This is a genomic window from Acidovorax sp. FG60 (assembly GCF_057808995.1).
Map to the genome: position 1 here is coordinate 54,971 of NZ_JBMDJC010000005.1, position 109,610 is coordinate 164,580.

Annotated in this window: 116 protein-coding genes, 1 tRNA gene and 1 riboswitch (2 of these 118 running past the window's edge); of the genes, 73 read left to right on the forward strand and 44 right to left on the reverse strand. The window is 65.1% G+C overall.

Annotated features, from left to right (window positions below):
• On the reverse strand, positions 1-67 hold the 5' end (the start) of the coding sequence (locus tag ACODS0_RS09210) for a LysR family transcriptional regulator (RefSeq protein WP_488834452.1). The gene continues 842 nt to the left of window position 1, outside the view; 67 of the gene's 909 nt are visible here — the first part of the coding sequence; it begins with the start codon at positions 65-67; its stop codon lies off the left edge, out of view.
• Between the two features lie 157 nt (positions 68-224).
• Here ACODS0_RS09210 and ACODS0_RS09215 point away from each other — a divergent pair, with 157 nt between their 5' ends.
• Positions 225-455, forward strand: a complete 231-nt coding sequence (locus ACODS0_RS09215; protein ID WP_055395575.1) for a hypothetical protein — start codon at positions 225-227, stop codon at positions 453-455.
• On the forward strand, positions 437-835 hold the full coding sequence (locus ACODS0_RS09220) for a tautomerase family protein (RefSeq protein ID WP_121508331.1): 399 nt from the start codon (positions 437-439) through the stop codon (positions 833-835). The genes ACODS0_RS09215 and ACODS0_RS09220 overlap by 19 nt, the downstream gene beginning before the upstream one ends.
• Before the next feature lie 21 nt (positions 836-856).
• Here ACODS0_RS09220 and ACODS0_RS09225 read toward each other — a convergent pair whose 3' ends face one another.
• From ACODS0_RS09225 to apaG, 4 genes are all read right to left on the reverse strand, one after another.
• The gene (locus ACODS0_RS09225; RefSeq protein WP_055395579.1) at positions 857-1,981 is read right to left on the reverse strand and encodes a YbdK family carboxylate-amine ligase; all 1,125 of its coding nucleotides are present in this window, start codon (positions 1,979-1,981) and stop codon (positions 857-859) included.
• Complete coding sequence (locus ACODS0_RS09230) at positions 1,971-3,230, reverse strand: cation:proton antiporter (RefSeq protein ID WP_121508332.1); 1,260 nt, start codon at positions 3,228-3,230, stop codon at positions 1,971-1,973. Before ACODS0_RS09230 ends, ACODS0_RS09225 begins: the two co-directional genes overlap by 11 nt.
• Positions 3,231-3,391: 161 nt before the next feature.
• Positions 3,392-5,407 carry a site-specific recombinase gene (locus tag ACODS0_RS09235; RefSeq protein ID WP_488834456.1) on the reverse strand — a complete coding sequence of 672 codons (2,016 nt, stop codon included), beginning with the start codon at positions 5,405-5,407 and terminating at the stop codon, positions 3,392-3,394.
• A 166-nt stretch (positions 5,408-5,573) separates the two neighbouring features.
• Complete coding sequence (gene apaG, locus ACODS0_RS09240; protein ID WP_121421421.1) at positions 5,574-5,981, reverse strand: Co2+/Mg2+ efflux protein ApaG; 408 nt, start codon at positions 5,979-5,981, stop codon at positions 5,574-5,576.
• Between the two features lie 88 nt (positions 5,982-6,069).
• Between apaG and rpe the strand changes: the two genes are divergently transcribed.
• A complete protein-coding gene (rpe, locus tag ACODS0_RS09245; RefSeq protein ID WP_488834459.1) occupies positions 6,070-6,750 on the forward strand; it encodes a ribulose-phosphate 3-epimerase in 681 nt (226 codons plus the stop codon).
• A gap of 68 nt (positions 6,751-6,818) precedes the next feature.
• Here rpe and ACODS0_RS09250 read toward each other — a convergent pair whose 3' ends face one another.
• The 3 genes from ACODS0_RS09250 to ACODS0_RS09260 all read right to left on the reverse strand — a co-directional run bounded on the left by ACODS0_RS09250 (position 6,819) and on the right by ACODS0_RS09260 (position 10,164).
• A complete protein-coding gene (locus ACODS0_RS09250; RefSeq protein WP_218301452.1) occupies positions 6,819-7,211 on the reverse strand; it encodes a hypothetical protein in 393 nt (130 codons plus the stop codon).
• A 128-nt stretch (positions 7,212-7,339) separates the two neighbouring features.
• Positions 7,340-9,436: a sensor histidine kinase gene (locus ACODS0_RS09255; RefSeq protein ID WP_488834749.1), complete on the reverse strand. Its 2,097-nt coding sequence runs from the start codon at positions 9,434-9,436 to the stop codon at positions 7,340-7,342.
• Between the two features lie 29 nt (positions 9,437-9,465).
• A complete protein-coding gene (locus ACODS0_RS09260; protein WP_487261241.1) occupies positions 9,466-10,164 on the reverse strand; it encodes a response regulator transcription factor in 699 nt (232 codons plus the stop codon).
• Positions 10,165-10,512: 348 nt separating this feature from the next.
• Between ACODS0_RS09260 and ACODS0_RS09265 the strand changes: the two genes are divergently transcribed.
• The 3 genes from ACODS0_RS09265 to gph all read left to right on the forward strand — a co-directional run bounded on the left by ACODS0_RS09265 (position 10,513) and on the right by gph (position 14,068).
• Positions 10,513-11,751, forward strand: a complete 1,239-nt coding sequence (locus tag ACODS0_RS09265) for an SPFH domain-containing protein (RefSeq protein ID WP_370641505.1) — start codon at positions 10,513-10,515, stop codon at positions 11,749-11,751.
• A gap of 2 nt (positions 11,752-11,753) precedes the next feature.
• Positions 11,754-13,277 (forward strand): hypothetical protein, encoded by a 1,524-nt coding sequence (locus ACODS0_RS09270; RefSeq protein ID WP_488834465.1) that lies wholly within the window; start codon positions 11,754-11,756, stop codon positions 13,275-13,277.
• 101 nt (positions 13,278-13,378) lie between these two features.
• Positions 13,379-14,068, forward strand: coding sequence for a phosphoglycolate phosphatase (gene gph / locus ACODS0_RS09275; RefSeq protein ID WP_488834467.1), 690 nt, complete (start codon positions 13,379-13,381; stop codon positions 14,066-14,068).
• Between the two features lie 7 nt (positions 14,069-14,075).
• Here the strand turns inward: gph and ACODS0_RS09280 are convergent, their stop codons facing one another.
• Entirely contained in the window at positions 14,076-15,725 is a 1,650-nt protein-coding gene (locus ACODS0_RS09280; RefSeq protein WP_121421415.1) for a methyl-accepting chemotaxis protein, read from the reverse strand.
• 262 nt (positions 15,726-15,987) lie between these two features.
• Positions 15,988-16,575, reverse strand: coding sequence for a chalcone isomerase family protein (locus ACODS0_RS09285; protein ID WP_055395601.1), 588 nt, complete (start codon positions 16,573-16,575; stop codon positions 15,988-15,990).
• Between the two features lie 361 nt (positions 16,576-16,936).
• On the opposite strand from ACODS0_RS09285, the gene trpE reads away from it, so the two are divergent.
• The 9 genes from trpE (at position 16,937) to ACODS0_RS09330 (ending at position 23,350) form a co-directional block, all read left to right on the forward strand.
• Positions 16,937-18,436, forward strand: a complete 1,500-nt coding sequence (gene trpE, locus ACODS0_RS09290) for an anthranilate synthase component I (RefSeq protein ID WP_055395603.1) — start codon at positions 16,937-16,939, stop codon at positions 18,434-18,436.
• The gene (locus ACODS0_RS09295; protein WP_176887331.1) at positions 18,433-18,780 is read left to right on the forward strand and encodes a chorismate mutase; all 348 of its coding nucleotides are present in this window, start codon (positions 18,433-18,435) and stop codon (positions 18,778-18,780) included. The genes trpE and ACODS0_RS09295 overlap by 4 nt, the downstream gene beginning before the upstream one ends.
• Entirely contained in the window at positions 18,777-19,361 is a 585-nt protein-coding gene (locus ACODS0_RS09300; protein ID WP_488834470.1) for an aminodeoxychorismate/anthranilate synthase component II, read from the forward strand. Before ACODS0_RS09295 ends, ACODS0_RS09300 begins: the two co-directional genes overlap by 4 nt.
• Positions 19,358-19,864, forward strand: coding sequence for a DinB family protein (locus ACODS0_RS09305; protein WP_488834472.1), 507 nt, complete (start codon positions 19,358-19,360; stop codon positions 19,862-19,864). The genes ACODS0_RS09300 and ACODS0_RS09305 overlap by 4 nt, the downstream gene beginning before the upstream one ends.
• 8 nt (positions 19,865-19,872) lie before the next feature.
• Positions 19,873-20,538, forward strand: a complete 666-nt coding sequence (locus ACODS0_RS09310; protein WP_488834474.1) for a LysE family translocator — start codon at positions 19,873-19,875, stop codon at positions 20,536-20,538.
• Positions 20,539-20,561: 23 nt separating this feature from the next.
• On the forward strand, positions 20,562-21,599 hold the full coding sequence (trpD, locus tag ACODS0_RS09315; RefSeq protein WP_055395612.1) for an anthranilate phosphoribosyltransferase: 1,038 nt from the start codon (positions 20,562-20,564) through the stop codon (positions 21,597-21,599).
• Positions 21,600-21,606: 7 nt separating this feature from the next.
• Positions 21,607-21,771: a hypothetical protein gene (locus ACODS0_RS09320; protein WP_488834477.1), complete on the forward strand. Its 165-nt coding sequence runs from the start codon at positions 21,607-21,609 to the stop codon at positions 21,769-21,771.
• Positions 21,761-22,564, forward strand: coding sequence for an indole-3-glycerol phosphate synthase TrpC (gene trpC / locus ACODS0_RS09325; protein WP_488834479.1), 804 nt, complete (start codon positions 21,761-21,763; stop codon positions 22,562-22,564). Before ACODS0_RS09320 ends, trpC begins: the two co-directional genes overlap by 11 nt.
• 69 nt (positions 22,565-22,633) lie before the next feature.
• Positions 22,634-23,350 (forward strand): uracil-DNA glycosylase, encoded by a 717-nt coding sequence (locus ACODS0_RS09330; RefSeq protein ID WP_488834480.1) that lies wholly within the window; start codon positions 22,634-22,636, stop codon positions 23,348-23,350.
• A gap of 22 nt (positions 23,351-23,372) precedes the next feature.
• Here ACODS0_RS09330 and ACODS0_RS09335 read toward each other — a convergent pair whose 3' ends face one another.
• Entirely contained in the window at positions 23,373-24,284 is a 912-nt protein-coding gene (locus tag ACODS0_RS09335; protein ID WP_488834482.1) for a LysR family transcriptional regulator, read from the reverse strand.
• Between the two features lie 155 nt (positions 24,285-24,439).
• Between ACODS0_RS09335 and ACODS0_RS09340 the strand changes: the two genes are divergently transcribed.
• Together ACODS0_RS09340 and ACODS0_RS09345 are read left to right on the forward strand one after the other, a co-directional pair.
• The gene (locus tag ACODS0_RS09340) at positions 24,440-25,423 is read left to right on the forward strand and encodes a Bug family tripartite tricarboxylate transporter substrate binding protein (RefSeq protein ID WP_488834484.1); all 984 of its coding nucleotides are present in this window, start codon (positions 24,440-24,442) and stop codon (positions 25,421-25,423) included.
• Between the two features lie 164 nt (positions 25,424-25,587).
• Positions 25,588-27,189: a gamma-glutamyltransferase family protein gene (locus tag ACODS0_RS09345; protein ID WP_488834487.1), complete on the forward strand. Its 1,602-nt coding sequence runs from the start codon at positions 25,588-25,590 to the stop codon at positions 27,187-27,189.
• A gap of 29 nt (positions 27,190-27,218) precedes the next feature.
• Here ACODS0_RS09345 and ACODS0_RS09350 read toward each other — a convergent pair whose 3' ends face one another.
• Entirely contained in the window at positions 27,219-27,857 is a 639-nt protein-coding gene (locus tag ACODS0_RS09350; protein ID WP_488834489.1) for a hypothetical protein, read from the reverse strand.
• Positions 27,858-27,916: 59 nt separating this feature from the next.
• Between ACODS0_RS09350 and ACODS0_RS09355 the strand changes: the two genes are divergently transcribed.
• The 3 genes from ACODS0_RS09355 (at position 27,917) to ACODS0_RS09365 (ending at position 29,510) form a co-directional block, all read left to right on the forward strand.
• Complete coding sequence (locus tag ACODS0_RS09355) at positions 27,917-28,516, forward strand: DUF2975 domain-containing protein (RefSeq protein ID WP_488834492.1); 600 nt, start codon at positions 27,917-27,919, stop codon at positions 28,514-28,516.
• Between the two features lie 24 nt (positions 28,517-28,540).
• Complete coding sequence (locus tag ACODS0_RS09360; RefSeq protein ID WP_488834495.1) at positions 28,541-28,810, forward strand: helix-turn-helix domain-containing protein; 270 nt, start codon at positions 28,541-28,543, stop codon at positions 28,808-28,810.
• Positions 28,811-28,895: 85 nt separating this feature from the next.
• Positions 28,896-29,510 (forward strand): hypothetical protein, encoded by a 615-nt coding sequence (locus tag ACODS0_RS09365; RefSeq protein ID WP_488834498.1) that lies wholly within the window; start codon positions 28,896-28,898, stop codon positions 29,508-29,510.
• 27 nt (positions 29,511-29,537) lie between these two features.
• On the opposite strand, the gene ACODS0_RS09370 is transcribed toward ACODS0_RS09365, so the two are convergent.
• The 4 genes from ACODS0_RS09370 to ACODS0_RS09385 all read right to left on the reverse strand — a co-directional run bounded on the left by ACODS0_RS09370 (position 29,538) and on the right by ACODS0_RS09385 (position 33,917).
• Positions 29,538-30,443, reverse strand: coding sequence for a DMT family transporter (locus ACODS0_RS09370; protein ID WP_488834500.1), 906 nt, complete (start codon positions 30,441-30,443; stop codon positions 29,538-29,540).
• Positions 30,440-31,585: a tRNA preQ1(34) S-adenosylmethionine ribosyltransferase-isomerase QueA gene (gene queA, locus ACODS0_RS09375; RefSeq protein WP_488834502.1), complete on the reverse strand. Its 1,146-nt coding sequence runs from the start codon at positions 31,583-31,585 to the stop codon at positions 30,440-30,442. Before queA ends, ACODS0_RS09370 begins: the two co-directional genes overlap by 4 nt.
• 90 nt (positions 31,586-31,675) lie before the next feature.
• Positions 31,676-32,632, reverse strand: coding sequence for a 1-phosphofructokinase family hexose kinase (locus ACODS0_RS09380; RefSeq protein WP_488834504.1), 957 nt, complete (start codon positions 32,630-32,632; stop codon positions 31,676-31,678).
• A 4-nt stretch (positions 32,633-32,636) separates the two neighbouring features.
• The gene (locus ACODS0_RS09385; protein WP_055395633.1) at positions 32,637-33,917 is read right to left on the reverse strand and encodes a cyclic di-GMP phosphodiesterase; all 1,281 of its coding nucleotides are present in this window, start codon (positions 33,915-33,917) and stop codon (positions 32,637-32,639) included.
• A 103-nt stretch (positions 33,918-34,020) separates the two neighbouring features.
• Here ACODS0_RS09385 and recG point away from each other — a divergent pair, with 103 nt between their 5' ends.
• From recG to ACODS0_RS09405, 4 genes are all read left to right on the forward strand, one after another.
• Positions 34,021-36,177, forward strand: coding sequence for an ATP-dependent DNA helicase RecG (recG, locus tag ACODS0_RS09390; protein WP_488834506.1), 2,157 nt, complete (start codon positions 34,021-34,023; stop codon positions 36,175-36,177).
• A gap of 21 nt (positions 36,178-36,198) precedes the next feature.
• Positions 36,199-37,164: a LysR substrate-binding domain-containing protein gene (locus tag ACODS0_RS09395; protein WP_121421399.1), complete on the forward strand. Its 966-nt coding sequence runs from the start codon at positions 36,199-36,201 to the stop codon at positions 37,162-37,164.
• Positions 37,165-37,343: 179 nt separating this feature from the next.
• Positions 37,344-37,844: a Dps family protein gene (locus tag ACODS0_RS09400; protein WP_055395640.1), complete on the forward strand. Its 501-nt coding sequence runs from the start codon at positions 37,344-37,346 to the stop codon at positions 37,842-37,844.
• A gap of 170 nt (positions 37,845-38,014) precedes the next feature.
• Positions 38,015-38,383: a response regulator gene (locus ACODS0_RS09405; RefSeq protein ID WP_056065339.1), complete on the forward strand. Its 369-nt coding sequence runs from the start codon at positions 38,015-38,017 to the stop codon at positions 38,381-38,383.
• Between the two features lie 97 nt (positions 38,384-38,480).
• Here ACODS0_RS09405 and ACODS0_RS09410 read toward each other — a convergent pair whose 3' ends face one another.
• From ACODS0_RS09410 to ACODS0_RS09425, 4 genes are read right to left on the reverse strand one after another with little or no spacing between them, the layout of a single operon-like run.
• Positions 38,481-39,605, reverse strand: coding sequence for a hybrid sensor histidine kinase/response regulator (locus tag ACODS0_RS09410; protein WP_431151012.1), 1,125 nt, complete (start codon positions 39,603-39,605; stop codon positions 38,481-38,483).
• Between the two features lie 52 nt (positions 39,606-39,657).
• Positions 39,658-40,281: a chemotaxis protein CheB gene (locus tag ACODS0_RS09415; RefSeq protein WP_488834509.1), complete on the reverse strand. Its 624-nt coding sequence runs from the start codon at positions 40,279-40,281 to the stop codon at positions 39,658-39,660.
• Positions 40,278-41,114, reverse strand: coding sequence for a CheR family methyltransferase (locus ACODS0_RS09420; protein ID WP_121421397.1), 837 nt, complete (start codon positions 41,112-41,114; stop codon positions 40,278-40,280). Before ACODS0_RS09420 ends, ACODS0_RS09415 begins: the two co-directional genes overlap by 4 nt.
• A gap of 8 nt (positions 41,115-41,122) precedes the next feature.
• Positions 41,123-44,566, reverse strand: a complete 3,444-nt coding sequence (locus ACODS0_RS09425; protein ID WP_488834511.1) for a response regulator — start codon at positions 44,564-44,566, stop codon at positions 41,123-41,125.
• 195 nt (positions 44,567-44,761) lie between these two features.
• Here ACODS0_RS09425 and ubiA point away from each other — a divergent pair, with 195 nt between their 5' ends.
• On the forward strand, positions 44,762-45,655 hold the full coding sequence (gene ubiA / locus ACODS0_RS09430) for a 4-hydroxybenzoate octaprenyltransferase (protein WP_488834513.1): 894 nt from the start codon (positions 44,762-44,764) through the stop codon (positions 45,653-45,655).
• A gap of 58 nt (positions 45,656-45,713) precedes the next feature.
• Here the strand turns inward: ubiA and proC are convergent, their stop codons facing one another.
• The 3 genes from proC to ACODS0_RS09445 all read right to left on the reverse strand — a co-directional run bounded on the left by proC (position 45,714) and on the right by ACODS0_RS09445 (position 49,025).
• Positions 45,714-46,559: a pyrroline-5-carboxylate reductase gene (proC, locus tag ACODS0_RS09435; RefSeq protein WP_488834515.1), complete on the reverse strand. Its 846-nt coding sequence runs from the start codon at positions 46,557-46,559 to the stop codon at positions 45,714-45,716.
• Positions 46,560-46,750: 191 nt separating this feature from the next.
• The gene (gene glpK, locus ACODS0_RS09440) at positions 46,751-48,244 is read right to left on the reverse strand and encodes a glycerol kinase GlpK (protein WP_488834517.1); all 1,494 of its coding nucleotides are present in this window, start codon (positions 48,242-48,244) and stop codon (positions 46,751-46,753) included.
• 16 nt (positions 48,245-48,260) lie between these two features.
• Positions 48,261-49,025, reverse strand: a complete 765-nt coding sequence (locus ACODS0_RS09445) for a DeoR/GlpR family DNA-binding transcription regulator (RefSeq protein ID WP_055395745.1) — start codon at positions 49,023-49,025, stop codon at positions 48,261-48,263.
• Positions 49,026-49,216: 191 nt separating this feature from the next.
• Here ACODS0_RS09445 and ACODS0_RS09450 point away from each other — a divergent pair, with 191 nt between their 5' ends.
• The 25 genes from ACODS0_RS09450 to ACODS0_RS09570 all read left to right on the forward strand — a co-directional run bounded on the left by ACODS0_RS09450 (position 49,217) and on the right by ACODS0_RS09570 (position 66,153).
• Positions 49,217-50,308 carry an ABC transporter ATP-binding protein gene (locus tag ACODS0_RS09450; RefSeq protein ID WP_218301478.1) on the forward strand — a complete coding sequence of 364 codons (1,092 nt, stop codon included), beginning with the start codon at positions 49,217-49,219 and terminating at the stop codon, positions 50,306-50,308.
• 1 nt (position 50,309) lies between these two features.
• Positions 50,310-51,386 (forward strand): ABC transporter ATP-binding protein, encoded by a 1,077-nt coding sequence (locus tag ACODS0_RS09455; protein ID WP_488834520.1) that lies wholly within the window; start codon positions 50,310-50,312, stop codon positions 51,384-51,386.
• The gene (locus tag ACODS0_RS09460; protein WP_100408926.1) at positions 51,383-52,279 is read left to right on the forward strand and encodes a carbohydrate ABC transporter permease; all 897 of its coding nucleotides are present in this window, start codon (positions 51,383-51,385) and stop codon (positions 52,277-52,279) included. The genes ACODS0_RS09455 and ACODS0_RS09460 overlap by 4 nt, the downstream gene beginning before the upstream one ends.
• Complete coding sequence (locus ACODS0_RS09465) at positions 52,272-53,084, forward strand: carbohydrate ABC transporter permease (RefSeq protein ID WP_055395662.1); 813 nt, start codon at positions 52,272-52,274, stop codon at positions 53,082-53,084. Before ACODS0_RS09460 ends, ACODS0_RS09465 begins: the two co-directional genes overlap by 8 nt.
• 12 nt (positions 53,085-53,096) lie before the next feature.
• Positions 53,097-53,405 carry a DUF2160 domain-containing protein gene (locus tag ACODS0_RS09470; protein WP_055395664.1) on the forward strand — a complete coding sequence of 103 codons (309 nt, stop codon included), beginning with the start codon at positions 53,097-53,099 and terminating at the stop codon, positions 53,403-53,405.
• A 135-nt stretch (positions 53,406-53,540) separates the two neighbouring features.
• Positions 53,541-55,274: an ABC transporter substrate-binding protein gene (locus ACODS0_RS09475; protein ID WP_055395667.1), complete on the forward strand. Its 1,734-nt coding sequence runs from the start codon at positions 53,541-53,543 to the stop codon at positions 55,272-55,274.
• A gap of 191 nt (positions 55,275-55,465) precedes the next feature.
• Positions 55,466-57,058: a glycerol-3-phosphate dehydrogenase/oxidase gene (locus ACODS0_RS09480; RefSeq protein WP_431151001.1), complete on the forward strand. Its 1,593-nt coding sequence runs from the start codon at positions 55,466-55,468 to the stop codon at positions 57,056-57,058.
• Between the two features lie 195 nt (positions 57,059-57,253).
• Positions 57,254-57,622, forward strand: coding sequence for a 50S ribosomal protein L14 (rplN, locus tag ACODS0_RS09485; RefSeq protein ID WP_007861702.1), 369 nt, complete (start codon positions 57,254-57,256; stop codon positions 57,620-57,622).
• Between the two features lie 9 nt (positions 57,623-57,631).
• Complete coding sequence (rplX, locus tag ACODS0_RS09490) at positions 57,632-57,952, forward strand: 50S ribosomal protein L24 (protein WP_055395669.1); 321 nt, start codon at positions 57,632-57,634, stop codon at positions 57,950-57,952.
• 9 nt (positions 57,953-57,961) lie between these two features.
• Positions 57,962-58,501 (forward strand): 50S ribosomal protein L5, encoded by a 540-nt coding sequence (gene rplE, locus ACODS0_RS09495; protein ID WP_055395671.1) that lies wholly within the window; start codon positions 57,962-57,964, stop codon positions 58,499-58,501.
• Positions 58,502-58,509: 8 nt separating this feature from the next.
• On the forward strand, positions 58,510-58,815 hold the full coding sequence (rpsN, locus tag ACODS0_RS09500) for a 30S ribosomal protein S14 (RefSeq protein ID WP_007861712.1): 306 nt from the start codon (positions 58,510-58,512) through the stop codon (positions 58,813-58,815).
• Between the two features lie 20 nt (positions 58,816-58,835).
• Positions 58,836-59,231 carry a 30S ribosomal protein S8 gene (rpsH, locus tag ACODS0_RS09505; protein WP_008906523.1) on the forward strand — a complete coding sequence of 132 codons (396 nt, stop codon included), beginning with the start codon at positions 58,836-58,838 and terminating at the stop codon, positions 59,229-59,231.
• A 25-nt stretch (positions 59,232-59,256) separates the two neighbouring features.
• A complete protein-coding gene (gene rplF / locus ACODS0_RS09510; RefSeq protein WP_055395675.1) occupies positions 59,257-59,790 on the forward strand; it encodes a 50S ribosomal protein L6 in 534 nt (177 codons plus the stop codon).
• An 11-nt stretch (positions 59,791-59,801) separates the two neighbouring features.
• Complete coding sequence (gene rplR, locus ACODS0_RS09515) at positions 59,802-60,167, forward strand: 50S ribosomal protein L18 (RefSeq protein WP_005793639.1); 366 nt, start codon at positions 59,802-59,804, stop codon at positions 60,165-60,167.
• Between the two features lie 17 nt (positions 60,168-60,184).
• Complete coding sequence (rpsE, locus tag ACODS0_RS09520; protein WP_008906520.1) at positions 60,185-60,703, forward strand: 30S ribosomal protein S5; 519 nt, start codon at positions 60,185-60,187, stop codon at positions 60,701-60,703.
• A gap of 14 nt (positions 60,704-60,717) precedes the next feature.
• On the forward strand, positions 60,718-60,900 hold the full coding sequence (gene rpmD, locus ACODS0_RS09525; RefSeq protein WP_007861725.1) for a 50S ribosomal protein L30: 183 nt from the start codon (positions 60,718-60,720) through the stop codon (positions 60,898-60,900).
• A 10-nt stretch (positions 60,901-60,910) separates the two neighbouring features.
• Positions 60,911-61,342 carry a 50S ribosomal protein L15 gene (gene rplO / locus ACODS0_RS09530; RefSeq protein WP_055395677.1) on the forward strand — a complete coding sequence of 144 codons (432 nt, stop codon included), beginning with the start codon at positions 60,911-60,913 and terminating at the stop codon, positions 61,340-61,342.
• Between the two features lie 24 nt (positions 61,343-61,366).
• Complete coding sequence (gene secY / locus ACODS0_RS09535; RefSeq protein WP_055395679.1) at positions 61,367-62,686, forward strand: preprotein translocase subunit SecY; 1,320 nt, start codon at positions 61,367-61,369, stop codon at positions 62,684-62,686.
• Positions 62,687-62,831: 145 nt separating this feature from the next.
• Positions 62,832-62,945, forward strand: coding sequence for a 50S ribosomal protein L36 (rpmJ, locus tag ACODS0_RS09540; protein ID WP_005793651.1), 114 nt, complete (start codon positions 62,832-62,834; stop codon positions 62,943-62,945).
• Between the two features lie 23 nt (positions 62,946-62,968).
• Positions 62,969-63,334, forward strand: a complete 366-nt coding sequence (gene rpsM / locus ACODS0_RS09545; RefSeq protein WP_008906516.1) for a 30S ribosomal protein S13 — start codon at positions 62,969-62,971, stop codon at positions 63,332-63,334.
• Between the two features lie 16 nt (positions 63,335-63,350).
• A complete protein-coding gene (gene rpsK, locus ACODS0_RS09550; protein WP_005793662.1) occupies positions 63,351-63,755 on the forward strand; it encodes a 30S ribosomal protein S11 in 405 nt (134 codons plus the stop codon).
• A 90-nt stretch (positions 63,756-63,845) separates the two neighbouring features.
• Complete coding sequence (gene rpsD, locus ACODS0_RS09555; RefSeq protein ID WP_055395681.1) at positions 63,846-64,469, forward strand: 30S ribosomal protein S4; 624 nt, start codon at positions 63,846-63,848, stop codon at positions 64,467-64,469.
• A 112-nt stretch (positions 64,470-64,581) separates the two neighbouring features.
• The gene (locus ACODS0_RS09560; RefSeq protein WP_008906514.1) at positions 64,582-65,574 is read left to right on the forward strand and encodes a DNA-directed RNA polymerase subunit alpha; all 993 of its coding nucleotides are present in this window, start codon (positions 64,582-64,584) and stop codon (positions 65,572-65,574) included.
• Between the two features lie 87 nt (positions 65,575-65,661).
• Positions 65,662-66,054, forward strand: a complete 393-nt coding sequence (gene rplQ / locus ACODS0_RS09565; protein ID WP_008906513.1) for a 50S ribosomal protein L17 — start codon at positions 65,662-65,664, stop codon at positions 66,052-66,054.
• 22 nt (positions 66,055-66,076) lie between these two features.
• A tRNA-Met gene (locus tag ACODS0_RS09570) sits at positions 66,077-66,153 on the forward strand.
• Between the two features lie 365 nt (positions 66,154-66,518).
• On the opposite strand, the gene nhaR is transcribed toward ACODS0_RS09570, so the two are convergent.
• Positions 66,519-67,415: a transcriptional activator NhaR gene (nhaR, locus tag ACODS0_RS09575; protein ID WP_488834531.1), complete on the reverse strand. Its 897-nt coding sequence runs from the start codon at positions 67,413-67,415 to the stop codon at positions 66,519-66,521.
• A gap of 151 nt (positions 67,416-67,566) precedes the next feature.
• On the opposite strand from nhaR, the gene ACODS0_RS09580 reads away from it, so the two are divergent.
• The gene (locus ACODS0_RS09580; protein ID WP_055395341.1) at positions 67,567-68,112 is read left to right on the forward strand and encodes an Rrf2 family transcriptional regulator; all 546 of its coding nucleotides are present in this window, start codon (positions 67,567-67,569) and stop codon (positions 68,110-68,112) included.
• 97 nt (positions 68,113-68,209) lie between these two features.
• Here the strand turns inward: ACODS0_RS09580 and ACODS0_RS09585 are convergent, their stop codons facing one another.
• The 5 genes from ACODS0_RS09585 to ACODS0_RS09605 form a co-directional block, all read right to left on the reverse strand.
• Positions 68,210-68,803, reverse strand: coding sequence for a MarC family protein (locus tag ACODS0_RS09585; RefSeq protein WP_055395343.1), 594 nt, complete (start codon positions 68,801-68,803; stop codon positions 68,210-68,212).
• A complete protein-coding gene (locus tag ACODS0_RS09590) occupies positions 68,800-69,213 on the reverse strand; it encodes a VOC family protein (RefSeq protein WP_055395344.1) in 414 nt (137 codons plus the stop codon). Before ACODS0_RS09590 ends, ACODS0_RS09585 begins: the two co-directional genes overlap by 4 nt.
• Before the next feature lie 52 nt (positions 69,214-69,265).
• Entirely contained in the window at positions 69,266-69,640 is a 375-nt protein-coding gene (locus ACODS0_RS09595; RefSeq protein WP_121421387.1) for a hypothetical protein, read from the reverse strand.
• Between the two features lie 71 nt (positions 69,641-69,711).
• Entirely contained in the window at positions 69,712-70,083 is a 372-nt protein-coding gene (locus tag ACODS0_RS09600) for a TraR/DksA family transcriptional regulator (RefSeq protein WP_055395348.1), read from the reverse strand.
• Positions 70,084-70,201: 118 nt separating this feature from the next.
• A complete protein-coding gene (locus ACODS0_RS09605; RefSeq protein ID WP_055395350.1) occupies positions 70,202-70,849 on the reverse strand; it encodes a glutathione S-transferase in 648 nt (215 codons plus the stop codon).
• 122 nt (positions 70,850-70,971) lie between these two features.
• On the opposite strand from ACODS0_RS09605, the gene ACODS0_RS09610 reads away from it, so the two are divergent.
• The 6 genes from ACODS0_RS09610 (at position 70,972) to ACODS0_RS09635 (ending at position 77,308) form a co-directional block, all read left to right on the forward strand.
• Complete coding sequence (locus ACODS0_RS09610; RefSeq protein WP_488834537.1) at positions 70,972-71,337, forward strand: DUF2946 family protein; 366 nt, start codon at positions 70,972-70,974, stop codon at positions 71,335-71,337.
• An 80-nt stretch (positions 71,338-71,417) separates the two neighbouring features.
• Positions 71,418-73,733, forward strand: a complete 2,316-nt coding sequence (locus ACODS0_RS09615) for a TonB-dependent receptor (RefSeq protein ID WP_488834539.1) — start codon at positions 71,418-71,420, stop codon at positions 73,731-73,733.
• A gap of 14 nt (positions 73,734-73,747) precedes the next feature.
• A complete protein-coding gene (locus ACODS0_RS09620; protein WP_488834541.1) occupies positions 73,748-74,308 on the forward strand; it encodes a YcnI family copper-binding membrane protein in 561 nt (186 codons plus the stop codon).
• 129 nt (positions 74,309-74,437) lie between these two features.
• A complete protein-coding gene (locus ACODS0_RS09625) occupies positions 74,438-74,935 on the forward strand; it encodes a copper chaperone PCu(A)C (RefSeq protein WP_055395359.1) in 498 nt (165 codons plus the stop codon).
• An 87-nt stretch (positions 74,936-75,022) separates the two neighbouring features.
• Positions 75,023-75,895 carry a PhaM family polyhydroxyalkanoate granule multifunctional regulatory protein gene (locus tag ACODS0_RS09630; RefSeq protein WP_055395361.1) on the forward strand — a complete coding sequence of 291 codons (873 nt, stop codon included), beginning with the start codon at positions 75,023-75,025 and terminating at the stop codon, positions 75,893-75,895.
• A 78-nt stretch (positions 75,896-75,973) separates the two neighbouring features.
• A complete protein-coding gene (locus ACODS0_RS09635) occupies positions 75,974-77,308 on the forward strand; it encodes an FIST signal transduction protein (RefSeq protein ID WP_121422905.1) in 1,335 nt (444 codons plus the stop codon).
• A 75-nt stretch (positions 77,309-77,383) separates the two neighbouring features.
• On the opposite strand, the gene ACODS0_RS09640 is transcribed toward ACODS0_RS09635, so the two are convergent.
• Together ACODS0_RS09640 and ACODS0_RS09645 are read right to left on the reverse strand one after the other, a co-directional pair.
• Positions 77,384-78,709: a hemolysin family protein gene (locus tag ACODS0_RS09640; protein ID WP_055395363.1), complete on the reverse strand. Its 1,326-nt coding sequence runs from the start codon at positions 78,707-78,709 to the stop codon at positions 77,384-77,386.
• 80 nt (positions 78,710-78,789) lie between these two features.
• A complete protein-coding gene (locus ACODS0_RS09645; protein ID WP_488834547.1) occupies positions 78,790-79,965 on the reverse strand; it encodes a rhodanese-like domain-containing protein in 1,176 nt (391 codons plus the stop codon).
• 224 nt (positions 79,966-80,189) lie between these two features.
• Between ACODS0_RS09645 and sorT the strand changes: the two genes are divergently transcribed.
• Both sorT and sorU read left to right on the forward strand, forming a co-directional pair.
• On the forward strand, positions 80,190-81,401 hold the full coding sequence (gene sorT / locus ACODS0_RS09650) for a SorT family sulfite dehydrogenase catalytic subunit (protein ID WP_488834550.1): 1,212 nt from the start codon (positions 80,190-80,192) through the stop codon (positions 81,399-81,401).
• 137 nt (positions 81,402-81,538) lie between these two features.
• Complete coding sequence (gene sorU, locus ACODS0_RS09655) at positions 81,539-81,847, forward strand: SorU family sulfite dehydrogenase c-type cytochrome subunit (RefSeq protein ID WP_099731962.1); 309 nt, start codon at positions 81,539-81,541, stop codon at positions 81,845-81,847.
• Positions 81,848-81,903: 56 nt separating this feature from the next.
• On the opposite strand, the gene ACODS0_RS09660 is transcribed toward sorU, so the two are convergent.
• Positions 81,904-83,223, reverse strand: coding sequence for a D-amino acid dehydrogenase (locus ACODS0_RS09660; RefSeq protein WP_488834552.1), 1,320 nt, complete (start codon positions 83,221-83,223; stop codon positions 81,904-81,906).
• A gap of 90 nt (positions 83,224-83,313) precedes the next feature.
• Positions 83,314-83,435, reverse strand: a riboswitch (glycine riboswitch).
• A 223-nt stretch (positions 83,436-83,658) separates the two neighbouring features.
• Here ACODS0_RS09660 and ACODS0_RS09665 point away from each other — a divergent pair.
• On the forward strand, positions 83,659-84,441 hold the full coding sequence (locus ACODS0_RS09665) for a 2-keto-4-pentenoate hydratase (protein WP_488834554.1): 783 nt from the start codon (positions 83,659-83,661) through the stop codon (positions 84,439-84,441).
• A 30-nt stretch (positions 84,442-84,471) separates the two neighbouring features.
• On the opposite strand, the gene ACODS0_RS09670 is transcribed toward ACODS0_RS09665, so the two are convergent.
• The 8 genes from ACODS0_RS09670 to ACODS0_RS09705 all read right to left on the reverse strand — a co-directional run bounded on the left by ACODS0_RS09670 (position 84,472) and on the right by ACODS0_RS09705 (position 90,405).
• On the reverse strand, positions 84,472-84,966 hold the full coding sequence (locus tag ACODS0_RS09670; protein ID WP_488834555.1) for a YXWGXW repeat-containing protein: 495 nt from the start codon (positions 84,964-84,966) through the stop codon (positions 84,472-84,474).
• A 158-nt stretch (positions 84,967-85,124) separates the two neighbouring features.
• Positions 85,125-85,667 (reverse strand): YXWGXW repeat-containing protein, encoded by a 543-nt coding sequence (locus ACODS0_RS09675; RefSeq protein ID WP_121508377.1) that lies wholly within the window; start codon positions 85,665-85,667, stop codon positions 85,125-85,127.
• Positions 85,668-85,855: 188 nt separating this feature from the next.
• Complete coding sequence (locus ACODS0_RS09680; protein WP_121508378.1) at positions 85,856-86,236, reverse strand: hypothetical protein; 381 nt, start codon at positions 86,234-86,236, stop codon at positions 85,856-85,858.
• Between the two features lie 52 nt (positions 86,237-86,288).
• Positions 86,289-86,714, reverse strand: coding sequence for a DUF6463 family protein (locus tag ACODS0_RS09685; protein WP_488834558.1), 426 nt, complete (start codon positions 86,712-86,714; stop codon positions 86,289-86,291).
• 12 nt (positions 86,715-86,726) lie between these two features.
• Entirely contained in the window at positions 86,727-88,046 is a 1,320-nt protein-coding gene (locus tag ACODS0_RS09690) for an ABC1 kinase family protein (protein ID WP_488834560.1), read from the reverse strand.
• Positions 88,033-88,596, reverse strand: a complete 564-nt coding sequence (locus tag ACODS0_RS09695) for a DUF2867 domain-containing protein (RefSeq protein ID WP_488834562.1) — start codon at positions 88,594-88,596, stop codon at positions 88,033-88,035. The genes ACODS0_RS09690 and ACODS0_RS09695 overlap by 14 nt, the downstream gene beginning before the upstream one ends.
• Positions 88,593-89,495, reverse strand: coding sequence for a TetR/AcrR family transcriptional regulator (locus ACODS0_RS09700; protein WP_488834564.1), 903 nt, complete (start codon positions 89,493-89,495; stop codon positions 88,593-88,595). Before ACODS0_RS09700 ends, ACODS0_RS09695 begins: the two co-directional genes overlap by 4 nt.
• 178 nt (positions 89,496-89,673) lie before the next feature.
• Positions 89,674-90,405, reverse strand: a complete 732-nt coding sequence (locus tag ACODS0_RS09705) for a helix-turn-helix domain-containing protein (protein ID WP_488834567.1) — start codon at positions 90,403-90,405, stop codon at positions 89,674-89,676.
• A gap of 136 nt (positions 90,406-90,541) precedes the next feature.
• On the opposite strand from ACODS0_RS09705, the gene ACODS0_RS09710 reads away from it, so the two are divergent.
• The 3 genes from ACODS0_RS09710 to ACODS0_RS09720 all read left to right on the forward strand — a co-directional run bounded on the left by ACODS0_RS09710 (position 90,542) and on the right by ACODS0_RS09720 (position 94,234).
• Entirely contained in the window at positions 90,542-91,342 is an 801-nt protein-coding gene (locus ACODS0_RS09710) for a hypothetical protein (RefSeq protein WP_488834569.1), read from the forward strand.
• 403 nt (positions 91,343-91,745) lie between these two features.
• Entirely contained in the window at positions 91,746-93,686 is a 1,941-nt protein-coding gene (locus ACODS0_RS09715; RefSeq protein ID WP_488834571.1) for an MFS transporter, read from the forward strand.
• Positions 93,683-94,234 (forward strand): hypothetical protein, encoded by a 552-nt coding sequence (locus tag ACODS0_RS09720; RefSeq protein WP_488834574.1) that lies wholly within the window; start codon positions 93,683-93,685, stop codon positions 94,232-94,234. The genes ACODS0_RS09715 and ACODS0_RS09720 overlap by 4 nt, the downstream gene beginning before the upstream one ends.
• A gap of 40 nt (positions 94,235-94,274) precedes the next feature.
• Here the strand turns inward: ACODS0_RS09720 and ACODS0_RS09725 are convergent, their stop codons facing one another.
• Both ACODS0_RS09725 and ACODS0_RS09730 read right to left on the reverse strand, forming a co-directional pair.
• On the reverse strand, positions 94,275-95,273 hold the full coding sequence (locus ACODS0_RS09725; RefSeq protein ID WP_082437638.1) for a Bug family tripartite tricarboxylate transporter substrate binding protein: 999 nt from the start codon (positions 95,271-95,273) through the stop codon (positions 94,275-94,277).
• Between the two features lie 110 nt (positions 95,274-95,383).
• A complete protein-coding gene (locus ACODS0_RS09730; protein ID WP_055401993.1) occupies positions 95,384-96,400 on the reverse strand; it encodes a 1-aminocyclopropane-1-carboxylate deaminase in 1,017 nt (338 codons plus the stop codon).
• Between the two features lie 160 nt (positions 96,401-96,560).
• Here ACODS0_RS09730 and ACODS0_RS09735 point away from each other — a divergent pair, with 160 nt between their 5' ends.
• Positions 96,561-97,076, forward strand: a complete 516-nt coding sequence (locus ACODS0_RS09735; protein ID WP_055401991.1) for an Lrp/AsnC family transcriptional regulator — start codon at positions 96,561-96,563, stop codon at positions 97,074-97,076.
• 16 nt (positions 97,077-97,092) lie between these two features.
• Here ACODS0_RS09735 and ACODS0_RS09740 read toward each other — a convergent pair whose 3' ends face one another.
• Together ACODS0_RS09740 and ACODS0_RS09745 are read right to left on the reverse strand one after the other, a co-directional pair.
• Complete coding sequence (locus ACODS0_RS09740; protein ID WP_488834752.1) at positions 97,093-97,995, reverse strand: EamA family transporter; 903 nt, start codon at positions 97,993-97,995, stop codon at positions 97,093-97,095.
• 187 nt (positions 97,996-98,182) lie between these two features.
• Entirely contained in the window at positions 98,183-99,094 is a 912-nt protein-coding gene (locus ACODS0_RS09745) for a LysR family transcriptional regulator (protein WP_055401989.1), read from the reverse strand.
• Between the two features lie 154 nt (positions 99,095-99,248).
• Between ACODS0_RS09745 and ACODS0_RS09750 the strand changes: the two genes are divergently transcribed.
• The 9 genes in view from ACODS0_RS09750 to ACODS0_RS09790 are tightly spaced (at most 46 nt apart) and all read left to right on the forward strand, a layout consistent with a single transcriptional unit that may run on beyond the window.
• Positions 99,249-100,913, forward strand: a complete 1,665-nt coding sequence (locus ACODS0_RS09750) for a DUF1302 domain-containing protein (RefSeq protein ID WP_488834577.1) — start codon at positions 99,249-99,251, stop codon at positions 100,911-100,913.
• A 14-nt stretch (positions 100,914-100,927) separates the two neighbouring features.
• Positions 100,928-102,280 (forward strand): DUF1329 domain-containing protein, encoded by a 1,353-nt coding sequence (locus ACODS0_RS09755; protein ID WP_488834579.1) that lies wholly within the window; start codon positions 100,928-100,930, stop codon positions 102,278-102,280.
• 13 nt (positions 102,281-102,293) lie between these two features.
• Positions 102,294-103,328 (forward strand): WD40/YVTN/BNR-like repeat-containing protein, encoded by a 1,035-nt coding sequence (locus tag ACODS0_RS09760; RefSeq protein ID WP_488834580.1) that lies wholly within the window; start codon positions 102,294-102,296, stop codon positions 103,326-103,328.
• On the forward strand, positions 103,325-105,724 hold the full coding sequence (locus ACODS0_RS09765; RefSeq protein ID WP_488834582.1) for an efflux RND transporter permease subunit: 2,400 nt from the start codon (positions 103,325-103,327) through the stop codon (positions 105,722-105,724). Before ACODS0_RS09760 ends, ACODS0_RS09765 begins: the two co-directional genes overlap by 4 nt.
• A gap of 19 nt (positions 105,725-105,743) precedes the next feature.
• Complete coding sequence (locus ACODS0_RS09770; RefSeq protein WP_488834583.1) at positions 105,744-106,241, forward strand: nuclear transport factor 2 family protein; 498 nt, start codon at positions 105,744-105,746, stop codon at positions 106,239-106,241.
• A gap of 4 nt (positions 106,242-106,245) precedes the next feature.
• Complete coding sequence (locus ACODS0_RS09775; RefSeq protein WP_488834585.1) at positions 106,246-107,409, forward strand: alpha/beta hydrolase family protein; 1,164 nt, start codon at positions 106,246-106,248, stop codon at positions 107,407-107,409.
• 46 nt (positions 107,410-107,455) lie between these two features.
• Positions 107,456-108,397, forward strand: a complete 942-nt coding sequence (locus ACODS0_RS09780; RefSeq protein WP_218301506.1) for a VOC family protein — start codon at positions 107,456-107,458, stop codon at positions 108,395-108,397.
• Between the two features lie 9 nt (positions 108,398-108,406).
• A complete protein-coding gene (locus tag ACODS0_RS09785; RefSeq protein ID WP_488834588.1) occupies positions 108,407-108,757 on the forward strand; it encodes a Rieske (2Fe-2S) protein in 351 nt (116 codons plus the stop codon).
• Positions 108,691-109,610: the 5' portion of an FAD-dependent oxidoreductase gene (locus tag ACODS0_RS09790; protein WP_488834754.1), read on the forward strand. Its footprint extends 274 nt past the window's final position; only the first 920 of its 1,194 coding nucleotides appear in the window; the start codon lies at positions 108,691-108,693; the stop codon falls past the right edge of the window. Before ACODS0_RS09785 ends, ACODS0_RS09790 begins: the two co-directional genes overlap by 67 nt.

Genomic DNA, 109,610 nt, shown 5'->3' on the forward strand with positions numbered 1-109,610 from the left:
CCGAGAGCGAGCCCAGATCGGTCACGCGCACGAACAGGTGCATGTCTTCAAAGCGGATATCGCGCATCGGGCAATGGTAACGGCGGGGGGCCGGGGAGCCTCTGCACGAATCGTCGCGCTCGATGCGCGCACAGGCCCCTTGCAATCTGTGCAAAACGGCCTTGCAGCGCAGGCGGTTTCCGCCGTGCCCGGTGCTGCCTACAGTGGCTTCACCCTGAAAGAAAATGAGCATGTACCCACAGCACCTGCACCCCGATGACTACCAGCGACTGCGCGACGAGGCCAAGCGCCACGCGCTGCAGCTGCGGCAGGACGCGATTCGCGAAGCCCACACCTGGGTGGCGCGTGGGTTCCTGCGCATGGTCCGCCGGGCTTTCCACCTCGCGCGCACTGAAGCTGCGCCCATGAATCCTTCCACCCCGGAGCTGAAAACACCATGCCAACCCTTGTTCTGAAACTCGCCCCGCTACAAAACCCCGAGCGCTACCGGCAGCTGGCCAGCGCGCTGACCGACCTGACCGTGGACCTGCTGGGCAAGCGCCGCGAGGTGACGGCGGTGGTCATCGACGACCTGCCCGCCGCGCGTTGGCACATCGGCGGTGCGCCCATCGAGCAGCCCACGGCACTGCTGGAGATCAGCATCACAGAGGGTACGAACACACGGGAAGAGAAGGCCGCCTTCATCCAGGCCGCATTTGCTGAACTGCAGCGCCAGCTGGCCGGTGACGGCGCGCTGGCCACGGCCAGCTACGTGGTGGTGCGGGAGCTGCCCGCCAGCGACTGGGGCTATGGCGGGCGCACGCAGCAGGCGCGCAAGCTGGCGCTGGCGGCGTGAAGGTGCGGGTGCGAGGCGCGCTCAGGCTGGTGCGCCGCGAAAGCGCTGCGCTGCCTGGCGGCTGACCTCGGCCAGCAATTGCTCTTCGCGTTGGCGCTCGCGCAGCCAGCGCGCGTCGTTCTGGCCCGCCTCCGCCTCAGTGCGCAGCATGTGCATGGCGCTTGATGCGCCTTGCACGGCGGCGTGTCCGGCGATCTTGTCCATGGTCTTGAGGATGTGCTCGCGCAGCGGCATGTGGTCGCCCGTAGCCGGGTCTACATACACCGCATCCATGCCAAAACGGCAGGCCTGGAAGCGGTTGTAGGTGTACACAAGGTAGTCGTCTTCGGCGGGCATGAAGGGCTGGTCGGCCAGAAACCATGCGCCCAGCGACTGCACGTAGCCCGCGAGTGCGGCAGCGCGCTCAATGGTCAGTGGCGTGTCGAACACGCGGATCTCGATGGTGCCGAACTCGGGTTTGGGGCGAATGTCCCAGTAGAAGTCCTTCATGCTCTTGACCACGCCGGTGCGCGTCATCTTGTCGAAGTAAACCGTGAAGTCATCCCAGGTCAGGGCCATGGGGGCGCGGCCTGACAGCGGAAACGCAAACACCGAGTTCAGGCGTGCCGAGTCGAAGGCCGTATCCTGGCCCTGCACATAGGGGCTCGATGCCGACAGTGCGATGAAGTGAGGGATGTAGCGCGACATGCGGTGCAGCATGAGCAGCGCGGCGTTCGCGTCGGGGCAGCCGATGTGCACGTGCTGGCCGAAGATGGTGAACTGCTTGGACAGGTAGCCATACAGCTCGGACAGCTCACGAAAACGCGGCTTGTCGTAGATGCGCCGCTCGTGCCACTGCTGGAAGGGGTGCGTGCCGCCGCCCACCACGGCGATGTTGAGCTTGTCAGCGCTTTTGACCAGCGCATCGCGGATGGGCGTGAGCTGGCCCAGCACCTCGCTGGCCGAGTGGCAGATCCCGGTCGATATCTCGATCATGCTGTTCGTCATCTCGGGCACCACGCTGCCGGGCAGCGGGGTTTTCTTCATGAGGCGCAGCATGTCCTCGGCATAGGGGGCCAGGTCGTAGTCGTTGGTGTTGACGAGCTGCAGCTCCAGCTCAACACCCAGCGTCAGCGGTTCGGAATGGTTGAAGGCTTCAAGACTCACGGCTGTTTTCTCCGTTGTTGCTGCGGGTCAATGGCGCCCAGGGTTTGGAGCTTTCGCCCGCACGGTAAATGGCCACGGTGGCAATCACGGCGCCCAGCACCTCCATCAGCAAGATGGCCGGCAGCGCCACACCGGCAATCACATGGCCGGTGGAAGGCGAGGCCAGCACGAACTGCGAGGCGATCAAGAGTGCGATGGACGACATCGGTGTCATCGCGCAGCCCACCCACAGCGCCTGCTTCCAGCTCGCACCGCTGCCCACGTTGCCCAGTGCCACGCCGGTGGCCTTGGCCACCAGGCGCACGGCAATCAGGGCCAGCACCACGCCGGCCACCGGGGCGCTCCAGTCGGCCTGCGCCGCCACCGTAGAGACCAGCACAAACATCAGCATGGTGAGCAGTGACGACGCATTGCCCAGCTGGCGGGGCCAGGCCCAGGGGCGCGGGTTGAGTTGCTTCAGCAGCATGCCGCCGAGCAGCGCCGCCAGCGGCGCAGAGCCGCCCATATGTGCGGCCACGGCCGTGCCTGCGGCTACCAGGGCCAGGAAGAGCATGGAAGTGTTTTCGCTCGTGGGGCTCATCACCCGCAGCGCCATGCGCAGCACCAGCGCCAGCACAGCCGCCACGATGATCGAAACCCCCAGCACCACCACCACGGGCGAGATCGTTTCGAGCACGGTCACGCTCTGCCGGTTGAGCAGCTCCGCCTTGGCGCTGCCGAGGGTGAGCGCGTACAGCGTGGACAGCGTGGTGAGCACGATGGCGCGTTCCGTCACGGGCCCGGCGGCGCGGGTGTCGGCCACCACGCGCGTGAGCACGGCGGGTGAAGCCGCGAGCGCCACCAGGGCCAGCGGGCCGGCCACCTGGGTGGGCAGGTTCAGCCACACCAGCACCCAGTACACGGCGAAATAGGTCAGCACCGATTCGGCAATGCTCTGCACCAGCACCATGGGGTTGTGGCGGAACCAGCGCAGCGGAATGCGGCCACCACATTCAAAGAGCACCAGGGCAATGCCCAGCTCCAGCAGGAACAGGCCAATGCCTTGCAGCGGCCACACGGCACCGCTGAAGCCCGCCAGCCCGGCGGCGGTGCCTACCAGTGAATAGCCGAGCACCTTGGGCAGTCCGGTGTGGCGCTGCGTGAGATAGCCCGCCATGGCGGCCACGGCCAGCAGCAGCGACCATTGCACCGTGGGCAACCCGGCCGAGGGGCGCAGCCACTGCGCCCAGAAGGTCAGGATTTCGTTCATGTCATGGAACCTCTGCGTCAGACGGGCGATGCCCGTTGGTGTGAAAGGGCCCGCGCACAGGCCCTCCGCAGATGGGAGGGGGTGCGCTTGGGCGTTGGTGCCCCGAATTTACAGGCGGAAACATTCCGGCCATGTAGGACAGATGCGGCGGTTGCCCGCCGTCAGGCCTGCGACGATACACCAACGCTGGCTTGCCGCGCTGGCACAAAAAAGCTCAGGGGCGCGCTGCGAAGGCGGGCGCGAATTGCGGCGTAGATGCGCGAGCGGTCTACACCGCTCACGTTTTGCGCGCGCAGCGCGAGGCTGAAGGCCAGATAAAAACTGACCGACACATTCAGCGCACCCAGAAAGGGCAGCGAGGCCACGGCCCACCAGAACGCGGGCAAATGCAGCACCTGCAGGCCCAGTGCGGCGCTGGCGGCAGCCACCTGGCCGGTGGACAGCGTGACGTGGCGCACATCGAGCCCCAGCCCAAAAAAAGCGGCAAACGCGGGCACCAGGCCGAGCATGAAACCCAGCGAGACATTGGCCGCAAGGCCCGAGAGGTTTTCGCGCAGGAAGCGGGCCCAGCGCGCGGCGCGCTCGGCGCCCAGCAGCCCGGTGATGCGCGGGTTGTAGTGCAGGGCTGAGTCCATGCGGTGCAGCACAAACCAGTTCTCCGTCCAGCCCGCAATGATGCTGGATGCAAACAGCAGCACCCCGGTAAAGGCCGCAAAAAACAGCGAAGGCCCGAGCAGGTGCAAGGATGCGAGCACATGCTCTGCCTCCTTCACGCTGATGACGGGCCCGCCCGTGGCCAGGGCAATCAGCGTGGCCAGCGCCAGCACGGCGGGGAAGACCACCAGCACATTGCCCAGCACGGCAGCCACCTGGGAGCGCACCAGGTGCGTGATCTCGTCCACAAACGCCTCGATCGCGCCGCCCGAGCCCAGCTCCTTGAGCTTGGCTGCCATGGCCGGCGCCGTCATGGCCGGTTGTTTGGTGGCCACCGTGAAATGCAACAGCTGGATCAGCACAAAGCTCACGGCGTAGTTGACCCCCGCCATGAATCCGCCCCAGAACGCCGACAGTGCCAGCGCATGGAGGCCGAACTTGGTCAGCGTGGTGAACGCCATCAGGGCACCGCCGCCCGCCGCCTTGCGCAGCATGGCGCGGTATTCGGTGCCCGTGCGGGTGATGTAGTGCTCGCCCGTCTCGGCGCTGCGCTCTGCCACCTTGGCCGCCAGCAGCGAGGAGTTGGACGCCAGCAACGCGCGCAGGCTGCGCCGCTCCTGTCCCACCATCACCAGGTGCGCCATGAGCTGCGCCGCCGTGACGGCCGGTTGGGCTGACAGCAGGCAGTCGAGCAATTCGCGCACGCGCAGGATGCGCTCGCGCAGCTGCCGCAGGCGAAAGACCAGGCCCACTGAAATGCCGTTGTCTTCGAAATGCGTGTACACGGTGGCCGCCGCCGCGCGGCAGGCCTCCAGGCGCTCGCGCAGGCGCTGGGCCGACTCGTTGAGCCGGTCAGGCGTGCGCAGCGCATGCAGCACCTCCACGCGCAGGCTCTCCACATCGCGGATCAGTGCATGAAAAGGCTGCGCCTCGCGCGCGGATTCGCTCATGCGCAGCCGCAACTCGGGGGCAAATCCGGTCGAGAGAATCTGCCCCGCGCAGTAGGTGATGGCGTCGAGCAGGGCGCGGTGCCAGCGCGTGGCGCCACCGGGGCTGTTGTTGCCACCCGGGGAAGCCAGCAACTCCACCAGCCGGTTCAGCTGGGCTTCGTCGAGCGCCGCGAGCCACTGGGCGTCAAAAGCGCTGGGCAGCGCCAGCATGAAAAGCTCGGACGCGTCGATGGTCTCTGGGCTGCCCGGCAGCAGCTTGGTGCGAAGACGTTCCGCCATCTCGCTGACCAGCGCAGTGCGGGGCGCAAAGCCAAAATCGGCCAGCAAGGTGGTGATATCGACCTGGCCCACCAAGGTGGCCCACCAGGCTTGCAGCCGCTGCCGGAGATCGGGCCGTGCCGCGACCGCATCGATCAAAAGCTGCACCCGGCCCACAGCGGCAGGCACCGAATCGCGCTTGCCGCGCACCCAGTCCAGCAGGTGGATGAGCCAGAGATGGCGATGGGCCAGGTCAGCGGCCGGGTCGAGAGCCGCCAGAATGCTGGCCAGGTCGGAATGGGGGGTGTTTTTCATCGCCGGGCCGCCCCAAGATGAAAAGCGGCCCCCTTGGGGGGCAGCGACCGCCCGGAGTGGGGAGCGTGGGGGTAACGCTTCATCGCTGGGCCGCCCCAAGATGAAAAGCGGTCCCCTCGGGGTGCAGCGACCACACGAAGTGGGGAGCGTTGGGGGCAATAGCGCTTCAATGCAGCACCCGGCCGCTCAAAGGTTCGCCCGAAGGGCCGTGGCTGATCGCCTCCAGCACGAACAACGGCACCGGGCTGTTGAAGGGCTCGCCATCTTCGGCCACGCAGTGAAAGGTGCCGTGCATGGTCCCGCTGGAGGTGCGAAGCCGGCAACCGCTGGTGTACTGGAACGATTCGCCCGGCTTGAGCAGCGGCTGGTGGCCCACCACGCCCAGGCCCTTGACCTCTTCGGTGTGGCCCCGGGAGTCACTGATGATCCAGTGGCGCGAAATCAGCTGCGCAGGCGTTTCCCCGGAATTGGTGATGGTGATGGTGTAAGCGAAGCTGAACACCCCCGTGTCCGGCGCAGACTGCTCGGGCAGGTATTCGGGCAGCACTTCCACGTCAAACTGGTACTTTGGCATGGGGCGAATGGTAACCGTGGAGATTCGTAAAAAGTGCATGCCCGTGGGGTAAAACCCCAGGGCTTCTGCGCTTTGCGACAATCGGAGGATGAGCCGCACATTTCGAATCGCCCCCTCCATCCTCTCTGCCGACTTCGCCCGCCTGGGTGAAGAGGTGCGCAATGTCATTGCCGCTGGCGCAGACTGGATCCACTTCGACGTGATGGACAACCATTACGTGCCCAACCTCACCTTCGGCCCCATGGTGTGCCAGGCGCTCAAGCCCCATGCCAAGACCGCCGCCGGTGTGGCCGTACCGATCGATGTGCACCTGATGATCCAGCCGGTGGACGCCCTGGCCGCCGCGTTTGCCGACGCGGGGGCGGACTACATCAGCTTTCACCCCGACGCCTCGGGCCATGTGCACCGCAGCATCCAGGCCATCCGTTCCAAGGGCGTCAAGCCCGGCCTGGTGTTCAATCCGGCGGAGCCGCTGGACGTTCTCGACTGGGTAATCGACGACATCGACCTCATCCTCATCATGAGCGTGAACCCCGGCTTTGGCGGCCAGAGCTTCATCGACTCGGCCCTGCGCAAGATCGAAGCTGTGCGCAAGCGCATCGACGCCTCGGGCAAGGACATCCGCCTGGAAGTGGATGGCGGCATCAAGACCGACAACATCCGCCGCGTGGCCGATGCGGGTGCTGACACCTTTGTCGCGGGCAGCGCCATCTTTGGCAAGCCGGACTACCAAGGCGTTATCGACGCGATGCGCGCAGAACTGGAGTGATCTCCTGAGCCGCTGCGCAGACTTTGCGCGGTGGCCGTTTTCACAGACCACGCCTTCCTGGAGCTTGGTTATTGTTGCGCAGGGACGGTGATCGTCGTGGTGGTCGATTCACGCAACACGCCGCCGCCGGACACCGAGCCACTCGCCGGGCTGCTTTGCACACGGCGCATGCAATCAGCCTGGTCGGCAGCCGTCTGGAACGCAGCACAACGCTGTGTGGCGTTGTCGTTTGCGGCGGCTCCAGGGTTGCTCAGATCGCCCTTGCGCGAAGCATCCAGCGCGTTGTTGGCCTCGCGCAGGCAGGTGGCCAGACTGTCCTGGGTGTTGTTGGTCATGCACTTTTCCCGCTCCTGCTCATAGCGTGCCCGCGCATCCTGAGGCGGCGTTTGTGCGGATACACCCGCGCATGCCAGCAACAAGGCGGCGGTGAAGAGGGGGGTGGCAAAGGGAATGCGGTTCATGAAAGGGCTCCTGGGGCAATCGCAGACGGTGGTCTGAACGTATGCCTGCAGGGTAGGCCCCCCTGCTGCGCGCCCCTGTCGGACAGTGCCGCCCCCTGCCGTGCGCGGGGCGCGCGTTTCGGGCCTGGTCAGCCCAGGCGCTGAAAAGTCAGGACGAAGGCCACGCCGTCGGCCGTATTGCGCGCGTTGATCGTGCCACCCATCTTGGCCATGTAGGTCTTGGCCACGAACAGGCCCTGGCCCCGGTGCCCGCTCTCGCCGTCGGGCATGGGAAGGCTGGGGTCGGACACCCCCAGCTCAAAGATGCGCCCCAGCAGATCCTCGGCAATGGTGACACCCTGGTTGCGCAGCGTGGCGCTGGCAGTCGACTCGGAGGCCGCCAGCGTCAGCGTGATGGCCGTGCCCGGCGGGCGGTAGCGGTCAGCATTGCGCAGGATGTGGGTCACCACGTCTTCCAATGCAAATTCGTCCGCCCGAACGATGACCGGGCCCGCCCCTCCTTCATAGACCACGTTGTCGATGCCTGCAAAGTGCGCGTTGTTGGCCACGTGGCGCAGGAAGGCATCCAGGTCCAGCCGACCCTGCGGCACGTCGGCCGCCTGCAAGGCCTCTGCAGGGGAGGCCGTGCCATACAGCACATGCACGGCCTGTTGCATGCGCTGGATGTAGCGGTGGCCCGGGTCGTCGGCGCTGCCGTGCAGCACCATGAGCGATTGCAAGGGGGACATGATCTCGTGCCCCACGGCATGCCACATGTCGCGCTCCTGCTGGGCGCGCAACTGTTCGCGCTGGATATCGTCCTTCACACGCTGGAGCAGGTCGGCCAGGCCGCCAGCCAGAATGCCCAGCTCGTCCGATCCGCGCAGGTCCGACACGTCCAGGTCGCCCAGGCGGGGGCCGATGTGCCCGTCCTGCACGTTGTACGAAACCGCTGCCGCGCGGCGGGTGAGGGCGGTCACGCGGCGGATGAGGCCCACCTCCACCACCAGCCAGGCCAGCGCGATGGCCGCGAGCATGGCGCCCAGGTACCACGACATGCGGGTGGCCACGGCGGCAAGGCCCTGCTCCACGCCGCGCAGGTTGCCGGTAAAGGTGACGGCATAGTTGCCCGCCGGGGTGTCCAGAATGTCGAGGCCGGCCGGTACCGGCTGCGCCTGATGATCGCCAGCGGCTTGCCACTCCAGCGGCAGCCAGCTGATAAGGCGCAGCAGCCAGGGCGCCGACGGGTCTGCCTGCACTTCGGAACCCTTGAGCGTGATCGCTTCGCTGTCGCTCGTGCCCAGCTTGCGGATCTGCACCTGTTCGCCGGGCAGCAGGGTGCGCGCCACCTCCGCCAGCGAAGCCGCAGCCTGGGCACCGGGGGCATTGCTGTCGAACAGCGCCGCGCCCGTGCCAGGCGCCAGCATTTCCACCCGCACGCGCATGTTGCCAAGATCCTGTGGCGGCCAGACCAGGCGCTGCTTGTCAAACAGCGCTTCGCGGAACAGCTCCACCGGCAGGCGGATGGAGTAGAAGGTGCGGCGCAGGCAATCGGGCACGGCGCCCGCCAGATCCCGGCACTGGCCGTTCTGCCAGAGCCAGCCGCGAAAATCTCGCACTGGCCGCGCCCGGGCATCTAGGGACTCTTCTCCGCTGTCCACGAATCCTGTCAGGCGGCCCCGGGTGCTGATCGTGCCCTGGGGTGGCAGTGCTTCAAAAGGCGCCACCCAGCGGTAGGTAGCGCCGCGCATGTCCAGGGTGATGCGGGCGCGGTGCACGGCCTGCACATCCAGTGCGCCACGTTCTCGGGGCACCAGCTCGCCCGCGTAGAAGCTGCCCACCAGGTAAATGAAGCCCCCGGCATAGGGGTTGTTGCCGATGGCCGCGCAGACCGACGAACCGTCGGGGTACTGCACCGCGCAGCCTGCCATTTCCACGGCCTGCTGGGCCTTGTTTTGGTCGTCGAAATCTAGCGCCGCATAGGGCAGCAGCAGGGGCGCCAGCGGCGCGGGGGCGGCGCCACGGTTGCCAGCATTGAGCAAAGCCAACTGCCCAGAGGGGTGGCGCAGACGGGCCATGACCTCGGACTGGCTGCGCGCGAAGCCGTGCTGGTAGCTCTGCCAGCCACGCTCCTTTTCTTCCTTGAGCAGCACCACGCTCAGCGCGACGGTGGCCAGCGCCAGCAGCACAAACACGCTGCGCACCAGAATCCGCAACCGAAAGGCGGGCAGGCCCAGGCGGGGCATTTCCAGCGTGGGGTGGCGGAGCAGACGCTTCACTTGCCAGTCCAGCGAAAGCCGCGCATGGGCACGTTCTCAATGCCTTCAAAGCTGGGGTCCACCTCGCGCAGGGCCTCGCGGATGGTGCTGACGTGCTTGCGCACGTTGTCGCGGTTGCGCCCGCTTTTCACCACCTCAAAAAGTTCGTCGTACGACACCACCTCGCCACTGCGCTGGTGCAGCGTGGCCAGGATGCGCTGGGCCGTCAGCGGCAGGTTGATGCGCTCGCCGCGCCAGGTGGGGGAGCGCTGCCACAGCGGGTCCAGCACCAGCGCATCGTCCACCGGGGCGGGTGCTGTGCGGGTCGGAGTCTGTGCCTGCGTGGTGCGCAGGATGTCGAGAAAGGTCTCGATGAAGTCGGCCTCCTCGAACGTGGTCTTTTGCAGGTAGTCCCACGCGTCCAGCGCCTTCATGATGCTGCGGTAGATGGCCGCAGGCATGGCCGACACCACCAGCACCGGTGTGCCCTGGCGGCGCTTGTTGATGGCGTTGATGAGCGCCACGCCCGCATGGCGCTCACGGCCCAGTTCGATGTCAAGGACCACGGCGTCGTAGTGCTCGCGCGCCAGGGCGGCTTCGGCGTCGTCGCGCGTGAACCACTGGTCAATCACGATGCCGCTCTTCGCACTGGCAATCCAGCCCGCCAGCTGGTTGCTGGTGGGCAGGTCGTCTTCGATCACGGCAATGCGGGTCATGGGCGGGGCGCGGAGTAAGGGTGCGTCGATTATCCGGGGCGCCTTGCTTGCCCGGTGTGAAGGTTTCTTCCGGGTCCGGAGGGGTTGTGCGGTGGGTGTGAGGGCTTTGGGGTGCGCGCTGCGTTGTTGCTTCCGGGGTGAATCCGAAGAATCAGTCCCCAATGAGCAGCCCGATCGGACGGCTCAGACGCAGACAACAACTTCACCCTACCGAGAGAGAGAACCACCATGAAAACCGCCTGGAACCGCATCGTGCAAGCCCTGCGTGGGCGCAATGCCGCCCCCCGCCCGCTGGACGCCAGCGGCGAATGGCCGCAAGACGCGGCACCTTCGCAGACGGAAGCTGTCATGCCAGCATCCGCAGACGTGGACGCAGGGCGCATCCACTGGGCGTACCTGCTGCCCACGGCCAGCACGGTGCGCTGGATGGTGGCCGGTGCCGTGGTGGTCGGTGCAGGGGGCCTTGTGCTTCGCCACCCGCCGGTGCAGCAGCTGGGCCAGGGGGAGCTGGCGGTCCGCATGAACCAGTTCACCGGTTCGGTGAGCCAGTGGCGTGATGGCAGCATGTGGGTGGTTCCGGGCCTGCACAGCGTGCGCATCTTCTCTCTGCGGGACCAGAGCTACCGCCCTGAAGCCATGCGCCAGGCCAATGGCAGCGCACCCTTGCAATCGGTGGAAGGATTGTCGTTCGGGCTTGACCTGAGCGTGCGCTACGCACTCGATCCGTCCTCCGAAACCGTCAAGGCTGGCCGCCTGCCCGATGATGTGGACGCCGACATCGTGGCACCTGCCGTGCAGGGGTTGGTCTACAAGGTGTTTGCCCGCTACACCGTGCGTGAAATTTTCTCGTCCAAGCGTGCCGAGATCGCACAAATCATCGAGACCGAGCTGCGCACGCGCCTGGCCGCCGATGGCGTGCTGCTGCGCCACGTGCAGATCGGCAAGGTGGACCTGCCCGCCGAGTACCGCCGCGGCATGGACAGCCTGCTGGCCGAGGAACTGGCTTCCGAGAAGATGCGCTACACGCTGGAGCTGAAAGACAAGCGTGTGAAGGAGACCGAACTCGACGCCAATGCAGATAAGGTGCGCCGCGAGGTGGCTGCTGAAGCTGCGGCCCGCGAGCAGGTGATCGCCGCCCGCGCCCAGGAAGAGGCGATGAAACATGTGCTGCCCTTCAAGCAGCGCCAGATCGAGCAGCGCCAGCTGGAGGCCGAGGCCGAAAAGGTATCGCGCATCAAGGCCGCCGAGGGCAGCGCCCAGGCCCGCCGCATCGAAGCCAACGGCGAGGCGGATGCCCGCCAGAAGTTGGCTGAGGCCGAGGCCTACCGCATGGACCGCATTGGCAAGGTGAACGCCGAGCAGATGGCGCGCGAAGGAGCGCTGGTCACCAAGCATCCGCTGCTCATCCAGAAGACGCTGGCCGACAAGCTCTCCGACAAGATCCAGGTCATCATCGCGCCGCCTCCGACCAACGGTGATTTCATCGGCGCGGCGCTGCTGGGCGGCAACCGCAATGCGCAAGCCGGTGTCGTGCAGGCTGCGGGCGTGGCCGACGACACCTCCACCGTCCAGGCTGTGGAGCAGTGAACATGAATCTCACGACCTTGACCTTCATTGCAGCGGTCGCCAGCGCTGCAGTCACGGTGGCCTCTGCCGCCGTGCCTCCTGCTTCGGTCAATACCCTGGGCAGTGCCATCGTGGTGCAGGACCAGGCCAGCCTGCGTGCCGCGCCGCGCGATGGCGCCCAGCAGCAGGCCAGCCTGTGGCAGGGCGAGGTGCTGGAGGTGCGCGGCGAGCGCCTGGATTACCTGCAGGTGTGGGACCACAAGCGTGAGCGCGGCGGCTTCATCCGCGCCAGCGATGTGCGCCGCATGGCACTGACCGAGGCCGAAGGCCCCGCGTTGCTGGCTGTGCTGCGTTTCATGCAAGACACGCCGGGTGCTGAGGCGCTGGGGATTGGCCTCACCGCCGCCTACCTGCAGGCGGCTCCCGGCCAGCTGCTGGCGGGTGTCGAGGGCGCACAGGCTTTTGATGCGCTGGGCACGTTCGCCGACCGGCTTGCACGCCGCGCCTCGGTGGCCGTGCCGGGCAAGGCCTCGGGGGCCACGCTGTCCGCGCACCTGGATGTGGCCAATGCCTACGGCGTGCGTTTTTCCACCTATGAGGTGGAGGGCCGCATGCAGGTTTGCTATGACGGCGAAGCCTTTCGCCGCGTGCTGGCCATGCCGGTGGCCGATGCCGCCCAGCGCGCCCGCGCCGCCCTGGCGCTGACGCGGCCAGAGTGCATCAACCCCGACCTGCCAGCCCACGAACGCGCCAAGGTGCACGCCTGGCAGGTCGATGTGCTGGAGCGTGTGGACGTTGCCGGCTTGCCGCCCTACCTGCGCAACCGCGTACAGATGCGCCGCGCCAGCGTGTGGGGCGCCACGGCTTTCGAGCAGGCGCGCAAAAATGTTGCAGATCCAGCGGTGGCTGCCGCTGCTGCGCGCGCGCTGACCGAGTTCGCCGGCGTGAGCAAGGCCGACCTGCCCGATGAAGACCAGAGCGCCTACAACGACGCTGCCATGCGCGTGAGTGCGGTGCGCTGGGCACTGGTGCCCACCACCGCGCCAGCGGCCCCATCCAAAGCAGCCCGCCCGACCCTGGTGACCGAGCCCGGCGCTCCCGGTGAAACCTGTGTGCTGCTGGTGGATGCCCAGCACACGGCCCAGGCCCCGCTGCTGCGCCGTTGCACCTATGGCGTGGTCTGGTCTGCGTCGGCCAGCACCAACCGCGAAGGCACGGCGGTGGCCTTGGCCGTGCAACCCCTGGAAGGCTGGCGCGAGCTGTGGGTGCTGCGCAAGACCGAAGGCGGCTGGCTCGCCGATGTGCTGCCGCCAGCGGCCACCACGCCAGAAACCGGCGTGGCCGAGTGGGCCGGATGGGTGCCTGGCGGCCAGCAGATGCTGGTGGCACGCGAGGCGCGCGGCCAGGGGCGCTACCGCAAGAGCTTTGAGGTGGTGCGGTTGGACGGCCTGACCACTGAGCGGGTCACGGGCGATGTAGCAGCGCTGCCTTTGTTCCAGCGTTGGCAAGACCCTGCGTGGAAGCTGCAGACGCTGAGCTTGCGCTGAATGCAGGGTGGGCGGGAGGAAGAAGGCTTCATCGGTTCCTTAAACTTGGGCAACTTTTTCCTCTTCCGTCTTTCTGCCTTATGTCCCACGCCGCTGACCCCATGTTGTCTTCTCTGCTGTCCCGTGTAGATGCCGTCATCGTGGACCTGGACGGCACCATGGTGGACACCATGGGGGATTTCAACGAGGCGATCAATCGCATGCTCCGTGAGCTGGCTCTGCCGGCCATCGAGGCCCTGCACATCGAACACATGGTGGGCAAAGGCTCGGAGCATTTGCTGCGATCAGTGCTAAAACACGTTCTGGCGCTTGATGGTATTGCGCAAGATGCTATAAAAAGCGAAGCATACTATCCTGCAGCCTGGGCCAGCTACCAGCGCCACTACCTGGACATCAACGGCCAGTTTGCAGGGGTTTACCGGGGTGTAGAGGACGGTCTGAAGGCGCTGCATGCCCGGGGGCTGCGCCTGGCCTGCCTGACCAACAAACCCACGGACTTTGCGCTGCCGCTTCTGAAGTCCAAGGGCCTCGACGGGTATTTCGAGAAAGTGTTTGGCGGTGACGCCTTCGAGCGCAAGAAGCCCGATCCTCTGCCCCTCCTCAAGACCTGCGAAGCGCTGGGCACTGCCCCCGCGCGCACGCTGATGCTGGGCGATTCCAGCAACGACGCGCAGGCTGCCCGCGCGGCCGGGTGCCCCGTGGTGCTGGTCACCTACGGCTACAACCACGGCGCGCCCGTTCGGGCCGTGGATGCCGACGGTTTTGTGGATTCGCTGGCGCAGCTGACCTGAGCCGATCTCAGGCGGGTAACTGGCGTGGCGCCACGGCGCGGTAGTCCAGCCGCGATGCGCTGATGCTGCTGCCGCGCACGGGGGCGGGCGTTGCATCGCCGTGGCGGGTGGTGTTGGCTGAGAGGCGGAAAACCGCCACCGCATCCACCAGCTGCCCCGCCTGTGTCTTGAGGCTGTCGGCCGCTGCTGCGCTTTGCTCTACCAGGGCCGCGTTCTGCTGCGTGGCCTGGTCCATCTGCGTGATGGCTTCGCCCACCTGCGAGACACCCTGACTCTGTTCGCTGCTGGCTGCGCTGATCTCGCCCATGATCTCCGTCACGCGGCGGATCGATGCAACCACTTCGCTCATGGTGGCGCCGGCCTTGTCCACCAGGGCTGTGCCGCGCTCCACGCGCTCCACGCTGGTGCCGATCAGGCCCTTGATCTCCTTGGCGGCTTCAGCGCTGCGACCCGCGAGGCTGCGCACTTCCCCTGCCACCACGGCAAAGCCGCGCCCCTGTTCGCCCGCGCGCGCAGCCTCCACGGCAGCATTCAGGGCCAGGATGTTGGTCTGGAAGGCGATGCCGTCGATGACGCTGATGATGTCGGCGATCTTGCGGCTGCTGTCGTTGATGCCCTTCATGGTCTCGACCACTTCGGCCACCACATCGCCTCCCTGTTGGGCCACGGTGGATGCGCTCATGGCGAGCTGATTGGCCGTGCGCGCGTTGTCGGCGTTCTGGCGCACCGTGGAGCCAAGTTCTTCCATGGATGCGGCGGTCTGCTGCAAGGCTGAGGCTTGCTGTTCCGTGCGTGCCGAGAGGTCGTTGTTGCCGGATGCAATTTCGACGCTGGCTGTGGCCACGCCTTCTGCGTTGTGGCGCACATTGCCGACGATGGTGGCCAGGCGCGATTGCATGGTGGCCAGCGCCTGCAGCAGTTGGCCGGTTTCGTCATTGCCGCTGGCTTCGATGGGGTGGGTCAGGTCGCCATCGGCAATGCTCTCTGCCGCCTGCTTGCCCCGCTGCACAGGTTGCACGATGGAGCGTGTGACGGTGAAGGCCAATAGCGCCCCCAGTGCCACGGCTATCAGTGTGCCCACGCCCAGCAACACCTGGCTGGCCTTGGCCAGCGTGCTGGTGTCGCCCTGGCTGTCGGCCAGCTGCGCGGCCATGGCAGTGCGCAGGTCGTCGAGGGATTGGAGGTACTTGTCCGCCAGAGGGCGCAAGTCCTTGTCCACCAGCGTGGGCACATTGGGCTCGCCGCCACGGTGCAGTTCGCGGATCTCGGCGAGCTTGTCGTTGTAGGCCTTGCTGGCGGCGGCAATGGTGGCCAGTTGCGCACGGTTCTTGTCTCCCTGTACCAGGCCTTCGATGCGCTGGACCTTGCCCTCGATGCCTTTGGCTGTGGCCTGCGTGTCGGCCGTGAGCTTTTCCATGTAGTCGCGGTCAATGGCCTTGAGGAAGGCCTCGGTGCGCACCCAGTTCAGGCGGATGTCTGACGCCCAGTTCTCCACCAGGGTCTGCTGCTCGATCTCCTGGGTGGCCACGCGTTCGCTGGCGCCTTGCAGGCTCGCGATGCGCCACATGCCGGTGGCGGCAATCAACGCGGTGATGAGCAGGATGGCACCGAACGACGCGCCCAGGCGCAGGCCGACGGAAAGGTTGCTGAGTTTCATGGTGGGGTCTGGCGCAAAAAGGTATCTGGGGGCAGAAAATTGGGGGCGTTACAGACGGCTCGTTGCGGGGCGCGGGTAGCGCGAAAAACTCGGTTCAGGCCGTGGCATCAGTGACTGCGGGGTGCGCGCAGCAAGAGGCCGTTGTTTCGTCAGTGAGGGGCGGGTGTGCTCGTTGGTCCAAAGGCTACTCCCGAGTAGGGAGCGCGTCTGTCGGGCGCGGGACAGCCCCGGGCGGAAGTGCCTCGGGGTTTGTCCCAGGGGGTTACGCAGGCTTGCCCAGAAGGGCGTCCTTGAGCTTCCAGTCGGCGGGCACATTGCCCAGCCAGATGCCCAGCAGCGCGTTGAAGAACTCCGGCTCCTTGAAAGGCTCGCCCTGGGGCTTGCCCTTGACCGTGATCACCGTGCCGGTACCTGGTATCCAGTCGATCATGAACTGGTCGCCCGCCTGCAGCTTCTTGTGGTCCGAGAAGATCTGGCTCATGCGCAGCACGCCCGGGATGAGCTTGGAGAACGCTGCGCGGTCCATGTTGTCCTCCATGCCGCGCGAGAACAGCTTGCCCAGCTCGGTGGAGTCGATCTCGCGCAGCATGGTGATGCTCATGCGCTTGGGGCCCTTCAGGGCCATGATTTCAGCGGGAGTCGAGGCCTTCTTTTCAAGGTACAGGCCTGCGGTGTACACCTTGAACACGGCCTTGTAGCGAACCCCTGCGCCATTGAGCTGAAGGCTGCTGCCACTCAGGCTGCTCGTCTCTTCATACTTGACGTCGGCCACGGTGATGGGCTGGGCAATAGCACCGGCCGCCAACAGGCAGGCCACGGCTGCTGCGGCACATCGCTGGAGAAACTTCATGCGCAACTCCTAAAAAAGAACGGTCGTTCGTTTCAAATTGTTGCAGTGCTCCTGCCGGGCCGCAACAGGGTTTTCGAGTGGTTGTGCGATCTCGCCTTGAGAGTCGTCAACTCTGGCCCTGAAAAAAGCTTTGCTACACTTTGGCCCATGTTCATTCACCACGTGTTCATCACAGGTTGCAGCGACCGGGGAGCCTGGCCCTGGCGTCAGCCTGTCGCTTTGAACGCCTGATGGCACCTGGGCAGCAGCCCCAGCGTGCACCCGTGGCCTCCACCCCGATGCGGTGAGGCCGATTGAATGGACCGCAGCGCCCCTTTTTCATTGACAGGGACACGCGCTGCGACAGCTGGGAGCCCTCCCCGTGATCACAGAACTTGAATTCAAAAGCCTGGCCAGCGAAGGCTACAACCGCATTCCGCTCATGGTCGAGGCCTTTGCGGACCTGGAAACCCCGCTCTCGTTGTACCTGAAGCTGGCGCACACCAAGGACGGGGGCAAGCACAGCTTCCTGCTCGAATCCGTGGTGGGTGGCGAGCGCTTCGGGCGCTACAGTTTCATCGGCCTGCCCGCACGCACGCTGCTGCGGGCCAGCGGCTTTGGGGCGCAGGCCAAAACCGAGGTCGTGACGGACGGCCAGGTGGTCGAAACCGCCCAGGGCAATCCGCTCGACTTCATTGAGGCATACCAAAAGCGGTTCAAGGTGGCGCTGCGCCCCGGCCTGCCGCGCTTTTGTGGCGGCCTAGCGGGCTACTTTGGCTACGACGCGGTGCGCTACATCGAAAAGAAGCTGGAGACCACCTGCCCGCCCGACACCCTGGGGTGCCCCGACATCCTGTTGCTGCAGTGCGAAGAACTGGCGGTCATCGACAACCTCTCGGGCAAGCTCTACCTCATCGTCTACGCCGACCCGGCCCAGCCTGAGGCCTACACCCGCGCCAAGAAGCGCCTGCGCGAGCTGAAAGAGCAGCTCAAGTATTCGGTGAGTGCCCCCGTGGTCAAGGCCACCGAAAGCCACCCCGCCCAGCGCGACTTTGCCAAGGCCGACTACCTGGCCGCTGTGAACCGCGCCAAGGAGCTGATTGCTGCGGGTGACTTCATGCAGGTGCAGGTGGGCCAGCGCATCCACAAGCGCTACACCGAAAGCCCCCTGAGCCTGTACCGCGCGCTGCGTTCGCTGAACCCGTCGCCGTACATGTACTTCTACGACTTTGGCGACTTCCATGTGGTGGGCGCCAGCCCCGAGATCCTGGTGCGCCAGGAGAAGACCGACGAGGGCACCAAGGTCACCATCCGCCCCCTGGCCGGCACTCGCCCGCGTGGCGCCACGCCCGAGAAGGACAAGGCCACCGAGGTCGAACTCATCAACGATCCCAAGGAACGCGCCGAGCACGTGATGCTGATCGACCTGGCGCGCAACGACATCGGCCGCATCGCCAAAACCGGCACCGTCAAGGTGACCGAAGCCTTTGCGGTGGAGCGCTACAGCCACGTAATGCACATCGTGAGCAACGTGGAAGGCATCCTGCACGATGGCATGACCAGCATGGACGTGCTCAAGGCCACCTTCCCGGCAGGCACGCTCACCGGCGCGCCCAAGGTGCACGCCATGGAACTCATCGACCAGCTGGAACCCACCAAGCGCGGCCTTTACGGCGGCGCCTGCGGCTACCTGAGCTACGCGGGCGACATGGACGTGGCCATTGCGATCCGCACTGGCATCATCAAAAACGGCACGCTCTACGTGCAGGCGGCTGCCGGTGTGGTGGCCGATTCGGTGCCCGAGCTGGAATGGAAAGAGACCGAGCACAAGGCCCGCGCGCTGCTGCGCGCCGCCGAACTGGTTGAGGAGGGCCTGGAATGACGATCCGTGACCCCAAGGCCATCGCCAAAGTGAAGGCCTGCACCACCATGCAGGACGTGCGCCGCGAAGTGAACGCGCTGGACGACGTGCTGGTGCCCCTGTTGGTGGAGCGCGTGGGCTACATGACCCAGGCCGCCCGCATCAAGCAAGGCGTGGAACAGGTGCGCGACGAAGCGCGCATCCAGGCCATCGTGGACCGTGTGCGCGAACGTGCCCAGGCCGAAGGCGGCGATGCCGACGTGATCGAAGCCATCTACCGCAGCCTCATGGAAGTCTGCATTGCCTATGAACACCGCGAGTTCGCCCGCCTGCGCGAGCCCGCCACTGCCGGGAGCGCCGCATGAAACTCTTGATGGTCGATAACTACGACAGCTTTACCTACAACATCGTCCAGTACTTTGGTGAACTGGGCGCCGAGGTCGAGGTGTTCCGCAACGACGAGATCACCGTGGCCGAGGTCGAGGCGCGCCTGAACGCGGGCCAGCTTGACCGCCTGGTCATCTCGCCCGGGCCGTGCTCACCTGCAGAGGCCGGTATCTCGGTGGCAGCGATCAAGCACTTTGCCGGCAAGCTGCCCATCCTGGGGGTGTGCCTGGGCCACCAGAGCATCGGCGCGGCCTTCGGCGGCAACATCATCCGCGCGCAGGAGCTGATGCACGGTAAGACCAGCGTCATCACCACCACGCAAAAGGGCGTGTTTGCCGGGCTGCCCGAGCAGTTCACCGTCAACCGCTACCACTCCCTCGCCATCGAGCGCGCCACGTGCCCGGATGTGCTCGAAGTGACCGCCTGGACCGACGACGGCGAAATCATGGGCGTGCGCCACAAGACGCTGCCCATCGAAGGCGTGCAGTTCCATCCCGAAAGCATCCTCACCGAACACGGTCACGCCATGCTCAAGAACTTTCTGGAGCAGCGCGCATGACAGCCCACCAGGGCCTGGCCCAGCTTTTCCAGTACAAGCGGTGGGCCAACCAGGAACTGCTGGCACTGGGCGCGGCATCGCAGGGCGCGCTGCCTGCCGACGACTACCGTCTGTTTGTGCGCATCCTGAACCACACCTACGTGGTGGACCGCATCTTTGCCAGCCACCTGCAGGGCCTGCCCCAGACCACCTACCGGGCCACCAACACCGATGAAACGCCGGAGCTGGCAACCCTGAGCGATACCGTGCGCGCGTCGGACGACTGGTATGTGCAGTACGTGGGCGGGCTGGATGATGCGCAGCTGGCCGAACCGGTGGCGTTCCGCTTCACCGACGGCGACACGGGGCGCATGTCGCGCAGCGAGATCCTGAACCACTTGGTTGTGCATGGCACGTACCACCGGGGGGCGGCGGGGCGCATCCTGGCCGCGCATGCGGTGCAGCCTCCGCGCGATTCGCTGACGACCTTCCTGCACCGCCTGGAACCTGACCGACGCTGGTAGACACACCCATGCCCGAACTTCATCAACTGCTCATGTTCATCGCGGCAGGCTGGCTGCTCAACCTCACGCCCGGGCCCGATGTGCTCTACATCGTTACCAACGCGCTGCGTTCCGGCACACGCGCGGGCATCGTTGCGGGGCTGGGCATCACGGCCGGGTGCTTCGTGCACATCTTTGCGGCCGCCGTGGGTGTGGGCGCGCTGCTGGCCACCTCGGCCACGGCGTTCACGGTGCTCAAGTGGATCGGCGCGGCCTACCTGATGTGGATGGGCGTGCGCATGCTGTTGTCCAAGCCCGGTGCTGATGGTGGTAACAGCGCAGCGCTGGCAGCTGCGCAGGCGGCCCCTGCGCCGCACACGCCGCTTCGCAAGGTGTTCCTGGGGGGCTTCTGGACCAATGTGCTCAACCCCAAGGTCGCCATCTTCTTCCTGGCCTTTGTGCCGCAGTTCATCGCGCCGGGCACCGACAACAAGGCGCTGGCCTTTGTGCTGCTGGGCGTGCTGTTCAACGTGAACGCCATCCCCGTCAATGTGGGCTGGGCGCTGGCGGCATCATGGATGGCGCGACGCGCCACGGTGATCCAGCGCGGCATGCACTGGCTGGACCGCGTGGCGGGCGCCATGTTCATCGGCTTCGGACTCAAGCTGGCCTTTACAGATCAACCGGCGGCCTGACCGCCACCCCAGGAGACACCGTCATGCCCATCACCCCCCAGGAAGCGCTGCAGCGCACCATCGAGCACCGCGAAATCTTTCACGACGAGATGCTGCACCTGATGCGCCTCATCATGAATGGCGAGCTGTCGCCCGTCATGACCGCAGCCATCATCACCGGCCTGCGCGTGAAGAAGGAAACCATTGGCGAGATCACCGCCGCCGCGCAGGTGATGCGCGAGTTCAGTACCAAGGTGCACGTCAAGGACGCGACCCACATGGTGGACATCGTGGGCACGGGCGGCGACGGTGCCAACACCTTCAACATCTCCACCTGCTCGATGTTCGTGGCCGCCGCAGCGGGCGCCAAGGTCAGCAAACATGGCGGGCGCGGCGTATCCAGCAAAAGCGGCAGCGCCGATGTGATGGAGGCCCTGGGCATCCACATCAACCTCAAACCCGAGCAGATCGCCCAGTGCATCGCTGAAGTCGGCATCGGCTTCATGTTCGCGCCCAACCACCACCCCGCCATGAAGAACGTGGCCCCGGTGCGCAAGGAACTCGGCGTGCGCACCATCTTCAACATCCTGGGCCCGCTGACCAACCCGGCCGGTGCGCCCAACATCCTGATGGGCGTGTTCCACCCCGACCTCGTCGGTATCCAGGTACGCGCGCTGCAGCGCCTGGGCGCCGAGCACGCGCTGGTGGTGTACGGCCGTGATGGCATGGACGAAGTCAGCTTGGGCGCTGCCACTTTGGTGGGTGAGTTGAAAAACGGCCAGATCACCGAGTACGAAATCCACCCCGAGGACTTTGGCCTGCCGATGGCGAGCAATCGCGCGCTCAAGGTTGAGACGCCCGAGCAGTCGCGAGAGATGCTGATCGGCGTGCTCAAGGGCGAGCCTGGCGCCGCGCAAGACATCGTGTGCCTGAACGCGGGCGTGGCACTGTATGCCGCCAATGTGGTCGATTCGGTGCCCGCAGGCTTGGCCAAGGCCCGTGCCGTGATTGCGTCGGGCGCCGCGCTGGCCAAGCTGGAGCAGGTGGTCACGCGCACGCACGCGCTGGCCACGGCGGCCTGACACGGCCATGTGGCGCGACCCTGGCACCTGGATTGCACTGGGCATCTCTGCCCTTTTCATCGTGGCCGGGTTCTTGATGCACCGCATGTTCACCAAAATTCTGAAACAGGGCTCCCCTGAGCCCGACGACACCGAAACCGACAACCCAAAGGCCGCGCACCATGAGCAGTGACATCCTCAACAAAATCGTCGCCGTCAAGCACGAAGAAGTGGCCGCCGCCAAAAAGCGCCTGTCCTTTGAAGCCATGCGCGCCGACGCCGAGAGCCGTGTACTCACCCGCGACTTTGAAGGCGCGCTGCGCGCCAAGATCGCCAAGGGCCAGGCGGCGGTGATTGCCGAGATCAAGAAGGCCAGCCCCAGCAAGGGCGTGCTGCGTGCCAACTTCGAGCCCGCCGACATCGCCCAGAGCTACATGGAAGGCGATGGCAAGGTCAGCGCGGCCTGCCTGTCGGTGCTGACCGACCGGCAGTTCTTTCAGGGCCAGCCCGACTACCTCAAGCAGGCCCGCGCCAGCACCTTGCTGCCGGTGCTGCGCAAGGATTTCATGGTCGATGCGTACCAGATCTACGAATCGCGGGCCATGGGAGCCGATGCCATCCTGCTGATCGCCGCCAGCCTGGACGACGCCCAGATGGCCGACTTCGAGGCCATTGCCCGCAGCCTGGACATGGCCGTGCTGGTGGAGGTGCATGACCGCGCCGAACTGGAGCGCGCGCTCAAGCTCAAAACCCCGCTGGTGGGCATCAACAACCGCAACCTGCGCACGTTTGAAGTCACGCTGGACACCACCCTGGGCATGCTCAAGGATGTGCCTGCGGACCGCTTGCTGGTCACCGAATCGGGCATCCTCAAGCCTGCCGATGTAAAGACCATGCGCGATGCGGGCGTGCACGCCTTCCTGGTGGGCGAGGCCTTCATGCGGGCGGATGACCCGGGCCTGGCGCTCGCCAAGCTGTTTGCCTGAGAGGATCGTTTGCTATTGTTTTGAGAGCTCGTGGCGCTTGTCCATAGCGCGTGGAAAGCCATTTTGACCATGAATTCACCCGCACAATCCGCCACCCAGCTCCAGAGTGCCGACCCGGCCGCATGGCCTGTGGCGCCCGGCTGGCAGCCCCTGGTGGACGCCTTCTTTGCGGCCGAGCGGGGCCAGGCGCTGCAGGCGTTTCTGCAATCGCGGCTTGCCGCCGGGGCGGTGGTCTTCCCGCCCCAGCCATTGCGCGCGCTGGAGCTGACACCGCCCGACGCCGTGCGCGTGGTCATCCTGGGCCAGGACCCGTACCACGGCCGGGGCCAGGCCGAGGGGCTGGCGTTTTCTGTGGCGCCCGGCGTGCGCCTGCCGCCCTCGCTGCAGAACATCTTCAAGGAAATGCAGCGCGACCTGGGCGTTCCGTTCCCGCCCTTTCCCACGCCGGGCGGCAGCCTGGTGAAGTGGGCCCAGAACGGCGTGTTGCTGCTCAACACCGGCCTCACGGTGGAAGAGGGCCAGCCCGCCAGCCACGCGGGCAAGGGCTGGGAGGCGCTGACCGACGCCGTGATCCGCCACGTGGCCGAGGGGCCGCGCCCGGTGGTGTTCATGCTCTGGGGCTCGCACGCGCAGTCCAAGCGCGCCTTCATCCCGCAGGACCGGGGGCATCTGGTGCTCACATCCAACCACCCCTCGCCCCTGTCGGCGCTGCGTCCGCCCGTGCCCTTCATCGGCAACGGGCACTTTGGCAAGGCGCGGGCGTTCCGCGCGGAACACGGCTACTGAGTCTGGGGGGAGTCACCCGGGGCTACCAGGGCCCCGGCAACCGCTCCTTGAGCAAATCCATGAATGCCTGCACGGCCACCGGCAGGCTGCGGCCTGCCAGGGTCTGCACCTCCAGGTCGCGCAGGTCCATGCCCGCATCGCTGATGGGCAGGGCCACGATGGCGCCCGCCGCCACCAGGTGGCGCGCTGCGATCTCGCTGGCCACCGACAGCCCGCCGCCATGCGCCACGAAGTTGAGCACCGTCTTGGCGTGGTTGCTGATGAGCACGGCGCTGAGCTGCAGGCCCTGGCGGCTGCAGACGATGTCGATCATCTGGCGCACCGTGGTCTCGGCCGGGGGCAGGGCCAGCGGGTAGTCGGCCATTTGGGCCAGCGTGACGCTGCCAGCGCCCGCCAGCGGGTGGCCGGGCGGGACCAGGGCCAGCACGGGCGCGGTCTGGCGGTAGGCCACATCGATGTCTTTGTGCGGCGCGCGGCTGAAACACAGGCCGATGTCGGCCGCGCCGCTGCGCACCGCGTCGGGCACCTGGGCCGTGGGCAGCGCAATCACGCTGAACTGGATGCCGGTGTGGGTGCGCTGAAACTCGACGCACAGGCGTGGAACCAGCTCGTTGGCAAACGCGTCGGAGGTCGCCAGCCGCACCTGTCCGGCGCGCAGGCCCTGTAGTGCGCCGATCTCGCCCAGGGCCCGTTCAGCGTCGAGCACGGCGCGGCGCGCGTGCACGGCCAGGATCTCGCCCGCCGCTGTGAGCACCATGCCGCGCGGGTGGCGCTCGAACAGCGGGGTGCCCAGCTGTGCCTCCAGCCCCGCGATCTGGCGGCTCAGGGCCGAGGCGGCCACATGCAGCCGCGCCGACGCCTCGGTGAGTGATCCGCTCTGCGCCACTTCCAGAAAGTAGCGCAGCGTGGTGTCTTGCAGCAGGTGGGCGCGCATCGGGGGCGGGTTCTCCAAACGAGGCCGCAGTATGCGCCGGTTTGCCGCTATGGCAAAGCAGCTTGCCGAAATGCTGGTGGTCAAGCAAGGCACAGCTTCCTAAGATGGCCCACTCTCTCTGTGTGTTGTTCAACTTATTGGCTGGAGTGCTGCGTATGCGTCTACTTTCCTGGGGCCGTGGTGTCTGGGGCCTGGCGGGCCTGTTGGTGGTGTCGGCGGCGGCGCATGCGCAAGCCAACTGGCCGGACCGCCCTGTGCGGGTGATCGTGCCCTTTCCCGCCAGCGGCGCAACCGACCTGGTGGCCCGCGTGGTCACCCAGCGCGTGGCGGCCGACCTGGGCCAGCAACTGGTGGTGGACAACAAGCCCGGCGCGGGCGGCACCCTGGGCACGGCCGAGGCGGCCAAGGCCGCACCCGATGGCTACACCCTGCTGCTGACCACCAGCAGCACACATGCCATCTCGCCCCACCTCATGCCCAAGCTGGCTTATGACCCGCGCAAGGACTTCACGCCGGTGGCCCATGTGGCCGACGCACCCAGCGTGCTGCTGGTCACCAACAGCCTGCCGGTCAAGACCGTGGGCGAACTGATTGCCTACGCCAAGGCCCACCCCGGCAAGCTCAACTACGCCACCAGCGGCAACGGCACCATCGTGCACCTGAACACGGCCGCCTTCAGCGCCCAGGCGGGTGTGGAGATGACGCACATCCCCTACAAGGGCACGGCCCTGGCCATCCCTGACCTGATTGCCGGGCAGACGCATGTGCTGTTCGATTCCCTGCCCACCGGCATGCCGCACGCCAAGGCCGGCCGCCTGCGCGCACTGGCCGTGACCAGCGAAAAGCGCAGCACCCTGGCGCCCGAGCTGCCCACGCTGGCCGAATCTGGCCTGCCCGGCTATTCGTCGGTGACCTGGTTTGGCGTGTACCTGCCCGCCGGGGCTCCCCCCGCCTTGGTGGACCGCGTGTACAAGGCTTTTGCCAAGGCCGTGCAGGCGCCCGAGGTGGCCGAGAGCCTGGCCAAGCTGGGCGTGGAGCCCGCCGCGCCGCGCACACCCGCGCTGTTTGGTGCCATGGTGCAGGCGGACAGCAACCGCTGGGCGACGGTGATTCGCCAACACAAAATAAGCATTGAATAACCCCCCTGAGGCGCTGCGCGCCTTCCCCCCGCTCTCGCACCGCTACGCGATGCGGGCGAGGGGACGACACCCTCGGTGCGGGGCGGCCCTTCCTCGGTGTCCTTTTCCTCGGACACGCCAGTTTTCATCCGAGCGGGTCCTGGCCCGCCATGGAGTCCCATCACATGAACCCCCAAGCCCTCGACTGGTCCCTTCCCTACGCCTCCCACCGCAGCGCGGTGATGGGCCGCAATGTGGTCTCCACGTCGCAACCACTGGCGGCGCAGGCGGGGCTGCGCATGCTTCTGGCCGGTGGCAACGCGGTGGACGCCGCCATTGCCGCCGCCATGGCGCTCACCGTGGTGGAGCCCACGGGCTGCGGCCTGGGCAGCGACGGGTTTGCCATCGTGTGGGATGGCAAGGAGCTGCACGGCCTCAATGCCTCGGGCCGCTCGCCCGCAGCGTGGACGCCTGAATACTTCGAAAAATTGGGTGGCATCCCCGAGACGGGCTGGAACGCCGTCACCGTGCCGGGTGCCGTGTCGGCCTGGGTGGCGCTCTCCAAGCGCCTGGGCAAGCTGCCGTTTGCACAACTGGCCCAGCCCGCCATCGACTACGCGCGCAATGGCTTCCCGGTGTCGCCCACCATCGCCCGCCTGTGGGCGCTGGGCGCGGCCAAGCTGGGCACGCAGCCCGGGTTTGCCGAGTGCTTCATGCCGAATGGTCGCGTGCCCCAGGCGGGCGAAATCTTCCGCAGCGAAGCCCATGCGCGCACGCTGGAGCTGATTGCCGAGACCGAGGGCGAGGCTTTCTACCGCGGCGTGATCGCCGAGCGCATCGCAGCACATTCGCAGGCCCATGGCGGCGCCATGACGATGGCCGACCTGGCCGCGCACCAGGCCGACTGGGTGGGCACCATTCAGCAGCGCTTTGGTGATTCCGTGGTTCATGAAATCCCGCCCAATGGCCAAGGCATTGCCGCGCTGATGGCGCTGGGCATGCTCGATGCCCACGGTGTGGGCACGCACCCGCTGGACAGCGTGGAGACCGTGCACGCCAGCATCGAGGCCATGAAACTCGCGTTTGCCGACCTGCACCAGTACAACGCCGACATCGACGCCATGCACGTCAAGCCCGATGCGCTGCTGAACCCCGACTACCTACGCAGCCGCGCTGCGCTGATCGACACCACGCGCGCTGGCGACCCCGGCTACGGCGCGCCGCGCCCCGGCGGCACGGTGTACCTGGCGGCGGCAGACGCGTCCGGCATGATGGTCTCGTTCATCCAGTCCAACTACATGGGCTTTGGCTCGGGCGTGGTGGTGCCGGGCACGGGCATCAGCCTGCAGAACCGGGGCCATGGCTTCAACCTGATCCCGGGCCACGCCAATCAGGTGGCGCCGCGCAAGCGCCCCTCGCACACCATCATCCCGGCCTTTGCCATGCATGCCGACGGCACGCCGCAGATGGCGTTTGGCGTGATGGGCGGGCCGATGCAGAGCCAGGGCCACACGCAGATGGCGCTGCGTGTGCTGCGCTACGGCCAGAACCCGCAGGCGGCTGCCGACGCGCCCCGCTGGCGCGTGACGGGCGGCAAGGGTGTGGCCGTGGAGCCGGGCTTTGACACCGCCGTGGTCGCCGCGCTGCGCGCGCGCGGGCACGAGGTGACGGTGGAAGAAGGCAATGGCGTGTTCGCCTTTGGCGGCGCCCAGCTGGTGCTCAAGAACGGCAACAGCTACATCGCAGGCTCTGACCCGCGCAAGGACGGGCATGCGGTAGCGTTCTGACGGCCTTGCGCGCAGCGCACTGAGGCGGCTCAGCGCGTTGTGCAGGTCGGAAACCGCTTGGCGAGCTCGTGCGCTGGCATCGTCTCCGCAAGGTCGAGGTTGCGCACCAGCGGGATGTATTCCCCTGCTTCGGTGAATCGCAAGAGGGTGGTCACGACGCGGCTGCCGGAGCCGCCTTGTTGACAGCCCGACAGTTCCAGCCCCAGGCCCAACTGACGGGAACCATCGTCCGTGCCTTTCCAGCCCATGGCCCGCTCTCGCAGGGCCTGCAGGCGCGGCAGGGCGGCGGGGTCGATCCGCCAGACCTGCACATGGGTCCGGGGCGTTTCATATTCCGCGAGCACGCTGCGATCGGCCGTGCTGCGCAGCTCCTGCAGGGGCAATTTTTCTTCCAGGCGCTCGGTGGCGATGGCTCCCCCGGGCTTGCGCAGCGTGCGCGAAACGCTCACCGTGAGCTCCAGTGCGTTGCCATGAAGCTGCAGGCCCGGGCTGTGTACCACGGCGGCGCGCAGCGCGGCGGGGTCCAGCGTCTCCAGCTGGAGCTGCCGCAGCTTCCACAGTGATGACACCGGCACACTGCCACAGGCCGACAGCAGCACCAGGGCCAAAAGACACGATAAAGCACGGAGAAAAGCCAAAGGGCGCAGGGGCGTTGGGAAAAAAAGCATGGTGATAAATTTTTGTTTGACGGTATATTATTATTGTTTTACAGAAAAATTCACCAATCATGACGCAACATTCACCCCCATCGGTATCTTCTGTTCACAGCCCCTCGTTTCGCCGCCTGGCCTGGGGCCTTCTGGCGGCCAGCTGGGCGTGTGCCCTGGTATCGCTGGTGTTGTCGATGGCGCGCTGGGCGGCCATCGGGCATGAAACGGGTTGGGGTGGCTGGATGCCGCTGTCGGTGGTGCCCTCGCAGGCCTTGTTGGTTGGCCTCACACCGCCGCCCTCCATGGAGACCCATTGGCGCTGGGTGGGCGTGGCGCTGGAGTGCATTCCCGCTGCAGCCATGCTGTATGCGGTGCTGTGCGTGCATCGCATCTGCCGGTCCTTTCTGGCCGGGGCCGTGTTCGGGCCGGCGGTGGTGCACGGGTTCCGTGGCGTGGGCTGGGGTTTTTTGGCGATGTTCGTGACTTCGCTCATCTACCAGGCGGGAGTGACGGCACTGCTGTCCTGGCTGGCTTCCGGTCAGCAGAACGGCCTGGTGGCGCTGAGTGTGGGACCGTTTGAAATGAGCGTATTGGTCGTGGGGCTGATGATGTTGCTCCTGGGGCACGTGCTGGCCGAGGGCCACCGCCTGCAAGCCGAAGCGGATGCGTTTGTTTAGCCACTCGCCAGCGAAGGATTTCCCATGGCGATTGTCGTGACCCTGGATGAAATGCTCGCGCGCCGCAAGGTCAAGTCGCGCGATCTGGCGGCCCATGTGGGCATCACCGAGGCCAACCTATCCCTGCTCAAGAGCGGCAAGGTCAAGGGCGTGCGTTTCGAGACCCTGTCCGCCATCTGCAGCTATCTGCAGTGTCAGCCGGCAGACCTGCTGGCCTGGGTGGCCGATGCGGAGTCGGAGGAGGGCGAGGCGCCTTCGCGTGGCGGGGCTGGTGGCTTGGCCCAGGGCGACTAGGGCAGTGCGAGGCACGCGCCGCTCCGGCCCGCGACTGGCCTGGGCAGTAGCCGGGGCGCTGTTGCTGCATGGGTTGGTTCTGGCGATGCTGAGCAGAAGCGATGGTGCTCTGCGGACTTTGCCCGAGCGCAGCGATGCACCTGCCATGGTATGGGTGACGCTGGCGCCGCTGCCCACGTCCACGGCGCCCAGTGAGCCGTTGCCAGCTGCCATGCCCCAGCCTGCCGCCCCAACCCGGAGCGCCACACCCGTTGCCAGCGGGCAGGGCCGCACGCAGGCCGTTACCCGCAGCGGGCGGCCGATCGCTGTGGAGCCTGCTGCGCCTGATGGCAGCGTGGAGGGCTCGACCGCCGCACTGCCAGTTGCGCCCGCGCCGCGGGCGCCGGCATCCGGGCCGGGTGATGCCCCACTGGCTGCTCCCAGCATGGACGATGTGGCACGGGCGCTCCAGCGCGAGCGGGCCTGGCAGCGCCGGCAAGGGGCACAGCAACCACAGCCGCCGCATCAGCGCTGGGAAGTCGCTCCAGCGGGTGCCTTGGGATCTGGCATTGCCGAGCGCGACCTGCGCGGCGCAGAGGGCCGGCGCACGGTGCAAGCGGCAGGTCCCTGGGGCACCTACTGTGTGGAGTTGCCTTCGGCCAACCAGCCTCCGGCCATGGGGGCCGCGCCCCGCGTTGCGCCAACCAGCACCTGCCGCTGAATGCTGGGGCGGCGCTGGGCAGTGCCGTCAGCGCGTTTCCCGCACGGTCAGCCAGGTGCTGGCCGCGCCGCTGAGCACGATCGCGGCGATCCCGGCCATCGACCAGCTATCGGGCACATGGCGGTACACCAGCCAGCCCGCCAGCATGGCAAACCCGATCTGCGAATACAGGAACGGCGCGATCGTCACCGGCGTGGTGCGCGCATAGGCATGGAGCAGCAGCATGTGGCCCACCGCGCTCGACAGGCCCATGGTGAACATGCCGGCCCACAGCCACGGGTCGCTCACCGGCTGCCAGAAGAACGGCACGCCCAGCGACACCAGCGCGGTGGCGATCCAGCTGGTGTAGAGCTGCGTGGTAGCGGGGCTCTCGTGCCCGGCCATCTTGCTGCTCAGCACCTGGTAGCCGGTGCCCGCAGCCAGCATGCACAGCGGCCACAGCAGCGCCCAGGTGAAGGCATCACCGCCGGGCCGGATGATGGCCAGCGTGCCCGCCAGGCCCGTCACCACCAGCAGCCAGCGCAAAGGGCTCACCGGCTGGTGCAGCCACAGGGCCGCCACCACCGTCACACACAGCGGCACCGTGGCCACGATGGCCGTGAACTCCGCCAGCGGCAAGGCCGTGAGGCTGATGAAGCCGAACAGGCTGGTCATGGCGAACAGCGCGCCGCGCAAGGCCTGGAAGCGGGGCTGTGTGGTGCGCAGGGCAGGGCGCCCCGCCCGTTGCAGCACGAAGGCCGTGGTCAGCAGCGACTGGAATACATAGCGCATCCACAGCGCCATGACGATGGGCACACCCACACTGACCAGCTTGCTCGCGGTGTCCAGCAGCGCAAAGAACGCGCAGGCCGTGACGGCCAGCGCGATGCCTGCCAGCGCCGCACGCCGGCGGGCTGCAGGGCTGGTCGACGACGCAGGGCCGGGGGGACTCACGGCGTGCCGCGCGCACGCTCCAGCAGCATGGCGTCGCCATAACTGAAGAAGCGGTACTGATGCGCAATGGCGTGCCGGTACAGGCCCATGATGTGGGCGTAGCCCGCAAACGCGCTCACCAGCATCATCAGCGTGCTCTTGGGCAGGTGGAAGTTGGTGATGAGCACATCCACCACCTGGAATGCAAAGCCCGGTGTGATGAAGATGTTGGTGTCGCCCGAGGCCTGGCCCGTCTTCGCCCAGGATTCGAGTGTGCGCACGGTGGTGGTGCCCACCGCCACCACGCGGCCGCCGCGCTGGCGGCAGCGCTCCAGCGCGGCCAGCGTGGCCAGCGGAATCTCGTACCACTCGCTGTGCATCTGGTGCTCGGCCAGGTTCTCGGTCTTGCAGGGTTGGAAGGTGCCTGCGCCCACGTGCAACGTGACGCTGGCGCGCTCGATGCCGCGTGCGGCCAGGTCGGCCAGCACGCCTTCGTCAAAATGCAGCGCGGCCGTGGGCGCGGCCACGGCGCCGGGGTTGCGGGCAAACACGGTCTGGTAGCGCTGGCTGTCCTCGGCCTCGTCGGGGTCGTGGTCGGTGTTTTGCTGGCGCTCGATGTAGGGCGGCAGCGGCAGGTGGCCGTGGCGGTCCATCAGTTCCCAGGGCGAATCGCCTGCGGGGCCGTGCAGCGCAAAGCGGAACAGCGGGCCGTCCTCGGTGGGCCAGCGGCCCAGCAACTGCGCGTCAAAGCCGCCCGCCTTGCGGCCACCAGCCATGTGCACCACGCTGCCGGGCAGGGGCTTCTTGCTGACCTTCATGTGGGCCACGACTTCATTACCCGGGTTGCCAGCCTCTGCGGGCAACACGCGTTCGATCAGCAGCTCCAGCTTGCCGCCGCTGGCCTTCTCGCCAAAGATGCGTGCCTTGACCACGCGCGTGTCGTTGAAGACGAGCAGGTCGCCCTCGCGCAGCAGGCCGGGCAGCTCGCGAAAGATGCGGTCCATCGGCTGCATGGCGCGGCCGTCCAGCAGGCGCGAGGCGCTGCGTTCGGGCGCGGGGTGCTGGGCAATGAGTTCGGGGGGCAGCGAGAAGTCGAAGTCGCTGAGGGTGAACACGCGGGGTGTTGTGGGGGCGCTGGCTGCGCCGCTGGAGAGATCAGTCATCGTGCTTGAGGGCCGAACGGGCCCGTGCCAAGGTAAAAATTGCGGAAGGCGCGATTGTCACACGCGGGTGCGGGCGCTGCAGGCGCGGTGCTATGGCTGGGGGGTGAACGCCATCGGCGCGGGCACACTGCGCACCAGCCGCCGCACGTCATCCGCCTGTGCGAGCGTGGTGCCAGGGTGCAGCAGCGCGGCCGCTCCGGCCGCCACGCCCCAGCGCAGGGCCTCGGCCGGCGCATCGCCCCGGTCCAGCGCCCAGACCAGGGTCGCCAGAAAACAGTCGCCCGCGCCCGTGGTGCCGGTGGTCGCGGGTACATTGAGGGCCGGGGCCTGCCAAACGCCCTCGTGCGTGGCCAGCACGGCGCCTTGTTCGCCCACTGACAACGCCACGATGTCGGCAGCGCCGCTGTGCACCAGCGACTGGGCGGCGGTGCACCAGTCGGCCGCATGTTCCAGCGGCTTTTGCATCACGTCGCGCAGCTCGCGCAGGCTGGGCTTGACCAGCGCCACCCCGGCCTGCAATGCCGCCGCCAGCGGCGGCCCCGAGGTGTCGACGGCTACCCGCACGCCCCGGCCGGATGCGGCGCGCGCCAGCTGGGCGTAGAAGTCGTCCGGCGTGCCAGGCGGCAGGCTGCCGCTGGCAATCAGCCAGCGGGGTGGCGGTGTGTGGGTAGCCAGCGCATCCAGGCAGGCCTGCCACTCGCTGGCCTGCAGCGTGGGGCCGGGCAGCACAAAACGAAACTCCTGGCTTGTGGTGGTCTCGACCACCGAGAAGTTCTCGCGCGTATCGCCCGAAATTGGTTGCAGCAGCGTGGGCACGCCCTCCGCGGCCAGCAACTGCCGTACCTGTGTGCCCGCCGCACCGCCCGCCAGCGCCCAGGCGCACACATCTGCGCCCAGGCGGTGCAGCACCCGCGCCACGTTGATGCCGCCGCCACCCGCAAAGCGCTGCACCGGGCCGCAGCGCAGCTTGTGGGTGGGTGCAATGTGGTCGGTGGTGGTGGCCAGGTCGAGGGCGGGGTTCAGCGTGAGGGTGATCAGTGCGGGCATCGGGCTACCAGACCTTTTCGGCAAAGCCTGACCATAGCTCGTTCAGGTCCGGAAAGCGCCACTTGTCGGGGTCTTCGCGCGCCACGATCTTCTCGGTGCAGCCCGGGGCAGACAGGTCCACCATTTCGGGGGGGATGCGCAGGTCGGACTTGGTCGAGAAGAACACCTTGACCATGGGGGCGGTGAGTGCGGCGGCCGATTGCTCGGTGACCACGCCGATGCGGCCCGAGGTCAGGCGCACGAGCGAGCCCACAGGGTAGATGCCGATACTTTTGACAAAGGCCTGGAAGATGCGGGCGTCGAAATGGTCCTTGGTCCACTCGGCCATGCGGCGCAGTGACTCGGCGGGGTCCCATCCACGCTTGTAGGGCCGGTCGGAGGTGATGGCGTCGTACACGTCGCAAATGGCCGTCATGCGCGCGATCACGCTGATGCCTTCGCCCTGCAGCTTGTCGGGGTAGCCGGAGCCATCGACTTTTTCATGGTGGTGCAGACAGGCGTCCAGCACGGCGTCGGGCACGTTGCCGCCCTCCTTGAGCATGTGGTAGCCCTCCACCGGGTGGCTGCGCACTACGGTGAATTCCTGGTCAGTGAGCTTGCCGGGCTTGTTGAGCACAGCCAGCGGGATGGCCGCCTTGCCCAGGTCGTGCAGCAGGCCTGCCATGCCCGCCAGCCGCTGCTGGTCGTCCTTGAGCTTGAGCTGCTTGGCCAGGGCCACCATCAGCGCGCACACCGCCACCGAGTGCATGTAGGTGTAGTCGTCGGCCGTTTTCAGGCGCGCCAAGCTGATGAGCGCGCCGGGGTTGCGGGTGACGGAATCCGAAATTTCTTCCACCAGGCTCTGTGCACTCGCCGAGTCCACCGCGCGGCCCATGCGGGCCTCGTTGAACATCGAGACCACGGCTTCTTTGGATTTCACGCAGATGGCAGCGGCCATCTTGAGTTCGCTATGCATGTCCGCAGGATTGCGGTTGCGCTTGGGCGGTGGCGGTGGGGATGGCAGCGTGACTTTGATGGGCGGCAGGTCCTCAAGGCGGCTGAAGTCGGTGTCAATCTGCGCGTCGGCCTCCTCGCGCGACACCGACGCGGTGCCCGCCGCCACGTCCAGCCCCTTGTCCGTGTCAATCCAGATTTCCTGGATGGCAGTGGCTTGTATCCGGGCCAGGTCCCCGGGGTCTTTGAGCAAGAACTTGGCCCGCCAGAACGGGTGGTCCATCCACGACCCGCAGAACTCGTGCAGATACATGCCCAGGGTGAGATGCTGAATGTGAATGCGCTTGAGCATGGTAGGGGACCTGGACTCTGAATAAACGCCCGTCTTTAGGCGTAATCAACGGTAACCATGGTAGCCTTTTTGCCCCGCCCTTGTCGTTCGCAGAACCCGCTACATGCCCGCCGCAGCCCCCAGAGTTTCCCTTAGCGCCAAGGCTTCGGCAGCCCCTGCTGCGGCCAAAGGCGGCGCGTCGGTGGCACAAAAGGCGCTGCAAAAGCTGGGGCTCCAACGTGACATCGACCTCGCCCTGCACCTGCCCCTGCGCTACGAGGATGAAACCCGCATCACCCCGCTGGCCAATGCGCGCGACGGGCAGATGGTGCAGATCGAAGCCACGGTGACTGCGAGCGAGATTCAGCTACGCCCGCGCCGCCAGCTGCTGGTGCAGGTGGAGGACGACACCGGCTCGTGCGAGCTGCGCTTCTTCAGCTTCTACCCCTCGCACCAGAAAACCCTGGCCGTGGGTGCGCGCCTGCGCATCCGGGGTGAGATCAAGGGCGGCTTCTGGGGGCGGCAGATGATGCACCCGGCGTTCCGCGTGGCGGGCGGCGAGCTGCCTGCGGCGTTGACGCCCGTCTACCCCACCACGGCCGGTTTGCCCCAGCCCTACCTGCGCCGTGCGGTGGTGGGCGCGCTGACGCGGGTGGACTTGTCAGACACCCTGCCACCCGGTGCCGAGCCGCCGGTGACTCGGGTTTATGGCCAAAATGGCCTCCAGCGCTTATTCAGCCTGCGCGAGGCGCTCACTTTTTTGCACCACCCCACGCCCGATGTGGCGCTGTCCACGCTGGAGGACCACAGCCACCCCGCGTGGCAGCGCCTGAAGGCCGAGGAGCTGTTGGCCCAGCAGCTGTCGCAGCAGCAGTCGCGCCGCGCACGCGACATGCTGCGTGCGCCCGTGTTGCGCGCCCAAAAAGCCGCCGACGGTGCCTTGCCGCTGCATGAGCAGTTGCTGGCCGTGCTGCCCTTCAGCCTCACCTCCGCCCAGCGCCGCGTGGGCGAAGAAATTGCCGCCGACCTGGCCCGCCAGGTGCCCATGCACCGGCTGCTGCAGGGTGATGTGGGCTCGGGCAAAACCGTGGTCTCGGCCCTGGCCGCCTGTCTGGCGATGGATGCGGGCTGGCAGTGCGCGCTGATGGCCCCCACCGAAATCCTGGCCGAGCAGCATTTCGCCAAGATGATCGGCTGGCTGGAGCCACTGCTGGCGCAGCACGGCCGCAAGGTCGCCTGGCTGGTGGGCGGGCAGAAAAAGAAGGACCGCACGGCCATGCTGGCGCTGGTGGCCAGCGGCGAGGCCGCGCTGGTGGTGGGCACCCACGCCGTGATCCAGGAGCAGGTGCAGTTCAAGAACCTGGCGCTGGCCATCATCGACGAGCAGCACCGTTTTGGCGTGGCGCAGCGGCTGGCCTTGCGGCAGAAACTCGCAGCCCATGGCATGGAGCCCCACATGCTGATGATGAGCGCCACGCCCATCCCGCGCACGCTGGCCATGAGCTACTACGCCGACCTCGACGTGTCGGTCATCGACGAGCTACCGCCAGGCCGCACGCCCATCGTTACCAAACTCATTGCCGACAGCCGCAAGGACGAAGTGATTGAGCGCATCGGCGCGCAGGTGGAGGCCGGGCGGCAGGTGTACTGGGTGTGCCCGCTGATCGAAGAAAGCGAGGCGCTGGACCTCTCCAACGCCACCGCCACCCACGCCGATCTGAGCGAGGCCTTGCCGGGCTGCATGGTCGGTCTGCTGCACTCGCGCATGCCCACTGCCGAGAAGAAGGCCGTGATGGCGCTCTTCACCAGCGGCCAGATGGGCGTGCTGGTCAGCACTACGGTGATCGAAGTGGGCGTGGACGTGCCCAACGCGTCCCTCATGGTCATCGAACATGCCGAACGTTTTGGCCTGAGCCAGCTGCACCAGCTGCGCGGCCGGGTGGGGCGGGGTGCGGCGGCCTCGGCCTGCGTGCTGCTGTATGCCACCAACGACAGCGGCCGCGTGGGCGAAACCGCCAAGGAGCGCCTGCGCGCCATGGCGGAAACCAACGACGGCTTCGAGATCGCCCGGCGCGATCTGGAGATTCGCGGCCCCGGCGAGTTTCTGGGCGCGCGCCAGTCGGGGGATGCGCTGCTGCGCTTTGCCGACCTGGCGACCGACACGCACCTGCTCGAATGGGCGCGCGAACTGGCGCCGCAGATGCTGGACCGGTATCCGGAATTGGTCGCAAAGCACGTCGCGCGCTGGTTGGGTGGAAAATCCGACTATCTCAAGGCATGACACGGCCTGCTGGAACACACCATGACCCTCACCGAACTCAAGTACATCGTTGCCGTAGCGCGGGAGAAGCACTTCGGTCATGCGGCCGATGCCTGCTACGTGTCGCAGCCCACACTGTCGGTGGCCATCAAGAAGCTGGAAGAAGAGCTGGATGTGAAGCTCTTCGAGCGCAGCGCGGGTGAGGTTTCGGTGACGCCGCTGGGCGAAGAGATCGTGCGCCAGGCGCAGAGCGTGCTGGAGCAGGCGGCGGCCATCAAGGAGATTGCCAAGCGCGGCAAGGACCCGCTGGCGGGGCCGCTCACCCTGGGGGTCATCTACACCATCGGGCCCTATCTGTTGCCCGAGCTGGTGCGCCAGTCCATCACGCGCACGCCGCAGATGCCGCTGATGCTGCAGGAGAACTTCACCGTCAAGCTGCTGGAGATGCTGCGCACCGGCGAGATCGACTGCGCCATCCTGGCCGAACCTTTCCCCGACACGGGCCTGGCCATGGCGCCGCTGTATGACGAGCCCTTCATGGCGGCCGTGCCCAGCACGCACCCGCTGGCGGCGAAGAAGTCTGTGACGGCGGCCGAACTCAAGAGCGAGACCATGCTGCTGCTGGGTGCGGGCCATTGTTTTCGCGACCATGTGCTGGAGGTCTGCCCCGAATTTGCGCGCTTTGCGAGCAATGCCGAGGGCATCCGCAAGTCGTTTGAAGGCTCTTCGCTCGAAACCATCAAGCACATGGTGGCCGCAGGCATGGGCGTGACGCTGGTGCCGCGCCTTTCGGTGCCGCGCGATGCGCTGCTCACCGTGTCACGCCGCCGTAAGAGCGACGAAAGCTATATCCGCTACCTGCCCATCCGCGAAGAGGACGGCGGCCCGCCACCCATGCGCCGCGTGGTGCTGGCATGGCGGCGCAGCTTTACCCGGTATGAAGCCATTGCGTCATTGCGCAACGCGGTGTATGCCTGCGAGCTGCCGGGGGTCAAGCGGCTGTCATAAGGCCGGCCTGGCCTGCGCCGCGCTGGCGGGCGATGTCCTGCTGCCGTGGTGTGGCTCTGACGCAGGTCAGGCTCGCTGGTCATGGCCTTGCGCTACAGTGTTTTTGGTGCGATGCCTCCAGGTCCGACGGGTCGGCGGGCATCTGCTGTCGAATCCATCTTCACTTCAGGAGCAATGACATGGCCAAGGCCTCCAAGACCACCGCCCCCACCATCAACATCGGCATCAGCGACAAGGACCGCGCTGCCATCGCCCAGGGCCTGTCGCGCCTGCTGGCCGACACCTACACGCTGTACCTCACCACCCACAACTTCCACTGGAACGTGACGGGCCCCATGTTCAACACGCTGCACACCATGTTCATGGCGCAGTACACCGAGCTGTGGAATGCCGTGGACCCGATTGCCGAGCGCATCCGCTCGCTGGGCCATGTGGCGCCGGGCTCCTATGCCGAATTCGGCAAGCTGGCCACGGTGCCCGATGCGCCCGCCAAGCCGCCCAAGGCACTGGAGATGGTGCGCGTGCTGGTCGAAGGCCATGAGGCCGTGGCCCGCACCGCGCGCAGCCTGTTCCCCCTGGCCGACAAGGCCAGCGACGAGCCCACGGCCGACCTGCTGACGCAGCGCCTCACGGTGCACGAGCAGACGGCGTGGATGCTGCGCTCGCTGCTCGAAGAGTAAAAGGGTTCGCAGCTTCCACGCGCATTACCCGAGGGGCGCAGAACAGTGCAGCACAGCGAAGAAGAGCGCCTTGTCCTACATGGCGCAGTTCCATCGCCTGCGCATGATGCGGGTTTTGGTCATGCTCCCTTCTTCGCAGGGCGGCATGGCGTATCAATCCCCTCTGATGTATGCGAATCCTGTACGTTGAAGACAACCCGGAGCTGCGCGAGACCATCGGCATGCTTATGGAAGGTGAAGGCCGGACGGTCACGCCCTGCGCCACTGCCGAGGAGGCGCTGGCTCTGGATGCTGGGGACGTCTTTGATGTGGTGGTGACCGATGTCAGCCTGCCCGGCCTTTCGGGCACGGAACTGGCCCGCCAGCTGCTGGCGGATGATCCGCAGCGGTGGGTGGTGCTGTGCTCCGGCTACGAGCTGGGAAGCCACCCGCGCAGTTGGGGGCCCAACGTGCGCGCATTGCTCAAACCTTTTGAGCTGGAAGAGCTGGAGCATTTGCTCGAGTCCATCCATACAGCGCTGGCTTCGGCCGCCGGCTGAGGCTTGCTAGCGCCGATCGCTCGCTGTTCATCCTTTACTTCATCACGCCACCCGCCTGGTCGTGGTGACCTGCGCTGTTGTGCTGGGCTGCGCGCAGTCAATTGCGGGGGCTGCGTACTGGCGAGTGGCGCGGCAGTCTCACCCGAAAGGTCGTGACATCGTCCCGTGACTGGGCCTCGATGGTTCCATGGTGGGCCCGCACGATCTGGTGCGCAATGAAGAGCCCCAGCCCCAGCCCTTGGTGGCGGCCGGGCTCACGCTCTCCACCCCGGAACGGGTCGAACAAATGCGGCAGCAGCGCAGAGGGAATGGTGCCGCCGTTGGACACCGTGATGCTCACCTCCTCAGGGCTGGTACCGTCCACTGCAATCTGCACAGGGTGGTCGACTCTGCCGTGGTGCAGGGCGTTGCCAACCAGGTTGGTGATCACCTGACACAGGCGTTCGGCATCCCAGGTGCCGGCCAGGTCGCCTTGCAGGGTGGACCCGATATAGCGTTCCGGGTGGCTGGTGGCCACCTCATCCAGCGTGCGCTGCACCAGCGCCTGCATGTGGGTGGAGCCCAGCTGCAGCGCCAGCCCGCCCGCCTGGCGAATGCGGGTCACGTCCAGCAGGTCTTCGATCATGTGGCCCATGCGCTGGCTGGCGCCCAGCACCCGGTCGGCCATCAGCAACGCCTTGTCGGGGGGCGGCTGGCGCTTGAGCACGGTGGCCGCCGCGACGATGGACTGCAGCGGTGTGCGCAGGTCGTGGCTCAGCACGGCCATGAACATTTCGTTGATGCGCAAGGCCTCGGTGCGTGCGCGCAGCTCGTGCGCCAGCGCCTGCTTGCGCCGGTGCAGTTCAAAGAACACGCTCGCCTTGTTGGTGAGCATGTGCGGGTCGATGGGCTTGTAGAGAAAGTCCACCGCCCCGCTCTCGTACCCCCGGAACTGCCAGTTCTGCTCGCGTGAGCCCGCCGTCATGAAGATGAGCGGAATGTGCCGGGTGCGCTCGCTGCCCCGGATCAGTTCCGCCAGCTCGAAGCCGTTCATCTCGGGCATTTGCACGTCCAGCAAGGCCAGGGCCACGTCGTCATGCGCCAGCAGCAGTTCCAGGGCCTCGGGGCCCGACTGGGCCTTGAGGATGTCCAGCCCGTCGCGTTGCAGCAGCGCCTCCAGGGCGATCAGGTTTTCCTCGACATCGTCAACGAGCAGGCATTTGGTGCGGTCGGTCTGGGGCATGGGCGGTGGGGAGGGTGGATGGGGTTCTCAAGGAAGGACGCATATGCCCGTATCAAAGCTGCTGGCGGCGGTGCAGGTCCACCAGCAGCCTGGCAATGCCTTCAGGGGGCAGGATGTGGTCAACCGCCAAGGCCGCGATGGCCGCCTGCGGCATGGTGGGCATGCTGGCGCTGGCGGGGTCTTGCACGATGGTGAGGCCGCCCCCCGCCTGAATGGCTTGCAGGCCGTGCACACCGTCTTCATTGGCGCCCGACAGCAGGACGCCCACCAGCCGGGGGCCGTAGTGGTCTGCCGCCGATTCGAACAGCACGTCGATGGAGGGGCGGGAAAAATGCAGGGGAGGGTCTACCGACAGCCCCACATGCGGGCCTTGGGGCCCAGCATCGACCAGTAGGTGGTAGTCCGGTGGCGCAAAGCTCACCGAGCCCAGAGTGATGGCATCCTTGTCCTGAGCCTCGCGCATCGGCATTGCGCAGCGGGGCTGAAAAATATCTACCAGCAGGCTGCGCCGGTCCCGGGGCAGGTGCAGCACCACTAGCACAGCCGCCTGCAGCGTGGCGGGCAGCGCGGGCAGCAGTTCCAGCAAGGCGTCGATACCGCCCGAGGAACCGCCCACCACGATGGCTGCGTGGCCCCCGGAAGGTGCTGGTCTGGGCGCGAGGTCGGTGGTGCTCACAGCCCGGCCTTTTTGCGGTAAATGCGGTCTTCCTTCACAAAGTCCTCGAAGGCATCGGTGTGCGCTGAAAACCGCAGAGACTCCTTGGACCCCAGACCCAGAAACCCCCGATGGCACAGCGACTCGCGGAACAGCCCCAGGGCGCGGTCTTGCAGGTCGCGCTCGAAGTAGATGAGCACATTGCGGCAGGACACCAGATGAACCTCGGCAAACACGCTGTCGGTGGCCAGGCTGTGGTCAGAGAACACCATGTGCTCGCGCAAGCCCTTGTCGAACACCACGCGGCCATAGCCGGCAGCGTAGTAGTCCGACAACGAACTGCGGGCGCCGGATCGCGCATGGTTCTCGGTAAAAGCCGCCACCCGCGACACGTCGAACACTCCAGACTCTGCCGCGCGCAACGCGTGCGGGTTGATGTCGGTGGCGTAGATCAGCGTGCGGTCCAGCAGGCCTTCTTCCTGCAGCAGGACGGCCAGCGAATAAACCTCTTCTCCCGCGCTGCACCCGGCCACCCAGACCTTGAGCGACGGGTAGGTGCGCAGCAGCGGCACCACCTCCTGGCGCAGCGCCTGGAAGTAGCTGGGGTCGCGGAACATGTCGCTCACCTGCACGGTGAGGTATTCGAGCAGCGCAGGGAACACGGCGGGCTCGTGCAGTACACGGTCCTGCAGCTGCGACAGCGTCTTGCAGTCAAACTGCACCAACGCCGACGCCAGCCGCCGCTTGAGCGACGCCTGTGCGTAGCCCCGGAAGTCGTAGTGGTAGCGGTGGTAGATGGCATCGATCAGCAGGCGCTGCTCGATGTCGGCGGTGCGGGCCTTGCGATGGGGCATGGCGGGGCCTACTTGGGCATCCACACCCGCACCAGGGACAGCAGCTTCTCCACGTCCAGCGGTTTGGCGATGTAGTCATTGGCCCCGGCGGCCAGGCATTTTTCCTGATCGTCCTTCATGGCCTTGGCGGTCAACGCGATGATGGGCAGGCGGCGCCACTCGGGGCGGTTGCGGATCTCGCGCATGGCGGTGTAGCCGTCCATCTCCGGCATCATGATGTCCATCAGCACCAGGTCAATCGCAGGGTGGCCGCCGCTGCCGGCGCGTTCCAGCGCCTGCAGGGCCTCCAGGCCGTTGCGCGCGATCTCCACGCGGATGCCGGTGGGCTCCAGGATGCTGGAGAGCGCAAACACGTTGCGTACATCGTCTTCCACCACCAGCACGTTGCGGCCTTCCAGGGCAGTCTCGCGGTTGCGGGCCACCTGCAGCATCTGGCGGTGCTCTGCCGACAGCTCCGACTCCACCTGGTGCAGGAACAGCGTGACCTCGTCGAGCAGCCGCTCGGGGGAGCGGGCGTCCTTGATGATGATGGATTTGGAGAACCGGCGCAGCTGCTGCTCCTCGTCGCGCGACAGGGCGCGGCCTGTGTACACGATGACGGGCGGGAAGGAGACGCCATCCTGCTCCGTCATCTGCTGCAGCAATTCGTAGCCGCTCAGGTCGGGCAGGTTCAGGTCCATCACCATGCAGTCGAAGGTGGAGCCGCGCAGGTGCGCCAGCGCCTCGGCTGCCGTGCCCGCGCCCACGATCTCCACGTCGTCGTTGGTCAGCAGGTGGCGCACGCTCTCGCGCTGGCGTTCGTCGTCTTCCACCACCAGCACGCGCCGCAGGTTCTGGGTGAACTTGGCTTCCAGCCGCTGCAGGGCATGCACCAGTTCGTCGCGCTTGACGGGCTTGAGGGCGTAGCCCACGGCGCCCCGGCCCAAGGCCTCTTGCGAGTAGTCGGCCACCGAGACCACGTGCACCGGAATGTGGCGCGTGGCCGGGTTGCGCTTGAGCTGGTCGAGCACGCCCAGGCCCGAGAAGTCGGGCAGGTTCACGTCCAGCACGATGGCTCTGGGCAGGCTGTGTACCGCATAGGCCAGACCGTCTGCCGCGTTGTGGGCAAGGTGGCAGTCAAAGTCCATCTCACCAGCCAGATCGCTCAGGATCTGCGCAAAGCGCACGTCGTCCTCAATCACCAGAATGCTGCGCGCGCTCGCGCGGCGCTGGGCTACGGGTGCGGTGGGGGCCGCCACGGGTGGCAACGCGGGGGCCGAAGGAACCGGTGCGACGACCGGTGCCGCCGTGTGGGCTGGAGCAGGCGCCGCCAGCGGCGTTGCCGGCGCAGCTTCAGGCGACGAAGGCACCAGCTTCTGGGGCAGGACCAGGGTGAAGACGCTGCCCTCGCCCGGCGTGCTGTGCACGTGGATGGACCCACCCAGCAGCTGCGCCAGATCGCGCGAGATCGACAGGCCCAGGCCTGTGCCGCCGTACTTGCGGTGGGTGCTGCCATCGGCCTGGCGGAAGGCTTCGAAAATCAGCTCCTGCTGGTGCGCCGGAATGCCGATGCCGGTGTCCTTGACGGCAAACGACAGCGTGTCGTCCGGGTTGCGCGACACATGCAGCGCCACCGAGCCTTTCTCGGTGAACTTGAGCGCGTTGGACAGCAAGTTCTTGAGCACCTGCCCCAGGCGCTGCGGGTCGGTGTCCAGCGTGGCGGGTGCGTCGGGCGCGACGGTGGCCGTGAGCGTCAGGCCCTTCTCTTGCGCCAGCGGGCGCAGCGGGTCGATGAGGGTTTGCAGTGCCTTGGACAGCGTCACCGTTTCCACCGACACGGTGGCCTGGCCAGCCTCGATCTTGGACAGGTCGAGGATGTCGTTGATGAGTGCCAGCAGGTCGTTGCCCGCCGCGTAGATGGTCTGCGCGTACTTCACCTGCTCGGCGCTCAGGTTGCCCGGCTTGTTGTCGGACAGCAGCTTGGCCAGGATCAGGGTGGAGTTGAGCGGTGTGCGCAGCTCGTGGCTCATGTTGGCCAGGAACTCGCTCTTGTACTGGCTGGCCAGCTCCAGTTCGCGGGCCTTGTCCGTCATGGCGCTTTGGGCGCGCAGCAGTTGTTCGCGTTGGTATTCCAGCTGCTGGGTCTGCGCCTCCAGGTGGGCGTTGGTCTGCTCCAGCTCGGTCTGCTGCACCTCCATCTGGGCCTGCGACTCTTGCAGGATGCGGCTTTGCTGCTCCAGCTCCTCGTTGCTCACACGCAGCTCTTCTTGCTGGGTCTGCAGCTCTTCGGACTGGCGCTGGGTTTCTTCCAGCAAGGCCTCCAGGCGGTTGCGGTCAATTCCAGCGCGGATCGCCACCGCCAGAATGCCCGAGGCGCGTTCCATCAGGGTGCGCTCGGGCTCGGTCACCGTGCGATGAAAGCCCAGCTCGATCACGGCAAACACTTCGCCGTTCTCGATGGCAGGCGCCAGCAGCAGTTCGGTCGGTGCGGACTGGCCCGTGCTGGACGACACCATCAGGTGCCCGGCGGGCACATCGCGCACATGCAGCATCTGGCGCGAACGCGCGACCTGGCCCACCAGGCCCTCGCCGGACAGCAGGCGCTGCTCCAGCCGCTCGCGCGGCAGGGCGTAGCCACCAAACAGGGTGAGCGCGCCGTTGCAGTCGGCCACATAGCCTGCCCCCACGGCCGCGCGCAGGTATTGCGCCAGGTATTCGAGCGTGAGCTGGCCCAGGTCTTCCAGCCGGTGGTCGCCCTGGATGCGCTGGCTCAGCCCGTTGAGGCCGGCCGCCACCCAGGACTGCTGGGCCTTGAGGCGGTACTCCCGCGCATTGGCGGCGGCCGACAGGCAGATGAGCACCAGCAGCACGAACGAGCCGCCCCAGGAGTAGTAGGTGGACATCGAGGCCGCCTCTACCCACTGCTTGCGGTCGCTTTCCAGCTGCTGGTTCAGCAGCGTGGACAGGTCCGACGCCAGGTCGCGGATGCGGTCCATCAGCACCCGGCCGGCATCACTGCGGGTCACGGCCACGGCGGCCTCCTGGCCTTTGGAGCGGCGCAGTTCAATGGTCTCGCCCAGCTCGCGCAGTTTTTCGTGGCGCAGGTCATCGATCTGCAGCACCAGGCGGCGCTGCACGGCGCTGTCGTCCGTCAGCTCCTTGAGGCGCGCCACGTTGCGCTCCATGGCGCCCAGGGACAGGTTGTAGGGCTGCAGATAGGTGTCGTCCCCCGTCAGCAGATAGCCGCGTTGCCCGGTCTCGGCGTCTTTCAGCGAAGACACGAACAGGTTGAGGTGGCGCATGGTTACCGTGGTCTCGTCCATGGCTTCCACAGCGTGCGAGCGCACCTGGGCGGTGCGGAAGTTCACCAGCGCGATCAGCACCGTGGCGAGGGCAGCAATCACAAATCCCACCAGCATTCCGCGGGGGACAGCAAAACGCGTGGCGGCCTGGGAGGTCGATGTATGGGGCATGCGTTGGTGCCCCAGAGGGCGGTGCGTTGGGGGAACGAGCGGAGACTTTAACGGGTTTTTTGCGCGCGCTGGGGCGGTTACCTGGCCTCGTGATGCGTGTCCCGGTCGCGGCGCTGCTGCTACATTCTGTGCGCCCGTGGCCCGCCACCCGCCGCAGCGTCTTGCGGCTGAGCCTGTTCTTGTAATGGTCCCATCATGTCGTCGTCCCCTGTTTCCCCCCGCAGCCGTTTTTCGCTCTATCTCGACCTGATCCGCTGGGACCGCCCCGCCGGCTGGCTGGTGTGCCTGTGGCCGACGCTGAGCGCGCTGTGGATTGCAGCCGACGGCTTTCCGGGCTGGCACCTGCTGGTGGTGTTTGTGCTGGGCACCTTCCTCATGCGCAGTGCGGGCTGCTGCGTGAACGACGTGGCCGACCGCGACTTTGACAAACACGTCAAACGCACGGCGCAGCGGCCCGTCACGACCGGTGCGGTGTCGGTGAAAGAGGCGCTGAGCCTGGGCGCGGTGCTGGCGCTGGTGTCGTTTGGCCTGGTGCTCACCACCAACAAGGCCGCCATCGCCTGGTCGGTGCCCGCTGTGCTGGTAGCCATTGCCTACCCGTTCACCAAACGCATCATCTCCATGCCCCAGGCGGTGCTGGGTATTGCGTTCAACTTCGGCATCGTCATCGCCTTTGCCGCCGTGCAGGGCAGCGTGCCTGCGGTGGCGTGGTGGATGTGGCTGGGCAATATGTTCTGGGTGCTGGCCTACGACACCGAATACGCCATGGTGGATCGGGATGACGACCTCAAGATCGGCATCAAGACCTCGGCCATCACGCTGGGGCGCTTTGATGTGGTGGGCATTGTGCTGTTCTACCTGCTCTTTATCGGTATTTGGGCGGTAGCGCTTTCCCCTTATGCACTGGGTGCTATCTTTAATGTAGCGATTGCTGCGGCGCTGGCCCAGGCCGTGTGGCATTTCACTCTGATCCGCACCCGCACCCGCGAGGGCTGCTTCAAGGCCTTCCGCATCAACCACTGGCTGGGCGCCACGGTGTTTGCGGGCATTGCGGGCAGCTACCTAGTGCGGCAATTACTCACAAATTGATAGCTGCTGGCGTTTGATGGATAAGCGCTGGAAGCCAAAAAATCTTAGAAATTCAGGCTCACGCGCCGAATTCATTGCCCAGTTCGTGGGCGCGGTGCTCGGCGGCACGCATGGCCGCCTCAAAGCTGGCGGCCACGCCTGCTGCTTCCATGGACTGCAGCGCAGCGTAGGTGGTGCCGCCCTTGGACGTGACGCGCTGGCGCAGCACGGCCGGGGGCTCGTCGGAGCGGCGTGCCAGTTCGGACGCGCCCACAAAGGTGCCCACGGCCAGCTGGTGCGCCTGCTGCTCGGTAAGGCCCATGCCGGTGCCCGCACGGGTCATGGCTTCGAGGAAATAGAACACATACGCTGGGCCCGAGCCCGAGAGGGCGGTCACGGCGTCGAGCTGCTTCTCCGTATCGACCCACAGGAACTCGCCCGTAGACGCCATGATGGCCTCGACCTGCGCACGCTCGGCGGCGTCCACGGCGGGGCGGGCATACAGCGCGCTCATGCCCTTGCCCACCAGCGCGGGGGTGTTGGGCATGGTGCGCACCACGCGCTCGGTGCCCAGCCACTGGGCGATGCTGTCCGAACGGATGCCGGCGGCCACGCTCAGGTGCAAGGCCTGTTGCGTGTGGGCTTTTGCCTGCGCAGCGGCATCTTGGAAGGTCTGGGGCTTGACGGCCCACACCACGATGCGGGCGCGCTGCAGGGCAGGGCCCGCTTCAGGCTGGGCTTCGATCCCGTAGTTCTTTTGCAGCGCAGCGCGCGCATCGGCCCAGGGTTCGACCACCTCGATCTGGCCGGCCGGGTGGCCCTGGCGGATCAGCCCGCCGATGATGGCGCTGGCCATGTTGCCGCCGCCGATGAAGGCGATGGTGGGGAGGGAGGAGTTTGCTGTGGCTGGAGCGGGGGAGGTCATTTTGCGGGCAGGCTGGAAAGGGAGAGCCGATGGTAGCGCCGCTAGACCTATGAGTTGCTCGAAGACTCGTGCAACCGGCGTGGCCAAAGCCAGTGCTCCCGCGCAAGGGCCGCCTCGCCGCGCTGGGAGCGTCTCCCTCCGCGAGCAAAGCGAAGCAGAGAGGGGGAAGGCGCGCAGCGCCTCAGGGGGAGCTACTCAGCTACTGTTTGGCGAACGGCGTGTTCCCAGTTCGCCATCAGCTCCTGCGCGCGGGCGCTGCTGAGCGTGGGCACAAAGCGCCGGTCGGCGCGCCAGAGTTGCGAGAGTTCATCCGTGCTGCGGTAAACGCCGCTCGACAGCCCGGCCAGGTACGCGGCCCCGAGCGCCGTGGTCTCGATGACGGCAGGCCGTACCACCGGAATGCCCAGCAGGTCGGCCTGGAACTGCATCAGCAGGTCGTTGATGCAGGCGCCGCCGTCCACGCGCAGTTCGCTCACGGGCGCGCCGCCGGCAGCCACGGCGTCGCGGCTCATGGCCAGCAGCAGGGCGGCGCTCTGGTAGGCGATGCTTTCCAGCGCCGCGCGGGCGATGTGGCCCAGCGTGGTGCCGCGTGTGAGGCCGGTGATGGTGCCGCGCGAGTCGGGTTTCCAGTACGGAGCGCCCAGGCCGGTGAAGGCGGGCACCATCATCACGCCGCCCGAATCCGGCACGCTCTGCGCCAGCGATTCGACTTCGTTGCTGGTGGAGATGGCCCGCAGTCCGTCGCGCAGCCACTGCACCACGGCGCCACCCACAAAAACGCTGCCTTCCATGGCGAACTCCGGCTGCACCGTGGCCTGTGCGGCACTGGTGGTGAGCAGGCCGTTTTGCGATGTCTGGAACGTGCCGCCTGTGTGCATGAGCATGAAGCAGCCCGTGCCGTAGGTGTTCTTGGCCATGCCGGCGGTGAAGCAGGCCTGGCCGAACAGCGCGCTTTGCTGGTCGCCCGCCACGCCGCCGATGCGGATGCTGTGGCCCAGCAGGTCGGCCGCGATGTCGCCAAAGTGGGCGCTGGACGGCAGCACCTCGGGCATCAGCGCCTTGGGAATGCGCAGCAGCGCCAGCAGCTCTTCGTCCCACTGGTTGGTGTGCACATTGAACAGCATGGTGCGCGAGGCGTTGCTTACATCCGTCACATGCACCTTCCCGTGGGTCAGCTTCCACATCAGCCAGCTGTCCACCGTGCCAAAGGCCAGCTCACCGCGCTCTGCGGCTTCACGGGCGCCGGGCACATGGTCCAGCAGCCACTGCAGCTTGGTGCCGGAGAAGTAGGCATCCACCAGCAGGCCCGTCTTGGCCTGGATGGTGGCGGCATGGCCTTGCTCGCGCAACTGGGCGCAGGCGGGCTCGGCACGCCGGTCTTGCCACACGATGGCGTGGTGCACGGGCTGGCCGGTTTGGCGGTTCCATAGCACCGTGGTTTCGCGCTGGTTGGTGATGCCCACGGCGCGCACGGCGCTCGCGGCAATGCCCGCCTTGGCCAGAGCATCGCGTGCGGTGGCGAGCTGGGTGCGCCAGATCTCCAGCGGGTCGTGCTCCACCCAGCCGGGCTGGGGGTAGATCTGCGGCAGCTCCAGCTGGGCTTGCGCCACGATGTGGCCGCCTTCGTCGAAAACGATGCTGCGGGAGCTGGAGGTGCCTTGGTCGAGTGCGAGCAGGTAGGTCATGGTGAATGTCAGGTGATCAAGCGGCCACAGTGCAAACGACTTCGGCGTCTTGCAGCAACGCCGGAAACGGCTCCGGCGGCGGCGCGTCGGTGAACAGGCGGTCGATTTGCGCCAGTGTGGCCAGTTGCACCATGGCTGGGCGGTTGAACTTGCTGAAGTCGGCCGCCAGCCAGACCTCGCGTGCGTGTTCGATGATGGTTTGCGCCACCTTCACTTCGCGGTAGTCGAAGTCGCGCAGGGAGCCATCGGGCTCGATGCCCGAGATGCCGATGAGCGCAATGTCCACCTTGAACTGGCGGATGAAGTCCACCGCCGCTTCGCCGACGATGCCCCGGTCGCGGGCGCGCACCACGCCGCCGGCCACGATGACCTCGCACTCGGGGTTGCCGCTCAGGATGGCGGCCACGTTCAGGTTGTTGGTGATCACGCGCAGGCCGCGGTGGTGCAGCAGGGCTTTGGCGATGGCCTCGGTGGTGGTGCCGATGTTCAGGATCAGCGAGCAGTCGTTGGGCACTTGTTCGGCCACAGCGCGCGCGATGCGGGCCTTTCCTTCGGCGTGCAGTGTCTCGCGCTGGGTGTGGGCCAGGTTTTCCACCGTGGAGCTGGGCACGCGCACGCCACCATGAAAGCGCGTGAGCAGGCCGGACTCGGCCAGGCGCTGCACGTCACGTCGCACGGTCTGCAGGGTCACGCCCAGGGTGTCTGCCAGTTGTTCCACCGTGGCGGATTTGCGCGCGCGGACTTCTTCGAGAAGCAGCAGTTGTCGGGGGTTCGTATTCACGCGAATCAATCGGCTTATGGGGTGGAGATACTTTAAATCGAACAAAAAGGAACTCATTAAGGGTAAACCTTGATTCGATACGATCAAAAAAGAACAAAAATGAACGCAATCGAAAACGAGGCACTTTGCTGCGTGCGCAGCAGAAAGCCAGATCCACACAGCCCCCAGGGGGCCATTAGAAAGGTTGCGTGATGCAGCTGGCACTGGACAGCATCAGCAAGAAGGTAGGGCCGCAGACTTGGCTCCACGACATGAGCCTGGCGCTGCACAGCGGCGCCGTCACGGTGCTGCTGGGCGCCACGCAGGCGGGCAAGACCAGCCTGATGCGCATCATGGCGGGGCTCGATACGCCCACGGCCGGGCGCGTGATGGTGGATGGCGTGGACGTGACCGGCATGCCAGTGCGCGACCGCAACGTGGCCATGGTGTACCAGCAGTTCATCAACTATCCCTCCATGAAGGTGGCGGCCAATATTGCGTCGCCCCTGAAGCTGCGCGGCGAAAAGAACATCGACGCCCGCGTGCGCGAAATTGCGAGCCGCCTGCACATCGACATGTTTCTCGACCGCTACCCGGCCGAGCTGTCGGGTGGGCAGCAGCAGCGCGTGGCGCTGGCCCGCGCCTTGGCCAAGGGTGCGCCGCTGATGCTGCTGGACGAACCGCTGGTGAACCTGGACTACAAGCTGCGTGAAGAGTTGCGCGAAGAACTGACCCAGCTGTTTGCTGCAGGCCAGTCCACCGTGGTGTATGCCACCACCGAGCCGGGCGAAGCCCTGCTGCTCGGCGGCTACACCGCTGTACTCGACGAAGGTCAGTTGCTGCAGTACGGCCCCACGGCCGAGGTGTTCCATGCGCCCAACTCGCTGCGTGTGGCGCGTGCCTTCAGCGACCCGCCCATGAATCTCATTGCCGCATCGGCGGTCCCAGGGGGTGTGCGCTTGGAGGGCGGCGCAGAACTGGCCGTGCCCCTGTCCCAAGGTGTGGCCACGGCGGCAGGGCTCACGGTGGGTGTGCGCGCCAGTGCGCTGCGCGTGGTGGCTCGCCCGGGCGACATCAGCGTGGGCGGAGTGGTCGAGCTGGCCGAAATTTCGGGCTCGGACACCTTTGTGCACGCGGCCACGCCCTGGGGCGACCTGGTGGCGCAGTTGACCGGGGTGCATTACTTTGAACTGGGCACGCCCATCACGCTGCACCTGGACCCGGCCCAGGCCTATGTGTTTGGTGCTGACGGCCGACTGGCATGGGCGCCCGCGCGCCCGAACGCTGTACAAGGAGGGCGTTGAGATGGCCCGCATCAGTCTGGATTTGGCGCATTCGTACAAGCCGAACCCGCAGCAGGACAGCGACTACGCGCTGCTGCCCCTGAAGATGGAGTTCGAGGATGGCGGTGCCTATGCGTTGCTGGGCCCCTCGGGCTGCGGCAAGACCACCATGCTCAACATCATGTCGGGCCTGCTCGTGCCCTCGCATGGCAAGGTGCTGTTTGATGGCCGCGACGTGACCCGCGCCAGCCCGCAGGAGCGCAACATTGCGCAGGTGTTCCAGTTTCCGGTGATCTACGACACCATGACGGTGGCCGAGAACCTGGCGTTTCCGCTGAAGAACCGCAAGGTGCCCGAGTCGCAGATCAAGCAGCGCGTGGGCGTGATTGCCGAGATGCTGGAGATGAGTCATCAGCTGAACCTGCGAGCCGCAGGGCTGTCAGCAGACCAGAAACAGAAGATTTCACTGGGCCGTGGCCTGGTGCGCGCCGATGTGGCGGCGGTGCTGTTCGACGAGCCGCTCACGGTGATCGACCCGCACCTCAAGTGGCAACTGCGGCGCAAGCTCAAGCAGATCCACCACGAGCTCAAGCTCACACTGATCTACGTGACGCACGACCAGGTCGAGGCATTGACCTTTGCGGACCAGGTGGTGGTCATGACGCGTGGCCGCGCTGTGCAGGTGGGCTCGGCCGATGCGCTGTTCGAGCGGCCCCAGCATGTGTTTGTGGGGCATTTCATTGGCTCCCCAGGCATGAACTTTTTGCCCGCGCAGGTGGACGCAGGCCAGCTCAGCATCGTCGGCCACCGCCTGCACGCCCCTGTGGGACGTGCTTTGCCGACGGGCACGGTGCAGGTGGGTATTCGGCCCGAATACTTGGCGCTGGCATCAGCAGAGCAACCCGGCGCCATTGCCTGCACGGTGGCGCAAGTGCAGGACATCGGCACCTACCTGATGTTGACCGCGAAGGTGGGCGAGCACACGCTCAAGGCCCGCTTCAGCCCCGAGACGCGACTGCCCTCGGCGGGCGACACGGTGTGGCTGCAGGTGCTGGGTGAGCACACCTGCTACTACCAGAATGAGGAGCTTTTGGCATGAGCACGACGACCAAGCCCGTGAACCAGAAGGCCTGGTTCCTGATCCTGCCGGTCATCATCTGCGTGGCCTTCTCGGCCATTCTTCCATTGATGACGGTGGTGAACTACTCGGTGCAGGACATCATCTCGCCCGAGCGCCGCGTGTTTGTGGGCACCGAATGGTTTGCCGCCGTGATGCGCGATGAGGAGCTGCACGCGGCCTTGTGGCGGCAGATCACCTTCTCGCTGGCTGTGTTGGCGGTGGAGATTCCGCTGGGCATCCTGCTGGCGCTGTCCATGCCCGCGCAGGGCTGGAAGTCGTCCGCCGTGCTGGTGGTGGTGGCGCTGTCGCTGTTGATTCCCTGGAACGTGGTGGGCACCATCTGGCAGATCTATGGCCGTGCCGATATTGGCCTGATGGGCCGGATGTTGCAGGAGATGGGCATTGAATACAGCTACACCGGCAACGCCACGCAGGCGTGGCTCACGGTGCTGCTGATGGATGTGTGGCACTGGACGCCGCTGGTCGCGCTGCTGGCCTTTGCCGGGTTGCGTTCCATCCCCGACGCGTATTACCAGGCAGCCCGCATCGACGGTGCGAGCAAGTTCGCGGTGTTCCGCTACATCCAGCTGCCCAAGATGCGCGGCGTGCTGATGATTGCGGTGCTGCTGCGCTTCATGGACAGTTTCATGATCTACACCGAGCCCTTCGTGCTCACGGGGGGCGGGCCGGGCAATGCGACCACGTTCCTCAGCCAGTACCTCACGACCAAGGCGGTCGGCCAGTTCGACCTGGGCCCTGCGGCCGCCTTCTCGCTGATCTATTTCTTCATCATCCTGCTGCTGTGTTTCATCCTCTACAACTGGATGCAGCGCGTGGGCACCGTCAGCGACGAAGGAGCCGGCCATGAATGAAAAACGTTTCCAGAAGCGCACGCTGTTCCTGATTGCGTACCTGCTGTTCGCGCTGTTGCCCATCTACTGGATGGTCAACATGAGCTTCAAGACGAACGAGGAGATCCTGTCGAGCTTCTCGTTCTTCCCGCAGAACTTCACCTGGGCCAACTACAAGACCATCTTCACCGATGCGTCCTGGTACTCGGGCTACATCAACAGCCTGATCTATGTGGCGATCAACACGGTGATTTCGCTCACCGTGGCGCTGCCCGCAGCCTATGCGTTCAGCCGCTACCAGTTCATGGGCGACAAGCATGTGTTCTTCTGGCTGCTGACCAACCGCATGACACCCCCGGCCGTGTTCTTGCTGCCGTTCTTCCAGCTCTACACCACCGTGGGGCTGATGGACACGCACATTGCCGTGGCGCTGGCCCACCTGTTGTTCAACGTGCCGCTGGCGGTGTGGATTCTGGAAGGCTTCATGAGTGGCATCCCGCGCGAGATTGACGAGACGGCCTACATCGATGGCTACAGCTTCCCGCGCTTTTTCATGACCATCTTCCTGCCGCTGATCAAGGCTGGTGTAGGCGTGGCGGCGTTCTTCTGCTTCATGTTCAGCTGGGTGGAGCTGCTGCTGGCCCGCACGCTGACCAGCGTGAACGCCAAGCCCATCGTGGCCACCATGACGCGCACCGTGAGTGCCTCGGGCATGGACTGGGCGACGCTGGCGGCGGCGGGGGTGCTGACCATCGTGCCGGGTGCCATCGTGATCTGGTTTGTGCGGCACTACATCGCGAAGGGTTTCGCGATGGGCCGGGTTTGAGGAGGCAGCGACATGTTTGACTGGATGGCCTGGACGCTGCCGGTGGCAGTGTTCTTTACGTGCATCGTGCTGATGCTGGTGGGCATGACGGTGTGGGAGCTCAAGTCGCCCACAACCATGCGCAAGGGTTTCCTGCCCCTGGAGACCACGCGCGGCGACCGGCTTTTTATCGGGCTGCTGTCGGCCGCCTACGTGAACCTGATCTTTGTGGGCATCAGCGGCAAGCTGGCCCAGTGGTTCAGCCTGCAGGGCGACCCGTCGATCTGGATCAGCTTTGTGGTGTCGATGGCGCTGCTGGCGCTGATCATGCGCAAGGGTTAAGGAAAAAATGGCCGTTTGCGCTTGATGGGTAAGCATTTGTAGCTATTGTTTTTGTAGTGTCGAAGGCCTGGCCTGGTTCCCCCCCGGGTTGGTGCCGGTCTACCAATGGGGGTCTCAATCTGAGAGGAGACAGCAATGAAGATGCAGTTCAAGGCGATCGCTTTCGCCGCCGCGGCTCTGGCGATGGGGCAGGCTGCCTGGGCCGGCGAGGCCGAGGCCAAGAAGTGGATCGACAGCGAATTCCAGCCATCCACGCTGAATAAAGACCAGCAGATGGCCGAGATGAAGTGGTTCATCGACGCAGCCAAAAAACTCCAGGCCAAGGGCGTGAAGGAAATTTCGGTGGTGTCCGAAACCATCACCACGCACGAATACGAATCCAAGACGCTGGCCAAGGCGTTCGAGGAAATCACCGGCATCAAGGTCAAGCACGACCTGATCCAGGAAGGCGACGTGGTCGAGAAGCTGCAGACCTCCATGCAGTCGGGCAAGTCCATCTATGACGGCTGGATCTCGGACTCGGACCTGATCGGCACGCACTACCGCTACGGCAAGATCCTGAACCTGACCGACTACATGGGCGCTGCGGGCAAGGAATGGACCAACCCCGGCATCGACCTCAAGGACTACATCGGTACAAAGTTCACGACCGGCCCCGATGGAAAGATGTACCAGCTGCCTGACCAGCAGTTTGCCAACCTGTACTGGTTCCGTGCCGATTTGTTCGACCGCAAGGACATCAAGGACAAGTTCAAGGCCAAGTACGGCTATGACCTGGGCGTTCCGCTGAACTGGTCGGCTTACGAAGACATCGCCGAGTTCTTCACCAACGATGTGAAGCAGATCGATGGCAAGCCGATCTATGGTCACATGGACTACGGCAAGAAGGACCCGTCGCTGGGCTGGCGCTTCACCGATGCCTGGCTGTCCATGGCGGGTACGGCCGACATCGGTGCGCCCAATGGCCTGCCGATCGACGAATGGGGCATCCGCGTGGCCGACGACAAGTGCACGCCCGTGGGCGCCAGCGTGGCCCGTGGCGGTGCGACCAACTCGCCCGCAGCCGTCTACGCCCTCACCAAGTACGTGGACTGGATGAAGAAATACGCGCCCAAGGAAGCCACGGGCATGACCTTTGGCGAGGCCGGCCCCGTGCCCGCCCAGGGCCAGATCGCGCAGCAGATCTTCTGGTACACCGCCTTCACGGCCGACATGACCAAGCCCGGTCTGCCCGTGGTGAATGCCGACGGCACGCCCAAGTGGCGCATGGCGCCCGGCCCGAACGGCCCGTACTGGAAGCAAGGCATGCAAAACGGCTACCAGGACGTGGGCAGCTGGACCTTCTTCAAGGACCACGACGCCAACAAGACGGCTGCCGCCTGGCTCTACGCACAGTTCGTGACGGCCAAGACCACGTCGCTGAAGAAGACCATGGTCGGACTGACCCCGATCCGCGAATCCGACATCCAGTCCAAGGCCATGACCGACATGGCGCCCAAGCTGGGTGGTCTGGTGGAGTTCTACCGCAGCCCTGCCCGTGTGGCGTGGTCGCCCACTGGCACCAATGTGCCCGACTACCCCAAGCTGGCCCAGCTCTGGTGGAAGAACGTAGCCCAGGCCGTGACGGGTGAAAAGACGCCCCAAGGCGCCATGGACACGCTGGCCGACGAGATGGACCAAGTGATGGCCCGTCTGGAACGCGCTGGGATGGCCCATTGCGCTCCCAAGCTCAACCCCAAGAGCGACACCGCCAAGTGGCTGAGCGACAAGCAAGCGCCGTGGGCCAAGTTGGCCAATGAGAAGCCAAAGGGCCAGACGATTGCGTACGGCACCTTGTTGCAGGCCTGGAAGGATGGCAAGGCGCGGTAAGCCTGTCTAACCCGCCGTCCTGCTTACTGTGACGATGCTTCAGGCAGCCGTGGCTCACAAGGTCTCTGGCTGCCTTTTCATTCAAGACCGTCCCCAGTGCCTTTGGAGGCCTGGGGCCGGATCTTCCCCCGAAGTGACAAAAATTCAAGGGTAAACCCTTATTTTTTGTTTCGCCCATGGACAATCACCCCATGACTACTGCCTCCGCTCCCCTTCCCACACGGCGTGCCGACCTCTTGGCGCGTTTGGCCCAGCCTCACCACTATGACCTGGCGGTGATTGGCGGTGGGGCTACAGGCCTGGGGGTGGCGCTGGATGCGGCGGCCCGAGGGTTCAGCGTGGTCTTGGTGGACTCGCATGACTTCGCCAAGGGAACCTCGTCCCGGGCGACCAAATTGGTACACGGCGGTGTTCGTTACCTGGCGCAAGGCAACATCGCACTGGTGCGCGAGGCGTTGCATGAGCGCACCACCTTGCTTCACAACGCGCCCCACTTGGCGCAACCCCTGCCGTTTGTGATGCCGTCATACCACTTTTGGGAGACGCCGTTTTACGGTATCGGCCTCAAGATGTACGACGCTTTGGCAGGGAAAGCGGGCTTGGGCGCCACCGAATTCATGGGGCGCGCACGCACATTGGAGTGTCTGCCCACGGCCCGCCCCGAAGGCCTCAAGGGTGGCGTTAAGTACTGGGACGGACAGTTTGATGACGCCCGTCTGGCTTTGGCCTTGGCGCGCACGGCCGCCAGCCTGGGCGCCCTGGTGGTCAACTACTGCCCTGCGCGGTCGTTGATTCACGAAGCTGGCAAGGTTGCAGGCTTTGTGTGTGAAGACGCAGACAGTGGCCAGCAGTTCACCGTGCGCGCGCGTACGGTTGTGAATGCCACCGGCGTATGGGTGGATGCCCTGCGCCAGATGGACGGAGAGGCCATAGGCCGCCCCGTCAAGCCCATTGTGGCGCCCAGCCAGGGGGTGCATATCGTGGTGGATCGGGAGTTTCTTCCGTCCGACCATGCCCTGATGGTTCCCAAGACGGCCGATGGCCGGGTCCTTTTTGCCGTGCCGTGGCTGGGAAAGCTCATTCTCGGGACCACCGACAGTCCGCGCCAGGACATCGTGCGTGAGCCGCAGCCTTTCCGGGAAGAGGTCCGGTTCATCCTGGACGAATCGGCGCGCTACCTCACCCGTGCGCCCAAGGTGGAAGACATCCGGAGTATCTGGGTGGGCCTGCGCCCGCTGGTGAAGCCTCAGGACGACGATGGTGACAACACCAAGAAAATCAGCCGCGAGCACACGGTGCTCGCCAGTCGCAGTGGCCTGATCACCGTGACGGGAGGCAAATGGACCACCTACCGCGCCATGGCCGAAGATGTGTTGCAAAAATGCTTCACCACGGGCCTGCTGCCGGAAAAACCGTCGGGTGTGACCAATCGTTTGCCCTTGGTGGGAACCCCTGAAGGGGCTGTTCAACATCGCATCAGTGATGCCCAGGGGCTGCACTCCTACGGGAGCGAGGCGGCGGTTGTCCGGGACATTGCCGGTGCGCACACCGATCTTGGTGGGGGGCTGACAGAAGCCATGGTGCGCTTTGCCGCCCGCTACGAATACGCCTGCACGGTAGAGGATGTGTTGGCCCGCCGCTCCCGGTTATTGTTCCTCGATGCCCGCAAGGCCATCGAGCTAGCCCCAGCGGTCGCTGACATCCTGCGTGCGGAGCTGGGTGCCGACCCCCACCTGGATGCCTTTTTGGAGCTGGCGCAACAGTATTTGCAGGTTCCGGCCTGATGGGGCGCTTGACTTCGTAAAAGTCTTTTGCAATAATCGAGGGCTTCGCGTTTCCTACGTGAAGTTTCTGCCCAGCGGGAAGTGCTGCAAATGGTTTGCGGTGCGGACGACGGGCCCAAGACTGACTGGCTGATTTGCAGCCCTTGAGAAGTTCTCTGGGGCTGTTGTCTTCTGGTGCAAGTTGGGAATATTGAAATGATCCAGACAGAATCTCGGTTAGAGGTTGCCGACAATACCGGCGCCAAGTCCGTCCTTTGCATCAAGGTGCTGGGTGGCTCGAAGCGTCGCTATGCAAGCGTTGGCGACATCATCAAGGTGAGCATCAAAGAAGCCGCTCCACGTGGCCGCGTCAAAAAAGGCGAGGTTTACAGTGCAGTGGTGGTTCGCACGGCGAAGGGTATTCGTCGCGGCGATGGTTCGCTCGTCAAATTCGATGGCAACGCCGCAGTGTTGCTGAATGCAAAGTTGGAGCCTATCGGCACCCGTATCTTTGGACCCGTGACGCGTGAACTGCGTACCGAGAAGTTCATGAAGATCGTGTCTCTGGCTCCTGAAGTTCTCTAAGGACGCGCCATGAACAAGATTCGCAAGGGCGACGAAGTCATCGTGCTGACCGGCCGTGACAAGGGCAAGCGCGGCACGGTGTCGCTGCGCAAGGATGACTCCTACGTGGTCATCGATGGCATCAACCTGGTCAAGAAGCACGCCAAGCCAAACCCCATGAAGGGTACGACGGGCGGCATCGTTGAAAAGTCCATGCCAATTCATCAGTCCAACGTGGCCATCTTCAATGCCGCTACGGGCAAGGCTGATCGCGTGGGCATCAAGGTGCAGGCTGACGGTTCGCGCATTCGCGTGTTCAAGTCCAGCGGTGCTGAAATCAAGGCGGCCTAAGGGGTAAACATGGCACGACTCCAAGAAATTTACCGCGACAAGATCGCTCCCGAACTGGCCAAACAGTTCGGCTACACCTCGCCGATGCAGGTTCCCCGTCTGACCAAGATCACGCTGAACATGGGCGTGAGCGAGGCAGTCTCGGACAAGAAGGTGATGGACAACGCTGTGGCTGACCTGACCAAGATTGCTGGTCAAAAGCCTGTGGTGACCAAGGCCAAGAAAGCTATCGCTGGTTTCAAGATCCGCGAAGGCCAAGCCATTGGTTGCATGGTCACGCTGCGTGGCGTGCAGATGTATGAGTTCCTGGACCGTTTCGTGACCGTGGCTCTGCCTCGCGTTCGTGACTTCCGTGGTATCTCTGGTCGCGCGTTCGACGGTCGTGGCAACTACAACATCGGCGTCAAAGAACAGATCATCTTCCCTGAGATTGAGTACGACAAGGTCGATGCCTTGCGCGGCCTCAATATCAGCATCACCACGACGGCCAAGTCCGACGAAGAAGCCAAGGCGCTTCTCGCTGGTTTCCGTTTCCCGTTCAAGAACTGAGGCGAAGCATGGCTAAAGTAGCTTTGATCCAGCGCGAACTGAAGCGCGAAAAACTGGCAGCCAAGTACGCAACCAAGTATGCGGAGCTGAAGGCAATCGCTGGCGATGCCAAGCGCAGCGATGAAGAGCGCGATGCAGCCCGCCTGGGCCTGCAAAAGCTCCCTCGCAACGCCAACCCGACGCGTCAGCGCAACCGTTGTGAAATCACCGGTCGTCCACGTGGCACCTTCCGTCAATTCGGTCTGGCTCGCGCCAAGATCCGCGAACTGGCTTTTGCAGGCGACATCCCCGGTGTCACCAAAGCCAGCTGGTAAGCAGGCAGGAGAGATTAAACATGAGCATGAGTGATCCCATCGCTGACTTGCTGACCCGCATCCGTAATGCACAGATGGTCGCCAAGGCCACGGTTCTGGTGCCTTCTTCCAAAGTGAAGATTGCCATCGCCCAGGTGCTGAAGGACGAAGGTTATATCGACGGCTTCCAGGTGAAAACCGAAGCCGGCAAGTCGGAACTCGAAATTGCCCTGAAGTACTACGCAGGTCGCCCCGTGATTGAGCGCATTGAGCGTGTCAGTCGCCCTGGCCTGCGTGTCTACAAAGGCCGTGATTCCATTCCACAAGTCATGAACGGTCTGGGTGTGGCAATTGTCACGACGCCCAAGGGCGTGATGACTGATCGCAAGGCGCGTGCTACCGGTGTCGGTGGCGAAGTGCTCTGCTACGTGGCCTAACCCGCGGCATTGAGGAGAAACTGAAATGTCCCGAGTAGGAAAAATGCCCGTGACCATCCCCGCAGGCGTGGATGTGTCCGTGAAAGATGACCAGATCTCTGTCAAGGGTACTGGTGGCGCTCTGTCGCTGGCGCAAAACGCGCTGGTGAAAGTGTCCAGCAATGACGGCAAGCTCAGCTTTGAGCCTGCTAACGAATCCCGCGAAGCCAATGCCATGAGCGGCACGATTCGCCAGTTGGTCAACAACATGGTGGTCGGTGTCAGCAAAGGCTTTGAAAAGAAGCTGAGCCTGGTAGGCGTGGGCTACAAAGCCGCTGCCTCAGGCTCTAAGCTGAATCTGGCTGTTGGCTATTCGCATCCGGTCAATATCGAAATGCCCGCAGGCATCACGGTTGCCACCCCGACGCCCACGGAAGTGGTGATCAAGGGTGCTGATCGTCAGCGTGTCGGTCAGATCGCTGCTGAGATTCGTGCTGTTCGTCCACCTGAGCCCTACAAGGGCAAGGGTATCCGCTACGCGGACGAAAAGATCACGATCAAAGAGACCAAGAAGAAATAAGGAGCTGCAACATGTTGACCAAGAAAGAGCAGCGTCTTCGTCGTTCGCGCCAGACCCGCATCCGCATTGCACAGCAAGGCGTGGCACGTCTCACGGTGAACCGTACGAACCTCCATATCTACGCCAGTGTGATCTCCGGCGACGGCAGCAAGGTGCTGGCAAGTGCATCCACGGCGGAAGCCGACGTGCGCAAGTCGCTCGGCGGTTCGGGCAAGGGTGGCAATGCCGCAGCAGCCCAGATCATCGGCAAGCGTATCGCTGAAAAAGCGAAGGCTGCAGGTGTCGAGAAGGTTGCATTTGATCGCGCAGGCTTTGCCTACCACGGTCGCGTCAAGGCTTTGGCCGACGCAGCCCGTGAAGCTGGCCTGCAGTTCTAAGCGGAGCGGAATACAAAATGGCTAAATTTCAACCCAAAGTGCAGAACGAAGGTCAAGACGACGGTCTGCGCGAAAAAATGATCGCGGTCAACCGCGTGACCAAAGTCGTGAAGGGTGGCCGTATTCTCGGTTTCGCCGCACTGACGGTGGTTGGCGACGGTGATGGCCGCGTGGGCATGGGCAAGGGCAAGTCAAAAGAGGTGCCAGCTGCCGTGCAAAAGGCTATGGAAGAAGCTCGTCGCAACATGGTCAAGGTCTCGTTGAAGAACGGCACCATCCACCACAATGTGACCGGCCACCATGGCGCTGCTGTTGTGATGATGGCACCTGCTCCAAAGGGTACCGGCATCATCGCTGGCGGCCCTATGCGTGCAGTTTTTGAAGTGTTGGGTGTGACTGACATCGTGGCCAAGAGCCATGGTTCGTCCAATCCCTACAACATGGTCCGTGCAACGTTTGACGCGCTCGTCAATTCGACCACCCCGTCGAATGTGGCGGCCAAGCGCGGCAAGACAGTCGAAGACATCTTCGCCTGAACCGGAGCTTGAAAATGACAACGCAACAAACCGTCAAGATTCAACTGGTGCGCAGCCCGATTGGCACCAAGGAATCGCACCGCGCCACCGTTCGTGGCCTGGGTCTGCGCAAGCTCAACAGCGTGAGCGAACTGCAGGATTCGCCCGAAGTGCGCGGCATGATTAACAAGATCAGCTATCTGGTCAAAGTCCTCTGAGAGATAGATCATGGAACTCAATAGCATCAAGCCCGCAGACGGCGCCAAGCATGCCAAGCGCCGCGTAGGCCGTGGTATCGGCTCCGGCCTGGGCAAGACCGCTGGCCGTGGTCACAAGGGTCAGAAGTCTCGTGCCGGTGGCTACCACAAGGTTGGTTTTGAAGGCGGTCAAATGCCTTTGCAACGCCGCTTGCCCAAGCGTGGTTTCAAGTCGCACTTGCTCAAGTTCAACGCAGAAGTGACGCTGACGGCATTGGATCAACTCGGCCTGGCCGAAGTGGATGTCCTCGCTCTGAAGCAAGCAGGCCTGGTTGGCGAATTGGCCAAGGTGGTGAAGGTCATCAAGAGCGGTTCCCTGACCAAGGCTGTCAAGCTCAATGGCGTGGGTGCTACGGCTGGTGCCAAAGCAGCGATTGAAGCTGCTGGCGGCAGCGTCGCCTGAGTGTGGCTCTGAAGGAAGGCATCTGTGGCTACTAGCGCGGCTCAAATTGCAAAGACCGGGAAATTCGGCGACCTCCGTCGTCGTCTGGTTTTTCTGTTGCTTGCGCTGGTCGTGTACCGCATTGGGGCTCATATCCCTGTGCCAGGCATCGATCCAGCCCAACTCCAGCAGCTCTTCAGTGGCCAGCAAGGCGGCATCCTGAATCTGTTCAACATGTTCTCCGGTGGTGCGCTGTCGCGCTTCACGGTTTTCGCTCTGGGGATCATGCCGTACATTTCGGCGTCGATCATCATGCAGCTGATGACCTATGTGGTTCCCACATTCGAGCAGTTGAAAAAGGAAGGCGAAGCCGGTCGCAGGAAGATCACTCAGTACACCCGCTATGGCACGTTGGGCTTGGCCCTGTTCCAGTCGCTGGGAATTGCCGTAGCGCTGGAAAGCTCTGCTGGTTTGGTCCTGAGCCCCGGTTTCGGGTTCCGCATGACCGCTGTGGTCAGCTTGACGGCTGGCACGATGTTCCTGATGTGGCTGGGTGAGCAGATCACAGAGCGTGGCTTGGGGAACGGGATCTCGATCCTGATCTTTGCGGGCATTGCCGCTGGTTTGCCTAGTTCGATCGGTGGCCTTCTGGAGTTGGTTCGTACGGGTGCCATGAGCATTCTGGCCGCTATCTTCATCGTCCTCGTCGTTGGTCTGGTGACTTACTTCGTGGTGTTTGTCGAGCGGGGTCAGCGCAAGATACTGGTGAATTACGCTCGTCGGCAAGTAGGCAACAAGGTTTATGGTGGTCAATCGTCTCACCTGCCCCTGAAGCTGAACATGGCAGGCGTGATTCCTCCGATCTTTGCCTCGTCGATCATTCTGCTGCCGGCAACGGTGGTGAACTGGTTCAGTGCAGGTGAATCGATGCGCTGGTTGAAGGATATCTCGGGTGCGTTGACTCCTGGTCAGCCTATCTACGTGATGTTCTATGCTGCAGCCATCATCTTCTTCTGCTTTTTCTACACGGCTCTGGTATTCAACAGCCGTGAAACTGCAGACAACCTGAAGAAGAGCGGTGCGTTCATTCCAGGCATTCGCCCAGGTGAACAGACGGCCCGTTATATCGACAAGATCCTGGTGCGCCTGACATTGGCAGGCGCTGTGTACATCACCTTCGTGTGCTTGCTGCCAGAGTTCCTGATCTTGAAGTACAACGTTCCGTTCTATTTTGGTGGAACCTCGCTGTTGATCATTGTGGTGGTGACCATGGACTTCATGGCCCAGGTTCAGAACTACATGATGTCGCAACAGTATGAGTCGCTGCTCAAGAAAGCCAATTTCAAGGGCAACGCAGGCGGTTGATGATGAGGAAGGCAGTGCTGCACTTGCGACACTGCCTGCAAGGAACTGAATATCGGTTGAGTTGGCGCCCCACGATTTTTCGCGGGCACAAATTGTGTTCCGTGCGAAGCAGCCGGGACGGATGGAAAAGTTTTAGGAGAATGCAATGAGAGTTTCGGCTTCGGTCAAAAAAATCTGCCGCAACTGCAAGATCATCCGCCGCAAGGGTGTGGTGCGCGTGATCTGCACGGATCTGCGTCACAAGCAGCGCCAAGGTTGATTGGAAAGTATTAGAGGACGCATATGGCACGTATCGCTGGCATTAACATTCCGCCGCACAAGCACGCGGAAATCGGTTTGACCGCCATTTTTGGCATTGGTCGCACCCGCGCTCGCAAGATTTGCGAAGCAACTGGTATCGCTTACTCCAAGAAGATCAAAGATCTGACGGACGGCGATCTGGAAAAAATTCGCGAGCAAATCGAGCAGTTCACCATTGAGGGTGACCTGCGCCGCGAAACCACGATGAACATCAAGCGTTTGATGGACATCGGCTGCTATCGTGGCTTCCGCCATCGCCGCGGTCTGCCAATGCGTGGTCAGCGCACCCGTACCAATGCTCGCACTCGCAAGGGTCCGCGCAAGGGTGCAGCTGCACTGAAGAAATAAAGATTGAAAGATCATCATGGCTAAGTCTCCTGCCAATAACGCAGCTCAGCGCGTTCGCAAGAAGGTCCGGAAGAACGTTTCGGACGGTATTGCACACGTGCACGCCTCGTTCAACAACACCATCATCACGATCACCGATCGCCAAGGCAATGCCTTGTCGTGGGCATCGTCCGGTGGACAAGGTTTCAAGGGTTCGCGCAAGTCCACCCCATTCGCAGCCCAAGTGGCTTCGGAAGTGGCCGGCCGCGCTGCCATCGATCAAGGTATCAAGAACCTTGACGTTGAAATCAAGGGTCCCGGTCCTGGCCGTGAATCTTCGGTCCGCGCACTGGGTGCCCTGGGCATCCGCATCACGTCGATTTCTGACGTGACGCCAGTGCCGCACAACGGCTGCCGCCCTCAGAAGCGTCGTCGTATCTAATCTCTCTAAGCCCACCGCCGCCTGTGAACGCGCAAGCGCCTCAGGCGGCTCCCGCAATGGTTTGCGGCAGATGACACAAAGGAAGCTCAAGTGGCACGTTACCTCGGCCCCAAGGCCAAACTCTCCCGCCGTGAAGGCACGGACCTGTTCCTGAAGAGCGCCCGTCGCTCGATCGCCGACAAGTCCAAGTTCGACTCCAAGCCTGGTCAACACGGCCGCACCTCGGGTGCCCGTACCTCTGACTACGGTCTGCAACTGCGCGAAAAGCAGAAGGTCAAGCGCATGTACGGCGTGCTGGAAAAGCAATTCCGCCGTTACTTCGAAGCCGCTGAAGGCAAGAAGGGCAATACCGGCGCCAACCTGCTGTTCCTGCTGGAATCCCGCCTCGACAACGTCGTGTACCGCATGGGTTTCGGTTCGACCCGCGCTGAAGCCCGTCAGCTGGTGTCGCACAAGGCGATTACCGTGAACGGCAAGTCCGTGAACATTGCTTCCTACCTCGTGAAGACGGGTGACGTTGTGGCTGTGCGCGAAAAGTCGAAGAAGCAAAACCGCGTTGTGGAAGCCCTGCAACTGGCCGCACAAGTGGGTATGCCCGCCTGGGTGGAAGTGAATGCCGACAAGGCTGAAGGCATCTTCAAGAAGGTGCCTGACCGTGATGAGTTTGGCGCCGACATCAACGAATCCCTGATCGTTGAGTTGTATTCGCGCTAATCGCTCGGTACATATTTCGAGAAAACCGTCCCTGAACCGCGAGGCATCGCGGTTTAGGCGCTTCACCAGCCTTACCGGTGTAACGAGCTGGGGGTATTGAGAGGAAGTCTGAATGCAAACCAATTTGCTGAAACCCAAGGCGATCAATGTCGAGCAGCTTGGCCACAATCGTGCCAAGGTCGCACTGGAGCCGTTCGAGCGTGGGTACGGCCACACGCTGGGCAACGCCATCCGGCGCGTCCTGCTCTCGTCCATGGTGGGTTACGCAGCGACGGAAGTCACCATTGCAGGCGTTCTGCACGAGTACTCGTCCATCGATGGCGTTCAGGAAGATGTGGTCAACATCCTCTTGAACCTCAAGGGCGTGGTGTTCAAGCTGCACAACCGCGACGAAGTCACGCTGAGCCTGCGCAAGGATGGCGAAGGCGTGGTCACCGCGCGCGACATCCAGACGCCCCATGACGTCGAGATCGTCAACCCCGATCACGTGATTGCCAACCTGTCGGCAGGCGGCAAGCTGGACATGCAGATCAAGGTCGAGAAGGGCCGCGGCTACGTGCCTGGCAGCCTGCGCCGTTATGCTGACGAATCGACCAAGTCGATCGGCCGCATCGTGCTGGATGCTTCGTTCTCGCCCGTCAAGCGCGTGAGCTACACCGTGGAAAGCGCTCGCGTCGAGCAGCGTACCGACCTGGACAAGCTGGTGGTCGAGATCGAAACCAATGGTGCCATCACTGCCGAAGACGCAGTGCGTGCATCGGCCAAGATCCTGGTGGAACAGCTGGCTGTGTTTGCACAGCTGGAAGGTGGCGAGCTGGCTGCGTTCGACGCACCTGCAGGCCCACGCGGCAATGCCACGTTCGATCCGATCCTGCTGCGCCCTGTGGACGAGCTGGAACTGACCGTGCGTTCCGCCAACTGCCTGAAGGCCGAGAACATCTACTACATCGGTGACCTGATCCAGCGCACCGAGAATGAGCTGCTCAAGACCCCTAACCTGGGCCGCAAGTCGCTCAACGAGATCAAGGAAGTGCTCGCATCGCGTGGTCTCACGCTGGGCATGAAACTGGAAAACTGGCCACCAGCTGGCTTGGACAAGCGTTAAGTTATAATTTTCGGTTCCCCGCCGGGAACAGTGCCTCGGGCAGTACCTGATACGGCTGCCTGATTTAATTACTCAAAGGAAAGCACCATGCGCCACGGACACGGCCTCCGCAAACTCAACCGTACCAGCTCGCACCGCCTCGCGATGCTGCAGAACATGATGAATTCGCTCATCGAGCACGAAGTCATCAAGACCACCGTTCCCAAGGCCAAGGAACTGCGCCGCGTGATCGAGCCCATGATCACCCTGGCCAAGGAAGACTCCGTAGCAAACCGCCGTCTGGCATTCAACCGCTTGCGCGACCGTGATAGCGTGACCAAGCTCTTCAATGACCTGGGCCCTCGTTTCAAGGTGCGTCCCGGTGGCTACACCCGTATTCTGAAGATGGGCTTCCGTGTGGGCGATAACGCTCCCATGGCGCTGGTCGAATTGGTCGACCGTGCTGCTGAAACCGAAAATAATTCGGCAGCAGCTGAATAATGGGGTATAATTTATTTCTTACCGCGCGATGGAGCAGTCTGGTAGCTCGTTGGGCTCATAACCCAAAGGTCGGAGGTTCAAATCCTTCTCGCGCAACCAACATGGCAGGCCTCTGCTGAACAAAACGCCCACTACACAGTGGGCGTTTTTGTTTCTGCCTCTCGGACCGTGCGGGATTGGCACTCTGGCTTGCCAGGTGATTTCTTCCAACCCGGCAAATGGCCTTTCATGTCGCCGTCATCCGGCATGGCATGTTTTCACAAACGAGGGCCTGGCCCTGGGCTATCGGGGGAGCCTTGGTGTTTGCCGCAGGGCTGATCACAGCAGCTCCATGAGTTGGCTGACTGAGGCCGAGTTTTGTTGAGAGGCTGCAAAAAGCTGCCTTAACCTGACCCCTCGGCGATCCTGAGCCCGCCTGGAGGTCTTCGATCGTGGAGTCCTGCGCGGGGTGGCACCCGGCAAACTCATTTCCCGAACAGATCTGCCTTGGCAGCCTTGGTGATTGCTGCCACGCAGGGGTGCGTGATGCGTCGCTCCACAGAAATCGCAAAAAACTCCTCGACCAGTTCCGTCGTGCGGCCGATCACTTCGACACCAAACTGTGCGGTGGTTTCCTCATCCAGAACGGTCGGGGACGTGAAAACGCCACGGCCTTCGCGGCCGAAAGCATTCATCAACGCACTGTCGTCGAACTCACCCACGAGCCGTGGCTGCAATTGGTATTTGTTAAACCAGTGATCGAGCTGTTGGCGCACGGAAGACATGGGGCCTTGGATGAGCATGGGGGCGCCCTGGAGGCATTGGGGAAAGGACCCCTGTAGCTGCGTCTTCAGGCCAGGAGCGCAAAAAAAACTCATCCCACTGGTTCCTAGCGGGTGGTTGAACGCCTTGACGCCGATTTTTTTGGAAACGGGTTCATCGGCCAGCACCAGATCGAGTTTGTGCAGGCTCAGTTGGGCGATGAGTTCTGGAAATTTTCCTTCCTGGCAGGTCATGTGCACCTGTTCAGGCATGCCCAAGGCGGGTTCCAGAAGGTGATAGGCCACGGACTTCGCGATCGAGTCTGCAACCCCCGCGCGAAATTCCAGCGGTTTGGCGTGGCCGCGGGAGAGGCGGATCGATTTTTCCAGCTCGTCCCCCAGCGTAAAAATCTGCTCCGCGTAACCCAGGGCGACACGACCCTCGCTGGTGAGCTCCAGCCCACGCCCCCGCTTGCGAAAGAGGTCGTGGCCTAGCCATTCCTCCAGCTGTTTGATCTGCCCAGAAAGCGTCTGGGGCGTGGTGTGCAGCTGCTCGCCTGCCCGCATCACCCCTCCGGCCTTTGCAACCGTCCAGAAATACCGCAGATGCTTGAAGTTCATGGTGATAAATGCTTCGTAAAAAACGATCAATCAACGTTGATAAAACGAATATACGCGAAGTATTAAACCGCCTACATTGAACGCTTGGCCCCTTTCCGCAGCCATTGGTGTTGCGGTCTGGAACTGTCAACGTTCACAAGGAGTAGCAACGATGCGGATTACCACCCGAGGACAACTTGCGGTATCGGCAATGACCGACCTGGCGCTGCGCCAGAAGATGCGGCCGGTAGCGCTTTCGACGATCAGCGCCCGGCAGGGTACCTCGCTGTCGTACCTGGAGCAGCTGTTCAGCGCCTTGCGCCGTGCCGGGCTCGTGGACAGCACACGCGGCCCGGGTGGCGGTTACACCCTTGCTCGAAACACAGACCAGATCTCAGTGGCCGAGATCATCCTGGCCGTCGAGAACCTCAAGACCGACGATCTGCAGAGCCTGGGTGCCGGCCAGGCTGCGCAAGTGAAGTCGATGACGGGCGAACTCTGGTCCACCTTCAACGCACGGGTGATGGAGTACTTGCAGTCGGTGACTTTGCAAGACCTTGTGGCGCAGCAGCATGCCAAGGGGGTGGTGGCCGAGGAGATGGCCCCTGCTGCCCCCCGCCCCAAGCTGAGCGCCAAGCCGCGCCCCTTGATGGCGCGGGTGGGCGTGCCCAACTCGGTGTTCGCACTGGGCTCGATCCCGCTGCTGCAACGCCGTTAAGACCGCACACCGGTTGCGCTCTGCAGTTGCGGGCGCATGCCAGTGCTCCGGGGGCGGCCTTGGCCCGCCCTCCATCATTTTTGCGTGCGCGGGGCGGCTACAGCTGCTGTGCGAGCTGCTTGATTCCCCGGATCAGCATCTCTACCGAGATGGCGACCAGGATCAGGCCCATCAGGCGTTCAAACGCCATCACCACACGTTCGCCCACCAGGCGCTGGATGCGTTCTGCCATCAGCAACACCACGGCGCACACGGCCATGGTGACGCACAGCGCGCCCACCCATTCCCAGCGGCGTTCCGGCGCCTGGGCTACCAGCAGCATGACGGTGGCCAGCGCTGAGGGGCCCGCCAAGGCAGGGATGGCCAGCGGCACGATCAAGGGTTCACCCGGCAGCTCCGCCTGTGGGCCGTCAGCCGACGGAAAAATCATGCGCAGCGCGATCAGAAACAGCACCACCGCACCCGCAATCTGCAACGACAAATCGCTCAGGTTCATCACCTGCAGAAACTGCGCCCCGAAAAACAGAAACACCAGCAGCAGCGCAAACGCAATCAGCACCTCCCGCAGGATCACCCGCGCCCGGCGCTCGGGCGCCACGCCGCGCAGGGCGTTGGCAAAGATGGGGATGTTGCCCAGCGGATCGGTGATCAGCAGGAGCAGGATGGTGGCGGACGCGAAGGTGTAGCTCACGATGCGTACACCGCGTCCAGTGAGCGAAAGCCCTTGATCTCGATCGGATTGCCGCTGGGGTCGTGGAAGAACATTGTCCACTGTTCGCCGGGCTGGCCCTCAAAGCGCACCTGCGGATCCAGCACGAAGGTGGTGCCGGCGGCCTTCAGCCGTGCGGCCAGCGCATGCCAGTCGGGCAATTCCATGATGGCGCCAAAGTGCGGCATGGGTACCAGGTGGTCGCCCACATGGCCGGTGCGGGCACTGGCAAACGGGGTGCCCAAGTGCAACGAGATCTGGTGGCCGAAAAAATCGAAGTCCACCCAGGTATCGGTGCTTCGGCCTTCCTGGCAACCGAGCACGCCGCCATAAAAGCGGCGCGCGGCATCCAGGTCGGTGACGTGAAAGGCGAGGTGAAAGAGGCTGCGCATCCCGCAAAGGATAGCAGCCAAGGCTGCGCTGCGGGCGCGGCCTGGAGGCCTGTCAGGCGACAGACGGGTCGGCGGCCATGTTGTCAAATTTCTTGAAATACTGGCGCGCCATGGCCACCAGTTGGGCGTCGGTCGGGTGGTCTGCAGCCACAGAGTCCACCACCACATCGGCCACCGCAGCATGGTGCTTGGCCGCCCAGTCGCGGAACTGGTTGCGTACCAGGCCCGGGCCAGCCAGCAGCACTTCACGCGTGTCGGCCAAGGCCTGGGCGACGTCAGCAAAGAAAGCGGTGAGGTCGTCGGCTTTGCCCTGGTGCTTGTGGTGGCTGCGGGACTTGATGCGCTGGGCCTCGGCATGCTCGCGGTCGAACATCACCACGTGGGCTTCGGACTGGTCCATCCAGACTACTGCGTGAAAAGTGCTCATGAATCGGCTTTCTTGAAGTGACGAAAAAAACGGGGAAAGAAGGGAAAAGGGGCCTGAATGCGTGAGCGAACTTACGCAGCACGGCGGTGTTGCTCGGCCTTTTCCTGGCAATGCACGCAGCGTGCGGCCTCGGGCGTGGCGTGCAGGCGTGCGGCGGTGATGTGGGTGCCACAGTCTGTGCATTCGCCGTACGTACCCGCTTCAATGCGGGCCAAAGCGGCTTCCACGGCGGCCAGGTGGGTTGTTTCGCGCTCGTCCAGCGCAAACTCCAGTTCACGCTCGGTGGCGAGTTGGGCACGCGGGTCCTCGGGCTGACCAAAGTGGTCGGCAGCGGCCTCGGCGCGGCCGATGACGCCCCCGCGCTGCGCGGCCAACTGGGCCAGCAGCTCGGATTGCTGGGCCAGCAATTGTTGGCGGAATGGGGCGGCCTGGGTCTTGTCCATGCGGTGTCTCCTCAAGGGTGATCGGATACCTGCATGGTGCGCTTGTGCGCGATGACCTCGGTTGACCAAGGTCAAGGGATGAAGACCCAGCGCCTGGGGGCGGGTTTAGAACAGGGTCTTAGCGCTTGGGCGGCCGCGCCAGCATTTCAGCGGTGTTGGTCTTGCGATCGGCGTTCACGCGCTGCACGTGGGGGCGCTCTGCCATGCGCGTGAGGTACTCGCGCACAGGCAGATCGGCCAGGTAGTCGCGGCCATAGATGATCTTGGTGGCCGAGCTGACCAGCGGCAGGTGCACGATGGCGGCGCAGTCGGCCAGGGTGAAGGCGTCGCCGCCCACGTAGGGGCTGAACTTCGCAAGCTGACCGAAGGCGGCAATGTTTTTCTCAAGCTGCGCTCCCACCTTTTCCTTGGCGGTGTCGCTCACGGTTCCGCCAAAAAACGCCTGGGGATACAGGTTGCGTGCCACCAGCTCCAGATGCAACTCCAGAAAGGTGATCAGCTCGCGCACCTTGGCGGCCTGGTAGGGGTTGGCGGGGATCAGCGCTGGCTGTGGGTGGGCTGCCTCGATGTAGTCCGCCATCACGGCCGATTCGCACAGCGGCCCCTCGGGCGTGCGCAGGTAGGGCACCTTGCCCAGCGGGCTGGCGCTGCGGTCGGTCTCGCCCACCCAGGCCAGTTCTTCGGTGAAGGGCAGGCCCTTTTCGAGCAAGGCGAGTTTGATCTTGTTGTAGTAGTTGCTGGCCGAAAAGCCGCAGAGTGTGAGCATGGTGGCGTCTCCGTTGTGGTGGTGAATGCAGCACGCATCCTAGGTGGGGGCGGGGGCGCAGTCCGTCGCGCAGATGACCCCGGTCAAGGGGGGCGCACCCAGGCCCCCTACAATTCGCACCCATGCCCTCCCTGCAAACCATTCGCAGCCTTCGCTGGCTCGCCCGCCTTGTGCTGGCGTGGTTTGTGTTGTCGATCGGCGTGGCGGTAGCGTCGCCGCTGGTCAATCCGCAGGCGATGGAACTGATCTGTTCGGGCTCGGGCGCCATGAAGCTGCTGGTCAAGACCGATGACGGTGCCAAGGAGATGTCCAGCCACACGCTGGACTGCCCCCTGTGCGCGCACGTCGGCGCTCCGCCTCCCGTGTCGCAAGCCCAGCTGCCTGTGGTCCACCCCCTGGCGCATGCCCTGCGCCCCATTCCTGCCGCGCACATTGCTGCGCGCACCGCCGCGCCGCTGCCGCCGCGTGGGCCCCCGGTCTTCTCCTGAAATCGCTATATTTTTAATAGCTGTTCGCGCTTGATAGATAAGCGCTAGCGGCCTATTTGGCTTGAAATTCAGGAGTTCCCATGCGCAAAAGTCGCATGGCGCTGGCCGTGGCCAGTGCCTTTCCCCTCGCACTCTGCGTGGGTGTTTCCGCGTTGGCCCAGACCGTCGACAGCGCCGGCAACAGCAATGCCCCCGTCAAGGAACTGGGCGTTGTCACCATCAGCGGCGGCCAGCCCACCTCGCTGCCCACGCAGATTCCCACCACCATCGAGGGCGTGACGCGCGAGCAGATCGAGCATTCGATCAACGCCACCGACAGCGAAGACGCCCTCAAGTACCTGCCCAGCCTGCTGGTGCGCAAGCGCTACATCGGCGACTACAACCACGCCGTGTTGTCCACGCGCGCCTCGGGCACGGGCAACCCGGCGCGGTCCATGGTGTTTGCCGACGGCATTTTGCTCAGCAACTACCTGGGCAACGGCCCCACCAACGCGCCGCGCTGGATGCTGGTCACGCCCGAGGAGATCGAGCGCGTGGACGTGCTCTACGGCCCGTTTTCGGCCGCCTACGCAGGCAACTCGGTGGGCGCGGTGGTGGACTACGTCACGCGCATGCCCACAAAGTTCGAGGCCCACGGGCAGGTCAGCGTTCAGCATCAGCCGTTCGATTTGTACGGCACCAACGCCACCTACGCTGGCAAGCAGGTCAGCGCATCCGTCGGCAACAAGAACGGCGACTGGTCCTGGTTCCTCAACTTCAACAAGACCGACAGCGAAGGCCAGCCGCTCACCTTCCCCACGCGCCTCGTGTCCGCTGGTACCGTGGGCAATGCGGGCACGCCGGTGACGGGCGCGGTGCCTGGGCTCAACCGCAGCAACCAGCCCTGGTACCTGCTGGGCACGGCCACGCAGTACCACACGCAGCAAGACCACATCAAGGCCAAGATCGCCTACGACTTTTCGCCCACCGTGCGTGCGGCCTACACCCTGGGCTGGTGGCACAACGAATCCGAGGGGCGCCCCACCAGCTACCTGCGCGACGCCAATGGCAATGCGGTGTACGGCGGCACGGTCAACATCAACGGTCGCTCGTTTGCGCTGGCGCCCACGGACTTCAACGTCTCCAACGAAGACCTCACGCACTTCATGCACGGGCTCTCGGTCAAGAGCAATACCAAGGGCGCGTTCGACTGGGAGGTGGCCGCCAGCCTGTATGACTACCAGACCGACACCCTGCGCGCTGCCACCGTCGCGCTGCCTGCGGCGCTGAACGGCGGGGCAGGGCGCATCGTCAACAGCAAGGGCACGGGCTGGAACACCCTGGCCGCCAAGGGCACCTGGCGGCCCGATGGGGTGCAGGGCGCGCACATTGTGGACTTTGGCCTGCAGCGCGACAGCTACCAATTGCGAACGGTGGAGAACGCCACGACGAACTGGATCAACGGCGCTGCAGGCGCCCGCACCCAGGCCTTCAACGGCGACACCCAACTGCTGGGCCTGTGGGCGCAAGACACCTGGAAGATCGCGCCGAAGTGGAAGGCCGTGCTCGGCGCACGCGCCGAACGCTGGAGCGCCAGCAACGGCCAGACCGGCAACGCCACCACCACCGTGGGCCACCCCGAGCGCAACGAAACCTATGTGTCGCCCAAGGCTGCGGTGGCCTACCAGGCCAATGACCTGTGGGTGCTCAAGGCCTCTACCGGCCGTGCGGTGCGCATGCCTACCGTGTCCGAGCTGTACCAGGGTGGCATCAGTGGCAGCGGCACGCTGATCAACAACGACCCGAACCTGAAGCCTGAAAAAAGCTGGACCACCGAGCTGACCGCCGAGCGCGATATGGGCAATGGCCTGCTGCGCCTCACAGCGTTCTTTGAGCGCACGAAAGACGCGTTGTACTCCCAGACCAATGTGCTCGTCACACCCAACGTGACCAACGTGCAGAACGTGGACGCCATCGCTACCCGTGGCATTGAGCTGTCGTACCAGGCTGCCAACGTCTTCGTACGCGGGCTGGAGTTGGGCAGCAGCCTGACCTGGACGGACTCCAAGATCACCCGCAACGACAAGTTCCCTGCCAGCGTGGGCAAATGGCAACCTCGCATCCCCGAGTGGCGCGCCACTGCCGTGGCCACCTACCGGCCGGACAACACCTGGTCATACACCCTGGGCGCGCGCTACAGCGGCCGGCAGTACAGCACGCTGGACAACACCGATGTGAACGGCTTTGCCTACCAGGGCGCCAGCCGCTACTTCACCACCGATGTGCGCGTGCGCTACCAGATCACCAAGCAGGTCAGCGCAGCTGTGGGCATCGACAACCTGAACAACTACCAGTTCTGGAACTTCCACCCCTACCCGCAGCGCACTTACCTCGCTGAACTCAAGGTAAGCCTCTGAAAGGAACAGATTTCATGTCTTTGAATACTATGAAAAATATAGCTTTTAGCGCTCTTCTGATGAGCGCTGGAGGCTTTTTTGGCTCTGCATCTGCCCATGTGGTGCTCGAATACCAGGTGGCCCCGGCGGGCGCCAGTTACAAAGCCGCCTTCAAGGTCGGCCACGGCTGCGGCGCATCGCCCACGCGGCAGATTGCGGTGGACATCCCGGCTGGCATGCGCGGCGCGCGCCCCATGCCCAAGCCGGGCTGGACGCTGGATGTGCAGCGCGAAAAGCTCGCCCAGCCCTACACCAGCCACGGCCGCAACATTTCCGAAGATGTGGTGCGCATCACCTGGACGGCCAAGACGCCAGAGGACATGCTGCCCAATGCCCACTACGACGAATTTGTGCTCGTGGCCCAAGCGCCCGAGCAGGCCGGCACCGTGTACTGGCCCGTGCGCCAGATTTGTGCCGAAGGCCGCAACGATTGGGTCGATGTGCCCAAGGCGGGCCAAAAACTCTCGGACCTGAAGTCCCCCGCTGCAGCGCTGGAGATTCTGCCCACGGGCGGCGCCGCTGCCCACCATCATTGATAGTCCGGCCCACGGCCTGTTCTCCCTTTCCCGTCCCTCTTCCCTTCTTCGCTTCTTCGCTTCTTCGCTTCTTCGCTTCTTCGCTTCTTCGCTTCTTCTCGTTCTCTCACTCACCGAAAGGCATCCATCATGAAAAAACTGCTTCACACCGCCGCCCTGGTTTCCACTCTAGCCGCTGTACTCGCCAGCGCCCCCGCATGGGCACAGACCGCCGCTGTCAAAGTCGAAGGTGCTTGGGCGCGCGCCAGCGTGCAGGGCCAGAAGGCCACCGGTGCGTTCATGCGCCTCACCGCCCAGGACGGCGCCCGCCTGGTGCGCGCCGAGTCGCCCGCTGCGGGCATCACCGAAGTGCACGAGATGAAGATGGAAGGCGACATCATGAAGATGCGCGCCGTGCCTGCGCTTGACCTGCCTGCGGGTAAGACGGTGGAGCTCAAGCCCGGTGGCTACCACGTCATGCTGCTGGACCTGAAGGCTCCGCTGGCCAAAGGCGCTTCGGTGCCACTCACCCTGGTGTTTCAGGACGCCAAGGGCGTGGAAAGCAAGCTCGACCTCACGGTGCCCGTGGGCACGGCAGCACCCGGTGGTGCCACCGCGGGCACCATGATGAATGGGCATAAACACTGACATCTCCGCATCGGCGGCCGCTTCGCCTGCGCAACGCATTGGAGTAAGCTGTGACTCCACCACAGACCCACCTCTTGCGGAGCGGCCATGAGCGATACATCGAATTTCGGTTTCGGCAAACTTGTCCCCGGTTTTGACTTCCTGCAGAGCCTGGCCAAGGGGGCGTCCAGCAGCATTCCGCAGTTGCCCAACCTCAGCAACTGGGTGGCGCCCACCATCAGCGTCGAAGAGCTGGAAAAGCGCATCGACGAACTCAAGGCCGTGCAGTTCTGGCTGGAGCAGAACTCACGCGCGCTGGCCGCCACCATCCAGGCGCTGGAAGTGCAGAAGATGACCCTGGCCACCCTGAAGGGCATGAACTTCAGCATGGGGGACGTGGCCAACGCCTTCAAGCTCAAGACGGCTGACACCGTGATGAGCGGCGTACAGAAAGCCGCCGACACCGTGACGGGCGCCGCCGAGGCTGTGGCTGGTGCCGCCGCCCGCGCTACGGGCCGCGTGAGTGCTGCCGAAGAAGAAGCCGAAGACGAGGGTGATGACGCCGAACCCGCCGCTCCGCCTGCCAAGGCCAAAACAAAAGGCAGCAAGGCATCGGCCGCTGCCGCGCCCACCGTGGTGGACCCCATGCAGTGGTGGGGCGCACTCACCGGTCAGTTCCAGCAGATCGCCGCCAACGCCATGAAGGATGCGGCCAAGCAGACCGCCATCGACACCACCAAGAACATGGCCACGGGCCTTGCCAAAGAAGCCCTGAAGACGGCGACCGGCATGGCCAGCCAGTTTGCGGCCAAGGGCATGCAGACCATGCAGGGCGGTGCCAAGCGCGCCGCTGCATCGGGCACCGCCAAGAAGACCGCCGCTGCCAAGAAGCCTGCAGCCCGCAAAACCCCGGCAAAACCCGCCGCCAAGAAGGCCAGCAGCAGCACCCGCAGCCCAGCCGCCCGCAAGCGAGCGGGCTGACGCCAACGTGGGCGGGTGTGACAACCCGCAGGTGGTGCAATATCTGCCCGCCACCGCCCTGGCATGGAGATCACCACCATGAAACTATTTCCCACTGGCCATGCCACCCACCCCCAATGGCGCATGGCCGCCGCGCTGGTGCTGGCGCAGCTGCGCGCCCAGATGGCGTTGCCCGACTACGCTGCAGCGCCCACCCTGGGCCTGCTCTACATCACCGACCACTATGGCAACGACGCCCAGGCGCTGCTCGACTACCTGAGCGGCGAACTGCCCGAGGTCACCGACTGGAGCGGCACCGTGGGGGTGGGCGTGTCGGCCAACAACGCCGAGTACTTTGACGAGCCCGCGCTGTCGGTCATGCTGCTGGATGTGCCCGCAGACCAGTACCGCGTGTTCTCGGGCGTGGCGCCGCTGCCCACGCATGCGCCACACCCGGGCAGTGGGTTTGTGGCCCATACCGCCCTGGTGCATGCCGATGGCCGCACGCCCGAACTGGCCGAGTTGCTGACCGAGATGGCTGCACGCACCGACACGGGCTACCTGTTTGGTGGCCTCTCTGCCAGCCGCACCAGCAGTGTGCAGTTTGCCGTGGGTGGCGACGGCAACATGGCCGGGCAGGGCGGTGCCAGCGGGGTGTTTGACGGTGGCCTGTCGGGCGTGGCGTTTGGTGCCGGGGTGGCGCTGGTGTCGCGGGTTACGCAGGGCTGTCAGCCCGTGGGCGCGCTGCGCACGATCACCGCCGCGCAGGACAATGTCGTGCTCGCGCTCGATGGCGAGCCCGCGCTGGACGTGCTGCTCGATACGCTGCAAGTGTCGCTGGATGGTGGCGACCCGCAGCCCGCGCTGCGCAAGGTGCGCGCCACGCTGGCCGGGCTGGTCAGCGCGGGCGAACAGCCGCAGGGCCAGCGCCGCACGGGCCACTTTGGTACCGACACACGCGTGCGCCACATCGTGGGGCTGGACGGCAGCCGCCGGGGCGTGGCCCTGGCCGACCATGTGGAGCCGGGCATGCACCTGGCGTTCTGTCAGCGCAACGTGGCAGCGGCGCGTGCCGACCTCATGCGCATCTGCGCCGAGATCCGCGAAGAACTCTCGCCCGAAGAGCTGGAGCCCGCGTCGCTGGTGTCGTCGTCCAGCGCGGATGGCGAGATGGCAGCTGCCAACAGCGCCTCAGGCGCCAGCGCGGCGCCGCAGACAGGGCAGCGAATCTGTGGGGCTATCTATGTGAGCTGTTCGGGCCGGGGCGGCCCGCATTTTGGCGGGCCCAGCGCCGAGCTGCAGATCGTGCGCCACGCGCTGGGTGACGTGCCGCTGGCCGGGTTCTTTGCCGGTGGAGAAATTGCGCACCACCACTTGTATGGTTACACCGGGGTGCTCACCGTTTTCGTTGACGACGACCCGAACGCCCGCTGAGCGGCTGAGCCGCTTTGCCCGCAGGGAACGCCAGGGCGGGCCCTGGCGGAGACGGTGCCCCATGGAGGGGCCAGGTCAGCCCGCGCCGTTGTCGTCTGCTTCGGCCTTTTCCTCGGGGGTCAGGCGCGTGGCCAGGATCTTGTCGATGGTCTTGCCGTCCATGTCCACCACTTCGAGCTTCCAGTCCTCCCACTGCACCGTGTCGGTCACCTTGGGCAGGCGGCCAGTCAGCAGCATGATCATGCCGCTCAGCGTGTGGTAGCGGCCGCGTTCCTCCTCGGGCACGGCATCCAGGTTCAGGCGGTCTTTCAGCTCGGGCACGGGGATGTGGCCGTCCAGCAGCCAGCTGCCGTCCTCGCGCTGCAGCGCCCAGGAGGTCTCCGGGTCGCGCGGCTGAAACTCGCCGGTGATGGCCTCGATCAGGTCCTGCAGCGTGACGATGCCCTGCACCTCGCCGTATTCGTCGATGACAAACGCCATGTGGACGTCCGACAGGCGGAAGTTGTCCAGCAGCTCCATGCCCGTGATGGTTTCGGGCACATACAGCGCTGTCTGCAGCGGCTGGTCGGCCAGGCCGCCGCGCGCCTTGTCGCGCAGCGTGCGTGACAGCCACTGGCGCGCGTTGATCACGCCCAGGATGTTGTCCATGCCGCCGCGCACCACCGGAAAGCGTGCGTGGTCGGATTCCTCGATGCATTTGAGGTTGTCTTCAAACGACGCATCCATGTCCAGACACACCACATCACCACGCGGCACCATCAGCGAGCCGATCTGACGGTCGTCCAGCCGGAACACATTGCGCACCATGGTGTGCTCGTGCGATTCGATCACGCCCGCAGTGGTGCCCTCCACCAGCATGGCGTGGATCTCTTCTTCGGTCACCGGGCTGCCGCTGGTTTCCTTCACACCCATCAGGCGCAGCAGCGTGCGCGTGGAGGTGGACAGCAGCAGCACAAACGGCTTGGTGGCCAGCGCCAGAAAGTTGATGGGCCGCGCCACCAGGCGGGCAAAGGTCTCGGGGTACGACTGGCCGATGCGCTTGGGCACCAGTTCACCCACCACGATAGAGAAATACGTGATCAGCACCACCACCAGGCCGGTGGCCGCGTAGCTGCCAAAAGGCATGGGAACGCCCAGTGCTTCAAGCCACAACGCCAAGGGCCCAGCCAAGGCGGCCTCACCCACGATACCGTTCAGCACGCCAATCGATGTGATGCCGATCTGGATGGTGGAGAGAAAACGCGTGGGGTCTTCGCCCAGCTTCACGGCAGCGGCGGCGCCGCTATCGCCCTCATCAATCAGCTTTTGCAACCGGGCTTTGCGGGCCGTGACCAGAGCGATCTCGGACATGGCAAACAGGCCGTTGAGAAGGATGAGGGCGAACAGTATTGCTATTTCCATACAAAGGGCGCCTTGCGCGCCCTTGGGTGTTGAGAAGCGACCAATTGTAAGGACAGGGGCCAGAGACCCTGCGCTGGCTCCTAGCCACCTTCGGTCGGGAGGCCCGTTTCGTCCCACTCGGGCAGTCCCCCCCGCAGCCAGTACACCGACTGGAACCCCTTGGCTGTGGCCACCTTGGCAGCTTTGTAGGACTTCCAGCATTCGGCGCCATTGCACGCAAAAATTACCGGCTTGGCCTTGTCCACGCCCTGAAGCTTGTCCAGCGCCTGGAAATCATCCTGTGCGGCATTGAAGGCCACGTCCTTGAGGCTCTTTTCCACATACGCTGCAAACACGGCGCCCCGGATGCGCTTGGTCTTGAATTCCTTCTCGGTGCGGGTGTCCACCAGCGTGGCGCCCTGCACCAGCAGGGTCTGGGCCTCGCGCGCAGTGATGCGCTTCACCCCAGGCAGACTCGTGGGGGTGAACAGCCCCAGCTCGGCCACACGTCGGTACTCAACAGCCTCCGGGCGCACGGAGGCTGGCGGCAGGCCGCTGGCGGAGGACGACGCGCTGAACCACTGGGCCAGCTTGTTGCGCGCATCCGCCGGCAGGTCTTTTTTCACCACGATGGAGAACCCGCCTGGCACCGGCTGCGATGTAGCCAGCACCCGCGCAAGGCCGGGGTGCGCTGCCGACCATTCCGCCCAGTCGTCCTCGCGCACCACAGTGGCATCCGCCGTGCCTAGAGTCAGGGCTGTCAGGCCGGCCTGGGGAAATTTCTCGTACTGCACCGCGCGCAGGTCCTGGAACGACAGCCCCGCCTCATTGAGCATGCCGCGCGCCATGTAGGTGTAGACCGAATCCTGCTGGGGCAGGTAGAGCCGTCGGCCTTTCATGGCAGGCACCGCAGCGATCTGCTGCAGCCCGACCAGCAGGTATCTGTCCGATTTGTGCGTGGCGCCCACCAGCTCGTAGCCGCGTTGCAACGCGGACGCAGCCACCTGGGCAGGGCCAATGAAGATGTCATATCCCGCGCTGCGCGTGGCGCGCATCACGTCGGCCAGGTCGTCGCTGGTGGTCAGTGCCACGGGCTGGCCCGCGGCCTTCGACAGGCCCGATTCGGCGGAGGTGCGCAGGATGGAGTGCGCCGCCTTGCGGGCCGTGGGCTCCACGGCCACGAGGGCCGTCAGCTGGGCCTGGGCGGCGCTGCAACACAGCCATAAGCCAAGTAGCAGTCCCAGCGGGCCGCGGGTCGATTTTCTGGCCATGTTCATTGCGCGGTTCCTCTCCCCAAAACAAACCGCGAATATGCCCAGGGCCCCCGCACCTGCGTACGAATGTTTCTGATCTTTTGTTTTTGTTACTCCTGCTAACGAAGCCATGCGTGCGGCGCGCAGAGCTCCCGCACAGAATGCGGGCTGACCCGATCCCCTGTGCCTGCCGGGTGGGCGGGGGCAACAAAGAGTTTTTGTCCATCCCATTATTTGGAGACGTTTCCATGAAAGATTCGATGACCTTGCCGCGACGCCACATGCTGGCCGGAAGTGCTGCCGCCTTGAGCGCGCTGGGCATGGCCGGATGGGCCGGCGGTGCGCGTGCTCAGCAGGCAGCAGCCGCTGCCAAGCCGCTGCCCGCGTATGCAGGATGGAAGTCACCGGATGCGCTGATCGTGCACAGCAGCAGCACTCTCGAAACCCGTCGCTCCGCGTTTGGCACCAGTGTCATCACGCCGTCCAACCAGCTGTATGTGCGCAACAACCTGCCCGCGCCCGACGCCGCCATCCTGGACAACCGCGATGCCTGGACCGTGGCGATCGAAGGGGTCAACAGCCCGCGGAGCCTGACCCTGGCCGAACTCAAGACGCTGGGCGTGGAAACCGTGGCCACCGTGCTGCAGTGCTCGGGCAATGGCCGGGGCTTTTTCCCCAGCAAGCCCAGCGGCACGCCCTGGTCGGTGGGCGCTGCCGGTTGTGTGGTCTGGAGCGGTGTACCGCTGCGCAACGTGGTGGCCGCCCTGGGCGGGCTGGCCGATGGTGCTGCCTACCTGACCGGCACGGGCGGCGAGAAACTGCCCGAAGGTGTGGACCCGCTCACCGTGCTGGTGGAGCGCTCGGTGCCCGTGAAGGCGATGGACGACGCACTGCTGGCCTGGGAGATGAACGGCGAGCCGCTGTCGCTCGCGCACGGCGGCCCGCTGCGGCTGGTGGTGCCCGGCTACCAGGGCGTGAACAACATCAAGTACGTCAAGCGCGTTGCGTTTACCAGCGCACAGTCGCAGGCGCGCATCATGTCGCACGGCTACCGCATGTCGCCGCCCGGCAGCAAGGCCAGCCCCGACCAGCCTTCGGTGTGGGAGATGGGCGTGAAGTCCTGGATCAACGGCCCCTTGCCCGACAAGGGGGCACTCAAGCCCGGACAGGTGCAGGTGCATGGCGTGGCCTTTGGCGGCACGCGCGGCATCAAGGGCGTGGAGGTGTCGGCCGATGGCGGCAAGACCTGGTTGGCGGCCAAGCTCATCGGCCCCGACCTGGGCCCCTTTGCCTGGCGGCAGTTTGCGTTGCCCGTGCGCCTGGAGGCGGGCACCCATGTGCTGGCCAGCCGAGCCACCGACACGGCAGGCAATGTGCAGGCCGAGCAGCGCGAGGAAAATCTGGGCGGCTACAACAACGCCAGCTGGCGCGACCACGCCGTCACCGTGACCGTGGCATGACCTCGCTCCCCCCTGAGGCGCTTTGCGCCTTCCCCCCGAAGGGGGGACGCCACCCGTGGCCTGGCAGAGCCAGTTCCACGGTGGCACTGGCATGGGTGCGCGCCGCTATCGAACGGCCTCGGGTGCCGCAAGGCGGTTTGCTGGTAGGGCTAGCGTTACTGTGGGCGGGTGCCAGCTGGGCCGCCGAGCCGGCCGAGCTGGCGCGCGGCAAGGAGCTGTTCACCAAGATCCAGCCCGCCTGCGCGGTGTGCCACACGCTGCAGGCCGCCGGGGCCGAGGGCCAGGTGGGTCCGGTGCTGGATGAGCTGAAACCCGACGCGGGCCGCGTGTTGCGCGCGCTGAAGGCAGGCATCGGCGTGATGCCCTCCTATGCCGAGCGCATGAGCGAAAAGGACATGTTGGCCGTGGCGCAATTCGTGGCGCACGCCACGGGCGCGGCCAAGTAGGCGCGGCCTCTCGCGGCGGTTGCAGCAGCGTTGCCTCGCTGCAATCGCGCGCTGCTTCAGGCCGCCGTGCGCGACGGCACCAGCGCCGCGCCCGCCGCGCGCCCCTGCAACCCCTGGAACGCAAAGTCCACCTCGGGCACGCGGCCGCTCACGATGTCTGCCAGGGCCTTGCCCGAGCCGCAGGCATGCGTCCAGCCCAGCGTGCCGTGGCCGGTGTTGAGGAACAGGTTGCCCACCTTCGTTTTGCCGATTAGCGGCACGTTGCTGGGCGTGGCGGGGCGCAGGCCACTCCAGAACTGGGCCTGGCTCGCCTCGCCCGCGCCAGGGAAGAGCTGTTCCACACGCCGCACGATGGCCTCGCAGCGCACCTGGTTCAGGTGGCGGTCGTAGCCGTTCAGCTCGGCCGTGCCTGCAATGCGCAGGCGATCACCGCCGCGTTCGCTGGTGTAGCGCGAGAACACGAGCTTGAACTCGTCGTCTGTCAGGCTCACCTGGTGCGCCTTGCTGGCGTCTTTCACCGGCATCGTCACCGAGTAGCCCTTGGCCGGGTAGATCGGCAGGTGGATGCCCAGCGGCTGCGCCAGCAGCGGGCTGAACGAGCCCATGGCCAGCACAAACGCATCGCCGCGCACGCGCTCGAAGCGGCCTTCGGCATTGGTCACTTCCACGTGGTCGATGCGGCCGCCTGCCTCGCGCAGTGCGGTGATGTGGTGGCCCATGCGGAACTGCACGCCCGCCGCTTCACACAGCTTGGCCAGCTCGCGTGTGAACTGGTTGGCATCGCCCGATTCGTCCTCGGCCGTGTAGGTGGCGCCTGCCAGCTGCGGGCGGATATGGGCCAGGGCGGGCTCGATGCGCACGGCTTCGTCGGCGCTGATCACCTGCCGCTCGCAGCCCAGCGCGCGCATCTGCTCGGCAGGGGCCAGGGCACCGTCGAACTCCTTGGCGTTGGTATAGAAGTGCAGGATGCCCTGCGTGCGCTGGTCGTACTGGATGCCGGTGGCCGCGCGCAGCTGCTGCAGCGTGTCGCGGCTGTAGGTGCCCAGGCGCACGATTTGCTCGATGTTGTGGCGCGTGCGCGCTGGCGTGCAGTTACGCAAAAAGGACAGGCCCCACAGCCACTGGCGCATGTCGGCGCGGATGCGGAACAGCAGGGGCGCATCCTCCTTGCCCAACCACTGCAGCACCTTGAGCGGCGCGCTGGGGTTGGCCCAGGGCTCGGCGTGGCTCACCGAGATCTGGCCGCCGTTGGCAAAGCTGGTCTCGGCGCCGGGCGCACCCTGGCGGTCGATGACCGTGACCTCATGGCCAAGTTGTTGCAGGAAATAAGCCGAAGTCACGCCGAGCAAGCCGGCGCCCAAAACGATCACGCGCATTTTTGAGCCTTTTAAGGGTTCAGCGCTTGATGGATTTGCGTTGGCAGCTATTGATTCAATAGCAAGCAGCCAGCGCGCGTCCGCCAAGCTGCCGCTCCCCCTGTCCTTGGTACCTGAGAGATTCACCACCCAGCCCACATGGCGCGCGGTTTGCTCCTTCGGTGCGCCACAACGCTGCTGACAGGTTGGGGCGGCTCTCCAGACGGCTTTGATAAATGGTGCAGTACGGGACCTGAGCGTGTATGGGAGTTTGCGCCTTCGGTGCAGCGGTGGGCCTTGTGGCCTGCCGTGCTCTCCTGCGGGGGCCATTCTAGGAGGGTGCGGGCGGCGGTGGGGTGTTTGGGGCGGCTAATGGGCGGCAATCGTTGCTGATGCTGGCGGCGACATGGAGTCGCCATAATCCGGCGATTTGACCCACCCCAGGACGCTTTTCCCATGCCCGATACCGCCTTTGACCCCTTCGCCAGCGCCGCCGTGATCACCATGGCGCGCCAGGGACGCACGCCCCGGCCGCTGGATCTGCCCGCTGCATTGCGCCCTCGCGATGCGGCCGAGGCCTACGCCGTGCAGGACGCCGTAGTGCGTGAGCGGGGCGAAATTGTGGGCTGGAAGGTGGGCGCCGCGTCGCCCCAGGCCCAACCCGCGCGTGCGGCGCTGACCCGCGACTCGGTGTGGGTGGAGCAGCCTGGCCAGGAGGTCAACTTGTCGGCCACAGGCTTTGCCGTTATGGGGGTGGAGGCGGAGCTGGTGTACGAACTGGGCGCAGACCTGCCCGCACGCGCCACGCCCTACAGCGCGGCCGAGGTGCTGGCCGCCATGGTGTCGGTGCGTGCCGCCATTGAGGTGTGCGACACGCGCTTTGCCGCCTGGGCACAACAAGGGGATTGGAGTCGCCTGGCCGACCAGGCCTGCCATGGGGCGCTGATCGTGGGTTCGGGTTTGACCGACGTGGCTTCGGTGCAGCCCCTGGTGGAAGGGGTCAGCCTGTCGGTGAACGGATCGGTGGCCGTGCAGCACGCCACCTGGGCCAACCCGGCGGGCGACCCTCTGCGGCTGCTGGTGTGGCTGGCCAACGAAGGCGCGCGCAGCCTGGGAGGGCTGCGCGCAGGGCAGTGGGTGACCACCGGGTCGTGCACCGGCACCGTGATGGTGGCACCGGGCACGGTGGTGGTTGCCGACTTCCCTGGTGTCGGTCGCGCCGAGGTGAAATTCGACTGAACCGTTACGAGGATCGTGGAACGCGGCAGATCAGTTGCGGCGCGGGTTGTCCGGCTGGCTGTCGCGGCGGTTGGACACGCCGTCACCGTCGCGATCACGGTCATTGCGGTTGGAGATGCCATCGCCATCGCGGTCCCGGTCGTTGCGGTCGGCAATGCCGTCACCGTCACTGTCCCAGCGGCCCCGCTGCATTTCCCAGCGGCCATCGCGCTCCACCCATTGGGGCTGCCGGTACTGGTAGCCGCTGCGCGCTTGTACCCAGTGGCCCTTCACCCAGCGGTGGCGGTTGCCGCGCCATTCCCAATGGCCTTGTTCCCACACCTGGCCACGGCGTGGGCGCGGCACGGCTTCGTACCGTGGGGGTGGGGGCGCGGGAATCACCTGGTAGGTCTGCGTAGGCTGGTACCCACGCTGTGGCTGGTCGGACTGAATGACGACGGTGCCTTGAATGGCCGCGTGTGTCGGTACGAGGGGCAGCAGTGCCGTCAGGGCGATGGCGGCTGCGGTCAGTGTTTGGCGGGTCATGGTGGTCTCCGGGGTGATTCCTGGCGGAATCGGTCTTTGCATGGTGGCGGCCTGGTGCGCGGCGCCACGTAGGTGCTCAGCGGGGGCGGGCGTAGGCCAAAGGGGGGAGTGGGCGCGGGGGCTCGCGAGCCTCCGCGCTCCTTCAGCTGTTCAATCGTTCAATTGCGGTAGGGGTTGTCCGGGCGGCGGTCGTGCCGATTGGGAACGCCGTCTCCGTCACGGTCGCGGTCGTAGCGGTTGGACACGCCATCGCGGTCTCGGTCGTGGTGATCGCGGTCGTAGCGGTTGGGAACACCATCACCATCGCGGTCACGGTCATAGCGGTTGGGGATGCCGTCGCCATCACGGTCCCAGCGGCCGGGGCGCAGGTCCCACCGGCCGCCGTGTTCCACCCAGCGCGGCTCGCGGTAGTAGTAACCAGGGCGCGCCTTCACCCAGTGGCCCTGGACCCAGACATGGCGGTGGCCGCGCCAATCCCAATAGCCGGGCACCCACACCATGTTGTGCCGAGGGCGGGGCGCCACTTCATGGCGGGGGGGCGGTGGTGGGCCGTATTGCACCACCATGGGCGCTGGCGCCTGGTAGTGGTGGGGCTGCCCCGACTGGATGACAACGGTGGCGCTGGTCTGTGCCTGCGCCACCGTTGCGGCGCCCAGAGACAGCAAGGCGATGGAAACAGCGGCGAGTGCATTGCGGGCCATGGTGATCTCCTCAGAATGATTCCTTGCGGAACCGGAGACTTCATGGTGCAGATGCTGCGTCAAGCCGGTGTAGGCGAATTGCGAAGTCTTGTGAAGTTGTGTTTCCTGCAGCAGGAGCAGCCGCGGTTTCCGTGATTTTTCTCACACTTCCGGCAAGCTGCCCACCCACGTGAACGTAGTGCGGCCCTTCAGCGCCACCACACCAGCGCCGCCACCACGAGCAGGGCAAACCAGGCAGGGTGTCGGCCCTCAGTGGCATAGAACACCAGCACGCCGCTGGCCAGCGTGGCGACCCCGGCCACATCGGCCACCCAGGCTCCCAGGTCCGCGTCCACGGGCGCGGTCCCCAGGCGCCACATCAAGGCGCTCAGGGCCCAGCCCAGCACGGTGGCCAGGTGCCAGGTGCCCCACAGAATGCGCACCTGCCACTCCCGCAGCACGGGCCGTCCGCCGGTGGGCACGATGCCCTCTGTGCGCAGGGCGCGAAACACCAGCAATTCACCCAGCACCGAGTGCGCAACACCCACCAGGGCGAGGCCCCCGGCTGCCAGTACCAGCGCAGTATTCATGGACAGTTTCTAGTTCAATCAGGATGGCCGTGGAAGGTGCAGACGCAGCGCATCAACCGCCTTTTTCGCCTTCAGCGCTTTGGGGCCAGCACAGGGCGAGCGCGGGCGGCAGCGCCAGCCAGAAACCGGAGGAAGGCATGAGCACAATGCCCAGCACCGTGAGTGCCAGCAACCCGGCACCCAGCCCGCGCAAAGGAACGGGCGTCAGGGCAGCGTTGCGTTCGGCCAGCAGGATGGCCCAGCCCAGCAACGCGAACAACACGCCGAACAGTACAAACCAGACCACGGCGCCCACGGCCGGGTCTTTTTGTACGCTGTTGAAAACGCCGCGCTGCACGATCTCTTGCAGCTGGGTCGGAAACACGACGGCCGCATACAGCGTGTGCAGCACCGCCACGGCCAGCATCCACTGGCCCTTCCAGCGGTTGCGAAGCGGTATGGCCGTAGAGCGAGGGGAGGGGGAGGTCAGGGAGGTCATGTGGGTGGGGTCCTATGAAGGAAGAAGGGCGGGGCAATGCGTGTGGACACGCGCGCCCAGCCCCGTAAGCAGGTGCATGAGGCCCATCCACATGCGCTCGAACGCGGGCATCTCGCCGGGCACCTGCACCAGGTGCTCGCCCAGCATGCGCTGGTGCCGTCCGGCCGTGATGGGTGGCGGCGTCTTGACGCCAAAATCGAAAATCGGTTGCGTGAAGGGCTCCATCTGCCAGGCCTGCATGTCAGCCAGTGCGGGCGCGAGTTCGGCGGTGTAGGCAGGCACGGTGAGGCGGGCGTTGACGAGTCCGAGTGCCTGGTAAGCCTGCAGCACCAGCGCGTCTCGCTGTGGGTCGGTGGCAGGCCTCAGCAGGGCGGACCATGCTTTTGTCACCTGGGTGCGAAAGTGCTCCGACAGGCTGCGCGTGCAGCCAAAGTCCAGCACGCCCACGGTGCCATCGGGTGCGAACAGAAAATTACCCGGGTGCGGATCGGCGTGCACTCGGCCCAGCACAAAGAGGCAGTGCATGAACCAGTCCCACAGGTGCTGTCCGGCACAGTCGCGCTGCGCCTGCGTGGGCTGCGAGGCCAGCCAGTCCTGCAGATGCTGGCCCGGCAGAAACTGCTGTGTGAGCACCTGGGCCCGGGTATGCGACAGGATGGGCTGGGCCAGCACCACGCCCGGCAGCGCCGCGTGCTCTGCGAACCACTGCAGTTGTTCGGCCTCCTGCAGGTAATCCACCTCGCGCAGCAGCGTGGCCTCGATCTCGGTCATCACGCTGTCCACCACGGTGTTGGCGGGCAGCGGCATGTCGGTATGGGCCAGGGCGCGCAGCGCGGCGCGCATGAGCTGCATGTCGCTGGTGATGGTGGCGGCGATGCCGGGGTACTGCACCTTCACGGCCACCGTGCCGTGGCCTGCCAGCTGCGCGCGGTGCACCTGGCCCAGGCTGGCGGCGGCGAAGGCGGTGGGTTCGAAGTGTTCAAACAATGCCTCGGGCTCCTGCCCGAAAGCTTGGCGGAACACGCGGCCCACCAGCGCGCGGTTGAGTGGCGGGGCCTGGTGGTGGGCGCGCGCCAGCTCTTGCCGCACACCGTCGGGCAGCAGGCCGGGGTGCATGCTGAGCAACTGCGACACCTTGAGCGCCGAGCCCCGCAACTGGCCCAGCGCGCCAAAGAGAATGCGGCCGAGGGCGGCTTCGTGGTCGGCCTGCGCTTGGGCAGATGGCGTGCGCACGCGGTGCCCCAGCTGGGCCATCCCGATGCGCGCGGCAGCGATGCCCGTGATGGTGCCGCGCGCCAGGCGGCCGGTGCGCGGCGGTTCAGTGCGTGCCATGGTCTGCCAGGCGTTGCACCATGGCCCGTGCAATGCGGCGGTGAAAGGGGGTCACCACCGCCATGTAGGCATGCCCGAGCGTGTTGTGGATGTGCACCACGGTGCTGAGCACCATGGTCGGCGGCCCAGAGGTCTGGGTCCGTCCGCAGTGCTTGGTCAGTGCAACCTGCACGTCGAGGTGCCTGTCGTCCTGGCCCATCACGACTTCGGTGTCGCTCAGGTGGCGGATGCGGAAGATGCCCACGCGGTCTCCCACACGGTAGCTGCTGGCCTCGCGCAGCGATCTGCCGCTGGCGGGGGGGTACCCATCGTGCAGTTGCCCCAGGTCCTTCAGGCCCACCAGCCGCACCAGCTTGTTGCGCACGGTCATGAGCATTTGTGTCCAGCGCGGCGTGCGGGCCACCACGTCCAGCCAGGCCTGCAGGGCGGTGTGGGAGGGCTGGCCGTCTGCCACCTCGTAGGCATCAAAAAAATGGGCGCCGGGCAAGCTGGCATGGATGGCGGTGCCTGCGGGCACCTGCGTTTCGCGCACGGTGGGGGCGGTGGTCATGCGGACTTCCTCTTGCGTGGTGCGGCGGCGGGCTTGGCGGTGGTGCTGGGGGGCGGGACTGGGCTGGCTGCGCGTGGTTTGCGCGGCGTACGGGGCGGCTTGGAAGGCTCTGGCGCTGCGGGTGAACCGGCGTTTGCCGTGTGGGCCTGGTGTGCCTGGGGAGTGCTGTAGGGCGCGCTGGCCATGGCCTGCTTGGCCAGCTGCAGCATCCCCATGAGGCCGCTGCTGTGCTGCACCATGCGGGCCATCTGGCTGCGCAGCACAAAGCCGCCCAGTTGCAGCGCGCGGTTGACGAGCCCGCCACGCAGCGCCTGCACCAGCACACCCAGCGAAAGGTCCACCAGCTGCGTGGTGTCGGCAAATTCGTCGGAGGTGTCGGCCAGCCAGTAGGTCACCACACCGGCCAGGTAGTCGGTGTAGAGCCCACCCGCCATGCCTTTGAAGTCGCAGGGCTCGATTTCGCCACTGGCCTCTGCCGCTTCGAGAAAGCTGGCGACGGCCTCGCGCAGGCTCTGGCGCGCCGCCAGGGGCTCGGCCAGCATCGACAGCGGCGAGCGCCGCGCCAGACTGCGCACCTGGGCCACAAATTCGCGGTCGGCCAGCAGGCGCTCCAGCACGGCGTCGGTCAGGCGCTGCAGCTTTTCCTGCAGCTGATAGCCCGCGAAGCCTGGCGTCTGCAGGGTTTCGGCCAGCGCCTGGTGGACCACATCGTCCAGGTAGCCGAGCACGATGCGGTCCTTGGTGGGGAAGTATTTGTAGATCGTGGCGTCGCCAATGCCTGCTGCACGCGCGATGTCTTTCATCGTCGTGCCGTCAAAGCCCTGGCGGGTCATGAGGTCCACCGCGCTGGCCACGATCTGGCGGCGCGTGGCGTCTTGTTGCTGGCGGGTGGTTTTCATTTAACTATCTTTAAATAAACAAAATTTGTTATTTAAAGAATAGTATTTTCTGTTTGTTGCGTCAAGCAGGGGTGGCACAGCACAGCTGCTGGCGCTGTGCTCAACTCATAAATTCAGGGTGTTTTTGGTCTCTGGCGCTTTTTGGTAAAGCGCTGATAGCTATCAAAATAAGAGTAAATCAGCGCCGCATGGACGCAAAGGCCTCAAACTCCCAGCTGCGCATCGCCAGCAGCAAGGTGTAGCCCTCGCGCTCGCGGTCGGGCAGCTTCTGGTCGGCCAGGTGCTGCTGGGCAAAGTCCTGGGCCACGCGCTGCATGCGCTCCATGAACGCAGGGGCCAGGCTGCGGCTGATGTTGCCGTGCACCAGCAGCACGCCTTCGCCCGCGCCGTCAAAGCCGCCCGCGAAGTAGTCCAGCAACGCGTGGTCGCGAAAGTAGTTCATCACCGGGCCATGTGGGCGCCAGCGAAAGGTCTTGGCGAGCTTCAAGCGGTAGCGGTTCAGTGGCCGCAGCTCGATGATGCCGATGCGGTCGAGCTGTACGAGGTACTTGATGCCCTCGGCCTCGGTGAGGCGGTAGGCGGTGGTCACCTGCTCCAGCGTCCATTGGCTGAGCACGCAAATCGCCATCAGCAGCAGTTTCTTGTCGCCCACCACGGCTTTTTCCTGCTCTTGCGTCAGCTCTTTCAACAGCGGCTGTTCGTCGGCCACACGCCGCGCCAGATCGGCAAAGTCCAGCGCCAGTGCGCGGCAGATGGCGTCGATGCGCGACAGCGGCATGTCGCCCTTGGCCAGCATGCGCTTGACGCTGGACTCGGCCATGCCCAATGCCAACGCCAGGTCGGCGTAGGTCATCTGCGCGGTCTTGAGTTCCTTCTTCAGGGCGGTGACGAGGTCGGCGGTCGTGCTCATGGGTTTTGGCTCCTTGGTATCAATTATCAATACCTGAGGTGGCTTTGGTAGCCCTCTGAGCGACTTTCTGGTGTCCGGGTGACTGCGGCTGAACACACTGCGCGGCAATCCCCACTCATCCACGGATGTGACGACCATGACCTCTCTGATTTCTCTCCCCACCCGGCGCCACAAGCCCGCGACCCGCGCTGAACTAGCTCTCGTGCTGGGCGCGGCCGCGTTGCTGGCGCTGGCCTTGTTCGGCCCGGTGCTGCCCGCCAGCGCACACCAGCATGGCTTTGCCGACCAGCGGGCGCTGTGGGGCATTCCTTGCGCGGTGGATGTACTCAGCAATCTGCCGTTTGCCATCGCAGGGGTGTGGGGCCTGTGGGCGCTGCGCCGGTTGGCGCCAGGAGCGCTGGATCCCACCTCGCGCGCGCTGGCCGCCCTGTTTTTTGCAGGGCTGCTGTGTACGGCCGTGGGCTCCAGCGTTTACCACTGGAAACCGCAGGATGCGGGCCTGCTGTGGGACCGGCTGGGCATGGTGCTGCCGTTTGCAGGACTGCTGGGGCTGGCGGCCAGCCGCGTGAGCGAACGGGCAGGCTGGGCCATGGCGGGGGCGGTGCTGCTGGCGGGGCCGTTGGCCGTGCTGTGGTGGGCACACACCGGCAACCTGATGCCCTGGGCCGTAGTGCAACTGGGCGGCATGCTGGTGGTATTGGCGCTCGCCTGTCTGCCCCGGCGCGATGGCGCGCTGGCGGTGCACTTGGGCGCGGTCATTGGCCTGTATGCCGTGGCCAAGTTGTTCGAGGCGGCGGACCACGCGGTGTTTGATGCCACCCACCAGTGGGTGTCAGGCCACAGCCTCAAGCACGTGTTCGCGGCTGGCGCCGCCTGGCCCGTGCTAAGAACGTGTTTACGATCTTTTCAGGGCCGCGCAAGCACCTTGTCGGGATGAGATGCAAGGCGTGGTGCGCAGTGGATAGCTCGGCTATCCACAAGCGCTGCAACGCCGCAGACCGCCCGGCAAGGTGCTTGCCCGAAGGGTTGGGGCGAAATCGGGCGATTGGACGCTCCGGCTGCTTGCATGGGCACGAGCCCATGCAAGCAGCCGATGCATCCACTCATCCCGATTGCGTCCCAACGCGGCCCCGAAAAGATCGTAAACACGTTCTGGGGCCCTGGCGGCATTGCGCAACAGTACTGCACAGAGCGCGCCGCACGTCACGCTGTCCGGGCAGAATGGCGCCCACGCCGTGGGTGTTGCCCGCAGATCACGCGCATGAAGAGCCAAGAAGGCGCATGAAGTGCGGGCACGGAAAATTCCAACAAGCCAACCCATCGGAAACGAGGAGAAACGCATGCACCCCGAGACTCCCTCAGCCAGCGCGGCGCCAGTGCCGACGCATGAGGACCCGAACCAGTTCGCCCTGCTGCGCCAGCGGCGATTTGCGCCGTTCTTCTGGACGCAATTTTCTGGGGCGGCCAACGACAACCTCTTCAAGTTCGCGTTCACCGTGATGGTGACCTACCAGCTCAGCGTGTCGTGGCTACCGCCAGCGATGGCGGGGCTGGTGATTGGTGCGCTGTTCATCCTGCCGTTTTTGCTGTTCTCGGCCACCTCCGGGCAGCTGACCGACAAGTACGACAAGACCAAGATGATCCGGTTCGTGAAGAACATGGAGATCGCCATCATGCTGGTGGCGGCCTTCGGGTTCATGACGGACAACGTGCCCATCCTGCTGCTGTGTACCTTTCTGATGGGCGTACACTCCACGCTGTTCGGCCCCGTGAAGTTCGCCTACATGCCCCAGGTGCTCAACGAACGTGAGCTGACCGGCGGCAATGGCATGGTGGAGATGGGCACCTTTGTGGCCATCCTGCTGGGCAACGTGGCCGGTGGCCTGCTGGTGGCCATCCCGGGCATTGGCCACACCACGGTGGCCGTGGCCTGCGTGGCGGCGGCCCTGGCCGGGCGCGCGGTCGCGCAGTTCATTCCCTCGCTGCCCGCCACCGACCCCGGCCTGACCATCAACTGGAATCCCTTCACGGAAACCTGGCGCAACCTGAAACTGGCGCACGAGAACGTCGCAGTGTTCCGCTCGCTGCTCGGCATCAGCTGGATGTGGTTCTTTGGCGCCGTGTTTCTGAGCCAGTTTCCGAGCCTGGCCAAGGAGGTGTTGCACGGCAACGAACAGGTGGCGTCGCTGCTGCTGGTGGTGTTCTCCATCGGCATCGGCATCGGCTCGCTGCTGTGCGAGGTGCTCTCGCGCCGCCATGTCGAGATCGGCTTGGTGCCGCTGGGCGCCATCGGAATGAGCGTGTTCTCCATCGACCTGTACTTCGCCTCGCGCAGCCTGCCCCCTGCCGAGATCATGGGCCTGGCCGCCTTCATGGCCCAGGGCGCGCACTGGCGTGTGATGCTGGATCTGCTGCTGCTGAGCCTGTTTGCGGGCCTGTACAGCGTGCCCATGTACGCACTGATCCAGATGCGCAGCCAGCCCACGCACCGCGCACGCATCATCGCGGCCAACAACATCCTGAACGCACTGTTCATGATTGCCAGCTCGCTCATCGCCGGTGCCTTGCTGGGCGCGGGCTTCACGGTGCCGCAGATCTTCCTGTTCACCGGCATTGCCAACGCGGTGGTGGCGTTCTACATCTTCATGCTGGTGCCCGAGTACCTGCTGCGGTTTGTGGCCTGGGTGTCGTCGCGCTTCGTGTACCGCTTCAAGGTGCAGGGCGACGAGAACCTGCCTTCGACGGGCGCGGCCATCCTGGCCTGCAATCATGTGAGCTTTGTCGATGCTGTGTTGCTCATGGCGGCCAGCCCGCGCCCCATCTACTTCGTGATGGACCACCGCATCTTCCGCGTGCCGGTGCTGGGCTGGCTGTTTCGCCTCGCCAAGGCGATTCCGATTGCACCCTACAAGGAAGACCCCAAGACTTACGAAGCCGCTTTCGACCGCGCCGCGCAGGTGCTGCGCGAGGGCGATCTGCTGGCCATCTTCCCTGAAGGTGGAATCACCAAGGACGGGCAGCTGCAGGAGTTCAAGGGCGGCATCATGAAGATCATCGAGCGCGCGCGCGCAGAGGGTGTTGAAGCCCCGGTGATCCCTATGGCGCTGACCAATTTGTGGGGCTCGTACTTCAGCCGTATCGAGCAGGGCGGCGCCATGGTGCGACCGTTTCGGCGGGGATTTTTCAGCCGTGTGGGGCTCAATGTGGGCCGCCCGGTGGCATCGACGCAGGTGCAGCCCGCGCTGCTGCGCACCCAGGTGGCGGACCTGCTGCAAGCATGAGCCGCGATGAATCCTCCAGCGCTGCAGCGGCAGCGGCAGCGGCAGCGGCGGACCACGGCGCATTGACGGACCGCATCCTGGCCTTCCTGCGCAGCATCGGCCTTGCGGTCTGCGAGGCCGAGGTCCCCGAAGGCAGTTTTCTACCCGGCGTCCGCATCGAGCGGGGTGGCCTGCGTGTGGACCGGGCGCGGCTGCGCTGGCCTGGAGACCTGCTGCACGAAGCGGGCCACCTGGCGGTGGTACCCACGGCGCTGCGGTCCACCCTGGATGATGCGCTGCAGGACCTGCCCGAGGTGGCCCACGGTGGTGAGATCGAAGCCACGGCCTGGGCCTGGGCGGCCACTCGGCACCTGGGGCTGGATTCCGCCGTGCTGTTCCATGACGGTGGTTACCACGGGCGCTCCGTCGGGTTGCGCACCACCTTTGAGCTGGGGGTGTACCTGGGCGCCTCGGGCCTGGCTGCTGCGGGGCTCACCCTGCTGCCCGCGCAGGTCCTGCCGGGCGGAACCCCGGCCTATCCGCACATGCTGGCCTGGCTGCGGGGCTGAGAGTCAAAAAACGCCAAAAGCAAGGGGCCTCGCGCGGCGTTCAATCCGCGCGGATCTGCGCGCGCTGTGCAATTGCACGCATGCGTGGTAACTCGTCTTCGATCTGCGTAAGCACGGCATCGCCCGTGGCGTACGACGGCTCCAGCCCGGCGGCGATGAGCTTGCTGCGGACCTCCGCGTCCGCCAGGGTGTCGGCCAGGGCCTTGTGCAGTTTGGCCTTGGCCTCGGCGGGTAAGCCGCGTGGCGCAACCACGGCCAGCCAGGAGTCGGCCGAGAACCCGGGGAAGCCACTTTCCGCCACCGTAGGCACGTCGGGCAGTTGCGTGGCCCGCGTTGCACCCGTGACGGCAATGGCCTTGATCTTGCCCGCCTTGAGCTGTGGCAGCGCTGCGGCCACGGTGTCGATGGTGAACGGGATCTGCCCGCCCATCAGGTCGCTCATGGCGGGCGCGCTGCCTCGGTAGGGCACGTGCATCACCTTGATGCCGGCGGCAGACCACGTCAGCTCTGCCGCGAAGTGGCCGGTGGTGCCGTTGCCAAAGGAGCCGTAGGAGAACTTGTCGGGGGCGCGCTGCACTGCCACGATCAGCTGCCTGAGATTGCCCACGGGCACCTCGCGGTTTGCCAGCAGGATCAGCGGCACGCGGGCCACCATGCCGATGGGCTCATAGCTCTTGACGGGGTCGTAGGGCAGCTTGGCATTGAGCGCCGGATTCACGGTGAACGTGGAGCCTGAACTGATCAACAGCGTGTAGCCATCAGCGGGTGCGTTGGCCACGAAGGCCGCTCCGACCACAGTGCCTGCACCCGCCTTGTTCTCAATCACGATGGGCTGGCCAAGGCGGTCGCCCAGCTTCTTGCTGATCGTTCGACCCACGATGTCCACGGCGCCCCCTGGCGGGAAGGGAACGATGAGCTGTATTGGCTTGGCCGGATAGCCTTCGGCGTGCGCCAGCCACGGCGTGCCGAGTCCCAGCCCCGCGAGGGCTGCCGCCAAGTGGATCACGCTACGCCGTCTGTCGATCTGCAAGCACTTCATGGGGCACTCCTTGGAGGGGAAAAGCGTCGGCCTCCAGCATCGAGGCCAGGGCCACTCAGATCAACGACAGCCCGGCCAGCGGTGCCAGCTGGTGCTGCTCGCTGGACGCGTCAGCCGTTGCGAAAAAGAAAGCTGTAGGCGTTGAGCGCTGGCACGCCTCCCAGGTGCGCGTACAACACGCGGGAGCCTTCGGGGAACTCGCCCTTGCGCACCATGTCGATCATGCCGTGCATGGACTTGCCTTCGTACACCGGGTCCGTGAGCATGCCTTCCTGGCGCGCGCACAGGCGGATGGCTTCGAGCGTGCCCTCGTTGGGCAGGCCGTACTCAGGGCCGCCGTAGCGGGTGTCCAGCACCACGTCTTCGGCGGTCAGCTCCTGGCCCAGCTCCACGAGCTTGGCGGTGTTTTGGGCGATGCGCAGGATCTGCGCATGGGTCTTCTCGGGTTTGGCCGAGGCGTCGATGCCGATCACCTTGCGCGCCCGGCCATCGGCCGCAAAGCCCACCACCATGCCGGCCTGCGTGCTGCCCGTGACCGAGCACACGACGATGTAGTCGAACTGGAAGCCCAGCTCCTTCTCTTGCTGGCGAACCTCTTCGGCAAAGCCCACAAAGCCCAGGCCGCCATACGGGTGCTCGGAGCAACCGGCCGGGATGGGGAAGGGCTTGCCACCGGCCTTTTTCACATCGTCCATGGCTTGCTCCCAGCTGGGGCGGATGCCGATGTCGAAGCCCGCAGCATCCAGGCGCACATCGGCGCCCATGATGCGGCTCATCTCGATGTTGCCCACGCGGTCGTACACCGCATCGGAGTAGTTCACCCAGTTCTCCTGCACCAGCACGCACTTCATGCCCAGGTGTGCGGCCACGGCGGCCACCTGGCGTGTCTGGTTGGACTGGATGCCGCCAATCGACACCAGCGTGTCGTAGCCGCCTGCAATCGCTTCGGGGATGAGGTATTCGAGCTTACGGGTTTTGTTGCCGCCGAAGGCCAGGCCCGAGTTGCAGTCTTCGCGCTTGGCGTACAGGTGCACCTTGCCGCCCAGGTGGGCCGACAGGCGCGGCAGCGGTGTGATGGGCGAGGGGCCGAAGGTGAGCGGGTGGCGGGCAAATTTCTGCAGGTTCATGGCGGTTTCCGGTCGATGAAGAGAAGGCGCAAGCGGGGGGCTTGCAGTGCCTTCATCGTAGAAAAATGCGCGCATCACGTGGTTGCAAAATTTGTTCGAATTTCAGAGTTTATGGTTTATGAAAGAGAATATTGGCGAAAAATGTTTCTCTAAATAATCTATGTGCGCAACAAAAGTTCGTGTCAAGAATGTGCCGCAGGCCGATGTCTCGGCCGAGCTGGACCGCACCGACAAAGCCATCCTGCGCCAGCTGCAGCGCGACGCGTCGCTGTCGAACGTGGCATTGGCCGAGAAGGTGCACCTGAGCCCACCCGCCTGCCTGCGCCGGGTGGAGCGTCTCAAGCGCCTGGGGCTCATCGACAAGGTGGTCGCGCTGCTCAACCCCCAGGCCGTGGGGGCGGGCATGCTGGTGATGATTGGTGTGGTGCTGGACCGCTCCACGCCCGAGTCGTTTGCCGAATTTGAAAAGGCGGCAGCCAAGGTGTCGGGTTGCATGGAATGCCATGTAGTCACTGGCGAGTTTGACTACTTCATGCTGGTGCGCACGCGCGACAACGACAGCTTCAATCGCCTGCACGCCGAGCAACTGCTCTACCTGCCGGGCGTGCGGCAGGTGCGCTCATTCATGGTGCTGCGCAATGTGCTTTCGACCACCGAGCTGCCGCTGGCGGTGTAGCGTAAGCCCCATTTCTTTATTGCGCCCCGCGCAGCCGCCCCATCACCGCCGTCCAGGCGGGGCCGCCAAACAGGTTGACCACCAGCCCCGCCATCAGCAGCCCGGCGCCCGCAAAGTGCACAGGCAGCAACTGCTCGCCAAATACCACCCAGCCCGTGGTCAGGCCCACCACGGGCACCAGCAGCGTGAACGGCGCCACGCGGTTCACGGGGTAGCGCGACATGAGGTAGGTCCACAGCCCGAAGCCCAGCAGCGTGGAGATCCACGCGATGTAGGCCACGGCGGCCATGGATTTCAGCGACAGGTTTTGCACCGCTGCCAGCACAGCACTGGGGCCGTCCATCACCAGCGCCAGGGCCACAAACGGCAGGGGCGCCACCAGGCTGGACCAGACGATGAAGGCAAACTGGTTCATCGGCCCATAACGCCCCACGGCGCGGGTCACGATATTGCCGCAGCCCCACAGCGCTGCCGCCGCCACGGTCAGCGCGAAGCCCGCCAGCGGCATGGAGGCCCCATGTGCACTGCCAATCAGCACCAGCCCCACGCCTGCCAGCGCCAGGCCCGCCACCTGGTTGCCCAGCCATTTCTCACGCAGCCACCAGGCTGCCAGCAGCAACGTGAAGAACGACTGCGCCTGCAGCACCAGCGAGGCCAGGCCCGAAGGCATGCCCATGTGGATGGCGGTGAACAGCAGGGCAAACTGGCCCACGGCCATGGTCATGCCGTACAGCAGGTACAGCCGCAGCGGTACCTTGGGTGGCTTGATGAACAGCAGCGCCGGAAATGCCGCCAGAAGGTAGCGCAGCGCGCCCAGCAGCATGGGAGGGATGTCGGCCACGCCCACCTTGATCACGGCAAAGTTCAGCCCCCAGACGACGATGACGAGCAGGGCGAGGGCGAGGTCACGGGGGCGCAGGGGCAAATTCATGGTGAGGCCGTAGAAGGGTCTGGCTGGATGGGGAGATTGTGCGTGGGCATGCTGGGGGTGGCCGGTACCGATGGGCCGGATATCGATCAAAACAAGACATTTCTCGCGCGCCTTGCGCCTTGCATCCCATCCCGGCAAGGGCCTTGTGCGACCCTGAAAAAATCTTGAACACGTTCTAAATAAGCGCAGCCACCTCGATCGCGCGCTCGCGCAACCACTGCAGAGCCAGGTCCTTGTCCCGATGGCGGTGCCATTGAAGGGTCTGGCGCATCACCGGGATTTCCAGGGGGGGCTCCCATACGTGGATGGGCAGCCCGTACTGCAGCGCGCGTTGAGCAAGGCGCTTGTGCACGGTGGCAATACGTGCTGTGCCGATCACCAGGCTAGGCAGGGATGCGAGGGTGGGCGCGGTGACTTCGATGCGGCGCTTGACGCCAAAGCGCTCCAGAAACCAGCCATCGAACGCGGGGATCTGCCGCGCGCCGGAGTAGTCGGCCACCACATGTCCCGCCGCCAGATAGTCGTCAAAGCTGAGCTGGCCTTGGATGTGCGGGTTGCCCGTCCAGGTGACGCACATGTATGTCTCCTCGAACAGCGTCATGCTCGGGTGTTTGGCCGACACATATTGCTCGGGGATGATGAGCATGTCGGCCCCGTACTCCTCCAGCTGCTCCACGGGGCGGGCGTTTTGCGCCCGCAGATGCACCTGGACCCCGGGCGCTTCGTGAAACAGCCTCTCGATCAGCGGCTGCATGAACACGGTGGTGGTGAAGTCTGACACCAGCAGCGTGAAGCTCCGGGTGTCGGTAGAGGGGTCAAAGCGGGGCTTCTCAGCGATGGTGCTGTCGATGCGCATCAGCACTTCACGCACCGGGTCCAGCAGCGCCTCGGCGCGGGGCGTCAACACCATCTGACGGCCCTGCGGCACCAGCAACTCATCGTCGAAATACGTACGCAGCCGCGCCAGCGCATTGCTGGTGGCGGGCTGGCTCAGGTGGATGCGCTCACCCGCGCGGCTGATATTGCGTTCGGTCAGCAGCGCGTCCAGCGCCACCAGCAGGTTCAGGTCGAGTTTGTTGAATCGCATGAGCTACGGGTAAACATTGATATTCGCGATATCAATTGATGGAATCTGAAAAATCCATTTTTCGAATGCGAGCTTACTCCCTACAGTAGCCACCGAACCGATGTCCAGCCCCTTTGGTCATCAGATTCTCAAAAAAACAGAACGGAGACAAATGATGAAACACTGCCCATCAGGCGCAGTGCGGCGGGGTGCTGCCCAAAGCCGCAGAAGCCGCCTCACGCTGGCCCTTGCCACTCTGGCTGTCACCCCCTGTGTTTCTGCCATCGAGCTGGACACTGGCAACCCCGACTGGAAGCTGCGCTGGGACAACACCGTCAAATACAGCCTCACCGGACGCCTCAACACGGCCTTGCCTGAGTTGTCTTCCGTGTTGCCCGTGACGGCCAACCAGAACGACGGGAACAATAATTTCAAGCGTGGTGTGGTGTCCAACCGCGTGGACCTGCTCAGCGAGCTGGATCTGACCGGCCCCAGCTACGGTGCGCGCCTGAGTGCGGCGGCCTGGTACGACCAGGTCTACAACAGCCACACGGACAACACCAGCCTCACGTCCAACCACAGCCCTGCGAGCGAGTTTCCGGCGGAGACCCGCAAGCTCATGGGGCGCAAGGCCGAGCTGCTGGACGCCTTTGTGTACGGGCGCTTTGATGTGGCCGACAAGCCCGCCACGGTGCGCATGGGCCGCCACACCCTGTTGTGGGGAGAGAGCCTGTTCTTTGGCGCCAATGGCATCGCGGGCGGCCAGGCCCCGCTGGACCTGATCAAGCTGCTGTCGGTACCTAACTCCACCTTCAAGGAAGTGGCCCGGCCGACTGGCAAGGTCTCGGGGCAGGTGCAGCTGTCGTCCGACGTGACGGTGGGCGCTTACGTGAACTACGAGTGGGAGAAGACCCGGCTGATGCCGGTGGGCGCCTACCTCTCCACCAGCGACTCGCTCGGCCCTGGTGCAGAGCGCATCAATGCAGGGGCGACAGGCACGTTCATCCGGCAGGCGGACCTGGATGCAAAGAACTCGGGGCAGGGCGGTCTGCAGCTGCGCTGGCGGGTGGAATCCATCGACACCGACCTGGGGTTCTATGCCATCCGCTACCACGCAACCACCCCCAGCAACATCAACAACGTGCTTTTGGGCCGCCCTCCGGCATTGACCGCCAGCAGCTATCGCTGGATGTACCACGAGGGCGTGCGTGCCTATGGCGCCAGCTTCTCCAAGACGATTGACAACTGGGGGCTCGCGGGCGAATTCTCGGTGCGCCACAACGCGCCCCTGGCCAGCTCTGGGCAGTCCACCCTGGCCACCATTGGCGTGAATGCGGGCCTCAACAACAACAGCAACCCGAGCTACGCGGTGGGCGAGACCGCGCACGCGCAAGTGTCCTGGATCGCATCGCTGGGCCCTTCTTGGATATCGCGCGAAGCGTCCTTTGTGGGCGAGGTGGCCTGGAACCAGCGCACCAAGGTCACACGCAATGCGCAGATGCTCAACCCCAATGCCGACAAATCGGCCACTGGCGTGCGCATGGTGTATTCGCCCAGCTATCGGCAGGTGCTGCCGGGCCTGGATCTCACCCCCTCCATCGGCATGGGCTACACGTTCGGCGCCTCGTCAGCCGTTGGCCCGGGGTTTGGGGTGGACAAGGGCGGGGACATCAACCTCGGTCTGGCCGGGGTGTACCTGGGCACATGGAACGTGTCGCTGAACTATGTGCATTACCTGGGCAAGGCCGCGCCCACGCTCGATGCCGCCAACAACGCGCAATACAAGCAAGCGCTCAAAGACCGCAACTCGCTGACGCTCTCGGTCCGCACCACTTTCTGATCTGGAACTCTGTCATGAAGCACTACCTGCACATCGCGGGCGCCTGCCTGCTGTCGTCTGTGGCCCTGAGCGCTGCACACGCCGCCGTGAGCGCGGAGGAAGCCGCCAAACTCAAAACCGAGCTGACTCCCCTGGGGGCCGAGCGCGCGGGCAACAAGGAGGGCACCATCCCCGCGTGGAGTGGTGGCTACACCACCCCCATCGCGGGGTTCCAGAATGGCGGGCGCCGGGGCGACCCGTTCGCGGGCGAAAAGCCGCTGTACAGCGTCACCGCCGCCAACATGGCCGAACATGCGAGCAAGCTGACCGAAGGCACCCAGGCCCTGCTTAAAAAATACCCGCAGACCTTCCGGGTCGATGTGTACAAAACGCACCGCACCGCCGCTGCGCCGCAGTGGGTGTATGACTACACAGCCAAGAATGCCGTGCAGGCCAAGCTCGATGGCGAGAAGGTCACAGGTGCCTACGGTGGCATTCCGTTCCCCATCCCCAAGACAGGCGAGGAGATCATGGCCAACCATGAACTGCACTGGCGCGGCGAGGCCTGGCAGGCCGACTTCCGGGGCTACCTGGGCACGGCCAACGGCCAGCGCGTGCTGTCGGTGGAGGGGCGCGGCGACTTCCAGATGCCCTACTACGCCCAGGGGCAGCACGACAAGTTCACGGGCGAGTACTGGACCATCCGCCTGGTCAACAGCGGCCCACCGGTGCGTGCGGGCGAAGCCATCACGGGCCGCCAGCACCTGGATCAGGACAAGAGCGCATCGTGGGTGTACCTGACGGGGCAGCGCCGTGTGCGCAAGCTGCCCAATGCCTGCTGCGACACACCCACGCCTGCCACCGCAGGTGTGGCAAGTTTCGACGAAATCGACGTCTTTGCCGGGCGCAACGACCGCTTTGACTGGAAGGTCGTGGGCAAGCAGGAGATGCTGATCCCCTACAACAGCAACCGCCTGCATACGCCCACCAAGGACAGCGATGTGCTATTGGCCAATCACCTGAACCCCGACCACGTGCGCTGGGAGCTGCACCGCGTGTGGGTGGTGGAGGCCACCCTCAAGCCCGGCCAGCGCCACCAGGCACCCAAGAGCCGCTACTACGTGGACGAAGACACCTGGGTGGCTGTGCTGGGCGACCGCTGGGATGCCAAGGGCCAGCTGTGGAAGACCATCTGGTCCCACCCGGTGGTGATGCCTGACCTTCCTGCCACCACGCCGCAGCAGCAGTGGGGCTTCAACGACCTGATCTCTGGGGCTTGGTATGCCAGCGGCGTGGTCAACGAGCGCAACCAGCACTACAAGATCGTGCCGCGTCGCACGGACAGCTTCTTCTCGCCCGATGCGATGGCGGGCGAGGGTGTCCGCTGAGCGGGACTGAACCATGCGTATTGCGATCTATGTAGCTGCGGCCATCGCTGCGGCGGGGGCGGGCTGCGCCTTCGCACAAGTGGGGGATGCACTTCAGCGCCCCGCACTGAGCGTGAAGGTACCTCAGCGCGCCGTGCTACTGGCAGCTGCCGCTGCAGGGCAGCGGCTGGTGGCGGTGGGCGAGCGCGGAGTGGTCGCGCTGTCCGACGACCGGGGCGTGACCTGGCAACAGGCGGCCTGCCCGGTCAGTGTGAGCCTGACGATGGTGCGCTTCGCGGACGAACGCCACGGTGTGGCCGTGGGGCATGGCGGCACGGTGCTGACTACGGCCGATGCTGGCGCCAGCTGGGTACTGCGGCTGGACGGCCGGCGCCTGGCCGCGCTGGCCAAGGCGGCCGCTACCACGCCCCAGGCGCTGCAGGACGCAGAGCGCCTGATGGCCGATGGCCCGGACAAGCCCTTCATGGATGTGGTGGTGTGGGACGCCCAGCGCATGCTGGCGGTGGGCGCCTATGGCTTGGCCTTCTACACCGCCGATGGTGGACAGACCTGGGCGTCCTGGATGGGCAGGTTGCCCAATCCCAAGGCCCTGCACTGGTACGTGGCGCGGCGCCAGGGCAATACCCTGCTGCTGGCGGGTGAGCAGGGGCTGCTCGCACGCTCCAGCGATGGCGGAGCTACGTTTGAGGCCTTGCCGTCGCCCTACAAGGGCAGCTGGTTTGCGGGCGAGCTGCAGGCCAACGGGCATGCGGTCCTGGCGGGCCTGCGGGGTAACGCCTGGCGCTCGGTCGACGTGGGCAACACCTGGTCGCAGCTGGCATCGCCCACGCAGAGCGCGATCACCGCCGTGGCCGACGACGGCAATGGTGGACTGTGGTTTGCCACACAGGCGGGCGCAGTGCTACGCCAGCAGGGCGAGGCACTGGTGCCCCTGAACGCGGCGCCCGTACCCGTGCCGTCGGCGCTGCTGCCGCAGCGTGAGGGCCCCTTGCTCGCACTGGGCGTAGCCGGTGTAGTGCCTGTGGTGGCACAGAAGGCACGGCCATGAGCGTGCCCTCCTTCGATACCCGCTCGGGCTCGTTGATCGAGCGCGCGCTGTTCAACCACCGAGCCGTAGTCGTGTTGCTTTGCGCCTTGGTCACTGCCCTGCTGGGTTGGCAGGCCACGCGGCTTCAGCTCAATGCCAGCTTTGAAAAGACCATTCCCACGAGCCACCCCTACATCCAGAATTTTCTGGCCTACCAGTCGGAACTCAGTGGCCTGGGCAATGCGGTGCGCGTGGCCGTTGCCCGCCCCCAGGGCAACATCTATGACGCGCAGTACCTGGACACCCTGCGCCGCCTGTCTGACGAAGTCTTCCTGCTGCCCGGTGTGGACCGTGCGCGGATGAAGTCGCTGTGGACCCCCACCACACGCTGGGTGGGTGTCACCGAAGAGGGCCTGGAAGGCGGGCCGGTCATTCCCGATGGTTTTGATGGGTCGTCAGCCAAGCTGCAGCAACTCGCGGCGAATGTGGCGCGCTCCGGAGAGATCGGCCAGACGGTAGCGCGCGATGCCGCATCGACCGTGATCTTTGTGCCCCTGCTGGCCAAGGATGCCCAGGGCCAGTCGCTCGACTACGCCCTGCTGTCGCGGCAGCTGGAGACGCTGCGCGGAAAGTACGAGGCCGAAGGCGTGGCTATCCACATCACCGGCTTTGCCAAGATCGTGGGCGACCTGATTGATGGTGTGCGTGCCGTGCTGGTGTTCTTTGCCATCGCGGTGGCCATCGCCACGGCAATGGTGTTCTGGTACACGCACTGCATCCGTTCCACGCTGCTGGTGGTGCTGGCGTCGCTGGTGGCCGTGGTGTGGCAGCTGGGCCTGCTGCCTTTGCTGGGGTATGCACTCGACCCGTATTCCATCCTGGTGCCGTTTTTGGTGTTTGCCATCGGCATGAGCCATGGTGCGCAAAAGATGAACGGCATCATGCAGGACGTGGGACGGGGCGTGGACAAGCTGGTGGCTGCGCGCTTCACATTCCGGCGCCTGTTCCTGGCGGGCTTGACGGCCCTGCTGGCAGACGCAGTTGGGTTTGCCGTGCTGCTGGTCATCGACATCCAGGTCATCCGCGAACTGGCGATTGCCGCGTCGATTGGCGTGGCGGTGCTGATCTTCACCAACCTGATCCTGTTGCCCATTTTGTTGAGTTACACCGGCGTCAGTGCGGTGGCTGCCGAGCGCAGCCTGCGCGCCGAACAGGCCGATGCGGCGGGCGCTGCCAAACACCCGCTGTGGGCTCTGCTCGACCGCTTTACCCAACGGCCTTGGGCCACGGTGGCCGTGGCCGCCGGGCTGGTAATGGGGGTGGGGGGTCTTCTGGTCAGCACGCAGCTCAAGATTGGCGACCTGGACCCGGGGGCACCCGAGTTGCGCGCAGACAGCCGCTACAACCGCGATGTGGGATTCATGAACGTAGCCTACGGCGCGGGTAGTGACGTGCTGGCGGTGATGGTCAAGACGCCCGAGGGCCAGTGCTCCCACTTCGATGCGCTGAACAAGGTCGATGCGCTCGAATGGGAGCTGCGCCAGATCGACGGCGTCGAGAGCACCAACTCGCTCTCTCTGCTCAACCGCCGGGTCCTGTCGGGCCTCAACGAAGGCAACCCACGGTGGTACGAGTTCTTGCCCAACCAGGACATGCTCAACACCGTGACGGCCAGCGCACCCCGTGGGCTCTACAACGATGCCTGTGGGTTGTTGACGGTGTACGTCTATCTGCGCGACCACAAGGCCGACACCCTGGCGCGCGTCGTGGGCCACATCGAGGCCTTTGCCCAGCGCAACAACACGGCAGACACCCAGTTTCTGCTGGCCGCCGGGTCTGCGGGCATTGAGGCGGCCACCAACATCGTGGTCAAGGACGCGTGGCGAACCATGCTGCTCATGGTGTACGCGGCGGTGGTCGTGCTGTGTTTTGTGACATTCCGCTCGTGGAAGGCGGTGGTGGTGGCCGTGCTGCCGCTGGTGGTCACGTCCTTCCTGGCCGAGGCGTTGATGGTGGCGCTGGGCATGGGCGTGAAGGTCGCCACGCTGCCGGTGATTGCGCTGGGCGTGGGCATCGGCGTGGACTACGCGCTCTACATCCTGTCCATCACGCTGTCGCAACTGCGCGAAGGCAAGAGCCTCTCTGAGGCGTACTACCGCGCGCTGCTGTTTACCGGCAAGGTCGTGATGCTGACGGGCGTGACGCTGGCCGTGGGCGTGATCACCTGGGTGGCGAGCCCGATCAAGTTCCAGGCCGACATGGGCTTGCTGCTGGCGTTCATGTTCCTGTGGAACATGCTGGGGGCGCTGGTGTTGTTGCCCGCACTGGCCCACTTTTTACTCAAGCCTGCGGCGCCCGTCGCCAACGCCCGTCCAACCGCGCGCGACGTGCACGGGGTACCACACGGCGCTCATTGACTGACAACGAGGACGAACCATGACCACGATCCACACGATGTGCGTTGCTGCCGGTATGTTACTGGCATGCGTCAGCGCACAGGCCCAGCCCAGCCCCCAACCGGCCGCAGTGCTTGATCGCTACATCGCCGCAGTGCACGCGGGTGACATGGCCGCCGTGCGCGCGCTCATCGCGCCGGAGGTGGAGCGATCGGACTTTCCCGGCTGCACTCCTGCCATGGACAACCCCAGTTGCCTGGCGCACTACATCGACGCCACGGTGGTTCGACCGCAGGCCCGCTTGTCTGTGCTGAGCACCGAAGTGGATGGGGACCGGGTGTCTGCGCTGCTGGAGGTGCGCAGCGAGCTGTATCGCCGCGCCGGTGTGGAACGCATCGTGGGCCGCGACGTGCTCCGTGTGACCGATGGGCAGATCCGGTCCTTCCGCTTTGTCCCTGACTTTTCCGACGCGCCCACGGCCGTCTTTTTTGGCACGCTGGGCATTGGCCCGCGTGCCTCCCAAGCCCCCGCAAAGTGATCCTATGTTCAAGTACTTTCCTACCAACTACGTCTGGAACCTCTCGGTCGATCTGGCCATCGAGATGGGCGCACGCATCGGTGAAATCGAAGAGATGTGCGCTCCGCTGCAAGAGGCCGCCAAGGCGCCCGATGCCGCTGGCACGCAGGCCTTCCGTGAAACCTGGGTGCGCATGGCGGACAAGCTCTGCGGCTTGGCCGAAGAAGATGAAGCGCGCGGCTGGATGTATTCCGCAGGCGAGAAATACCGCCGCGCCTCCAGCTATCTGATCACCGCCGAGCGCTTGCAGGCGCACAACGCGCCCGGGCGGCTTGCCGTCTATCAGCGCGAGCTGGAGTTGTTTCTCAAGGGTTCGCAGTTGCTGGGCGACCGGGTGCAACGGGTGGAGATTCCCTACGAGGGCACCCACCTGTCCGCGTTGTACTACCCGGCCCACGGCCTGCAGCCGGGCAAGCGCGCGCCTTTGTTGGTGCAACTCAATGGCCTCGACTCCACCAAGGAAATGAAGTACCTGGTCGGGTTGCCCGCATGGCTGGCCCAACGCGGCGTGTCCTCTCTGGTGGTGGACCAGCCAGGCACCGGCGAGGCGCTGCGGCTGCAGGGGTTGACGGCGCGGTACGACACCGAACACTGGGCCAGCCGCGTGGTGGACTGGCTGGAGCAGCACCCCGACGTGGACCCGAAGCGCATCGGCTGCGAGGGCGTATCGCTGGGCGGCTACTACTGCCCACGCGCCGTGGCCATGGAGCCGCGTTTTGCCTGCGGCGTGGCCTGGGGCGCCAACCACGACTGGCGTGATGTGCAAAAGCGCCGGTTGGAGAAAGAGGGCGACTTCCCCGTGCCGCACTACTGGGCTCACGTGTGCTGGGTCTGGGGCGCCAAGGACGTGGACGACTTCATGCGTATCGCGGAAAACGTGCACCTCGATGGTGTGGTCGAGAAGATCAAGGTGCCTTTCCTGGTCACGCACGGCGAGCGCGACTCGCAGATCCCGCTCAAGTGGGCGCACCGCACCTACGAGCAGCTGGTCAACAGCCCCCAGCGCGAACTCAAGGTGTTCACCGACCGTGAGGGTGGGTCGCAGCACGCCAGCTTTGACAACAGCATCAACGCCGGCCACTACATCGCTGACTGGGTGGCCCAGACCCTGGGTGGTCATACCGCCTGAGAGCCCCGCACCTGCCCTGAAAACCTCTACAACCAAGGATCAACAGATGAACATCATTGGACCCGACGCGCTCGTTTTTGGCGTGGACGACGTCGCTGCCTGCGCCCAGTACCTCACCGACTACGGACTCACTCCCGTGGGCGTCACCGCTGCTGGTGGGCGCTTTGAAGCGCTGGACGGCACGTGCGTGGAGATCCGCTCCCAGGGCGATCCTTCCCTGCCACCCGCGCTGGGCACTGCCAGCATGTTGCGCGAAACGGTCTACGGGGTCGCAGATGCGGCCACGCTCGACGCCATCGAAGCCGAGCTGGCGCGCGACCGCGCCGTGGTGCGCCAGGGCGGTGTGCTGCGCACCACCGATGACTTGGGCTTTGCCCTCGCTTTCCAGGTCACGGTGCGCAAGCCGCTGGCATTGCCTGCCGAGGCCGTGAACGCGCCCGGTGCCGTCCCGCAGCGTGGGCCCAACGCCCTGGGCCTGTCGCCCGACATGGCGGCGCGGCCCCGTTCGCTGTCGCATGTGGTGTATTTCGTGCCCGACGCGGCCAAGGCCGAGGCGTTCTATGCCCGACTGGGCTTTGTGTGCACCGATCGCTTCAAGGGTGTGGGGCCGTTCTTGCGCCCTGCGGGCACGCAAGACCACCACACCTTGTTCATGATCCAGACACCGCCGTTCATGAAGGGCTGCGAACACTTCACCTTCCACATGGGTGGCCCTACCGATGTGTTGCTGGCCGGCACCCGCTTTGTCGAGAAGGGCTACCAGAGCTTCTGGGGGCCGGGGCGCCACAAGTTTGGCAGCAACTGGTTCTGGTACTTCAACTCGCCCCTGGGCTGCCACGTGGAGTACGACGCCGACATGGACCAGCATGACGACACCTGGGCCGCGCGCGAGGTGCCGATGAGTGCCGATGCTTCGCAGCTCTTCCTCTTTCAACACCGCGAGAAGTGGGCGCCTTCGGGCCCGCCACCTGCGGGTGCACCGCACTGAGAGCCGACCATGAAGCTCTGCCACTGGAACGATCTGCCCGATGGCGAGTCGCGGGGCTTTGACCCCGCAGGCCGTGGGCAGGACACGGTGCTCATCGTGCGCCAGGGCGAGCGGCTGTACGCCTATGCCGATCTGTGCCCCCACCTGGACACCCCCATGGCATGGCGCAAGGACAAGTACCTGAATGCGGTGGGTGATCGCATCGTCTGCGCGGCCCACGGTGCGCTGTTTGACATCACCACCGGGTTGTGTACCTTGGGCCCGTGCCTGGGCGACGCCTTGGTGCCCGTGCCATTGAAAGTACAAGCGAACGGCGAGATCCACATCGCCCCTACCAATCACAAGGAGACAAACCCATGAGCCTTTCTCACCAACGGATTTTGATCATCGGCGGGGGCTTTTCCGGCATGGCAGCCGCCATCGAACTGCGCAAGCTGGGTGCGCAGGTGGACTTGGTAGAGATCGACCCTGGCTGGCGCAGCTACGGTGCGGGCATCAGCCTGGGGGGCGCCACGCTGCGGGCGTTTCGGCGCCTGGGAATTCTCGAAGCGTTTCTGGCGCAGGGCAACGCCTCGGACGGCGTGAACCTGCACCTGCCCCACGGCCCTCTGGTGGCCACCTTGCCCACGCCCCGTATTGCGGGGGCCGATGTTCCTGGCGGCGGCGCCATCATGCGCCCAGTGCTGGCCCGCATCCTGGCCGAGGCCACCCGCGCGGCGGGCGCCAACGTCCGCCTGGGCTGCACCTTCTCTGCCATTGAGCAAGAGGCCGATGGCGTACAGGTCACCTTCACCGATGGACAGCGCCAGCGCTATGACCTGGTGATCGGTGCCGATGGCCTGTACTCCAAGGTGCGTGAGACGGTGTTTGAAAACGCACCCCAGCCGCGCTACAGCGGCCAGGCCGTGTGGCGTGCCGTGCTTCCCAAGCCGCCAGAGATCGAGACCGCCACGATGTGGATGGGCCCGAAGATCAAACCCGGCGTGAACCCTGTCTCGAAGACCGAGATGTACCTCTTCGTCACCGAGCCGCGCTCCACCAACGACCATGTCGATCCGGCCACCTTTGCGGACCGTTTGCGCGCATTGCTCGACGGGTTTTCCGCACCCACGCTGCAGTCCATCCGCAGCCAGATCGGACCGGATTCACAGATTGTGTTTCGCCCGCTCGAAGGCCTGCTCATGCCACGCCCGTGGTCGCGCGACCGGGTGGT

Excerpts from the sequence above, each read along its gene's own strand:
- ACODS0_RS09705 (WP_488834567.1), bottom strand. The coding sequence starts at position 90,405 with ATGAGCACGACCGCCGACCTCGTCACCGCCCTGAAGAAGGAACTCAAG.
- ACODS0_RS09265 (WP_370641505.1), top strand. The coding sequence starts at position 10,513 with ATGCCAGCATCCGCAGACGTGGACGCAGGGCGCATCCACTGGGCGTAC.
- rplR (WP_005793639.1), top strand. The coding sequence starts at position 59,802 with ATGTTGACCAAGAAAGAGCAGCGTCTTCGTCGTTCGCGCCAGACCCGC.
- ACODS0_RS09605 (WP_055395350.1), bottom strand. The coding sequence starts at position 70,849 with ATGCTCACACTCTGCGGCTTTTCGGCCAGCAACTACTACAACAAGATC.
- queA (WP_488834502.1), bottom strand. The coding sequence starts at position 31,585 with ATGACTGATCTCTCCAGCGGCGCAGCCAGCGCCCCCACAACACCCCGC.
- ACODS0_RS09230 (WP_121508332.1), bottom strand. The coding sequence starts at position 3,230 with ATGAACGAAATCCTGACCTTCTGGGCGCAGTGGCTGCGCCCCTCGGCC.
- ACODS0_RS09395 (WP_121421399.1), top strand. The coding sequence starts at position 36,199 with ATGACCCTCACCGAACTCAAGTACATCGTTGCCGTAGCGCGGGAGAAG.
- ACODS0_RS09400 (WP_055395640.1), top strand. The coding sequence starts at position 37,344 with ATGGCCAAGGCCTCCAAGACCACCGCCCCCACCATCAACATCGGCATC.
- rpmD (WP_007861725.1), top strand. The coding sequence starts at position 60,718 with ATGACAACGCAACAAACCGTCAAGATTCAACTGGTGCGCAGCCCGATT.
- sorT (WP_488834550.1), top strand. The coding sequence starts at position 80,190 with ATGAAAGATTCGATGACCTTGCCGCGACGCCACATGCTGGCCGGAAGT.
- ACODS0_RS09780 (WP_218301506.1), top strand. The coding sequence starts at position 107,456 with ATGAACATCATTGGACCCGACGCGCTCGTTTTTGGCGTGGACGACGTC.
- ubiA (WP_488834513.1), top strand. The coding sequence starts at position 44,762 with ATGTCGTCGTCCCCTGTTTCCCCCCGCAGCCGTTTTTCGCTCTATCTC.
- ACODS0_RS09360 (WP_488834495.1), top strand. The coding sequence starts at position 28,541 with ATGGCGATTGTCGTGACCCTGGATGAAATGCTCGCGCGCCGCAAGGTC.
- ACODS0_RS09580 (WP_055395341.1), top strand. The coding sequence starts at position 67,567 with ATGCGGATTACCACCCGAGGACAACTTGCGGTATCGGCAATGACCGAC.
- ACODS0_RS09480 (WP_431151001.1), top strand. The coding sequence starts at position 55,466 with ATGACTACTGCCTCCGCTCCCCTTCCCACACGGCGTGCCGACCTCTTG.
- ACODS0_RS09700 (WP_488834564.1), bottom strand. The coding sequence starts at position 89,495 with ATGAAAACCACCCGCCAGCAACAAGACGCCACGCGCCGCCAGATCGTG.
- ACODS0_RS09730 (WP_055401993.1), bottom strand. The coding sequence starts at position 96,400 with ATGAACCTGCAGAAATTTGCCCGCCACCCGCTCACCTTCGGCCCCTCG.
- ACODS0_RS09380 (WP_488834504.1), bottom strand. The coding sequence starts at position 32,632 with ATGCCCGCACTGATCACCCTCACGCTGAACCCCGCCCTCGACCTGGCC.
- ACODS0_RS09305 (WP_488834472.1), top strand. The coding sequence starts at position 19,358 with ATGACAGCCCACCAGGGCCTGGCCCAGCTTTTCCAGTACAAGCGGTGG.
- glpK (WP_488834517.1), bottom strand. The coding sequence starts at position 48,244 with ATGACCTACCTGCTCGCACTCGACCAAGGCACCTCCAGCTCCCGCAGC.
- proC (WP_488834515.1), bottom strand. The coding sequence starts at position 46,559 with ATGACCTCCCCCGCTCCAGCCACAGCAAACTCCTCCCTCCCCACCATC.
- rpsH (WP_008906523.1), top strand. The coding sequence starts at position 58,836 with ATGAGCATGAGTGATCCCATCGCTGACTTGCTGACCCGCATCCGTAAT.
- ACODS0_RS09255 (WP_488834749.1), bottom strand. The coding sequence starts at position 9,436 with ATGCCCCGCCTGGGCCTGCCCGCCTTTCGGTTGCGGATTCTGGTGCGC.
- rplX (WP_055395669.1), top strand. The coding sequence starts at position 57,632 with ATGAACAAGATTCGCAAGGGCGACGAAGTCATCGTGCTGACCGGCCGT.
- ACODS0_RS09470 (WP_055395664.1), top strand. The coding sequence starts at position 53,097 with ATGTTTGACTGGATGGCCTGGACGCTGCCGGTGGCAGTGTTCTTTACG.
- ACODS0_RS09785 (WP_488834588.1), top strand. The coding sequence starts at position 108,407 with ATGAAGCTCTGCCACTGGAACGATCTGCCCGATGGCGAGTCGCGGGGC.
- ACODS0_RS09675 (WP_121508377.1), bottom strand. The coding sequence starts at position 85,667 with ATGGCCCGCAATGCACTCGCCGCTGTTTCCATCGCCTTGCTGTCTCTG.
- ACODS0_RS09690 (WP_488834560.1), bottom strand. The coding sequence starts at position 88,046 with ATGGCACGCACTGAACCGCCGCGCACCGGCCGCCTGGCGCGCGGCACC.
- ACODS0_RS09720 (WP_488834574.1), top strand. The coding sequence starts at position 93,683 with ATGAGCCGCGATGAATCCTCCAGCGCTGCAGCGGCAGCGGCAGCGGCA.
- ACODS0_RS09220 (WP_121508331.1), top strand. The coding sequence starts at position 437 with ATGCCAACCCTTGTTCTGAAACTCGCCCCGCTACAAAACCCCGAGCGC.
- ACODS0_RS09350 (WP_488834489.1), bottom strand. The coding sequence starts at position 27,857 with ATGCTTTTTTTCCCAACGCCCCTGCGCCCTTTGGCTTTTCTCCGTGCT.
- ACODS0_RS09465 (WP_055395662.1), top strand. The coding sequence starts at position 52,272 with ATGAATGAAAAACGTTTCCAGAAGCGCACGCTGTTCCTGATTGCGTAC.
- ACODS0_RS09250 (WP_218301452.1), bottom strand. The coding sequence starts at position 7,211 with ATGAACCGCATTCCCTTTGCCACCCCCCTCTTCACCGCCGCCTTGTTG.
- ACODS0_RS09620 (WP_488834541.1), top strand. The coding sequence starts at position 73,748 with ATGTCTTTGAATACTATGAAAAATATAGCTTTTAGCGCTCTTCTGATG.
- ACODS0_RS09600 (WP_055395348.1), bottom strand. The coding sequence starts at position 70,083 with ATGGACAAGACCCAGGCCGCCCCATTCCGCCAACAATTGCTGGCCCAG.
- ACODS0_RS09340 (WP_488834484.1), top strand. The coding sequence starts at position 24,440 with ATGCGTCTACTTTCCTGGGGCCGTGGTGTCTGGGGCCTGGCGGGCCTG.
- ACODS0_RS09455 (WP_488834520.1), top strand. The coding sequence starts at position 50,310 with ATGGCCCGCATCAGTCTGGATTTGGCGCATTCGTACAAGCCGAACCCG.
- ACODS0_RS09425 (WP_488834511.1), bottom strand. The coding sequence starts at position 44,566 with ATGCCCCATACATCGACCTCCCAGGCCGCCACGCGTTTTGCTGTCCCC.
- ACODS0_RS09645 (WP_488834547.1), bottom strand. The coding sequence starts at position 79,965 with ATGAACATGGCCAGAAAATCGACCCGCGGCCCGCTGGGACTGCTACTT.
- rplQ (WP_008906513.1), top strand. The coding sequence starts at position 65,662 with ATGCGCCACGGACACGGCCTCCGCAAACTCAACCGTACCAGCTCGCAC.
- trpD (WP_055395612.1), top strand. The coding sequence starts at position 20,562 with ATGCCCATCACCCCCCAGGAAGCGCTGCAGCGCACCATCGAGCACCGC.
- ACODS0_RS09215 (WP_055395575.1), top strand. The coding sequence starts at position 225 with ATGAGCATGTACCCACAGCACCTGCACCCCGATGACTACCAGCGACTG.
- ACODS0_RS09410 (WP_431151012.1), bottom strand. The coding sequence starts at position 39,605 with ATGCCCCAGACCGACCGCACCAAATGCCTGCTCGTTGACGATGTCGAG.
- ACODS0_RS09420 (WP_121421397.1), bottom strand. The coding sequence starts at position 41,114 with ATGCCCCATCGCAAGGCCCGCACCGCCGACATCGAGCAGCGCCTGCTG.
- rplN (WP_007861702.1), top strand. The coding sequence starts at position 57,254 with ATGATCCAGACAGAATCTCGGTTAGAGGTTGCCGACAATACCGGCGCC.
- ACODS0_RS09560 (WP_008906514.1), top strand. The coding sequence starts at position 64,582 with ATGCAAACCAATTTGCTGAAACCCAAGGCGATCAATGTCGAGCAGCTT.
- rplO (WP_055395677.1), top strand. The coding sequence starts at position 60,911 with ATGGAACTCAATAGCATCAAGCCCGCAGACGGCGCCAAGCATGCCAAG.
- ACODS0_RS09715 (WP_488834571.1), top strand. The coding sequence starts at position 91,746 with ATGCACCCCGAGACTCCCTCAGCCAGCGCGGCGCCAGTGCCGACGCAT.
- gph (WP_488834467.1), top strand. The coding sequence starts at position 13,379 with ATGTTGTCTTCTCTGCTGTCCCGTGTAGATGCCGTCATCGTGGACCTG.
- trpC (WP_488834479.1), top strand. The coding sequence starts at position 21,761 with ATGAGCAGTGACATCCTCAACAAAATCGTCGCCGTCAAGCACGAAGAA.
- ACODS0_RS09300 (WP_488834470.1), top strand. The coding sequence starts at position 18,777 with ATGAAACTCTTGATGGTCGATAACTACGACAGCTTTACCTACAACATC.
- ACODS0_RS09660 (WP_488834552.1), bottom strand. The coding sequence starts at position 83,223 with ATGCGCGTGATCGTTTTGGGCGCCGGCTTGCTCGGCGTGACTTCGGCT.
- ACODS0_RS09670 (WP_488834555.1), bottom strand. The coding sequence starts at position 84,966 with ATGACCCGCCAAACACTGACCGCAGCCGCCATCGCCCTGACGGCACTG.
- rpsK (WP_005793662.1), top strand. The coding sequence starts at position 63,351 with ATGGCTAAGTCTCCTGCCAATAACGCAGCTCAGCGCGTTCGCAAGAAG.
- ACODS0_RS09640 (WP_055395363.1), bottom strand. The coding sequence starts at position 78,709 with ATGGAAATAGCAATACTGTTCGCCCTCATCCTTCTCAACGGCCTGTTT.
- ACODS0_RS09385 (WP_055395633.1), bottom strand. The coding sequence starts at position 33,917 with ATGCTCAAGCGCATTCACATTCAGCATCTCACCCTGGGCATGTATCTG.
- ACODS0_RS09735 (WP_055401991.1), top strand. The coding sequence starts at position 96,561 with ATGTGCGCAACAAAAGTTCGTGTCAAGAATGTGCCGCAGGCCGATGTC.
- ACODS0_RS09665 (WP_488834554.1), top strand. The coding sequence starts at position 83,659 with ATGCCCGATACCGCCTTTGACCCCTTCGCCAGCGCCGCCGTGATCACC.
- nhaR (WP_488834531.1), bottom strand. The coding sequence starts at position 67,415 with ATGAACTTCAAGCATCTGCGGTATTTCTGGACGGTTGCAAAGGCCGGA.
- ACODS0_RS09615 (WP_488834539.1), top strand. The coding sequence starts at position 71,418 with ATGCGCAAAAGTCGCATGGCGCTGGCCGTGGCCAGTGCCTTTCCCCTC.
- ACODS0_RS09750 (WP_488834577.1), top strand. The coding sequence starts at position 99,249 with ATGAAACACTGCCCATCAGGCGCAGTGCGGCGGGGTGCTGCCCAAAGC.
- rpmJ (WP_005793651.1), top strand. The coding sequence starts at position 62,832 with ATGAGAGTTTCGGCTTCGGTCAAAAAAATCTGCCGCAACTGCAAGATC.
- ACODS0_RS09295 (WP_176887331.1), top strand. The coding sequence starts at position 18,433 with ATGACGATCCGTGACCCCAAGGCCATCGCCAAAGTGAAGGCCTGCACC.
- ACODS0_RS09285 (WP_055395601.1), bottom strand. The coding sequence starts at position 16,575 with ATGAAGTTTCTCCAGCGATGTGCCGCAGCAGCCGTGGCCTGCCTGTTG.
- ACODS0_RS09710 (WP_488834569.1), top strand. The coding sequence starts at position 90,542 with ATGACCTCTCTGATTTCTCTCCCCACCCGGCGCCACAAGCCCGCGACC.
- rpe (WP_488834459.1), top strand. The coding sequence starts at position 6,070 with ATGAGCCGCACATTTCGAATCGCCCCCTCCATCCTCTCTGCCGACTTC.
- ACODS0_RS09270 (WP_488834465.1), top strand. The coding sequence starts at position 11,754 with ATGAATCTCACGACCTTGACCTTCATTGCAGCGGTCGCCAGCGCTGCA.
- ACODS0_RS09680 (WP_121508378.1), bottom strand. The coding sequence starts at position 86,236 with ATGAATACTGCGCTGGTACTGGCAGCCGGGGGCCTCGCCCTGGTGGGT.
- ACODS0_RS09685 (WP_488834558.1), bottom strand. The coding sequence starts at position 86,714 with ATGACCTCCCTGACCTCCCCCTCCCCTCGCTCTACGGCCATACCGCTT.
- ACODS0_RS09595 (WP_121421387.1), bottom strand. The coding sequence starts at position 69,640 with ATGAGCACTTTTCACGCAGTAGTCTGGATGGACCAGTCCGAAGCCCAC.
- ACODS0_RS09335 (WP_488834482.1), bottom strand. The coding sequence starts at position 24,284 with ATGCGCGCCCACCTGCTGCAAGACACCACGCTGCGCTACTTTCTGGAA.
- ACODS0_RS09610 (WP_488834537.1), top strand. The coding sequence starts at position 70,972 with ATGCCCTCCCTGCAAACCATTCGCAGCCTTCGCTGGCTCGCCCGCCTT.
- rpsN (WP_007861712.1), top strand. The coding sequence starts at position 58,510 with ATGGCTAAAGTAGCTTTGATCCAGCGCGAACTGAAGCGCGAAAAACTG.
- ACODS0_RS09320 (WP_488834477.1), top strand. The coding sequence starts at position 21,607 with ATGTGGCGCGACCCTGGCACCTGGATTGCACTGGGCATCTCTGCCCTT.
- ACODS0_RS09590 (WP_055395344.1), bottom strand. The coding sequence starts at position 69,213 with ATGCGCAGCCTCTTTCACCTCGCCTTTCACGTCACCGACCTGGATGCC.
- apaG (WP_121421421.1), bottom strand. The coding sequence starts at position 5,981 with ATGCCAAAGTACCAGTTTGACGTGGAAGTGCTGCCCGAATACCTGCCC.
- ACODS0_RS09330 (WP_488834480.1), top strand. The coding sequence starts at position 22,634 with ATGAATTCACCCGCACAATCCGCCACCCAGCTCCAGAGTGCCGACCCG.
- ACODS0_RS09755 (WP_488834579.1), top strand. The coding sequence starts at position 100,928 with ATGAAGCACTACCTGCACATCGCGGGCGCCTGCCTGCTGTCGTCTGTG.
- ACODS0_RS09450 (WP_218301478.1), top strand. The coding sequence starts at position 49,217 with ATGCAGCTGGCACTGGACAGCATCAGCAAGAAGGTAGGGCCGCAGACT.
- ACODS0_RS09260 (WP_487261241.1), bottom strand. The coding sequence starts at position 10,164 with ATGACCCGCATTGCCGTGATCGAAGACGACCTGCCCACCAGCAACCAG.
- ACODS0_RS09365 (WP_488834498.1), top strand. The coding sequence starts at position 28,896 with ATGCTGAGCAGAAGCGATGGTGCTCTGCGGACTTTGCCCGAGCGCAGC.
- ACODS0_RS09405 (WP_056065339.1), top strand. The coding sequence starts at position 38,015 with ATGCGAATCCTGTACGTTGAAGACAACCCGGAGCTGCGCGAGACCATC.
- ACODS0_RS09775 (WP_488834585.1), top strand. The coding sequence starts at position 106,246 with ATGTTCAAGTACTTTCCTACCAACTACGTCTGGAACCTCTCGGTCGAT.
- ACODS0_RS09475 (WP_055395667.1), top strand. The coding sequence starts at position 53,541 with ATGAAGATGCAGTTCAAGGCGATCGCTTTCGCCGCCGCGGCTCTGGCG.
- ACODS0_RS09635 (WP_121422905.1), top strand. The coding sequence starts at position 75,974 with ATGAAACTATTTCCCACTGGCCATGCCACCCACCCCCAATGGCGCATG.
- ACODS0_RS09625 (WP_055395359.1), top strand. The coding sequence starts at position 74,438 with ATGAAAAAACTGCTTCACACCGCCGCCCTGGTTTCCACTCTAGCCGCT.
- ACODS0_RS09725 (WP_082437638.1), bottom strand. The coding sequence starts at position 95,273 with ATGAAGTGCTTGCAGATCGACAGACGGCGTAGCGTGATCCACTTGGCG.
- rpsM (WP_008906516.1), top strand. The coding sequence starts at position 62,969 with ATGGCACGTATCGCTGGCATTAACATTCCGCCGCACAAGCACGCGGAA.
- recG (WP_488834506.1), top strand. The coding sequence starts at position 34,021 with ATGCCCGCCGCAGCCCCCAGAGTTTCCCTTAGCGCCAAGGCTTCGGCA.
- ACODS0_RS09345 (WP_488834487.1), top strand. The coding sequence starts at position 25,588 with ATGAACCCCCAAGCCCTCGACTGGTCCCTTCCCTACGCCTCCCACCGC.
- ACODS0_RS09765 (WP_488834582.1), top strand. The coding sequence starts at position 103,325 with ATGAGCGTGCCCTCCTTCGATACCCGCTCGGGCTCGTTGATCGAGCGC.
- ACODS0_RS09695 (WP_488834562.1), bottom strand. The coding sequence starts at position 88,596 with ATGACCACCGCCCCCACCGTGCGCGAAACGCAGGTGCCCGCAGGCACC.
- ACODS0_RS09460 (WP_100408926.1), top strand. The coding sequence starts at position 51,383 with ATGAGCACGACGACCAAGCCCGTGAACCAGAAGGCCTGGTTCCTGATC.
- ACODS0_RS09310 (WP_488834474.1), top strand. The coding sequence starts at position 19,873 with ATGCCCGAACTTCATCAACTGCTCATGTTCATCGCGGCAGGCTGGCTG.
- ACODS0_RS09280 (WP_121421415.1), bottom strand. The coding sequence starts at position 15,725 with ATGAAACTCAGCAACCTTTCCGTCGGCCTGCGCCTGGGCGCGTCGTTC.
- ACODS0_RS09355 (WP_488834492.1), top strand. The coding sequence starts at position 27,917 with ATGACGCAACATTCACCCCCATCGGTATCTTCTGTTCACAGCCCCTCG.
- ACODS0_RS09770 (WP_488834583.1), top strand. The coding sequence starts at position 105,744 with ATGACCACGATCCACACGATGTGCGTTGCTGCCGGTATGTTACTGGCA.
- rplE (WP_055395671.1), top strand. The coding sequence starts at position 57,962 with ATGGCACGACTCCAAGAAATTTACCGCGACAAGATCGCTCCCGAACTG.
- ACODS0_RS09760 (WP_488834580.1), top strand. The coding sequence starts at position 102,294 with ATGCGTATTGCGATCTATGTAGCTGCGGCCATCGCTGCGGCGGGGGCG.
- ACODS0_RS09630 (WP_055395361.1), top strand. The coding sequence starts at position 75,023 with ATGAGCGATACATCGAATTTCGGTTTCGGCAAACTTGTCCCCGGTTTT.
- ACODS0_RS09235 (WP_488834456.1), bottom strand. The coding sequence starts at position 5,407 with ATGAAAAACACCCCCCATTCCGACCTGGCCAGCATTCTGGCGGCTCTC.
- rplF (WP_055395675.1), top strand. The coding sequence starts at position 59,257 with ATGTCCCGAGTAGGAAAAATGCCCGTGACCATCCCCGCAGGCGTGGAT.
- ACODS0_RS09745 (WP_055401989.1), bottom strand. The coding sequence starts at position 99,094 with ATGCGATTCAACAAACTCGACCTGAACCTGCTGGTGGCGCTGGACGCG.
- rpsE (WP_008906520.1), top strand. The coding sequence starts at position 60,185 with ATGGCTAAATTTCAACCCAAAGTGCAGAACGAAGGTCAAGACGACGGT.